The 115343-nt window shown below is 38.3% G+C and carries 121 protein-coding genes and 2 tRNA genes (2 of these 123 cut by a window edge); 51 read left to right on the forward strand and 72 right to left on the reverse strand.

Going from position 1 to position 115343, the window contains the following annotated elements; genetic code table 11:
• From FERPE_RS04315 to glmU, 5 genes are all read right to left on the reverse strand, one after another.
• Positions 1 to 387, reverse strand: the 5' portion of a protein-coding gene (locus tag FERPE_RS04315) for a hypothetical protein (protein ID WP_014451433.1). Its footprint begins 60 nt before the window's first position; the window shows 387 of its 447 coding nt (coding positions 1-387); it begins with the start codon at positions 385 to 387; its stop codon lies off the left edge, out of view.
• Positions 388 to 444: 57 nt separating this feature from the next.
• Positions 445 to 978 (reverse strand): aminoacyl-tRNA hydrolase, encoded by a 534-nt coding sequence (gene pth, locus FERPE_RS04320; protein WP_014451434.1) that lies wholly within the window; start codon positions 976 to 978, stop codon positions 445 to 447.
• Between the two features lie 104 nt (positions 979 to 1082).
• Positions 1083 to 1742 carry a 50S ribosomal protein L25 gene (locus FERPE_RS04325; RefSeq protein ID WP_014451435.1) on the reverse strand — a complete coding sequence of 220 codons (660 nt, stop codon included), beginning with the start codon at positions 1740 to 1742 and terminating at the stop codon, positions 1083 to 1085.
• 73 nt (positions 1743 to 1815) lie between these two features.
• Positions 1816 to 2763 carry a ribose-phosphate pyrophosphokinase gene (locus FERPE_RS04330; protein WP_014451436.1) on the reverse strand — a complete coding sequence of 316 codons (948 nt, stop codon included), beginning with the start codon at positions 2761 to 2763 and terminating at the stop codon, positions 1816 to 1818.
• Positions 2744 to 4102, reverse strand: coding sequence for a bifunctional UDP-N-acetylglucosamine diphosphorylase/glucosamine-1-phosphate N-acetyltransferase GlmU (glmU, locus tag FERPE_RS04335; protein ID WP_014451437.1), 1359 nt, complete (start codon positions 4100 to 4102; stop codon positions 2744 to 2746). The genes FERPE_RS04330 and glmU overlap by 20 nt, the downstream gene beginning before the upstream one ends.
• A gap of 125 nt (positions 4103 to 4227) precedes the next feature.
• Here glmU and FERPE_RS10615 point away from each other — a divergent pair, with 125 nt between their 5' ends.
• On the forward strand, positions 4228 to 4428 hold the full coding sequence (locus FERPE_RS10615; RefSeq protein WP_245530439.1) for an IS1/IS1595 family N-terminal zinc-binding domain-containing protein: 201 nt from the start codon (positions 4228 to 4230) through the stop codon (positions 4426 to 4428).
• 100 nt (positions 4429 to 4528) lie between these two features.
• Here the strand turns inward: FERPE_RS10615 and FERPE_RS04340 are convergent, their stop codons facing one another.
• The gene (locus FERPE_RS04340; RefSeq protein ID WP_014451438.1) at positions 4529 to 4960 is read right to left on the reverse strand and encodes a hypothetical protein; all 432 of its coding nucleotides are present in this window, start codon (positions 4958 to 4960) and stop codon (positions 4529 to 4531) included.
• 86 nt (positions 4961 to 5046) lie between these two features.
• Positions 5047 to 7692: a pyruvate, phosphate dikinase gene (gene ppdK, locus FERPE_RS04345; protein ID WP_014451439.1), complete on the reverse strand. Its 2646-nt coding sequence runs from the start codon at positions 7690 to 7692 to the stop codon at positions 5047 to 5049.
• 228 nt (positions 7693 to 7920) lie between these two features.
• Between ppdK and FERPE_RS04350 the strand changes: the two genes are divergently transcribed.
• Genes FERPE_RS04350 through FERPE_RS10835 form a run of 3 tightly spaced genes read left to right on the forward strand, consistent with a single transcriptional unit; the run spans position 7921 to position 8857 of the window.
• Positions 7921 to 8259 (forward strand): alpha/beta fold hydrolase, encoded by a 339-nt coding sequence (locus FERPE_RS04350; protein ID WP_041262826.1) that lies wholly within the window; start codon positions 7921 to 7923, stop codon positions 8257 to 8259.
• 8 nt (positions 8260 to 8267) lie between these two features.
• On the forward strand, positions 8268 to 8630 hold the full coding sequence (locus tag FERPE_RS04355) for an alpha/beta fold hydrolase (RefSeq protein WP_082204740.1): 363 nt from the start codon (positions 8268 to 8270) through the stop codon (positions 8628 to 8630).
• Entirely contained in the window at positions 8621 to 8857 is a 237-nt protein-coding gene (locus FERPE_RS10835; RefSeq protein ID WP_372589594.1) for an alpha/beta fold hydrolase, read from the forward strand. Before FERPE_RS04355 ends, FERPE_RS10835 begins: the two co-directional genes overlap by 10 nt.
• Positions 8858 to 8951: 94 nt before the next feature.
• Here FERPE_RS10835 and fabG read toward each other — a convergent pair whose 3' ends face one another.
• The 7 genes from fabG to FERPE_RS04390 all read right to left on the reverse strand — a co-directional run bounded on the left by fabG (position 8952) and on the right by FERPE_RS04390 (position 14745).
• On the reverse strand, positions 8952 to 9668 hold the full coding sequence (fabG, locus tag FERPE_RS04360; protein ID WP_014451440.1) for a 3-oxoacyl-ACP reductase FabG: 717 nt from the start codon (positions 9666 to 9668) through the stop codon (positions 8952 to 8954).
• The gene (locus FERPE_RS04365) at positions 9655 to 10212 is read right to left on the reverse strand and encodes a biotin transporter BioY (RefSeq protein ID WP_014451441.1); all 558 of its coding nucleotides are present in this window, start codon (positions 10210 to 10212) and stop codon (positions 9655 to 9657) included. The genes fabG and FERPE_RS04365 overlap by 14 nt, the downstream gene beginning before the upstream one ends.
• Positions 10202 to 11116, reverse strand: a complete 915-nt coding sequence (gene fabD / locus FERPE_RS04370; RefSeq protein WP_014451442.1) for an ACP S-malonyltransferase — start codon at positions 11114 to 11116, stop codon at positions 10202 to 10204. The genes FERPE_RS04365 and fabD overlap by 11 nt, the downstream gene beginning before the upstream one ends.
• Before the next feature lie 63 nt (positions 11117 to 11179).
• Positions 11180 to 12127 (reverse strand): enoyl-[acyl-carrier-protein] reductase FabK, encoded by a 948-nt coding sequence (fabK, locus tag FERPE_RS04375; RefSeq protein WP_014451443.1) that lies wholly within the window; start codon positions 12125 to 12127, stop codon positions 11180 to 11182.
• Positions 12124 to 12624, reverse strand: a complete 501-nt coding sequence (fabZ, locus tag FERPE_RS04380) for a 3-hydroxyacyl-ACP dehydratase FabZ (RefSeq protein WP_052312844.1) — start codon at positions 12622 to 12624, stop codon at positions 12124 to 12126. Before fabZ ends, fabK begins: the two co-directional genes overlap by 4 nt.
• Positions 12617 to 13852 carry a beta-ketoacyl-ACP synthase II gene (gene fabF, locus FERPE_RS04385; RefSeq protein ID WP_014451445.1) on the reverse strand — a complete coding sequence of 412 codons (1236 nt, stop codon included), beginning with the start codon at positions 13850 to 13852 and terminating at the stop codon, positions 12617 to 12619. The genes fabZ and fabF overlap by 8 nt, the downstream gene beginning before the upstream one ends.
• A 44-nt stretch (positions 13853 to 13896) precedes the next feature.
• Positions 13897 to 14745, reverse strand: coding sequence for a DegV family protein (locus FERPE_RS04390; RefSeq protein WP_014451446.1), 849 nt, complete (start codon positions 14743 to 14745; stop codon positions 13897 to 13899).
• 205 nt (positions 14746 to 14950) lie between these two features.
• Here FERPE_RS04390 and acpP point away from each other — a divergent pair, with 205 nt between their 5' ends.
• The 8 genes from acpP (at position 14951) to FERPE_RS04430 (ending at position 21103) form a co-directional block, all read left to right on the forward strand.
• Complete coding sequence (gene acpP, locus FERPE_RS04395) at positions 14951 to 15181, forward strand: acyl carrier protein (protein ID WP_014451447.1); 231 nt, start codon at positions 14951 to 14953, stop codon at positions 15179 to 15181.
• Positions 15182 to 15368: 187 nt separating this feature from the next.
• Positions 15369 to 16055 (forward strand): glycerophosphodiester phosphodiesterase family protein, encoded by a 687-nt coding sequence (locus tag FERPE_RS04400; protein ID WP_014451448.1) that lies wholly within the window; start codon positions 15369 to 15371, stop codon positions 16053 to 16055.
• 41 nt (positions 16056 to 16096) lie between these two features.
• The gene (locus FERPE_RS04405; protein ID WP_014451449.1) at positions 16097 to 17023 is read left to right on the forward strand and encodes a type 1 periplasmic-binding domain-containing protein; all 927 of its coding nucleotides are present in this window, start codon (positions 16097 to 16099) and stop codon (positions 17021 to 17023) included.
• A gap of 1 nt (position 17024) precedes the next feature.
• On the forward strand, positions 17025 to 18515 hold the full coding sequence (locus FERPE_RS04410) for an HD-GYP domain-containing protein (RefSeq protein ID WP_014451450.1): 1491 nt from the start codon (positions 17025 to 17027) through the stop codon (positions 18513 to 18515).
• Positions 18512 to 19048, forward strand: a complete 537-nt coding sequence (locus FERPE_RS04415; protein WP_014451451.1) for a tetratricopeptide repeat protein — start codon at positions 18512 to 18514, stop codon at positions 19046 to 19048. The genes FERPE_RS04410 and FERPE_RS04415 overlap by 4 nt, the downstream gene beginning before the upstream one ends.
• Before the next feature lie 17 nt (positions 19049 to 19065).
• Positions 19066 to 19851: a GTP cyclohydrolase FolE2 gene (gene folE2, locus FERPE_RS04420; RefSeq protein ID WP_014451452.1), complete on the forward strand. Its 786-nt coding sequence runs from the start codon at positions 19066 to 19068 to the stop codon at positions 19849 to 19851.
• A gap of 28 nt (positions 19852 to 19879) precedes the next feature.
• Positions 19880 to 20203 (forward strand): L7Ae/L30e/S12e/Gadd45 family ribosomal protein, encoded by a 324-nt coding sequence (locus FERPE_RS04425; RefSeq protein ID WP_014451453.1) that lies wholly within the window; start codon positions 19880 to 19882, stop codon positions 20201 to 20203.
• 45 nt (positions 20204 to 20248) lie between these two features.
• On the forward strand, positions 20249 to 21103 hold the full coding sequence (locus tag FERPE_RS04430) for a GNAT family N-acetyltransferase (protein WP_014451454.1): 855 nt from the start codon (positions 20249 to 20251) through the stop codon (positions 21101 to 21103).
• Positions 21104 to 21137: 34 nt separating this feature from the next.
• Here FERPE_RS04430 and FERPE_RS04435 read toward each other — a convergent pair whose 3' ends face one another.
• The 4 genes from FERPE_RS04435 to FERPE_RS10230 all read right to left on the reverse strand — a co-directional run bounded on the left by FERPE_RS04435 (position 21138) and on the right by FERPE_RS10230 (position 26049).
• Entirely contained in the window at positions 21138 to 23585 is a 2448-nt protein-coding gene (locus FERPE_RS04435) for a SpoIID/LytB domain-containing protein (RefSeq protein WP_014451455.1), read from the reverse strand.
• Between the two features lie 485 nt (positions 23586 to 24070).
• Positions 24071 to 24400, reverse strand: coding sequence for an Asp23/Gls24 family envelope stress response protein (locus FERPE_RS04440; RefSeq protein WP_014451456.1), 330 nt, complete (start codon positions 24398 to 24400; stop codon positions 24071 to 24073).
• 25 nt (positions 24401 to 24425) lie between these two features.
• Positions 24426 to 24761 (reverse strand): Asp23/Gls24 family envelope stress response protein, encoded by a 336-nt coding sequence (locus tag FERPE_RS04445; protein ID WP_014451457.1) that lies wholly within the window; start codon positions 24759 to 24761, stop codon positions 24426 to 24428.
• 406 nt (positions 24762 to 25167) lie between these two features.
• Positions 25168 to 26049, reverse strand: a complete 882-nt coding sequence (locus FERPE_RS10230; protein WP_014451459.1) for a cytochrome b5 domain-containing protein — start codon at positions 26047 to 26049, stop codon at positions 25168 to 25170.
• A 409-nt stretch (positions 26050 to 26458) separates the two neighbouring features.
• On the opposite strand from FERPE_RS10230, the gene FERPE_RS04455 reads away from it, so the two are divergent.
• The 3 genes from FERPE_RS04455 to FERPE_RS04465 are packed head-to-tail and all read left to right on the forward strand — an operon-like array spanning position 26459 to position 28645.
• Complete coding sequence (locus tag FERPE_RS04455; protein WP_014451460.1) at positions 26459 to 27415, forward strand: RnfABCDGE type electron transport complex subunit D; 957 nt, start codon at positions 26459 to 26461, stop codon at positions 27413 to 27415.
• Positions 27412 to 28020 (forward strand): FMN-binding protein, encoded by a 609-nt coding sequence (locus tag FERPE_RS04460; RefSeq protein WP_014451461.1) that lies wholly within the window; start codon positions 27412 to 27414, stop codon positions 28018 to 28020. Before FERPE_RS04455 ends, FERPE_RS04460 begins: the two co-directional genes overlap by 4 nt.
• A 1-nt stretch (position 28021) precedes the next feature.
• Positions 28022 to 28645, forward strand: coding sequence for an NADH:ubiquinone reductase (Na(+)-transporting) subunit D (locus FERPE_RS04465; protein WP_014451462.1), 624 nt, complete (start codon positions 28022 to 28024; stop codon positions 28643 to 28645).
• Here the strand turns inward: FERPE_RS04465 and FERPE_RS10620 are convergent.
• The gene (locus FERPE_RS10620; protein ID WP_011993230.1) at positions 28635 to 29585 is read right to left on the reverse strand and encodes a DDE-type integrase/transposase/recombinase; all 951 of its coding nucleotides are present in this window, start codon (positions 29583 to 29585) and stop codon (positions 28635 to 28637) included. The genes FERPE_RS04465 and FERPE_RS10620 overlap by 11 nt on opposite strands.
• A gap of 125 nt (positions 29586 to 29710) precedes the next feature.
• Between FERPE_RS10620 and FERPE_RS04475 the strand changes: the two genes are divergently transcribed.
• On the forward strand, positions 29711 to 30397 hold the full coding sequence (locus FERPE_RS04475) for a metal-dependent hydrolase (RefSeq protein ID WP_014451463.1): 687 nt from the start codon (positions 29711 to 29713) through the stop codon (positions 30395 to 30397).
• Positions 30398 to 30448: 51 nt separating this feature from the next.
• Here the strand turns inward: FERPE_RS04475 and FERPE_RS04480 are convergent, their stop codons facing one another.
• The 9 genes from FERPE_RS04480 to FERPE_RS04520 all read right to left on the reverse strand — a co-directional run bounded on the left by FERPE_RS04480 (position 30449) and on the right by FERPE_RS04520 (position 41423).
• Entirely contained in the window at positions 30449 to 32095 is a 1647-nt protein-coding gene (locus tag FERPE_RS04480) for a DEAD/DEAH box helicase (protein ID WP_014451464.1), read from the reverse strand.
• Positions 32096 to 32322: 227 nt separating this feature from the next.
• Positions 32323 to 32847 (reverse strand): cysteine hydrolase family protein, encoded by a 525-nt coding sequence (locus FERPE_RS04485; protein ID WP_014451465.1) that lies wholly within the window; start codon positions 32845 to 32847, stop codon positions 32323 to 32325.
• A gap of 23 nt (positions 32848 to 32870) precedes the next feature.
• Positions 32871 to 33410: a transcription repressor NadR gene (locus FERPE_RS04490; RefSeq protein ID WP_052312845.1), complete on the reverse strand. Its 540-nt coding sequence runs from the start codon at positions 33408 to 33410 to the stop codon at positions 32871 to 32873.
• Between the two features lie 123 nt (positions 33411 to 33533).
• Positions 33534 to 35060 carry a bifunctional UDP-sugar hydrolase/5'-nucleotidase gene (locus FERPE_RS04495; protein WP_014451467.1) on the reverse strand — a complete coding sequence of 509 codons (1527 nt, stop codon included), beginning with the start codon at positions 35058 to 35060 and terminating at the stop codon, positions 33534 to 33536.
• 66 nt (positions 35061 to 35126) lie between these two features.
• Positions 35127 to 35906 carry an RMD1 family protein gene (locus tag FERPE_RS04500; protein ID WP_014451468.1) on the reverse strand — a complete coding sequence of 260 codons (780 nt, stop codon included), beginning with the start codon at positions 35904 to 35906 and terminating at the stop codon, positions 35127 to 35129.
• Between the two features lie 12 nt (positions 35907 to 35918).
• Positions 35919 to 38144: a DUF2194 domain-containing protein gene (locus FERPE_RS04505; RefSeq protein ID WP_014451469.1), complete on the reverse strand. Its 2226-nt coding sequence runs from the start codon at positions 38142 to 38144 to the stop codon at positions 35919 to 35921.
• Entirely contained in the window at positions 38137 to 39528 is a 1392-nt protein-coding gene (pelF, locus tag FERPE_RS04510) for a GT4 family glycosyltransferase PelF (protein WP_014451470.1), read from the reverse strand. The genes FERPE_RS04505 and pelF overlap by 8 nt, the downstream gene beginning before the upstream one ends.
• Before the next feature lie 34 nt (positions 39529 to 39562).
• Positions 39563 to 39982 (reverse strand): FKBP-type peptidyl-prolyl cis-trans isomerase, encoded by a 420-nt coding sequence (locus FERPE_RS04515; RefSeq protein ID WP_014451471.1) that lies wholly within the window; start codon positions 39980 to 39982, stop codon positions 39563 to 39565.
• 118 nt (positions 39983 to 40100) lie between these two features.
• Positions 40101 to 41423, reverse strand: coding sequence for an MFS transporter (locus FERPE_RS04520; RefSeq protein WP_014451472.1), 1323 nt, complete (start codon positions 41421 to 41423; stop codon positions 40101 to 40103).
• 300 nt (positions 41424 to 41723) lie between these two features.
• Between FERPE_RS04520 and ffh the strand changes: the two genes are divergently transcribed.
• Genes ffh through lepB form a run of 8 tightly spaced genes read left to right on the forward strand, consistent with a single transcriptional unit; the run spans position 41724 to position 46700 of the window.
• Positions 41724 to 43028: a signal recognition particle protein gene (gene ffh, locus FERPE_RS04525; protein WP_014451473.1), complete on the forward strand. Its 1305-nt coding sequence runs from the start codon at positions 41724 to 41726 to the stop codon at positions 43026 to 43028.
• Positions 43029 to 43080: 52 nt separating this feature from the next.
• Positions 43081 to 43356 (forward strand): 30S ribosomal protein S16, encoded by a 276-nt coding sequence (gene rpsP, locus FERPE_RS04530; RefSeq protein WP_014451474.1) that lies wholly within the window; start codon positions 43081 to 43083, stop codon positions 43354 to 43356.
• A gap of 2 nt (positions 43357 to 43358) precedes the next feature.
• On the forward strand, positions 43359 to 43583 hold the full coding sequence (locus FERPE_RS04535) for a KH domain-containing protein (protein ID WP_014451475.1): 225 nt from the start codon (positions 43359 to 43361) through the stop codon (positions 43581 to 43583).
• On the forward strand, positions 43580 to 44113 hold the full coding sequence (gene rimM, locus FERPE_RS04540; RefSeq protein ID WP_014451476.1) for a ribosome maturation factor RimM: 534 nt from the start codon (positions 43580 to 43582) through the stop codon (positions 44111 to 44113). The genes FERPE_RS04535 and rimM overlap by 4 nt, the downstream gene beginning before the upstream one ends.
• A complete protein-coding gene (trmD, locus tag FERPE_RS04545; protein ID WP_014451477.1) occupies positions 44110 to 44850 on the forward strand; it encodes a tRNA (guanosine(37)-N1)-methyltransferase TrmD in 741 nt (246 codons plus the stop codon). Before rimM ends, trmD begins: the two co-directional genes overlap by 4 nt.
• Entirely contained in the window at positions 44840 to 45424 is a 585-nt protein-coding gene (locus tag FERPE_RS04550) for an RNA methyltransferase (RefSeq protein WP_014451478.1), read from the forward strand. The genes trmD and FERPE_RS04550 overlap by 11 nt, the downstream gene beginning before the upstream one ends.
• Before the next feature lie 24 nt (positions 45425 to 45448).
• Positions 45449 to 45796 (forward strand): 50S ribosomal protein L19, encoded by a 348-nt coding sequence (gene rplS / locus FERPE_RS04555; protein WP_014451479.1) that lies wholly within the window; start codon positions 45449 to 45451, stop codon positions 45794 to 45796.
• Between the two features lies 1 nt (position 45797).
• The gene (gene lepB / locus FERPE_RS04560) at positions 45798 to 46700 is read left to right on the forward strand and encodes a signal peptidase I (protein ID WP_014451480.1); all 903 of its coding nucleotides are present in this window, start codon (positions 45798 to 45800) and stop codon (positions 46698 to 46700) included.
• A 72-nt stretch (positions 46701 to 46772) separates the two neighbouring features.
• Here lepB and FERPE_RS04565 read toward each other — a convergent pair whose 3' ends face one another.
• From FERPE_RS04565 to FERPE_RS04590, 6 genes are all read right to left on the reverse strand, one after another.
• Complete coding sequence (locus tag FERPE_RS04565) at positions 46773 to 47429, reverse strand: hypothetical protein (RefSeq protein WP_014451481.1); 657 nt, start codon at positions 47427 to 47429, stop codon at positions 46773 to 46775.
• Between the two features lie 48 nt (positions 47430 to 47477).
• Positions 47478 to 49709, reverse strand: a complete 2232-nt coding sequence (locus tag FERPE_RS04570; protein WP_014451482.1) for an LPP20 family lipoprotein — start codon at positions 49707 to 49709, stop codon at positions 47478 to 47480.
• A gap of 75 nt (positions 49710 to 49784) precedes the next feature.
• On the reverse strand, positions 49785 to 50450 hold the full coding sequence (locus FERPE_RS04575) for a hypothetical protein (RefSeq protein ID WP_014451483.1): 666 nt from the start codon (positions 50448 to 50450) through the stop codon (positions 49785 to 49787).
• Between the two features lie 127 nt (positions 50451 to 50577).
• A complete protein-coding gene (locus tag FERPE_RS04580; protein ID WP_014451484.1) occupies positions 50578 to 51519 on the reverse strand; it encodes a CBS domain-containing protein in 942 nt (313 codons plus the stop codon).
• A 54-nt stretch (positions 51520 to 51573) separates the two neighbouring features.
• Positions 51574 to 51954, reverse strand: a complete 381-nt coding sequence (locus FERPE_RS04585) for a CoA-binding protein (protein ID WP_014451485.1) — start codon at positions 51952 to 51954, stop codon at positions 51574 to 51576.
• Between the two features lie 32 nt (positions 51955 to 51986).
• On the reverse strand, positions 51987 to 53237 hold the full coding sequence (locus FERPE_RS04590) for an HD-GYP domain-containing protein (protein ID WP_014451486.1): 1251 nt from the start codon (positions 53235 to 53237) through the stop codon (positions 51987 to 51989).
• A gap of 219 nt (positions 53238 to 53456) precedes the next feature.
• Here FERPE_RS04590 and FERPE_RS04595 point away from each other — a divergent pair.
• From FERPE_RS04595 to FERPE_RS04610, 4 genes are all read left to right on the forward strand, one after another.
• Positions 53457 to 53547: transfer RNA gene (locus FERPE_RS04595), tRNA-Ser, on the forward strand.
• A 96-nt stretch (positions 53548 to 53643) separates the two neighbouring features.
• On the forward strand, positions 53644 to 54105 hold the full coding sequence (locus tag FERPE_RS04600) for a ribosome maturation factor RimP (RefSeq protein ID WP_014451487.1): 462 nt from the start codon (positions 53644 to 53646) through the stop codon (positions 54103 to 54105).
• 35 nt (positions 54106 to 54140) lie between these two features.
• Positions 54141 to 55175 carry a transcription termination factor NusA gene (nusA, locus tag FERPE_RS04605; RefSeq protein ID WP_014451488.1) on the forward strand — a complete coding sequence of 345 codons (1035 nt, stop codon included), beginning with the start codon at positions 54141 to 54143 and terminating at the stop codon, positions 55173 to 55175.
• Between the two features lie 34 nt (positions 55176 to 55209).
• Positions 55210 to 55650 (forward strand): Fur family transcriptional regulator, encoded by a 441-nt coding sequence (locus tag FERPE_RS04610; RefSeq protein WP_014451489.1) that lies wholly within the window; start codon positions 55210 to 55212, stop codon positions 55648 to 55650.
• A 46-nt stretch (positions 55651 to 55696) separates the two neighbouring features.
• Here FERPE_RS04610 and FERPE_RS04615 read toward each other — a convergent pair whose 3' ends face one another.
• The 10 genes from FERPE_RS04615 to FERPE_RS04660 form a co-directional block, all read right to left on the reverse strand.
• Positions 55697 to 56974: a ComEC/Rec2 family competence protein gene (locus tag FERPE_RS04615; RefSeq protein ID WP_014451490.1), complete on the reverse strand. Its 1278-nt coding sequence runs from the start codon at positions 56972 to 56974 to the stop codon at positions 55697 to 55699.
• Between the two features lie 42 nt (positions 56975 to 57016).
• Positions 57017 to 58228, reverse strand: a complete 1212-nt coding sequence (locus FERPE_RS04620) for a 2,3-bisphosphoglycerate-independent phosphoglycerate mutase (protein WP_014451491.1) — start codon at positions 58226 to 58228, stop codon at positions 57017 to 57019.
• A 98-nt stretch (positions 58229 to 58326) separates the two neighbouring features.
• Positions 58327 to 59523 (reverse strand): aminopeptidase, encoded by a 1197-nt coding sequence (locus tag FERPE_RS04625; protein ID WP_014451492.1) that lies wholly within the window; start codon positions 59521 to 59523, stop codon positions 58327 to 58329.
• A 36-nt stretch (positions 59524 to 59559) separates the two neighbouring features.
• The gene (locus tag FERPE_RS04630) at positions 59560 to 60051 is read right to left on the reverse strand and encodes a hypothetical protein (RefSeq protein ID WP_014451493.1); all 492 of its coding nucleotides are present in this window, start codon (positions 60049 to 60051) and stop codon (positions 59560 to 59562) included.
• Positions 60048 to 60986, reverse strand: coding sequence for an SPFH domain-containing protein (locus FERPE_RS04635; RefSeq protein ID WP_014451494.1), 939 nt, complete (start codon positions 60984 to 60986; stop codon positions 60048 to 60050). The genes FERPE_RS04630 and FERPE_RS04635 overlap by 4 nt, the downstream gene beginning before the upstream one ends.
• 31 nt (positions 60987 to 61017) lie before the next feature.
• A complete protein-coding gene (locus FERPE_RS04640) occupies positions 61018 to 61503 on the reverse strand; it encodes an NfeD family protein (RefSeq protein WP_014451495.1) in 486 nt (161 codons plus the stop codon).
• A gap of 100 nt (positions 61504 to 61603) precedes the next feature.
• Positions 61604 to 62416, reverse strand: coding sequence for an HD-GYP domain-containing protein (locus FERPE_RS04645; RefSeq protein WP_014451496.1), 813 nt, complete (start codon positions 62414 to 62416; stop codon positions 61604 to 61606).
• A 31-nt stretch (positions 62417 to 62447) separates the two neighbouring features.
• Positions 62448 to 64379 carry a threonine--tRNA ligase gene (thrS, locus tag FERPE_RS04650; RefSeq protein WP_014451497.1) on the reverse strand — a complete coding sequence of 644 codons (1932 nt, stop codon included), beginning with the start codon at positions 64377 to 64379 and terminating at the stop codon, positions 62448 to 62450.
• The gene (locus tag FERPE_RS04655; protein WP_014451498.1) at positions 64376 to 64786 is read right to left on the reverse strand and encodes a hypothetical protein; all 411 of its coding nucleotides are present in this window, start codon (positions 64784 to 64786) and stop codon (positions 64376 to 64378) included. The genes thrS and FERPE_RS04655 overlap by 4 nt, the downstream gene beginning before the upstream one ends.
• Before the next feature lie 37 nt (positions 64787 to 64823).
• Positions 64824 to 65366, reverse strand: a complete 543-nt coding sequence (locus FERPE_RS04660; RefSeq protein ID WP_014451499.1) for an HD domain-containing protein — start codon at positions 65364 to 65366, stop codon at positions 64824 to 64826.
• A 137-nt stretch (positions 65367 to 65503) separates the two neighbouring features.
• On the opposite strand from FERPE_RS04660, the gene FERPE_RS04665 reads away from it, so the two are divergent.
• The 19 genes from FERPE_RS04665 (at position 65504) to argF (ending at position 84507) form a co-directional block, all read left to right on the forward strand.
• Positions 65504 to 66355 (forward strand): PHP domain-containing protein, encoded by an 852-nt coding sequence (locus FERPE_RS04665; protein WP_014451500.1) that lies wholly within the window; start codon positions 65504 to 65506, stop codon positions 66353 to 66355.
• 28 nt (positions 66356 to 66383) lie between these two features.
• Positions 66384 to 68330 carry an ATP-dependent helicase gene (locus tag FERPE_RS04670; protein ID WP_014451501.1) on the forward strand — a complete coding sequence of 649 codons (1947 nt, stop codon included), beginning with the start codon at positions 66384 to 66386 and terminating at the stop codon, positions 68328 to 68330.
• Positions 68327 to 69178 (forward strand): DUF72 domain-containing protein, encoded by an 852-nt coding sequence (locus FERPE_RS04675; protein WP_014451502.1) that lies wholly within the window; start codon positions 68327 to 68329, stop codon positions 69176 to 69178. Before FERPE_RS04670 ends, FERPE_RS04675 begins: the two co-directional genes overlap by 4 nt.
• Positions 69135 to 69809 (forward strand): RNA polymerase sigma factor, encoded by a 675-nt coding sequence (locus tag FERPE_RS04680; protein ID WP_372589595.1) that lies wholly within the window; start codon positions 69135 to 69137, stop codon positions 69807 to 69809. Before FERPE_RS04675 ends, FERPE_RS04680 begins: the two co-directional genes overlap by 44 nt.
• Positions 69790 to 70185, forward strand: coding sequence for a hypothetical protein (locus tag FERPE_RS04685; protein WP_014451504.1), 396 nt, complete (start codon positions 69790 to 69792; stop codon positions 70183 to 70185). The genes FERPE_RS04680 and FERPE_RS04685 overlap by 20 nt, the downstream gene beginning before the upstream one ends.
• A gap of 66 nt (positions 70186 to 70251) precedes the next feature.
• On the forward strand, positions 70252 to 70965 hold the full coding sequence (locus tag FERPE_RS04690) for a hypothetical protein (protein WP_155804105.1): 714 nt from the start codon (positions 70252 to 70254) through the stop codon (positions 70963 to 70965).
• Positions 70946 to 72547, forward strand: a complete 1602-nt coding sequence (locus FERPE_RS04695) for a radical SAM protein (protein WP_014451506.1) — start codon at positions 70946 to 70948, stop codon at positions 72545 to 72547. The genes FERPE_RS04690 and FERPE_RS04695 overlap by 20 nt, the downstream gene beginning before the upstream one ends.
• Before the next feature lie 146 nt (positions 72548 to 72693).
• Positions 72694 to 75606 (forward strand): S-layer homology domain-containing protein, encoded by a 2913-nt coding sequence (locus FERPE_RS04700; protein WP_014451507.1) that lies wholly within the window; start codon positions 72694 to 72696, stop codon positions 75604 to 75606.
• A gap of 37 nt (positions 75607 to 75643) precedes the next feature.
• The gene (locus FERPE_RS04705; RefSeq protein WP_014451508.1) at positions 75644 to 76645 is read left to right on the forward strand and encodes an ABC transporter permease; all 1002 of its coding nucleotides are present in this window, start codon (positions 75644 to 75646) and stop codon (positions 76643 to 76645) included.
• A gap of 23 nt (positions 76646 to 76668) precedes the next feature.
• On the forward strand, positions 76669 to 77550 hold the full coding sequence (locus FERPE_RS04710; RefSeq protein ID WP_014451509.1) for an ABC transporter ATP-binding protein: 882 nt from the start codon (positions 76669 to 76671) through the stop codon (positions 77548 to 77550).
• Between the two features lie 15 nt (positions 77551 to 77565).
• On the forward strand, positions 77566 to 78702 hold the full coding sequence (locus FERPE_RS04715; protein ID WP_014451510.1) for an ABC transporter permease: 1137 nt from the start codon (positions 77566 to 77568) through the stop codon (positions 78700 to 78702).
• Positions 78703 to 78742: 40 nt separating this feature from the next.
• Entirely contained in the window at positions 78743 to 79636 is an 894-nt protein-coding gene (locus tag FERPE_RS04720; protein WP_014451511.1) for a phospholipase D-like domain-containing protein, read from the forward strand.
• A gap of 6 nt (positions 79637 to 79642) precedes the next feature.
• Entirely contained in the window at positions 79643 to 80644 is a 1002-nt protein-coding gene (locus tag FERPE_RS04725) for an L-threonylcarbamoyladenylate synthase (protein WP_014451512.1), read from the forward strand.
• A gap of 40 nt (positions 80645 to 80684) precedes the next feature.
• On the forward strand, positions 80685 to 81245 hold the full coding sequence (hslV, locus tag FERPE_RS04730) for an ATP-dependent protease subunit HslV (RefSeq protein ID WP_014451513.1): 561 nt from the start codon (positions 80685 to 80687) through the stop codon (positions 81243 to 81245).
• Between the two features lie 13 nt (positions 81246 to 81258).
• A complete protein-coding gene (locus tag FERPE_RS04735) occupies positions 81259 to 81552 on the forward strand; it encodes a DUF503 domain-containing protein (protein WP_245530448.1) in 294 nt (97 codons plus the stop codon).
• Between the two features lie 38 nt (positions 81553 to 81590).
• The gene (gene yqeK / locus FERPE_RS04740) at positions 81591 to 82169 is read left to right on the forward strand and encodes a bis(5'-nucleosyl)-tetraphosphatase (symmetrical) YqeK (protein ID WP_014451515.1); all 579 of its coding nucleotides are present in this window, start codon (positions 81591 to 81593) and stop codon (positions 82167 to 82169) included.
• Between the two features lie 11 nt (positions 82170 to 82180).
• On the forward strand, positions 82181 to 82909 hold the full coding sequence (locus FERPE_RS04745) for a hypothetical protein (RefSeq protein WP_014451516.1): 729 nt from the start codon (positions 82181 to 82183) through the stop codon (positions 82907 to 82909).
• A gap of 44 nt (positions 82910 to 82953) precedes the next feature.
• Positions 82954 to 83406: a hypothetical protein gene (locus FERPE_RS04750; RefSeq protein WP_014451517.1), complete on the forward strand. Its 453-nt coding sequence runs from the start codon at positions 82954 to 82956 to the stop codon at positions 83404 to 83406.
• A 159-nt stretch (positions 83407 to 83565) separates the two neighbouring features.
• Positions 83566 to 84507, forward strand: coding sequence for an ornithine carbamoyltransferase (argF, locus tag FERPE_RS04755; protein ID WP_014451518.1), 942 nt, complete (start codon positions 83566 to 83568; stop codon positions 84505 to 84507).
• Positions 84508 to 84620: 113 nt separating this feature from the next.
• Here the strand turns inward: argF and FERPE_RS04760 are convergent, their stop codons facing one another.
• From FERPE_RS04760 to FERPE_RS04780, 5 genes are read right to left on the reverse strand one after another with little or no spacing between them, the layout of a single operon-like run.
• A complete protein-coding gene (locus tag FERPE_RS04760) occupies positions 84621 to 86342 on the reverse strand; it encodes a hypothetical protein (RefSeq protein ID WP_014451519.1) in 1722 nt (573 codons plus the stop codon).
• Positions 86327 to 86764: a Mini-ribonuclease 3 gene (locus FERPE_RS04765; protein ID WP_014451520.1), complete on the reverse strand. Its 438-nt coding sequence runs from the start codon at positions 86762 to 86764 to the stop codon at positions 86327 to 86329. The genes FERPE_RS04760 and FERPE_RS04765 overlap by 16 nt, the downstream gene beginning before the upstream one ends.
• Complete coding sequence (locus tag FERPE_RS04770; RefSeq protein ID WP_014451521.1) at positions 86718 to 87101, reverse strand: DUF1667 domain-containing protein; 384 nt, start codon at positions 87099 to 87101, stop codon at positions 86718 to 86720. The genes FERPE_RS04765 and FERPE_RS04770 overlap by 47 nt, the downstream gene beginning before the upstream one ends.
• On the reverse strand, positions 87098 to 88336 hold the full coding sequence (locus FERPE_RS04775; RefSeq protein ID WP_014451522.1) for an NAD(P)/FAD-dependent oxidoreductase: 1239 nt from the start codon (positions 88334 to 88336) through the stop codon (positions 87098 to 87100). Before FERPE_RS04775 ends, FERPE_RS04770 begins: the two co-directional genes overlap by 4 nt.
• Positions 88336 to 89778: an NAD(P)/FAD-dependent oxidoreductase gene (locus FERPE_RS04780; RefSeq protein WP_014451523.1), complete on the reverse strand. Its 1443-nt coding sequence runs from the start codon at positions 89776 to 89778 to the stop codon at positions 88336 to 88338. The genes FERPE_RS04775 and FERPE_RS04780 overlap by 1 nt, the downstream gene beginning before the upstream one ends.
• Positions 89779 to 89966: 188 nt before the next feature.
• On the opposite strand from FERPE_RS04780, the gene tmk reads away from it, so the two are divergent.
• Positions 89967 to 90566, forward strand: a complete 600-nt coding sequence (gene tmk, locus FERPE_RS04785; protein WP_014451524.1) for a dTMP kinase — start codon at positions 89967 to 89969, stop codon at positions 90564 to 90566.
• 33 nt (positions 90567 to 90599) lie between these two features.
• Here the strand turns inward: tmk and fliQ are convergent, their stop codons facing one another.
• Positions 90600 to 90866 carry a flagellar biosynthesis protein FliQ gene (gene fliQ / locus FERPE_RS04790; RefSeq protein WP_014451525.1) on the reverse strand — a complete coding sequence of 89 codons (267 nt, stop codon included), beginning with the start codon at positions 90864 to 90866 and terminating at the stop codon, positions 90600 to 90602.
• Between the two features lie 693 nt (positions 90867 to 91559).
• On the opposite strand from fliQ, the gene FERPE_RS04795 reads away from it, so the two are divergent.
• Positions 91560 to 93914, forward strand: coding sequence for a homocysteine S-methyltransferase family protein (locus tag FERPE_RS04795; protein WP_014451526.1), 2355 nt, complete (start codon positions 91560 to 91562; stop codon positions 93912 to 93914).
• Positions 93915 to 93943: 29 nt separating this feature from the next.
• Here the strand turns inward: FERPE_RS04795 and FERPE_RS04800 are convergent, their stop codons facing one another.
• The 9 genes from FERPE_RS04800 to FERPE_RS04840 form a co-directional block, all read right to left on the reverse strand.
• The gene (locus FERPE_RS04800) at positions 93944 to 94339 is read right to left on the reverse strand and encodes a hypothetical protein (protein ID WP_014451527.1); all 396 of its coding nucleotides are present in this window, start codon (positions 94337 to 94339) and stop codon (positions 93944 to 93946) included.
• A 23-nt stretch (positions 94340 to 94362) separates the two neighbouring features.
• On the reverse strand, positions 94363 to 94917 hold the full coding sequence (locus tag FERPE_RS04805) for a J domain-containing protein (RefSeq protein ID WP_014451528.1): 555 nt from the start codon (positions 94915 to 94917) through the stop codon (positions 94363 to 94365).
• A gap of 7 nt (positions 94918 to 94924) precedes the next feature.
• Positions 94925 to 96163 (reverse strand): hypothetical protein, encoded by a 1239-nt coding sequence (locus tag FERPE_RS04810; protein WP_014451529.1) that lies wholly within the window; start codon positions 96161 to 96163, stop codon positions 94925 to 94927.
• A 32-nt stretch (positions 96164 to 96195) separates the two neighbouring features.
• The gene (locus FERPE_RS04815) at positions 96196 to 97323 is read right to left on the reverse strand and encodes an alanyl-tRNA editing protein (protein ID WP_014451530.1); all 1128 of its coding nucleotides are present in this window, start codon (positions 97321 to 97323) and stop codon (positions 96196 to 96198) included.
• A gap of 48 nt (positions 97324 to 97371) precedes the next feature.
• Entirely contained in the window at positions 97372 to 98742 is a 1371-nt protein-coding gene (gltX, locus tag FERPE_RS04820; protein ID WP_014451531.1) for a glutamate--tRNA ligase, read from the reverse strand.
• Between the two features lie 35 nt (positions 98743 to 98777).
• On the reverse strand, positions 98778 to 99953 hold the full coding sequence (locus FERPE_RS04825) for an alkaline phosphatase family protein (RefSeq protein ID WP_014451532.1): 1176 nt from the start codon (positions 99951 to 99953) through the stop codon (positions 98778 to 98780).
• Positions 99953 to 102364, reverse strand: a complete 2412-nt coding sequence (locus tag FERPE_RS04830) for an ABC transporter permease subunit (protein WP_014451533.1) — start codon at positions 102362 to 102364, stop codon at positions 99953 to 99955. Before FERPE_RS04830 ends, FERPE_RS04825 begins: the two co-directional genes overlap by 1 nt.
• A complete protein-coding gene (locus FERPE_RS04835; protein WP_041262834.1) occupies positions 102364 to 104073 on the reverse strand; it encodes an ABC transporter permease subunit in 1710 nt (569 codons plus the stop codon). Before FERPE_RS04835 ends, FERPE_RS04830 begins: the two co-directional genes overlap by 1 nt.
• A 148-nt stretch (positions 104074 to 104221) precedes the next feature.
• Positions 104222 to 105409, reverse strand: a complete 1188-nt coding sequence (locus FERPE_RS04840) for a sugar ABC transporter substrate-binding protein (protein WP_014451535.1) — start codon at positions 105407 to 105409, stop codon at positions 104222 to 104224.
• 322 nt (positions 105410 to 105731) lie between these two features.
• Here FERPE_RS04840 and FERPE_RS04845 point away from each other — a divergent pair, with 322 nt between their 5' ends.
• Positions 105732 to 107075 carry a cyclic 2,3-diphosphoglycerate synthase gene (locus FERPE_RS04845; RefSeq protein ID WP_014451536.1) on the forward strand — a complete coding sequence of 448 codons (1344 nt, stop codon included), beginning with the start codon at positions 105732 to 105734 and terminating at the stop codon, positions 107073 to 107075.
• A 103-nt stretch (positions 107076 to 107178) separates the two neighbouring features.
• Here the strand turns inward: FERPE_RS04845 and FERPE_RS04850 are convergent, their stop codons facing one another.
• Genes FERPE_RS04850 through FERPE_RS04860 form a run of 3 tightly spaced genes read right to left on the reverse strand, consistent with a single transcriptional unit; the run spans position 107179 to position 109370 of the window.
• Positions 107179 to 107421, reverse strand: coding sequence for a hypothetical protein (locus tag FERPE_RS04850; RefSeq protein WP_014451537.1), 243 nt, complete (start codon positions 107419 to 107421; stop codon positions 107179 to 107181).
• A gap of 58 nt (positions 107422 to 107479) precedes the next feature.
• Complete coding sequence (locus tag FERPE_RS04855; RefSeq protein ID WP_155804107.1) at positions 107480 to 108706, reverse strand: sensor histidine kinase; 1227 nt, start codon at positions 108704 to 108706, stop codon at positions 107480 to 107482.
• Positions 108681 to 109370 (reverse strand): response regulator transcription factor, encoded by a 690-nt coding sequence (locus FERPE_RS04860; RefSeq protein WP_014451539.1) that lies wholly within the window; start codon positions 109368 to 109370, stop codon positions 108681 to 108683. The genes FERPE_RS04855 and FERPE_RS04860 overlap by 26 nt, the downstream gene beginning before the upstream one ends.
• Before the next feature lie 102 nt (positions 109371 to 109472).
• On the opposite strand from FERPE_RS04860, the gene FERPE_RS04865 reads away from it, so the two are divergent.
• Positions 109473 to 109561: transfer RNA gene (locus FERPE_RS04865), tRNA-Ser, on the forward strand.
• Between the two features lie 44 nt (positions 109562 to 109605).
• Here the strand turns inward: FERPE_RS04865 and FERPE_RS04870 are convergent.
• The 10 genes in view from FERPE_RS04870 to gyrA are tightly spaced (at most 40 nt apart) and all read right to left on the reverse strand, a layout consistent with a single transcriptional unit that may run on beyond the window.
• Positions 109606 to 110265, reverse strand: a complete 660-nt coding sequence (locus FERPE_RS04870; RefSeq protein ID WP_014451540.1) for a hypothetical protein — start codon at positions 110263 to 110265, stop codon at positions 109606 to 109608.
• Positions 110266 to 110300: 35 nt separating this feature from the next.
• The gene (locus FERPE_RS04875; protein WP_014451541.1) at positions 110301 to 111278 is read right to left on the reverse strand and encodes a radical SAM protein; all 978 of its coding nucleotides are present in this window, start codon (positions 111276 to 111278) and stop codon (positions 110301 to 110303) included.
• On the reverse strand, positions 111275 to 111718 hold the full coding sequence (locus FERPE_RS04880) for a GatB/YqeY domain-containing protein (RefSeq protein WP_014451542.1): 444 nt from the start codon (positions 111716 to 111718) through the stop codon (positions 111275 to 111277). Before FERPE_RS04880 ends, FERPE_RS04875 begins: the two co-directional genes overlap by 4 nt.
• A gap of 39 nt (positions 111719 to 111757) precedes the next feature.
• Complete coding sequence (locus FERPE_RS04885) at positions 111758 to 112741, reverse strand: histone deacetylase family protein (RefSeq protein WP_014451543.1); 984 nt, start codon at positions 112739 to 112741, stop codon at positions 111758 to 111760.
• A complete protein-coding gene (rpiB, locus tag FERPE_RS04890) occupies positions 112742 to 113179 on the reverse strand; it encodes a ribose 5-phosphate isomerase B (protein WP_014451544.1) in 438 nt (145 codons plus the stop codon).
• A 12-nt stretch (positions 113180 to 113191) separates the two neighbouring features.
• On the reverse strand, positions 113192 to 113527 hold the full coding sequence (locus tag FERPE_RS04895) for an STAS domain-containing protein (protein ID WP_014451545.1): 336 nt from the start codon (positions 113525 to 113527) through the stop codon (positions 113192 to 113194).
• Positions 113528 to 113567: 40 nt separating this feature from the next.
• Positions 113568 to 113903, reverse strand: a complete 336-nt coding sequence (locus FERPE_RS04900) for an STAS domain-containing protein (RefSeq protein ID WP_014451546.1) — start codon at positions 113901 to 113903, stop codon at positions 113568 to 113570.
• A 33-nt stretch (positions 113904 to 113936) separates the two neighbouring features.
• On the reverse strand, positions 113937 to 114533 hold the full coding sequence (gene lexA, locus FERPE_RS04905; protein ID WP_014451547.1) for a transcriptional repressor LexA: 597 nt from the start codon (positions 114531 to 114533) through the stop codon (positions 113937 to 113939).
• On the reverse strand, positions 114530 to 114970 hold the full coding sequence (locus tag FERPE_RS04910) for an archease (protein ID WP_014451548.1): 441 nt from the start codon (positions 114968 to 114970) through the stop codon (positions 114530 to 114532). The genes lexA and FERPE_RS04910 overlap by 4 nt, the downstream gene beginning before the upstream one ends.
• Before the next feature lies 1 nt (position 114971).
• A protein-coding gene (gene gyrA / locus FERPE_RS04915) for a DNA gyrase subunit A (RefSeq protein WP_014451549.1) crosses the window boundary here: on the reverse strand, positions 114972 to 115343 show its end. It continues 2112 nt past the right edge of the window; only the last 372 of its 2484 coding nucleotides appear in the window; the start codon falls outside the window, past its right edge; it ends in the stop codon at positions 114972 to 114974.

Raw genomic sequence — 115343 nt, forward strand, 5'->3', positions numbered from 1 at the left:
GGCTTCTTTGTAATCTTCTCTTCTTAAAGCCTTTTTTAGTTTATGATTAAGAAGCGTTAATCGTCGCTTTTGAATGTCGGAGACTACCTTGCCGTAAATGTTTGAATCTTTTGGGAACATCGTTAACTGAATGGTGCTCGGTTGTTCAGAATACAAAAATTCCAGGGAAAAAATAAATTTCCTGTTCTTCGCTGGAGATTCTTCCATAAGATTTTTGTGTGACAATATGGTTTGCAAGCCAGCACGTGTGTATCGCTCAACTTCGTACTTCAGTAACTCTTTAAGACAAGACTTACAATACGATATCTTCTTTATCGTGCCGTCAACGTAAACATTTTGATTTATTTCAGCTTTGTTGCCACATCTGATGCACTTTTCGTTTTCCAATTTATCACCTTCTCGAATTCTTTATGTTTTTGTTTATGTCCTTTCAACGTTTGGATGCTATTCGATTTGAATTGAATTGTATTTGTTCATCGCTTTATCAATGCCTTCAGAAACAATCGTCTCTATCGCTTGTAATGTTAAGTCAATAACCTTACGTAGCTTTTCAAATTCTTCAGGAGAAAATTCTGAAAGAACGTAATTCGCAGCATCAATTTCTTTTGGTTTCGGTCCAATGCCTATCCTTATTCTCGGAAAATCTTGCCCGATGTACGATATTATTGATTTAATTCCGTTATGTCCACCTGCACTACCATCTTTCCGGATTCTAATTCTTCCCAATGGTAAATCAAGGTCATCATACACTACTATTATATCATCATGTGGTAAGTATTTAAATACCTCTCCACTCAAATTCATATAGGTCAAAGGCTTGACCAACTTTACCTTCTGCCCAGAAATGTTGATATCTGAATAAAGATAATTTGGTCCAGACTTCCATGACTTACTCAATCTATCTAAAACCATGAATCCAACGTTGTGGCGAGTATTTGCGTATTTTTCACCCGGGTTTCCCAACCCTATTATTATCAACGTCAGTTCCTCCCTTACCTTGTAATCCAAATATCCGAGTATAACACCAAACTAACGAAAAGTCCCCCTGCGGGGGACTTTTCACAGTGTGCTTTTTAAGTGAATTATTTTTCTTCCTCTTCTTTCTTACCTTTCTTGAGAACTTCAGGTTCAGACGTCTCGGTTGTTGTCACAGTTTCTTCTACTTCAAGTCCCCTTGGCACAACTATTGTTATCAAAACATCTTCTGGTTCCATATCGATTTTAACACCCTCAGGAAGCTTAACATCTTTAACCCTCAGTGAATCTCCAAGGTCTAAGCTTGTCACGTCGATTTCTATTGTCTCAGGTATTCTATCAGGCAGCGCTTCAACTACAACTTCGTGGTGGATAACCTCCAAGATACCACCTTTTTCAACACCTATTGCCTTGCCAACGATGTGTAGTGGAACGTTAATCTTCATCTTGTGGTGAGCTTCGGGGATGTAAAAGTCAACATGCCTAACTTCATCTGTAACCTTGTCGTATTGGACCATCTTTATGAACGCCATATGTTTGAGAACTTCTTTTCCGTTTTCATCTTTCACAACAAGTGTTAGTGGTGTTGACTCTGTGACTTCTTTAAAAAGCTTTAAGAAGCTGTTCTTTTCCAAAGCCAGGCTAACTGGTTTCTCGAGTCCTGGCCCGTACGCAATAGCAGGTATAACACCCTGCGCTCTCAATCTTCTAACTGCGCGCTTTTTGCCAACTATAGACCTTAGTTGCGCGTTAACTACGTGCTCCATGTCTACTCCTCCTTCTTTTTTATTTTTAAGGTTTTATTTTTATCTTCTTATTTTTTTCTCAGCTGGGTTAGAGTTATTTGAAGAGTATACTGACAGAGAGATTCTTTCTAACCCTAATTATCGCTTCCCCGAGCAAAGGTGCAACAGAAACAACATGGAACTTGCTAGGTAGACTCTGATGATATATTGTATCACTAATATAAATCTTTTCAATACTCGAGTTCTCAATTCTTTCAACCGCACCAGATGAGAGAACCGGATGTGTTATACAAGCAATTACTCTCTTCGCGCCTGCGTTCTTTACAGCATTTGCACCTTCAACCAAAGAACGTGCAGTATCAACGATATCATCTACGATAATCGCTGTCTTATCCTTAACATCACCTATTATGTTAAGAATTTCAGCCACGTTGTCTTTCGGACGCCTTTTGTCAAGTATTGCAAGAGGAAGGCCCACCCTTTCAGCTATTTGTCGCGCTCGCTTAACTCCACCCACATCTGGTGAAACAATAACAGCATCGTCGTCCAGTATTCCATCTTTACTTAATGTCTCAAGAAACACAGGAAAGCTCCAAAGATTGTCAACAGGAATATCGAAGAATCCTTGAACTTGTTCGGCATGTAAGTCAACAGTCATCACACGAGTTGCTCCTGCAACTGTGAGTAAATTCGCAACGAGCTTCGCTGTAATCGGGTCTCTACCTTTTGCCTTTCTATCCTGTCTTGCGTAGCCGTAGTAAGGTATTACCACGGCAATGCTATTGGCGGAAGCCCTTTTAAACGCATCTATCATAACCAACAATTCCATTAAATTTTCGTTAACCGGTGGACAAGTAGGCTGAATGACAAAAACATCGTGGCCACGTACTGTTTCCTCTATACGAACGTTGATTTCACCATCCGCAAATCTTCCAACCGTGATGTCGCCAAGTCTCATACCAATGTAGCTAGCAACCTTTTCCGCCAAGACCTTGTTCGCATTACCAGTGAAAATCTTCATTTCATTCCTTGTGATTTGCATTTTTCATGGCCTCCCTTTTCAGCTTCGCCCAGTTTTCCTTAATAATTTGTCTAGCCCTTCCAAGTGCCAGAGCATCATCTGGAACGTCTTCAGTAATAACCGAACCTGCCCCTACAATCGCTCCTTTTCCTATTTTAACTGGTGCAACGAGCGAAGAATTGCTACCTATAAATGCACTATCACCAATAAATGTCTGGTACTTTTTGTAACCATCGTAATTGCAGGTAATAGTTCCAGCTCCAATGTTTACGTCCTCACCGACAGTTGCATCACCTAAGTAAGTGAGATGCTGTGCCTTTGAGTTCTTTCCTATTGTAGATTTCTTCGTTTCCACGAAGTTTCCAATCTTTACATTCTCTTTTAGAATCGTTCCCTCTCTCAGTCTTGAGAACGGTCCGACAGATACATTATCTTCTATAACTGCTCCTTCAACTTCTGAACGTATCACTTTGACGTTGTTACCGAGTATTGAATTCTTTATTCGGGTATATGGTCCTATTTCACAGTCTTCACCAATTGTGATTTCTCCTTCTAAAATTGTAAATGGGTAAATTACGGTGTCAATACCTATTTTCACATCAGGTCCTATGAATGTGGAAGTGGGATCCACTACTGTAACTCCCGAAAGCATCAACTCTTTCAGAATTCTTTCTCTTGCAACAGCCTCAAGCTGGGAAAGCTGAACTCTATCGTTTACACCAGATACTTGCACAGGATCATCTAACAATACCGTTTCAACATTCTCTGCCATTTCAACTAAATCTGTCAAGTAGTACTCGCCTTGTGCATTGTTGTTGGTGAGTTTATCTATGTTATCAAGCAAGAACTTTCCGGAAAATATGTAAATTCCGCTGTTGACTTCTTTTATCCTTAGCTGTTCTTCATTAGCATCCTTGTGCTCAACAATTCTAATCTTTCCATTTTCTCTAACAATTCTTCCATAGCCGGTAGGGTCATCTGCAATGAACGTTAAGACTGTGGCATTTGCTTTGGCATTCGTGTGAGTTTCTAAAAGTCTTTGAATTGTTTCCTCCTTTAGAAGAGGGACATCACCGTAGAGTATCAGTACATCATCGCTTGGTGATATAAACTCTTTAGCGCACATCACCGCATGTCCTGTCCCAAGTTGCGGCTCTTGAATGTACACTTTAACATCTGCTGGGAGATAAGACTTCACAATCTCGGCCTTGTGACCAATCACTACACCAACTTCTCCGAATTTCTTTCCCAAGTCCACAACCCAGTTTATCATCGGCTTACCAAGTATCTTGTGAACTACCTTTGGGTATTTCGACTTCATCCTTTTGCCCAATCCAGCAGCAAGTATGAGTACTTTCATACCAACAACCCCCAACATTTTTAAGATAATGTTAACTAAAAGTATTGAAACTTTCCAAAAACCGCATTATCCTTATAAAGAGGGGACACCCCCCAACCAACTCTCGACAAAGGAGGTATCCCGATATGAACAACTCAACGCTCTCTTGTCCAAAATGCGGTTCCACCAGCTTATACAAAAACGGTCATGACAAATACGGTAACCAACAATTCCTTTGCAAACTCTGCCATCATTCTTTCAAACTCTCCCATTCTCAAAAACGCAAAAACTTTCCTTTCCCATATCCCAAATGCTCTTCTTGTAGTAAGCCTAACGTCTTTGTGTAGCGAGGAATCTTTGGCAAACCAATAACGGCAATATCAATCGCACCCTTTAGCAATTACACTCTTTCATCACTACAAGTTAACACTATCATTTTTAACATTTTTATTTATTATCTTCGTCATCGGCTTTATATCTTTTTTGAATTGAAAATTCCCTTAAAATAACCGGAATGAGAATAAGTCCGAGCAGGTATCCTTTAACGCCAAATTTATGGGCTCCTATCGCACCTATACCCATTCCGGTTAACAACATCATTGGAATTAGACTGTACCAAGTTTTGAGTATGTCATAGAAAACTGCGAAAAATGTTCCATAAACAACGAAATTCAGCCCTTCCAAACTATATGGTCGAAACTTGCCAAATATGGCTATTGCACCAATTAGAAGAAGATTTAACCCTGCTAAGGACTCCGCCCGGTCGCTTTTCCTAAACGCGAAGTATAATCCTACAAGTATGAGGGAAAAATAACTGGGATTCCTTGTCAAATAGAACGAAGCTACGGAAGCTATTATAGAAAGTACCAAAGCCACCATTGGATATCACTCCATTTAATAGAAGATAGAACTAGCATGTTAAGAAATATAAGGGGCGCAAAAGCGCCCCCGTGAGTTAAGTATAATTAGCTTCTGTATTTAATACTTGCTTGAGCAGCTGCAAGTCTTGCAACTGGAATTCTGTATGGTGATGCACTGACATAGTCAAGTTTTGTTGTGGCAAAGAATTCGATGGATTTTGGATCTCCACCGTGTTCACCACAGACTCCACACTTGAGTGTTGGTTTAACTTCCTTTCCTTTTTCCGTTGCAAGTTTCACAAGCTGACCGACACCTTGTGTATCAATGTGTTTGAATGGGTCGTGTTCAAGTATACCTTTTTCAAGGTATTCTGGCAAGAACTTTCCAACGTCATCTCGGCTGAATCCGAATGTCATCTGTGTAAGGTCGTTCGTACCAAAGCTAAAGAAGTCAGCTTCCTGGGCAATCTGGTCAGCTGTAACTGCAGCTCTTGGAACCTCTATCATTGTACCAACGAGATACTTGAGGTCAACACCATGTTCTTTAATGAGTGCGTCTGCTGTTTCCACAACAACTTGTTTTATGTATTTAAGTTCGTTGACATGGCCTACAAGAGGAATCATTATTTCCGGAACAACTTCGATACCTTCCTCTTTCTTAAGTTCGATAGCTGCAAGGATTATTGCTTTTGTTTGCATTACAGCAATCTCCGGATATGTGATGACAAGCCTTACGCCCCTGTGTCCGAGCATTGGGTTAAGCTCGTGGAGTTGTTCAACAACTTTCTTGAGTTCTTCAACAGAAATACCAATCTGCTGAGCAACTTCTGCCATCTGTTCTTCTTCCTGTGGCAAGAATTCGTGTAGTGGTGGGTCGATAAGTCTTATTGTAACTGGGTAACCCTTCATTTCTCTGAACAGACCTTTGAAATCTTCCTTTTGGAGCGGGAGAAGTTCGGCAAGTGCTGCTTCCCTTTCTTCTTTTGTTCTTGCGACTATCATTCTTCTAACCTTTGGTATTCTGTCCTTTTCAAAGAACATATGCTCAGTTCTGCAGAGTCCGATACCTTCTGCTCCGAATTCTCTCGCAACTTTTGCATCTCTTGGAACGTCAGCGTTTGCCCTAACGCCAAGCTTTCTGAATTCGTCTGCCCATGAGAGTAGTTCGGCAACTGGTCCTTCGAGACCTTGTGGTTTAACTGTCGTAATCTTTCCAAGGAACACTTCTCCAGTAGTTCCATCTATTGACAACCATTCGCCTTCTTTAACAATTATGTCGCCAACTTTGAGGTAGCCTTCTTCTTCATTAACGTAAATACTTTCCGCACCGACTACTGCTGGTTTACCGAGACCTCTTGCAACGACAGCAGCGTGAGATGTCATACCACCGCGTGCTGTTAGTATACCCTCGGCTGCATTCATACCACCGACGTCTTCAGGACTTGTCTCTGGTCTAACAAGGAGAACCTTTTCTCCTGCTTTTGCTGCTTCTTCCGCTTTGTGTGCATCGAAGTAAACTTTACCTGTTGCAGCACCTGGTGATGCTGGAAGACCTTTTGCAATAACCTTTGCATTCTTTCTTTCGTTTTCATCGAATTTCGGGTGGAGCACTCTTTCAATATCGGATGGTTGGACTCTCAAGACGGCCGTCTTCTTATCGATGAGACCTTCGTGAACCATGTCAACTGCTACCTTTATTGCAGCCTGGCTTGTTCTCTTTGCGCTTCTTGTCTGGAGTATGTAGAGTTTTCCTCTTTCAACTGTGAATTCGATGTCCTGCATGTCTTTGAAATACCTTTCAAGTCTGTCCATTATTTGAATGAGTTCTTCGTAAGCTTGTGGAATCAATTCTTTCATTTTTTCAAGAGGATATGGAGTTCTTATACCAGCAACGACGTCTTCACCTTGTGCATTTGGCAAGAATTCTCCGTAGTATACTTTTTCTCCAGTGTTCGGGTCTCTTGTGAAACAAACACCTGTACCGCTGTCGTCACCCATGTTACCAAAGACCATGGCAACAATGTTGACAGCTGTTCCAAGGAGCTGACCTTCTTTGATTCCATGAATTTCTCTGTATTTGATAGCCCTATCACTCATCCATGACCAAATAACTGCCTCAATTGCTGCCCACAATTGTTTGTAGACATCCTGTGGGAACTCTTTTCCGTGTTTTTTGTAAATTTCTTTGTAGATTTCTACAAGCTTTTTGAGGTCTTCCGCATCAAGCTCTGTGTCAAGCTTTACACCTTTTTGTGCCTTCATTTCGGCGAGCGCATTTTCGAAATCTGCATGTGGAATTCCAAGAGCGGTATCACCGAACATTTGGAGAAATCTTCTGTAAGAGTCATATGCGAATCTTTCGTTGTTTGTCATTTCGACAAGACCTTTGACTGTTTCGTCGTTAAGACCCAGGTTGAGGATTGTGTCCATCATACCAGGCATCGAGATAGCGGCACCTGACCTAACAGAAACAAGGAGTGGCTTTTTGGGATCTCCAAACCCTTTTCCTGTTACTTCCTCCAATCTTTTCATTGCTGCGTCAACTTGTTCTTTCAAATCCTCTGGATAAGTTCTGTTGTTGTCATAATAGTATTTACAAACTTCTGCAGAAATAGTAAAGCCAGGAGGAACTGGAACTCCGGCGTTCGTCATTTCAGCAAGATTTGCACCTTTACCACCCAGTATGTCTCTCATCTGGGCGTTACCTTCTGCCTGTCCATTGGCAAAGAAATAAACCCACTTTTTACCCATTTTCACACCTCCACATCGAAAAATTTAGAAAAGTACCTGTATAATTGTATCATACTTTTTCTATTTGTCGTATACACACCGTGATAAATTGTTTTTTTCTTTTATGTTAATTTCTTCAGAAAGTGTTTGATTCGTGGCATAGTTAAGATGCGAACCGTTGTTTAAAGCAAAATAAAGCAAAAAATTGATGTATAAAAGGTGGTAGAAAATTACAAGAAGGTGGAGCCTGTGGAAAGGAGTATACTGACAAATACTTTCAAAACCTTGTTGATGGGAACCGTTTCATTTTACTTGCTAACTTATCTTTCATCCTCGAGCGTTCTCAAGACAATTTCATCAGATGTTAGAAAAATCAACATCGATTCGATTCAAGTTGCATACAGAGAAGCAGGTCAAAGCAATTCAAAAGTAGTGGTATTTTTGCATGGATTTGGAGGGTCATCTTACGATTGGAAGGAGCTAATGGACATGCTGTCCGAATCATACCGCTGCATAGCATTTGATATACCGCCATTTGGTTTATTCGAAAAGAGATTAGATTTTGATTATTCAGACGAGTCAATGTAAGGCTTATAATGGACTCCCTGAATTATCTTGGTGTAAATCGTTACGTTTTAGTCGGTCATTCAATGGGTGGCTACTTATCATTGGCAATAGCAAGTCTTTTTCCAGAAAGAGTGGAAAAACTAATTTTGTTTGACGCAGCGTATACGAATCATTCAGAATCTTTAAATGGTCTTAATCTTCCTTTTGAATTGGGCAACGAGAACCAGGTTAAACTTTACCAAGTACTTTTGGACATAGGTTTAAAAACATATCCTTTGGTTAAATTTCTCTACCAGACATCTCTTTCGACTGGTAGCATTCTTAGCACAGAACACTTTGAATATCTTTTTGCGCAAAACTATTTCTTACCAGCGGAAGTGCTATTAAATTAACTAAAGACAAAACCACCCAAAAGCCTTTAGCAGTAGACCTTGCTAACATAGTTGCAAAAACACTCATCATTTATGGCGAAAAAGATAACATAACTCCCTCATCAATTGGTGAATACTTGGCTCGGAACATAAAGGGTTCTCAACTTATACGGATTCCAAACGAAGGACACATGCCCTTAGCAAATAAATTAGTATTAGAGAAGGTAAAAGCATTTCTGAAAGACTGATAAAAAGAGCGTGACCCCATCATTATAGGGTCACGATGAATTTTTGATACCGAAAAACACAAGAGATTTCAGAGAGGAGGATTTCCAAGTGCGATTAAAGTTCCATCCCACCGTCGATAATTATCACCTGGCCATTGATGTAGGTTCCGTCTATCACTAAGAATTTTACAAGCTTTGCAACTTCCTCTGGTTTTCCAAATCTTCTCATAGAGATTTTCTCGAGTGCGGTTTTTTTAATTTCCTCGGGTAATTTTTCTGTCATAGGTGTTTCGATAAAACCTGGTGCAATAGCATTTACCCGAACGTTTTTCCTTCCAAATTCCTTCGCCAGAGACTTTGTTAAGCCTATCAATCCGGCTTTTGAGGCAGCATAGTTCGCCTGCCCAATATTACCCTCTAATCCAACAACGGAGGAGACATTGATTATAACACCTTCATTCTTTGCAATTTCCCTTATTGTTGCTTTAACCATGTTGAACGCACCCGTTAGGTTCGTGTTTATCACACTGTCCCACTCTTCGTAAGTCATTCGGTACACTAAATTGTCTTTCGTTATTCCTGCGTTGTTGACAAGTATATCTATCCTCCCAAGCTTTTGCACCACATTTTTAACTGCACTTTCAACAGCGTTCCTATCGGTAATATCAAGGATGTATTCGTGATAGAATCGAGCATCAATATTCTCTGATGAAGGTGTATAGTTGAATCCAACGACAATACATCCTTCTTCGATAAATTCTTTTGTTATCGCTTTCCCAATCCCTCCTGATGCACCTGTGACAATTGCAACCTTTCCATCAAGTCTGCCCATACTCTTTCCCCCTCATAACTTTGTCAAGTTTCAAAGCAACGAGATTGGCCACAAACAATTTGGCAAAATCAATGAAAACAAAAGGTATGACTCCTACTATGAAAGCTTTCCTATAACTGCCTATGTGGAGCCCTAAAACAGTCCAACCAATGATGTAAACCACAGCAAGCCCCACGACTCCTGATAAAACGGTATTAAATTTTCTCCTTAGTTGCGCAATTAAAAAAGCGCTAATCGGAAATGCCCACAGATAGCCTGATGTAGGTCCAACCAGATGAGCAATACCACCAGAAAAGTTTGCAAAAACAGGAAGACCTACTGCTCCAAGTGTCAAGTAAAGCAGCATAGAAGTCATAGCTTCAACAGGACCCAACAAAAAACCAGACAGGAAAACAAAGAGCATTTGTAATGTTATAGGGACATTTCCAACAGGAACCGCAATCTGAGCCCCAACTGCTGTTAATGCTGCAAATAAGGGAATAATAGCTATTCTCCTTAAATCCCTAATATTTCCTTTTGTGCCCTTATTGTTCTTATCTTCCACCGGTAACCCCCTCCGTCAGATTTTTGGTTTCGATTAACGTTGAAAAGTGTTTGGCATTGAGTTTGGCTTTCTTCAACATAGAAGTCAACACATTTTTTGGTCCGACTTCTACAAATTCGTCAACACCAAGAGCAATCATCCTATCAATTGATTGTTTCCAATATACAGGTCCACTAATTTGTTCAAGAACATAATGTTTTATTTGTTCAGGGTCTGTTATTTCTCGAGCTACACTATTCATAACAATAGGGTATTTTGGCTGTCTAAATTTTATATGCTCAACTTCTGCAGCCATCTTTTCTCTTGCACTTTCCAAAAATGGTGTATGGAAAGGACCGGATACCTTTAGTTCTATCGCCCTTTTACCATTTTCAGTGAGGTGCTTTACAAAGCTTTTTATACTTTCGCTTTTCCCACTTACAACTGTTTGTTCCTCAGAATTGTAGTTAGCTATATAGAGACCGTCGTATTTGCGGACGAGTTCTTCTATCTCCTCAATTGCTACACCTACAACCGCTGCCATGCTACCTTCCCCAGGCTTCATTGCTTGCGATATATACTCTCCTCTTTTTCTTACAAGATATATACCTGTTTCAAAATCATAAACCCCTGCCACAGCAAGTGCTGTGTACTCACCTAAGCTGTGTCCGGCAACAAAATCGGGTTCTCTAAAACACTTTTTCAACTCAGTAAATGCCACATAACTTGCTAAGTATATAGCTGGTTGAGCATTTTCGGTGAGTTTCAAAACTTCCTCATCACCGTCCATGATTTCTATCAAGTCGAAGCCTAAAACATCATTTGCAACTTTTGCATAGTTATCCCACGACTCGTATTTGGAAAAGTCACTTGCCATTCCGCTGTATTGTGAACCTTGTCCTGGAAAAATGTAAGCAAGTTTCATAGAAAATCACCTCCAATTCGAGACAATTCCCAAAAGTTTTTGCTTATTTGCTTCCTCATTTCTTCATTTTAAAAGTTCACAAAGTTCTTGAATCGTTGCATAGAACTCATTAACAATGTCTGTAATTATTTCCTTCACGGGCTTAATCTCATTTATCAATCCTACACATTGACCTGCCATGAACGAGCCTTCTTCAATATTGCCATCAACTACCGCTTTTCTTAAGCTTCCAACTAAAACTTCTTCAGCTTCCTGAAGATTCTTTGTTTCTAACTCTTTCACTTTTTTCGCGAACCTTGTCTCAATTACCCTGGCAGGATGTCCAAGTGGAGCGCCTGTGATTACAGTATCTCGTATAGATGATTTTATGATAAGCTTTTTGAAATTCTCATGTGTGTCTGCTTCTGTTGAAGCGATGAATCTTGTTCCCATTTGGATGCCCTCAGCACCAAGTGCAAACATCGCAGCCATGGATTTTCCATCGGCTATTCCCCCAGCTGCAATGACTGGTATTTTCACGGCCCTACACACAGCGTTTACCAGGACTAACGTGGTAACCTCTCCAATATGACCTCCCGATTCCATACCTTCGGCAATAACTGCATCTGCCCCTATACGTTCCATCATCTTCGCCATATTGTCCGAAGCAACAACAGGTAAGACCTTAACCCCAGCTTCTTTCAACTTTGACATATACTTTGAAGGATTACCAGCTCCAAATGTCACAACAGGCACTTTCTCCTCTATAACTAAATCAACCAGCTCATCAGCATACGGTGATACTAGTATTATGTTTACTCCGAAAGGCTTATCTGTTAATTTACGGATGGTATCGATAGCCTCTTTTAGCTGTGCTCTGTTCATCGCACCGGAACCTATAACTCCTAACCCTCCAGCATTCGAAACGGCAGCTGCTAGCTTTGGAGTCCCAGCCCACGACATACCTCCCATGATAATTGGATATTCGATGTTCAACAGCTGGCAAATTCGATTATTTTCCTTGAAGTTCATCTTCCATCCGCCTCACTTTGTACTTTATCCTCAACGGCTGATGATGAATCCTTGCCTTCTCCTTTTTTCACTCCCACCATCAATTTTGCTTTTGCGACCAGTTGACCATCGACTTTGGCTTTCCCATCAACAATTACTATAGGTCCTTTCTTGTCTAGCACTTTAACTTCGTATGTCAGCTCACAGTTAGGTCTAACTTCTTTCTTAAACCTCGCTTCGTCTATGCCGATGAAGATGGGTATTGAATTTCTTTCCACATTCTCTAACAACAAAACTCCTGCTGTTTGCGCAAGACCTTCAATAATGTAGACTCCCGGATATATTGGATAGCCTGGGAAGTGACCTTTAAACACCGGTTCATCTTTGGTAACGTATTTTTTTGCAATGATGTAGTCCTCTCCTTGTTCAATCACTTCGTCAACCAAAAGTATAGGGTCTCTGTGGGGCAATATTTTTAGAATTTCTTCTTTTCCTCTTAGTGTTTTCTTTTCATTCATATCTTCCCACCACCAACGAAGCATTGTGTCCACCAAAGCCGAAGGAGTTCTTAATAAAATTCCGTATTTCTACACCTTCAATAGTAGTTCGTGGAATGTTGAAATAATCAGGTCCATCTAACTCTTCCAAATTCGGCATTCCGTGAATAAATCCTTCGTTCATTTGAACGATGGAAGCTATTGTCTCGACAGCACCTGCTGCACCTAATAAATGTCCTGTTAATGTCTTCATTGAGTTGACATAAATATCCTTGACCCTCTCACCGAAGACATTTTCTATAGCTTTCAACTCTACTTCGTCACCAGCGGGTGTACTTGTTGCATGACAACTCACAAAGTCAATCTCGTTAATCGAAAGTGCTGCATCCTCAATTGCCATCTTCATTACTTTTGTTGACCCTCTTGCTTCAGGATCCGGAGCACTAAAATGGTATGCATCATCATTCATCGCATAACCCTTTATCTCGGCTATAATTTTCGCACCACGTGCCCTTGCAAATTCCTCGCTTTCCAGTACTAAAACTCCCGCTCCTTCCCCCATCACAAACCCATCTCTTCCTTTATCAAAAGGTCTAGACGCCTTTTTAGGTTCGTCGTTTCTCGTTGAGAGTGCTCGCATAGACGCAAATCCAGAGATGGGAAGTGGTGCAATTGTAGCTTCTGAGCCACCAACTATTGCGACATCTGCGTAACCGTGCCGAATCAGCATTGCACCTAACGCTATTGAATGAACAGATGTTGCACATGCGCTTACGGGAGCAAAGTTTGGACCTTTTAATCCAAATTCCATTGCTATCACACCGCTCGCCATGTTTATAAGAATCATTGGAATCAAGAATGGACTTACTCTTTCAGGACCTTTCTCTTTCATTACTTCGTTTTGTTCTGCAAGTGTCAGGAATCCGCCCATACCAGACGAAACCAGCACTGCGACTCTTTCCTCAATTCCATTGAAATCTAACCCACTCATAGTTATTGCTTGTCTTGCAGCTGCAATGGCAAACTGATTGAACCTATCAAGACGCTTAGCAAGTTTTCTGTCCATGTACTCTTCAGGTTTAAAATCCCTTACTTCGGCAGCAATTTGTACTGGGAGGTTCGAGGCATCGAAAGATGTTATCTTGTCAATACCAATGTGCATATTTCTCAAATTTTGAGCAAATGTTTCCAAAGAACACCCAATTGGAGAGATAACACCAATTCCAGTAACTACAACTCTTCTTTTCAAAATCTCCACCCCCTTCTTCCTTAATAATCTTCTTTTTCAAAGGACTAAATCTCTACTTTTTCACCAATCACCATTCCAAATGCTTCCGGTCCTACATGTGCAGCTATTGCCGCACCGATATTTGAAATTCCGAGTACAGCCTTTTCATCAAAATTTGCAATCAATTTGTCCAAATAGTTTTTCATACTTTCGATAGTAAAACCACCAATAATAGAGTAGTGTCGTGCAATACCTTTTTGATTCACAAAGTCTTGCGCTATCTTTGCCATAGAAGAAACCCCTGATTCCAAAGTCCTCACTGTTCCCAAGGTGTTAACTTCACCTTCGTTATCTGTTGTAAGGATAGGCTTTATGTTAAGTAATTTCCCAAAGAAAGCCTTTGCCTTTCCTATGCGACCACCCCTGTATAGATATTCAAGCGTTGGCACAAAGAAAACAAGCTGCGAGTTCTCAACTGCTTTGTCAATATCCTTTTGTGTTAGATTACCATTTTTTCTCACAAGTTCCATAGCTTTCAAAAGAACGTATCCTTGCTTTATTGAAGCAGTTTTTGAGTCTAAAACTACGATATTCTTGGCCCCGAGCGAACTGACAACACTTTGAACAATGTCGTACGTATTACTTAGCTTTGAAGAAATCGTTATAACATATACTTTTTCACTACTTTCAGATGCTTCTTTTAGAACTCTCTCCACAGCTTTGGGTTTAGGTAGAGAGGTTGTGGCAACCTCACCTTGTAGTTCAATTCGATAAAGCTCTTCAGGATTCAGTGTAACTTTGTCCTCATATTCTTCATTACGTCCATACACTCTGAGCGGGAGAATTTTCAATTCAAAAGGCAAATTAATACCTGCCGGTAAATCACATCCAGAATCTGTTATAAAAGTGACCATGCTATCTCACCTCTTGTACTGACGTGTGGTCTTTTTCAGAAAGAATTATACTCCATACAACAAAATTAGTCAATATAAAACTTTTTGATTGCCTCTAACATTATTATTGACAAAAAACAATTATTGTGGTATATTAACTTTTGTCAAATATGGAGATGTTTTTATAGTAGGTATCAAATTTACCAAGTTAAAAGGGGGAATGCTTATGGATTTGGAAAAAAGAGTGTGTGAAATCGTAGCAGAACAACTTGGGTTGGATATCTCGGAAGTTACACCAGACAAGAACTTGATGGAAGACCTCGGTGCTGATTCTCTTGATGTTGTAGATTTAGTTATGGCTTTTGAAGATGAGTTTGGTGTGAAGATAAGCGATCAAGACTTGTCGAAGATAAAAACGGTAAAGGATGTTGTGGAAGCAATAAGACTTCGCTCATAATTCTTATTAAGAAGAAAGATTAATAGAAGACTTACAAGACCCTGGCGTAGCCCAGGGTCTTTGTTTTTTTATCATTTTTTATGGAATTTTTATAGAAAGTCAGAAAATATTTCAAACAGAAATTTCTTTTTGTTTGGTATAATTATATTGTCGTCTGTAATCAACCTATTATGGAGGGTGAGAACAATTGAAAATACTTGGTCATAGAGGGTTGCCTGTATTGTATAAAGAAAACACACTCCAATCGTTACTTGCACCATTCTCCTTTGGAGCTGATGGTATAGAAACAGATGTCAGATTAACAAAAGACGGTGTCCCTGTTTTAATCCACGACGAAACCCTGACCAACTTTTGTGGCGCTGGCGTTAGGGTCGGTGATTTAACACTTGCCGAGTTAAAAGAATACAAAAGTAATGGTGAAACAATTCCGACACTTGAGGAATTTCTCAAATTAGCACCTAAAAACAGATGTTTAAATATTGAAGTTAAAGAATACGAAGCGGGAGAATTGTCGGTGCTGATCTGTAAAACATTTTACGAAGGGGAAATCATATTCAGTTCTTTCAACCATCGCTTAATCAATGAATTAAAAGAAAGGTACAGTGGTTTAAAATTCGGCTACCTTTTTGACGAACAACATATAAGTATGAGTGACGAGGAAATACTTGCGCTATTTGACAAAAATACTTATAGTGCCCATTTACCCGTAATTGGTTTGCTTTACTTCCCGGAACGATTGGTAAATATTATTAAGGAATTAAAGAAAAGGGAAATTAAGATAGTATTGTGGACAGTTAATAGTAAAAATGACATTGCAAGGATTACTGAATATGTGGATTATGTTATAACAGACGATGTAAGAATTTTCCTGTGAGTGCTTTCAAACGTTTGAAAAATCACTTGGAGGGTTGCGTGATGTATAAAATCATTGTGCTCCTAATAAGTATGCTTGCAATCATATTCGTTTGGTTTAACTACACCTCAACAACTGTGGGTTTCATCTATAATCCTATAACAAACGCCGCTGAGTATCTAGGTCTCAAGAATTATAGAGTAAATTTTGTTGCTTCCAATATTGACAGTGATTTAGAGAAGTTTTTCAAATATCTCTCGAGCCGAGGTGTTAAATTTGTGGTAGGTCCTTCCATGTCGGTTGATGGAAAAAAAGTTCTTCCATTTCTTAAAAAATACAATATTTTAGCACTCTCACCCACTATCACTTCCACAGAATTGCTAAAATCCGGTTATATTTACTCGCTTATGCCGCCAAATAAATCTATCGTTTTGGCATTTCAAGAATATTTGGAAAAGTTGGGATGCAGTAACCTTTTGTTAGTACTTGACGATTCAAATAGAGAATACAGCGACGAGTTTAAAAGCCTTTTAAATTACTTTCCCGGAGATTTTGTTTATTACCAAGAATTATCCTCCATCAAGAATGTCCCTGTTGAAAAGTACGATACTGCTGTTCTTACAACTGTAGAAAAAGATTCCTTCGAAATAATAAAGTTTTTGAAAACAAAAAATCCAAAGATCAGAATATTTGCCACGGAAGCTTCTTTCAGCAAGGAATTCCTGAGACTTGGAGGCATTTTTTTAGAAGATACATATTTCTTGGTTCCCAAGTTGCATTCAACAGAAGGAGTTGAATTGGTAATGATTGAAAATTGGGTTGACTTTATTCAAAAACACAGGTTTCTAAGCACTCAACAATTCAAGCGTTTTATCAACACACATATTATCAAAGTGGGTGAAAGATACGTTTATTTCACAGAGGAAGGGGTCAAAGAAGATCTTCAACTTTACGTAGTCAAAGATGGTAAATTCAAGGAGGTTCAGTAAAGTGGATAAAACAACAAGAATTGGAGCCATTGTCAACGGAATAATTGTGACAGTTTTTATCCTGCTGTTAACTGCTTTTTATATTAGACTTGATAAGGAAGCTTTGAGAGATTTAAATGATTTTTCCGAAATGCTTGACAGCTACATTGAAAATCGCATTGGCGTTGTTGTTGAATTACCAAAAGACTTAAAAATCAACGGTTCAGACTATTCTCAGAATTTGAAAATAGGTCCCAATTCTTATTTGAAAGGCATATTTGTCAAAGGTTATTCACTTAAGTACGTTTATGAAGAGAAAGATAACCTGTTTTTATTAGAAATACCTATTTCATTGATTAGATTCCCAACACGCGAATTCAAGATTATTGTTGAGGTAGATGGAAGAGTTGTCTATTCATCTGAAAGAGGATTGATTGGTAATTTAGTTAATAGCAGTTTTAATAATTTTACAGACTTTCTAGGGAAATCCGGAACAACGAAATACAAATTTAACGTAAGAATCTCGCCAAATCCAGATGTTTTACTTTCAAGCGTCTTCTTCAATTTTCTATGGGGATTGATTCCTTGGGTAGCCTTAGTGACTCTGAACAACATTCACGCGCGCAAAGAAAAAGACCTTGAAAAAGCTGCTTCCGCATTGCAAGGTATAATTTCAGATATGATTCTCAGAGTAGAAACTGGCGAATATCTAGAGTACAACCCAATTGAAACGAAACACGAACCCTTGTTAAAAGTTCAAAATGCTATTCACAATTTATTTTCACGTTATACGGAAGCAATCGCTGGATTTAAATCAACGACCGAAGAATTGGAAAACACAATGGCACAAATAGAGGAAATGCAATCGGCTTTGGAAGAGCGAAATTTCCTTTTGATAAATACACTTGCCGAAACTGTTGAACTCAAAGACATAGGCACGGGAGAACATTCAAAAAAGGTTATGCAACTATCACTTGCACTAGCAACAAAACTCAACATAACCGACCCAGAAGAGCTCAACGCAATAAAATACGGGGCGATACTTCATGACGTAGGAAAAATAGGTATACCCGACCAGATACTTTTGAAACCTGGGAAACTTAGTCCAGAAGAGTTTGAAATAATGAAAACTCATACCATATTAGGAGAAAGGGTCGTTTCGCAAATTCCGGGATGGGAACTTGTGGCAGATGTTGTCCGGCATCATCATGAAAATATCGATGGAAGTGGCTATCCGGATGGGCTTTCGAAAGGTACATTGAGTCTCAGAGCACAAATAGTTTCTTTGGTCGATGTGTTCACTGCGTTGACAGAAGATAGACCTTACAGAAAGGCCTTGAGTCCTTTGGAAGCTCTTGAACTAATGCAAAGCATGGTTGGAACAAAGTTTGACCGTGAATTGTTTGAAAAATTCAAAGAAGTTGTTGTGGAGCATATGGAATTTTCAGGACTTTCAAAAGACAAGTCTGAAGCAGAGGAAATAAGCGATTCAGAAGGTGGTTATTTAGCATGAAATCCCAGAAATTGTCTCTTTTGCTCGCTACGATTTTCTGCATACTGTTTGTCATCACTTACCTTTACAATGTGAATCTCGTCTCGCATCTACAAAGGTTCCAAAAGATAGTAAAAGCTTACGAATTATACGTGTCTGACAGTAAAGACTTTTCCAAATACGTTGAGGACAATAATTTAGAAGAATTGTCTTATCTCGTTGAAAAACAGATAAAATCACAAGTAAGAGCGAAAATAGACGCTGCAAAACAGGCTTTCAGGAGTGGCAATTACGCCGATGCTGCTAAATTACTTAGGGAGATTAAGGATATTGAAAATCCCTGGCTTGATGAGGTATACTTTTATTTGGGCTCGTCATTGTACAAAATTGGGGAAATTGAGAGCGCAAAATTCTACTTGTCTTCATTTTTAGACAATTTTAAGTATTCTATATACCGTAAGGAAGCACTTTTGATGCTACGGGAATTTTCTGATGGTGAGCTTAAGAAAAAAGTCGAAGAAACTTTAAATAGCATGGAAGAATTTAAAAAATAGGAATCGGAGGAAAAAGAATGGTTCTTAGAGATGTCCAAAGCGAATACGATTTGAGAAACGTATACCTAAAAAGAGTAGGAGTAAAAGGTGTTAGGTATCCTATCGTGGTTCTCGATAAGACAAATGGTGTTCAATCAACAATTGCAACGATAAATATGTACGTAGACCTTCCACAAAACTATCGAGGAACGCATATGAGTAGGTTTATCGAAGTTCTTAACGAATATCACCTAGAGATAAATCCTAAACGAGTGAGAGATATCTTACACAAACTTAAGGACGTTTTAAATGCTAAGAGAGCAGTTATAGAAGTTGAATTTCCTTACTTTATTAAAAAGCAGGCACCAGTAACAAAGAGCGAAAGTTATCTTGAATATATCTGTACTTTTGAAGCAGAAATATTCGATAGTAGGTTTGACTTTTTAACTTCGGTTGTAGTTCCAATACACACACTATGTCCATGTTCAAAAGAAATCAGCGATAGAGGTGCGCACAATCAAAGAGCTATATGTAAAGTATCTTACGAAAGTAGAGAAATGATATGGATAGAAGACATCATAGAGATTGTGGAAAAATCGGCGAGCGCACCTATATTCACCTTACTTAAAAGGCCAGATGAGAAGTATGTAACAGAGCTCGCCTACGACCATCCAAAATTTGTAGAGGACGTAGCGAGAGATGTTGCACTTGAGTTGAAAAAGTATGATAAAATAAAATGGTATAGAGTAGAAGTTGAAAGCTTTGAGTCGATTCATGCACACAATGCCTACGCGTGCGTAACAAGTGACGAATTACAAGGGTAAAGCCGAGCATTTACGAGAAGGTGATTATATGGATGAGCAAAAAATCAACAAGATACTTACATACATGGGGTTTGCAGCTAGAGCGAATAAGATTGCTTTTGGAAAGGATATGTTAAAGGAATACCTAAGCGATAAAAGGTTGCGTAAAAAAGTATTAATTGTGGCAAAAGATGCTGGGGAAAGGGTAAAGAAGGACCTAAAGATAAGATGTGAAATAAACAATGTTCCATATATCGAAATTGCGGACAAAAAAACTCTTGCAAAAGCTGTAGGAAAAATTAATCTGTCAGCAGTGGGAATTCTTGATGAAAATCTTGCTGAAGCAATTATTAAACTGGTTCACGCCGAATAAAATGCTTTCATCAGGGAATTTCCACCTTCCAAGGGGGTAAAAACTATGGAAGAGAAAATAGTTACTCTTGCGGAATTTCCACTTATAGATTTTGTTGAGTTAGTAAACATGGTTTTTTCCGACTACGTAATTCCAATAAACTGGAACGTTCTATCATTTAAGATGGATGCTAGAGAAAACTCTATTTCCTTCAGCGATTCCTTTGTGTTCCTCAAGGATAATGAACCTGTAGGCTTTATTCTTGTCGCAATACGTGGAAACAGAGCAAGAATAGACGCAATGGGTGTTGTGCCAAACGAACGTGGAAAAGGCTTGGCAGATAGAATATTGAAACATACATTTAGGCATTTAAAGATGAAAAACATTGATCACGTAACACTCGAAGTTGCAGCTGCAGACGAACGAGCTCTAAGATTCTACGATAAAAACGGATTCAGAAAGTTGAGAAATCTTGACACATTTGTTCTAGAGAATCCCCAAGAATATGATGTACACTACTCTGTCCTTCAAACTGACAACAGACTAGTTTACTCAATTGCGCTGAGTAACGAGATAAATATACCAAGAAAGGTAAATTGGCAACGTGAACCAATAACATTGATGCTGTCTGACGGAAGATACAACTTGGTTAGATTACACTCCAAAAACATCGAAGGATACTTGGTTTGGGGCAAAACAGACGAAAATTCTTCCTACATAGTCGACTGCGCACCGAGGTCTCCAGCACCTGAAGATTGGGATTTGGTTGTGAAGGTTTCTGTTGATTATATAGTAAAGAATACAAGGCCGTCAATAATATCTGTAGTTGCTGTAGCTGAAGATGATTTACTACACAGTGCTTTGGAAAAGAATGATTTCAAGATATTGTTAACACAATACGAAATGGTAAGAAAACTGTAGCTACCGTTAGTTTTTATAACTGAAGTAATAGATTTTAGTAAACCTTGGACAAAACTGTTCCCGGATAAAAGAATTCTAATATAGTAACGTAATCCCAGCCGTAATCCTTTGCTAGAAAGTTTGCAGCCACCTGGCTCATACCTATTCCATGTCCAAATCCTCCACCGTAAAGCACCACCTTTTCCGCATAACCATCATCGTTCCTAATAACATCTATGGTAAAAAAGAAACTCGGAAGCGAAGTGAAATCTGATCTGACTATGCCATTTTGTAATACCACCTTTTTCCCATTCGGTGAGAATAGTTTTAGTACTTGCTCGTCTGCTATTTTATACAATCTTTTATTTGTCTCTACGACTACTTCTTTGACATACTTTCCAGGGGTTCTTTGAGTAATATAAATGTTAACGATTCTTTCTTGTTGTTCATTTGAACCGTAGTCTTCGCTATTTTGTTGGTGTATGTTCTGAAATTGCTCGGTTGTAATCGTCTGATCCTGTATCTCCGGAAGATTATTCAAAAGTGTAGAGAAATCATTTCCTAATTCAGAGATGCTTGTTACATCTGCTTCTGCTAAAAGCTTGGGTTTTAAGACAAGATTAACAAAGTCGGCTAATAACTCAGTTGGCTTGTATTTGGCTTTTAAAATGACCGCATTTTCAAGGTCTAAAGTTTTTGTGTCTTTAAGAGATTTGAGGATTGGTAGGAGCTCTTCTGAAAAGTATTCCACCTTCCAGCGGAAATAACCGTTACTAGCTTCTGGGAAACCCAAATCTCTTAACAATGAAACATTCCAATTTTTTAGAAAATTAAGTAATGCCATTTCATCATCAAGTAAAAGTGTGATTTCCCTCTCAACAGCCATTAGCTTTGGTGGTAAATAACTTATTTTCGCTTTAAAGACATCCGCAGAACTCATGGAATGACCGCCTGATGCAGCGTAATAAAATGTTTCCGCTGGTTTATTAAGGTGCATAAGGATCCAACCTTCAGTTTCTATAACAGCTTTGGAAGCTTTTTCGTTAGGTTTCTGGAAATTGTAAGCTTGAAAGTTTGTAGAATCATCAATATTCGCACCTAATCTTGCGTATCTTCTATCAGATAGGATTTTATTCAAAGTATAAGTTCGAGCTGTCACAGCTTGTGCTTTCAATGCTTCAGGATGATAGGTGCTCGGCATTTCGCTTGATACAACACTTCTTAGATATTCTTCTACTGGTAAATCATTGATTATGCTGAGTCCGCCACTATCGTTTACAAATATCTCAAAGCTTCCAGAATATTTATTCCTGCTCTTTTCAATAATCTCTATTGATGAATCCTTAGACAGTGGTTTTATGTAGAAACGTGAACTTTTTTCAAAAGGTCCAATTATCCCGTCTCCGGTTTCAATAATGAGTCCATCGGATTGATTCTGAAATCGAACAACGTGCCCAGACTGAAGTTTCATAACTTGGTAATACGTCTTGTCAAAGACAAAAAGCAAATAATCTTGCTGAGGCTTCACAGTAACGTGTTCAAAACTACTTGACAGCAATCCGCCAACAGAAGTCTGTTGTGAACTCAAGAGAACGCGAACTCTTGAAGGAAAGTTTTCTTCGTAATTAATACTAGTTATTTCACCGTTTTCAAACATGAGATACAAGTCGCTGATCCCAGGAAATAGTACATTTGACCAACTTGCATTAGTTTTTCCGTTGAGTGATAGACTTTTTGACAGTTTGTATTTTCCCTCACGCTCAAAAATAATCTCACGTGTGTTAATATCGAAAGCAATTAATTTTGATACTTTTGCCAAATTATTCAACAAAGCTGGAGTTCCTTTTTTGAAGGAAGCCATCAAAGGGTAAAATCGACCAGGTTGGATTTTTAACTCCGTAGTAGAAAGTGATGTCTCAGTAGGATTAGAAGTAGCATTGCTTTCTGCTACTATGTCAACTTTGTAACTGCCTGGAACTATATCAATCAGTAATGGAAAGACACTCGTATCTAGGAGTTCATTAAATACTGCGCTTACAGAATCATTGGAGGTGATTAAAATTCTTTTCCCGCTAAGTGCTTCTATCTTGTCAACGTCTAATGTGATAAGCAGTTTCGACATATTATGTTTAAGATGAACTTCTATATCTTGAGTTAAAGAACTGTAGTCTACTGTAGCCGTAGCCACACCTGTGAAATAAATGTCTTTTCCAACTATTACGAATACGCTAACTTCATAAACCCCTTGTTGTGAAACGTTTAGGCTTAAAATTGGAGAAGTTGAGGTATATCTTTCAAAATAATTCTCACCAGAGATAGTAATTTCATAAACATAAGAAAGTTCAACATTGGTGCTTTTCAAATTGTTTATCAGAGTATCAGGTCCATTGTCATTCGGAAATTTCAGTGAGACATTAAGCGTGAAACTTTCTTGACCAAAAGTAAATACATTAACGAGTAGCGCTAACAGAACAATCGCGCACATAAAAAACTGTTTTCCCACACTGACACCCCTCTGCAAACTTCCTAACTTTTCCCCAAACTTTGGTTGCGATAGTTTTTAAAATTGTAGATAGGAAAACAAATTTTCTCATAAAAAACACTTTGAATATGACACCAAGAACTGTCAAGAGCCATACAATGATAAGGAATACCCTCCCTATGGTTTCCCTTAAATCACAGCAGAAATTATCTTTGCAACACCACCTTAAACTGATGCAATTACTATCAAAACAGCGGTCCCCGGCAACGCTTAATAAAGTTCCGATCCCATGCGTTATAGAATTTGCTACCCCTTCCTTTAAAAATACTTTTCAATATTATTTTTTGTCTTTCATCTTGAAACCTCTTGAGACCTCTCCACTCGAATTTGTATATTGTATATGATTGTATATACTTAATAACTTAACAACAGGGCCATTGGGAAAATCACAATCCCAATGGCCCTTAGAATAGCCACTGATTTCATACATTTAGAAAGCCAAAATCTCAAATATTCTCGTTTTCTGTTAAAACATCAGCAACCTTGATATTAACACTTTCTACAATCATACCGGTCATTTCTTCTACTTTTGACTTCACATGACATGCAACATTGTTAGAAAATTCTATGAAATTCAAACCAAACTTTGCCGGCAGTTGGATTGAGAATTTTACCCTCTCCTTCTCTTCTTCTTCCGACAGTTGAGGCTTTTCAACAATAACGTTACTCTTTTTGAAACTAACCGCCTTTTCAGCATCCTCTAATCCGAAAAACTCGCAGACAGTTCTGTAAACTATCTCTTGATAAACGTTCGCATTAATCTCTATTCTTCCCATATAACTACCTCCTTTAAGAGAATAATCACTTAACTTCCGTCACATGCATGTTGACCTCCACATTTTCTAACGCGAGGTGTTTTTTGAATGACTCTATTATCTTTTCTTTCAGCATAGCAAATGTTTCTGGAATGTTTATACCATAACCAATAGCAACATAAAGGTCCACTGTAATACTTGCTTCGTCTTCGTTAATTACAACGTTGGACTCTTCAGATGAAAATACATTTAGGACCTTCTGTAACCAGTTCTTAGCTGCAACATTCAACCTGTCTGAAAGTTCGGTTAACGCATAGTAGACTATTTTCTTTAATGCTTTTTCGGTTACTTCAATTTCTCCACACGTCCCTTGAAATTTCATTGTACTCACCTCCAAAATGATCAGCTTCTGTTAAAATTACATAACTAAACGCAGTATAAGTTAAATTTGTCTGTATTAATTTTACCACATTGTTAATACAAAGTCAAGTAAAGTGAATTCCGCCAAAGTTGCCTTTACAGTTATCATCTAATTGCCTTATTTTCTGATCCATGGGAAGAAATAATGCAAGAAAAACAGTCCAATTAAGATAAATCCAAAAATTCTGTTGTAAACTATCCACTTCTTACCAACCTTGTTTTTAAACAAGAAACCTAAAAATGCAAAAAAGTATACCCATCCAAAGAATAAGACCAGTGTGTAATTTTATCGTTCCCAAAGCTAAATAACCGTGGATAAATCCGAGTACTTTGTACACCATCTATTCCCAACTCCGCTTAAGTTATTTTCAGTTCATCATAAATCCCACAATTAACCACTCTTTGCGAGGTTGACCATTGTAAACCGTTCCTGCTTTTATTCCTTGTGCATTTTTGGACACGTCGTACACAAGATCTCCAACAATAACAAAAGGTTTACCATCTTTTCCGTTAAATTTAGAGATGGTTTCGTCGTTGAAGACATATAATCCAATAGGATACAACTTGCTGAGCAAATTAACATGTCCTTGAAGCGAGAGTATTTCACTCGTGAGATCTACTCCCATATCATGACCATAATGTTCACCACCTGTAAATTTTCTTGACTGAGTAGCATCATGAACGATACCATAAACAGAAACATAGATTTTCTTTTGTTGCTTTCCGTCGTATTTAATCAGCTCATCTGGGGTGAAAACAAGAACACCGTAGGATGGGAACGATTTTATTTTGGAAATGCCATGTGGTGAGAGTTTTAAGATGTCGTAAGTCAAATCCTGACCAGCAACGTGCTTATTTTTATGCGTTCCTCCTGCCCATGATTTTGAAGCAGAAAGATTGTAAACTATCCCGTTAACAGCAACCATTATAGGTGCGTTTTTTCCATTGTACTTCGAAAGTTCAGAAATCGTAACACCAAGAATTCCAACAATCTTATCGTTTGAAAGAAGCTTTGGATCTACCTCTGATAACGTGACAAATTTTTTAGCTGGTGCGGAAGTTCCAAGGTTATATACAACACCTTCCACAGAAATCCATCCTGAAGTCTTCTGCAAGGTTTCAGAGGAAATTATTTTGTATTCTCCTTTGAACTTCTGAATGTTAAAAAACTTATCAAGATGCCCAGCAAATAAAAAACTTGTAAAGATAGCTAAACCCATTAAGACAAAAATCGGTCTGTACTTACTCATACTTTCACCTCCTAGTTGAATGTTGGAAACTTTGGACTTATTCCAACAAAAAACCTTAGAAAACTGATTAAACCTTTAATTCTTTAAAAATATAAGCAGAGATATGTTTACACTATTATTACATAGTATACCATACAGCAAACAATATAAAAAAATTTAATTAAACCACTTAGAACAGGGTAATTAGAGCTACTTTCGTTTTAAAAGTGTGAAAAAATCAATATTTTCCAAAACACAATTTACAAGAAACCGTGCTTTTTAAAACATTGTCCTAAACTTTCAAATAGATAATGTTAGACTGTGTTAAAAACGTGGTATAATTTTAGTGGTTCTAATTGTGTATTCATATGTTATCAAGCTATTATCTTCAGTTATGCCATAATTTCCTTCAAAAAAGGGGGATGTGAGAATGGGCTTCACAGGTCCTATAAAATTCCAGAAACAACCTATGATGAGGAAGATGCTCTATGCACTCACACCTATTCTGATGTTTTCCATCTTTGCATATGGATTGCGTGTTATCTGGTTAGGGTTTTGGGTTCTTCTCACAGCTATCTTTGTCGAATACTTGTTTGAAAAACGTAAAAACAAACCTGTGAGCGAGGCAGTTCTTGTAACAGCTATGTTATTTTTGCTTTCTTTGCCACCTTCTGTCCCCTTTTGGGTTGCAATAATAGGAATCGCCTTTGGTGTGGCTTTTGGAAAAGAGGTATACGGCGGATTTAGTAGGAACGTCTTTAATCCTGCAATCGTTGGTAGATTATTCATATACATAACCTTCCCACTTTATATGACATCTGGTTGGTTCAAGCCATCTTTGTTTGGCTTGGATGCAGCGACTTCTGCAACTCCATTACAAATTCTCAGAGATGGTCAGAATGTGGATTTATTGAATTTGTTACTTGGTTGGCGGGCTGGGGCCATGGGTGAAGCACCCGTTTTACTCATATTATTGGCGGCAATTTATTTGATATGGACAAAGACTGCAAACTGGAGATTGATGATTTCAACTTATGGTTCCGCCGTGCTTCTTACTTTTTTGTTGGATCTTTTCAACGTTCCAAAATCGTTACCTACAATTCCTGCAATGCTTTCCGGAAGTTTGCTTTTTATTACTGTTTTCATGGCAACAGAACCTATAACTGCACCCAAGAAAATTAAGTCAATGTGGATATATGGAATAATTATAGGTTTATCTGGAGTAGTTATTCGAACGTTTTCCTTATTTTCCGAAGGATGGAGTTTTGCAATACTGATTGGAAACATGTTTGCTCCTCTTCTCGATGAGATTATTAAGGACAAAAAAGTTAAAAAACCAGTAAAGAGCGTAAACAATGATGCTTCTGAAAAGAAGGTGGAAGCATGAGATTCGATAGGGATAGTAAATTTTACACTGTGACTTTCACATTCATTGTGTCATTCGTCTTTCTTATTGTCCTTTCTGGTTTAAATGCTATGACATCACAGCAAGTGAAAAAGAATCAAGAATTGTTCATGGTTCGGGCTGTTCTTAATGCCATGGGCATCCCATATGAGAACGATGAAGAAGCCATTAATGTTTTCAAATCAAAAATTACAGTGGAAATGAAAGATTCATACAGTCTGTTTTCTTCGGAAGTGGATGGTGAGACAGTTTATGCCATTCTCTTTAACGGAAGTGGTCTGTGGGGAAATATTTCAGGCGTGCTAGCTGTTGATAGCAATGTTTCAAGAATCGTAGGAATAGATTTTATCTCACAGAGTGAAACACCTGGTCTCGGAGGTCGAATTGAGGAAAGTTGGTTCAAAGAACAATTTCGAAACGAAGCGATAGTGAATGATAAGATAGTGGTGTCAACTGCGAAGGTATCTGACTCGAAGGATGATGGACTAGTTGATGCAATAACTGGCGCTACGTTAACATCTAAATCTATAGAAAAGATAATTGCAACGTATATACCTGTTCTTAAATCGTTACTGGGGGTGAACTGAAATGTCCAATTTCAAAAAGATATTGAAAAATAACTTTTGGTTAGAAAACCCAGTAATTGTGCAAATATTAGGTATATGTTCCACACTTGCTGTTACCAATAATCTGAAAAACACACTTATAATGACTATCGGCGTTACACTTGTAACCGCTCTTTCCAACTTTACAATTTCCGCTATGAGAAACTTAATTCCAAGAAAGGTCAGGATGATTACACAAGTGCTTGTCATATCGTTCTACGTTATTATGGTCGATATAGTTCTTAGAGCTTACGTTCCTGACGTAAGTAAAGCGCTTGGACCATATGTTGGTTTGATTATTACGAACTGTATAATCATGGGGCGTGCGGAAGCTTTCGCTCAGGGGAACAAACCACTGATTTCGTTCTGGGACGGTTTTACAGCAGGTCTTGGATACATGTTCGTCTTGGTTGTTGTTGCGTTTTTTAGAGAGCTTCTGGGATTTGGTACAATCCTTGGTTTTCAAGTTGTGCCTAATTCGTTCCCAAAGTGGACGGTTATGGTTATGCCACCAAGTGCGTTCTTTGTCTTAGCCTCTTTAATTTGGATAATCAGAGGTATGCAGATAAAAAAAGATGTCAGCCAGTCCGATAGTGTTAACTTGTAGTGATGAAAGAGTGTAATTGTGAAAGAATGCGATTGATATTGCCATTGTGCGTTTTCCAAAGATTCTTCACTACACAAAATCCTTGAATATATTTCGCTAAGTTCTTCGTATTCTTCAGCCCTCGCTTGAGTCGGAAAAAGTCTTTCAACAATGAAAACTTAGATTCACATTGATTGTTTTTACCGAGCGGTACCACTACGTGATTGATATTTCTGAACAACAGCTTTACTGCACTTTCATATGCACCAAGTCCATCAGTAATAAGTTCAATGTTTCTAGGTTTTGAATTACCAAAGAACTTCTCGAGCAATACTTTGACTTGTCCCATATCACGATACTTTGAGACATGCCAACAAAGAATTAAGTTAGTTTCGTGATCAACTAATAGCCAAACATAGTACTTTTGTTCTTTGAACACAAGAACAGTTTCATCAGCATGAACTGAGAAAACATTTTCGATGGTAAATGTTGGAAAAAGTACAGAGAATAAAGTACACAATTTAATAACCCATTTGTATATGGTGACATGAGATACTTTGATATTAAGAGAATGAGCAAGAGAGCGATAAGACATATTGTGTTTCATATACAAAACAAAAGCCTTTAAGACGAAAAAGATAGGGAAGCGGAAATATTTAAATTTCTCAGGAATAAGGGTGACTGGTTCGGGGAGGTTAAAAGGTACTCTATCTTTGGTACGACAAGCTCTACAACGGAAGACAACGAAAGAGCGACGGACTTTGTAAATTTGCATAGATTTACCACAAGAAGTGCATTTGGGATAAGGGAAAGGGAAGTTTTTGCGTTTTTGAGAATGGGAGAGTTTGAAAGAATGATGGCAGAGTTTGCAAAGGAATTGTTGGTTACCGTATTTGTCATGACCGTTTTTGTATAAGCTGGTGGAACCGCATTTTGGACAAGAGAGCGTTGAGTTGTTCATATCGGGATACCTCCTTTGTCGAGAGTTGGTTGGGGGGTGTCCCCTCTTTATAAGGATAATGCGGTTTTTGGAAAGTTTCAATACTTTTAGTTAACATTATCAACTTGTGGATGGGGGTGAAAAGTATGAAGGTAACATTCTTAGGACATGCAGCAGTATTGATTAGCGAAATTGAAGGGAAGTACAACGTAATTATCGACCCATTTATCAGCGGTAACCCAGCTTATCCAAAGGGATTTGAACTACCAAAGTTAGACTACATCCTTGTAACCCACGGTCATGGTGACCATTTAGGTGACACTGTAGAACTGGCAAAGAAGTATGGTGCCACTGTAATTGCGAATTTTGAGCTATGCCACTATTTGCAGTCAAAAGATTGCAAGGTTCATCCAATGCACGTCGGAGGAGTTTACTATTTTGAATTCGGCAAAGTGAAACTGACACCTGCCGTCCATGGTTCCGGCATAAATGACGGAGACAAGGTTATTTATGGAGGTAATCCATGTGGCTTTTTGATAAAAGCGGAAGGCAAAACCATATACCATGCAGGTGACACGGGATTGACAAAGGAGATGGAGTTAATTAAAGGTGTAGATCTTGCGTTCCTACCAATTGGTGGGAATTTTGTTATGGACGTTGAAGACGCGATAACAGCTGTTGAAATGATAAAACCTAAAGTAGTCGTTCCAATGCACTACAACACGTGGGACATTATCAAAGCGGATCCGGAAAAATTTAAAACAGAAGTCGAGAAAATGGGAGTCAGGTGTGTTATTATGAAACCAGGTGAAACAATTGAATGTCAGAAGTGATTGATAATCAAAAAAGGCTCGCTTGTGCGAGCCTTTTTTGATTAAACACCGTTAATTCACCTTCTTTTCTCGTGCCTTCTGAACCAATGGTTTGGATGATTTCGAATATCTTCCACTCTTTCCTGTGTTCTTATTTAGAGTCCTCATAATAACATCTGCATCAGCCTCGTTAACATCTATAAATGAGTACGTCTCAAAGACTCGCACATTGTTTATGTTTTTTGGTTCAATACCCGTTCTTTCGGATATGTATTCAACAAGCCTCTTTTTATCCAAACCTTTAGAAGAACCTAGTGCCACAAATAATCTCACAGTCGAGTTATTCTCTGATTGTTTTGAAAAATCCTTCAATTTAATGTTTCCATAACGGGTAACATCTATCTTCTCCTTTAGAAGCGTATGAAGCAGCATCTCGACCGCCTCTGTAGGTCCCATCTCTTCAATTAGTTTTTGAGCAACTTGTCTGAAGAGTTCATTGGAAACATATGATTCTTTTTTGATTGTATTGACAACATTTTCTAGTTGCCTATTAAGTATATCTTCGACCATAGGGATTTTATCTTTCGCTATCTTTGCCTTTGTAAATCTCTTTACTCTTGTAAAATGGTAGTAATCGCTCCTTGTTACGAATGTAATTGCAAGTCCCTTTTTGCCTGCCCTTCCCGTTCGACCTATCCTGTGTACGTAGTATTCTGGGTCTCTTGGAACAGAGTAATTGATAACATGAGTGAGACCTTCTATATCTATTCCCCTTGCCGCAACGTCCGTAGTGACAAGTATGTTCAACTGCTTTTTTTTGAATTTATCGAGCACTCGTTCCCTTTGAGATTGTGAATAATCACCATGCAATCCATCTGCGTTATATCCCAGGTCTGACAGTTTCCTAGCAATCTCATCAACTTCGGCTTTTGTCTGGCAGAAGACAATACCATAGAACTCAGGATTCATATCAATTATTCTACACAAAAGCGGTAATTTATCATCTTCTTCAATCTCGAAGTAAAGTTGTTCTGCATTTTCAGTTGTGAGTTCTTCTTTTACCGTGGAGATATGTTCGTAATCTTTCATGAATTTTCTTGCAATGCTTACTATTTCCTTTGGCATCGTTGCCGAAAAAAGGAATGTACGTTTCGTTTCCGGTGTTTGCTTAATTATCTCAAGCACATCGTCCAAAAATCCCATATCGAGCATCCTGTCAGCTTCGTCTAATACCAAGTATTTTACATTGGACAAATCGAGCGTTTTACGATTTATATGGTCAAGCAATCTTCCAGGTGTTCCAACAACGATATCTATACCTCTTGCTAGGTCTTTAAGTTGTCGTTCCATCGATTGTCCACCATAAACTGTGGCCACTTTAATCCTACGATTCCCTTTCAAGCTTTTTATCTCCTCGTATATCTGAAGCGCTAACTCTCTTGTAGGTGTAACTATCAACGCTTTGATACTCTTATCTACCTTAAAGTCGACAAGTTCAAGTATTGGTATCGCAAATGCCGCTGTCTTCCCTGTTCCTGTCTGAGCTTGAGCAATTATATCTTTATCAGTCTCAAGAGCTACGGGAAGTACTAACTTCTGAATTTCAGTAGGTTGTGTATAACCTTTCTTCTCAATAGCTGAGAGTGTTTCCTTACTCAAGCCAAAAACTTCGAAACCACTTCCTCTTTCAACGCTTTTCGTAATATCTGTGTTCTTCATATCTGCTCCTACCTTTCTTCCCTGCGGGATTTAGAAATTTCCACCCCTCACCTTGCCGTCTTACCTGTCAGGTTGTGTTGGGTGGTTTACCTCACACGCAAGGAGAAAGGAGTGGACAATATTTTTACGCATTTTATGTTCGTATGCTCATGCTAAGTAAGTTTAACATACTTTTAGATAAGTACAATTAACATTGGATTAAGATTGATTACGGTTTCAGGAACTGCCTAAATAACCTTTGCCAGCAACACTTCCTTCATCTCACGCAGTGCAAAATTGTGCATATCTTTGTCAAAACTGTTCACACAGTTAGAATAAACAACTGTTTCTATACCTCGATTTCTCAGCTCTTCAACAGTAAACAGAACACATATATGAGTCACGAGTCCGCCAACATGAACTTTTCTAATATCCAATTCTTTGAGCAAGTTCTCAAGATTTGTTCCGTAGAATGCGGAGTATCTGCTTTTCTTTATTTCGTAGGCTTTTTCATATCCATGCAATACGTCTTTCAGTTCATCAACAATCTCGCTTCCTTTTGTATCGTGCAAGCAATGTACACCCCATATATCAAACTCGTAGTCGTTGTCCTCATGCCAATCTTTTGTATATATAATCGGCAAGTCTCTTTTCTTGAATTCTTTTGCTAACTCAACAATTGGAAAGATAACATTCTCGGCACCCGGAAAATAAAGAGCACCGCCTGGTTTTGCAAAGTCATTTTGCAGGTCAACTATTAACAACGCCTCCATCTTAGCACCCCCCGTCAGATAAGTTACTCATCATCCTCTGTTTTTTCATTCTTCTCTGTATCACCTTTTGAGAGTCTGTATTTACTGATTGCTTTGAGAATCTTTTCCATAGTCTCTTCATCTGGGGCTTCTATGGTATGAAGGTGTACACCATTTGAAATTTCAGAAAGCGGTTTTGTACCGCTTGCAGCTAATAGAGAAACAAATTTCTCTACTTCGTCAAGAGTAGAAACATCTATCCTTCCAATAATTTCTCCATATACAGGATGTTCTACGATAACGTCCAAGACTTTTCCTCCGTTTTCGACTATACGCCTAAGCTCGTCGTATATGTCCTTTGAGGAATGCTTTACAGCGACAACCCTGCGCACTTTGTTTCCTTCATCGTAGAGGTAACCATCTCTTGTGGCAACTATCCTATGTCCTTCTTCTCTCAACTGTGCAATGTCGGAAACTATAATCTGTCTACTTACATTAAAGAGTTCTGCTAAATATTTGCCTTTAACTGGCGTCTTACTTTTTTTCAACAGCTCCAAAATTTGATACTTTCTTTCCATATGCATCACCTCAAATTCATTATACAATATTTTACAAAGAAAGTTAATATCAGCCACAACCTATCTAAGGGTGAAAAAATAAAAAAGGGCGGGTTGCAATCCCGCCCGTAGATTTTAGTTTTTGTGGTTTTATTTTCTTTCAACTCTTGGTTTATCGTCGTAACTTGTAATTTTTCCACCGAGTACCTTTTGGATATACTCAACTACAACGTCAGCCATAACATAGAACGTGTCGTATCCTTTTTGTCCCTTCAACATTGTGTATCCATCTCCACCTGATGCCATGTAGTTATTGGTCACTACTTTATATACTTTTTCTGGGTCTATCGGTTCCCCATTGATGAGCACTTCAACAAGTTTTCCTCCTTCTGCTTTCCAGGTTGCACCGGCAACTTGCAAGAACGCACCCTGTCCGTTTGGAACTGATGCAGCATATTCAAAGACCTTGAGAAGGTCTGAGCCTTTCATTTCCAGCACATATAATGTGTTTCCAAAGGGGAGCACTGTTAGGATATCTCTTATCTTAATCTCTCCAGGCTTAATGGAAGCTCTTATTCCTCCACCGTTTGTAAGTGCCACATCTGCCCCTGTTTTCCAAAGCATAGCATCTGTTATAAGATTAGCAAGGTTTGTTGTCTTGGACCTAACATCTGCCCTTTCCCCGTTCAGTAGGATTTCTGTATAACCAATTACTGTATCGAGTTTCGCTCCGCCGAGTTTTTTGAAATAATCGAGAGCCGTCTTTACATATGCTGCTTCAGGAGTGATTACCTGGTATACATTTTTGCCTGCCTCATCTTTTCCAACAACTTTAGCCTGAACCACAGGTATTGCTTGCCATTCTATTTTCGTAACTTTCCCGTCTTCGAAGTAAATATCAGCTCTGCCCAACACCTTTGCCCATTCGAATGCCTGAACTATAGGAACTCCGTTGACTACTATAGGTTGAGAAAGATTTGTGTGACTGTGACCATCGATTATTAAATCAATGCCAGAAACTTGCTGAGCCAATTGGTCAGCGGTTGTGTAAAGTTCCGAATAACCTTGACCAATGCCAAGGTGCGTTAATGCAATTACAATATCGGCTTGTTTCCTAATTTCCGGAATCAGTGCTTTTGCAACTTCGATTACATTCTTGAATTCCAAATCTTCAGAATTTGGACCTTCAAGTATCTTTGTGTGTTCGGTTGTAAAACCTACAATTGCTACTCTAACCCCACCAATGTTTTTAATTATGTAAGGTGTAAAGAATGGCTTTCCATCTTTGTAAATATTTGCACTTAAAAATGGGAACTTTGCCCAGCTGATTTGTCTCAAAAGCACTTCTCTTGGCTTGTCAAATTCATGGTTACCAACCGCCATAGCATCGAGCTTCATCCTATTCAGGACAAATATGTCAGGCAGTGCATTTAATAAGTCTGATTCAGGAACCCCTGTGTTTATATCTCCTGCATGTAGGAAGAGAACGTAGGGATTAACCTTCCTTTCTGCATCAATCATTGTAGCAACCGTTGAAAAACCACCTATGATATTTCCAGCAGAGTCTGTAAATGGCCAAGCGTGTCCATGGGTGTCATTGATGTGGAATAACGTAATCTTCACCGCAAGAGCAAATAAACTGACTAACAACAAAAGTACAACAAGGTATCGTTTCATAGTTATCCCTCCCTTTTTTGATGTGCGGTAATATTATAGCCATTTGTTTGTTAAAAGCAAAATCTTTCAAAAGAGTTTCTCGATAAGCATCACTACGATTTCTAAAACAAACAAAAGTATAATCATCCATTCTAAGAAATTTGCTTTACTTTCACTATGAATCTCTAAGAGAACGCTTGCAACCTCAAAGGCATGGTCTAACTTCGTTGTCACGTTTTTGTATCTTCTTGAGAGTTCGTAATACCTGGCAAGTTTCTGATACAGCTGGTCGTACAATTCGTTTTCCCAGGCAATATCAGGTTTGTCAAGTATCATAACGTCCGAGAGTATCTCGTGTCTTGTTTTTAATATTTTCATTGCAAGTCCTAAAGCCTTTCTGCCTTTCGCTACTTTTCCCTTTTCTGACAGGAATTTCTCGATTTCGTCTATTAGAAGATCTGTTTTTTGCTCTATCCTGTGCAAAGAAACACTCTGAGCTAAAACGAAAGCAACCGTTGATAGCACGCCTTCGTCTATTCGTGATACGTAAACTCTATCTTCCGAAATTTCGATTTCTCTGTCTTTTGTATCTTTGTTAACTAGCACCTCAAGTATTTCTGTCGCTGTGTGCTTCACATTACCAATCACATATTCATCAAGTTCAGAAACAAGGCTATTAAATTGATTGCTAGGTACATTCAATCCAACTACGGCTCCGAATGAGTAAACGTAAACAGTTCCCTGCGCGTATTTAAACTTAAACGGCTCTTCCCATCTTATGTATTCAATATGCGATGATTTTTCCTGCATCAATTTCTTAATGTCAATGTCGTCACCTAAGTCTAAGGCTATAAACCTATATTGCACAAATAAAACCTCCTATTTTCGTATTTCCATCTTATTTTCTGTTTGTTCAACAATTACTAAATTTCCATAAGAATACACAATTTTCCCACCGTAAAGTGTAAAGGGTCCCGAAACTCGCACATAATAGTATCTTGGAAGGTGATATCCAATAGGTAGCAAGACAGAAATGCTGCCTGATTCTTTTTTTATAATTGGGCGTTCTTTAAAGAAAGTGTATATAGCATCTCCACTTTCAGATGCCAAGTGATTTCTAAGAAAAGGATAATACTGCCTCATAGTAGCAAGGAAGTTTCTCAGACTCTCGTACATCTCTTTCCATGTTTTGGCCTCAGGATTCCTATCTTTTGAGAACAGGTCATCTGGGTGTAAGAAATACTGATAGGTACCAAGTGACATGAGTGCTAATACGGAATTGGCAATGAGTTTGTCTTCCGGATAATATCCATACGTAGTTCTTGGTACTACAACTACCTTATCAAACAATATCTCAAACTCTGAAAGTGTGTTTGCTCCTCTGTAGGTTGTCCCTATGACCTTTATACTCGGGAAGGACTTCAACAACTTTTCTACCCCGAACAAGTCTATTATGTTATCAGGCGCCACGTAAGTATAAGGAATATAACTTTCACCAAGTGTGTTCCTCAAGAATATCTTGAAAATAGATAAAACCAAATCTAGCTGTTCTGCTGACCACCGGTCAGCCGTTAAGGGAATATGATTGTAGCCGTGTATACCTATTTCGAAATTACTATTAAGTAATTCTTTTAGAGCGAGCAATTGTTGAGGTGTGTTTGTGTACTCTTGGAAGCTAAAAGGCCAAGTAACTGATGCATTGTAGTTGGCAACAAAGAATGTCGTATATTTTATACCGAACTCTTTAGATAATTGCTTCATCGCTGGCCACCATACATTGTAGTAAAATTCATTGTCCGTTATATCCCCAAACTCCCTTGTGATTATATCCAACTTTCTGTTGTAAGCTGGCAATGGAAAATCGTCAATGAACATTGACCAACTATTTACTATTGGTTGAATTGATATTGGAAGTTGTGACAAGATAACTTGGATGAGTAAACCTCGATATTCTTTCTTCAACAAATCAAGTGGATAGAATATGACCTGGCCCAGTCCAAGGTTAATTTTCCACACAAGGCTGTCTTGTGATGAGGAAGTTACAAGATTTATTGCACCATTCGGAGGCATTTTTACGGAAATAGATTTTGAAAAGGGAAATTTGTAATCTTTTGGCACTGGAAAAACATTATTATCAACTATCAAATCTGGTATATATTTTTGAACATCTCCTCTACCAATTACAACCATAGTTCCACCATTTGTAGTATACTCCAATAACCTGGGGTCTGAAACAGGAAAAACACCGTTGACAAGAATTACTACGTCGTAAATCGATAAAACCGGGACCACAGCACTTTTCCAATCGTAGCTTAAAAGAGTATAATCGAAAGCTTTCCTTAAATCTAGGTTATCCTCCCCGACTACTAAAAACCTAAAAGTATCGCTATCACCGAAAAGAAGTTTTGATATTATTAAGTATAAATTGAGCGTGACCTTTCCTTCGTCGTCGAAAAGGTAACTGTAGCTGATTAACCCTCCAAGGTTGCTCAGGATAGCCATGTCATATGTATTTCCATCCTCTGTCTTTATTTTAATCAAACTCTCTGCATATGGGCTTATAATTTTAAATTGCTCTACATCACGTAAATTTTCGAACTTTAAACTTCCCGCAGCTACATATTCGCTGTTTATATCTACGTAAAGTGGTTTTGCCTTTCTCCAACTGAAGGTGTATGAAATACCTAAAAGGTTGTAGACTGAGTTAATTTCAGCGAGCCCAGGATGATTTGAACCTGACGTATCGATACTTGCACCCAAGTTGTTTACAATTAGAATTTTCCCACCATTTATCAAAAAATGTGTGAGTTTTTCAAGGTACTTTTTTGCCTCCCTCATCTGAGGACTGTAATAGCATGTTATTATCAAATTGTACTGCTGAAGGTCCATGTTAGGAAAATCAACACCTTCTACATCGATAACATCGTAGCTTTCTATTAGTTCTTTCAAGACCGGTGCAAAGTATTTCATTAAAATATTGTAACCATAGCCTTGTTCAGAACCTTTGTAAAGTAGCAAAGCTTTCCCCTCTATGTTGGAAAACTCTATTATTATCAGAAAAATCAAGCTGATAGTAAAAAGCCATTTTCTAAAAACTTTAAGCATTACTTAAAACCTCCTCATAGAGTTGACGGTAAGAGTTTATCATACGTTCTAACGTATACTTTTGACTTACCACACGTCTGCCGTTTTGAGCGAAAGTCTCACGAAGAGCTTTATCTTTAGCTAAAATAATTAGCTTTTCCGCCATAGCAACATAATCTTTTGGTTCCACTACAAAACCTGATTGTCCATCTGGATCAAGTGCAATCTCAGGGCAGTTACCGACATTTGTAACAACAACAGGTAATCCCGCAGCCATAGCCTCTAGCTGGACCAACGGCTGACCCTCTGATATACTGCTTATCAATAACACATCCATCATTCCGTAGTAGTCGATTACATTGGCTTTCCCCGTAAAGATAACTTTTCCGCTTAAACCTAAGAGTTCAACAAGATTTACACACCTTTGATAATACTCTTCATCTTCATCAGTTGGTCCAATAATGTATAGTCGCGAATTTGGAACTTCTTTGACTAACGCATCAAATGCTTTTATGCCAGTTACCACATCCTTTATTGGAACCACCCTTCCAACCATCGCTACATTAAACGTATCATGTTCAACTTTCCTTATAGTTGAGAATTTTTTAATGTCTATACCGTTTGGTATAACACGCATCTTTCTAAAATCAGCCCCTAGTTCGAATTGAAAGATTTGATTTTTTTCAAAGAGGGTGGTCAAGGCATCACACTCTGCATAAGCGGTCGCACTGATAAGTTTAAAAATTTCTATCCAAGGTTTTTTATACACTTCTGGTATACTCTTTGATTTCGTAATTTCTATTTCCCTTTCTCTGTGATATATACCGTGTTCAGTGACTATCAATTTCCCACCGTGGTAATACTTTCCAGTGAGAGCGCTTAACACGGCGTAACCTGTTGTAGTAGAATGGTAGATATCCGCTTTCGGAGGCAAGGCTTGGATTGCACCAAGAATGGGGACTATGAAACCTATGACAGTCCAGTAAAAGCCAGGAAAACCTTCTTCTTGAAAGTACCTAATGTATATGTCGTTCAAAAAGTCCCAAAAAGTTCGGCTAAGTAACAAGTAATCAATGTGCTTGCCTGCAGTTACCCTTAGAATGTTCGCAAAATACTTTGCTCTTTCTTCTTTTAGTTCTATCAGTTGTCTGACGTATCTTACCAATTCCCTTTCATCAAAAGCGATATTTGTTTTCGAGAAGTCGCTTGAAAAGAGAAGGTATTCGTATATATATTTCAGATTCTTTGGTGGTTTATAACCAAAAGAACGTGTCCACTTCCATGGAGCCAAGTGGACAACGTCAAACTCAATATCAGGCATATTTTCAATCAGCATCTGTATCCAAGAGGAAACTCCTCCAGTTATGTAGGGATAGGTTCCTTCAACTAAGATGCATACCCGCATAAAGCCATCATAATAAACTCTTAATCGAGAGAGCCTAAGAAATTTCTAAGATTTCAACTTCAAAGACAAGATTCTTACCAGCTAAAGGATGATTAGCATCAAGAATTGCAACTTCATCACCAAGTTCTTCGACACGGACAACAAAAACATTACCATCTGGTTGATGAACTTCAAGCAAATCTCCAACATTAACATCCTCGGGTAAAACGTTTTTCTGAACCGAGAATTTCAAATCATCTCTTGCGGGTCCGTAAGCTTTTTCATAAGGCACTGTAAATCTCTTCTTAGCTCCAACTTCTAATCCCAGAATTTCTTCTTCGAAGCCTGGAATAACTTGTCCAGCACCTACGACAAATTCAAGCGGTTGCCTGCCATAAGAACTGTCGAAAACTTGGCCGTCTTCAAACATACCTGTGTAATGGACCTTCACCTTGTCACCACTTTTAATACCCATGAATAATCACATCCTTCTAAAAAATTAAGAAAAACTATATTTATTATATCACAAAATTGAAAAAAAGAAAACCCATGCTCAAATCATATGAGTAAAAAATATTTGTCATTATTTTGATTTACTTGCCTGAATTAAACCTGCCTCTTGACAATCGTGTGTTATGGAAATGCACACTAATTTTTGTACTCTTGGCCTTTTTAGAACGCCTATAAGTGAAATAATATCTCCTTTGATATGTCCTTCCTTCTTTTACATGCTCTTCTTTCTTTAACTCCTTGCTAGATGTAGTTTCTTTTTCAGAGAGTTTATACATTAAATAAAAAGCAAGTAAAGTTATCAGAGTGTTAGCTAAGTAGAAGAAACCTGATACAAAGAAGAGTTTGTCATAATCTGTTACCCCGTTTTTCGACAGACTTGCGAAAAGTTGTGCCGAGGAAGCTCTCATGACGTTATTAAGAAAGTAACTAAGTCCTGAATAGGTTGCTAAACTCGCTTTTGGAAGGTAAGACAAACAGAAAACCATGTACATTGGTGTTGAAATGTTTATTAGCACATACCTGAGTACGTAAGCCATGCTAAAAACAAAAGGGTTTAGCATGAATACGGGCATCATAAATATAAGCAGGGTAACACCGAGATATATTAAGAACAAAGTTAATTTATACCCATATTTAAGCGTTAGTTTGTGGGAAAACAACGATGTTGCAGCAGTTGATAACTGGGATACAGCAAGAACTGTCGTAATTGCTAAAGTTGAGAACTTGAACAAATCGTAAAATATGACGTTTCCAAAGTTTATAAAGACACCAGCTGCAAGACTTACCAAAGCACCAGAAAGCAAATAGTAGACGAGCATTGTTCTTTGAGTTAGTATAAGACTTTGTTTCTTTCTTCTTTTCTTACTGACCTTAACGTTCGGAAACGCAAAAACTGGAACAATAGAGACAAAAGCTAATATCATTGACAAAACAAGCGTGGGGAAAATTCCTAGCGACTTTCCTAGCACCCCCGCACCAAAGTAACCGATTACACCTGTTAGAAGAACTATCGCAAAGTTTATATTTGAATTCCTCAGTCTCTTTTTTTCATCAGAATGTTCTATTACAGTTATAGTTGGCATGATAACAGAGGTATCAAAAAAACCGAAAAGGAACGAAACAGCATACAACCATCCTACTACGCCAACATTCAGAAGACGTAACAGCCCAAATAAAGTATAGATGGGCATTGTAAGAAGGATAGTCTTCTTTCTTCCAATTCTATCAGATAAGCTTGCAAAGAGTAAACCACCAAAGGCAAGTCCCCAAGAGTAATAGGAAGTGGCGGTTCCAATAACTTGGTTAGTAATTTGGTTTTCCTTTAAGTATAAGTTAAAAAGAGCGGTGTAAAATGCTCTGGACAAACCTACAAGGAATGTGTAAGTATTAACAAGCCAAATCAAAAAATTCCCCCCGTTAGATGTTATAATAAACCTTCGAAAAATGCTTCGAATTTATTACTTAACAGGGCAAATATAAAGTACGATAAACAGCGTACATTCCAAATTATATCACTGCACCCTGAGCAATTTATATTTCTTTTTTGTAACAAAAATTATGTGTGTTAAGTAAACCCACACATTGTTTGATACCTAAAATTCATATAAAATTTCCTTTTATGTTACTTTAGTATTGTCTAGTTAATTGATTTTTTTGCTCGAGTCTGTATTATATTTTTTGTACGAGTGTGGTGGGGTGATTTTATGTTTGAAGGTTTAAGAGATAAGCTATCAAACGCTTTTAAGTTGCTATCCGGGAAAGGCAAAATTACTGAAAAAAATATAGAAGAAGCGATACAAATCGTGAAAACATCGCTTCTTGCTGCTGACGTTAATTACAAAGTTGTCAAAGAGTTCGTTGAGAATGTAAAAAAACGCGCACTTGGTGAAGAAGTTTTAAAATCACTGACACCGGACCAGATGTTTATCAAGATTGTCAGGGATGAATTAATAAAACTGCTTGGTGAAAAAGAACCATTCAGGCTTGTCCATCATCCTTCTTACGTTATGATGGTAGGTTTGCAAGGTACGGGAAAAACAACAAGTGCTGCAAAGATTGCTAACTACCTAAAAAAACAAGGAAAGCACCCAATTTTAGTGGCAGCAGATACTTACAGACCAGCGGCAATTGACCAACTTGAAACGTTAGGAAAGAAGATCGGTGTCCCTGTCATTACCGGAGACAGGAAAAACGCACTGAAAATAGTCGAAGAAGCTATAAAGACTGTCAAAGATAGCGGATATGATGTAGTTATCCTTGATACAGCCGGACGTTTGCACATAGATGATGAAATGATGGAAGAACTCGAAAAGATAAAAGAAATGGTAAACCCTGATGAAATACTTTTAACTGTTGATGCTATGGCTGGACAAGATGCTGTAAATTCAGCCAAGGTTTTCAATGAAAGACTAAATATAACAGGTTTCGTCATTACAAAATTAGATGGTGATTCACGCGGCGGAGTGATTCTTACTATCAGGTACATTACAGGTAAACCCGTCAAGTTTGTCGGCGTTGGTGAAAAAATCGACGATTTCGATGAATTTTATCCGGACAGAATAGCGAATCGTATCCTTGGTCTGGGCGATGTGCTTTCTTTGATTGAAAAAGTTGAGCGTGAACTTGACCAAGAAAAGATGAAAAAAATGGGTGAAAAATTTATGAGAGCCGAGTTCACGCTTGAAGACTTCAGGGAACAGATAAAAGAGATAAAGAAGCTAGGGATTGAAAAAATTCTCGAAGCGTTACCTGGAACCCCGGATATTGACCTAAACACCAGTGAGAAAGAACTTAAAAAAATTGAGGCGATAATCAATTCAATGACACCAGAAGAAAGGGACAATCCAGCTATTTTGAATGCAAGTAGGAAGAAAAGGATAGCAATGGGAAGTGGAACTACTGTTCAGGATATAAACAAACTACTGAAGTCATACGAAGAAATGAAAAAATTAATGAAAATGATGAAAAAGGGAAAATTACCATTTGGTCTTCGAGGTTTGAAGTTTTAAGAGATACAATTCAATAAATCTCATCACAAAGGAAGCTTAGGAGGTGTTGTTGGTGGTAAGGATTAGACTTACACGCATGGGGAAGAAGAAACAACCATTCTACAGAATCGTTGTCGTTGACCAGAGGAAAAAGAGAGATGGAGCTTACATTGAAAGTCTTGGTTACTACAACCCACTTAAAGAACCTTACGAAGTTAAAGTTGATATCGACAGAGCTGTTGAATGGATGCTCAAAGGCGCTCAACCAAGCGAGACTGTTTCTAAACTGCTTGGTAAATTAGGCCTCTACGAAAAACTTGAAGCTGCCAAAGCCAAGAAGGAGGCATAAGTGTGAAGGATTTTCTTGAGTACGTCCTCAAATCGATCGCTAAACATCCAGATGATGTAGTAGTCGTTGAATACACAGAGGACGGAAAAAAGGTTTTCGATATTTCTGTGCATCCAGAGGATGTGGGTCAGATTATCGGCAAGGATGGGAGAACTATTAAATCAATCAAAATTTTGCTGTCTGCTATGGCCGATGATTCTGACTTCATCCTGAAGGTGATAAGATGATGAAAAGAGTTGAAGAGTTACTGAAAGACAAGGTGGCCCTTGGTGTATTGAGTAACACCCATGGGCTGAAAGGCGACCTAAAACTACACCTTTTCACAAACATGCCAGAGCTTGTTTCAAAACTCACGGAAGTCGTTGCTTACAACGAGTCTCAAAAAAAATTTGCTTATATACGCATTGAAACAAGCAGAAAAGCTCATGACTATTTCATAGTCCACATAGCTGGTGTTAATACCATATCCGAGGCGGAAAAACTCAAAGGTTTCGTGCTGTATGTTGATAAGTCGTTCTTCCCAAAATCGAAAGAGGGCGAATACTACTTTTTCGAACTCTTTGATTGCGAGGTCATAGATGAAAACGGGAACTCTGTTGGCATCGTGGAAGATGTTATAGAAACAGGAAGCAACGATGTAATAGTAGTAAAGAAAGGTAAAGAAGAGGTCCTTATACCAGTTATCGAAAGGTATGTTACAAAAATAGATAAAGAGGCAAAGAAAATCCATGTGAAGATGCCGGAGTGGTTAGAGTGAGGATAGGTATCGTCACCATATTTCCAGATTTTGTAAAAGTCATACGAGAATACGGGGTAATTGCCCAAGCAGTTGAAAATGGTCTTTTACACATCGATATATTCAACCTGCGCGACTTTACAACAGACAAGCACAAGGTAGTGGATGACTATCCATACGGTGGCGGTCCAGGTATGGTTATGAAACCTGAGCCCTTCTTTCGTTTCTTTGAGTTCTTTCAAAGCAACTATGGGAAAGCTTATGTTATTCTCACTTCTCCTCAAGGTAGAAGACTCGACAACAAAGTTGCTATGGAACTCGCCAACAAAGAACAGATTGTAATCGTCTGCGGAAGATACGAGGGAATCGACGAACGTGTTATGAAATTCGTGGACGACGAGATTTCAATAGGTGATTATGTACTCACAGGTGGAGAACTCCCCGCAATGGTTATTGTCGATGCAGTTTCAAGATTTGTTCCGGGTGTTGTAGAAGAAGAATCTGTTAAGAACGACTCTTTCTACAACAATTTGTTGGACCATCCACATTACACAAGGCCAAGGGAAATAGACGGTATGTCTGTTCCTGAAGTTTTGATAAGTGGTAACCACGAAGAAATCGAACTTTGGAGACGGAAAGAATCACTGAAAAAGACGATGCTAAAAAGACCGGATATATTTATGAAACACGATTTCGATGAGTTGGACAAGAAGGCTTTAATAAGCCTTTTCAGGGAGCTGATAAGGGATGCTCGATAAAATATATACAGCTCTAATTCACTATCCTGTCCTTGGTAGGGATGGTAGGATTATAACAACCGCAGTTACGAACCTTGACATCCACGACATAGCTCGTAGTTCAAGGACGTACAACATAAAAAAATACTACGTCGTGACACATCTTCCTGCTCAGCAAGATATAGTAAAAAAGGTCCTTGGCTATTGGACTGACGGATTCGGGAAAACTTACAATCCCAACCGTTCGGATGCATTGTCTATAGTCGAGCTCAAATCATATGTTGAAGATGTGATAGAAGATATAGAAAGAAACGAAGGTCAAAAACCCATAATGATGTTTACTTCGGCAAAGGTCAGACCAAACACTATAACGTATGAAGAGGGCAGGAAAATTGTACTAAATGAGCAAAGACCTATCTTGTTGCTCTTTGGAACAGGATGGGGAATGCCTAAGGAATTAGAAGATATGTGCGATTATTCCCTAGAACCTATCCGTGGTAAAAGTGATTTTAACCACTTATCAGTCAGAGCAGCTGTTGCGATAATCTTAGATAGATTAATCGGAGAGGCTGTTCTAGAAAAAACGGAAAAATAAGAATTTGAAAAGGAGGTTATACATATGAGCATGGACAACCTTGTTAGAATCATCGAGAAAAGTCAACTGAAAGAAGTTCCAGAATTCAGACCTGGCGATACAGTAAGAGTTCATGTCAAAGTTAAAGAAGGAGACAAGGAAAGAGTTCAGGCTTACGAAGGTATAGTTATTGCCATCAGAGGTTCTGGTATCAGCAAAACATTTACGGTCAGGAGAATCGCTGCAGGTGGTATCGGAGTCGAAAGAATTTTCCCACTTTACGCTCCAACCATCGAAAAAATAGAGGTTCTCAGAAAAGGTCGTGTAAGAAGGGCAAAACTTTATTATCTCAGAAATGTCAAGGGTAAGGTGAAGATTAAGGAGAGAAAATAAAATGTCCTCAAAGAAAAAATCTGAGAACAGCAAACTGAATAAAGGGAAGAATTTAGCAAAAGAGATAGTCATAACACTCTTATACGCTATCGTTGCTGCGACAATCATAAGAGTCTTCGTATTTGAAACAATGCTTGTTCCCACTCCATCAATGGTCCCCACGATAAACGTGGGGGACCGTCTTTTTGTTGAAAAGATAACGTATTCTGCGCGTGAACCAGAAGTTGGCGAAATTGTTGTCTTTTATACTCCGTTCCCGGATGAACGCGCTCAGCAAATGCTTAGAGCATTTGATAAATTCATGGATTTATTCACACCGAAACAGTTCAAAGGCTCGGTAAAGTATGTGAAACGATTGGTCGCTAAAGAAGGAGACGTAATAACCTTGAAAGAAGTGGACGGAAACTGGAAGCTATTCGTCAACGGCCAGATACCCGAGCATTTGAAAGATGTTAATTACACTAGAGAGGGTGTTTTTAGATATCCGAAGCTGTGGGAATACCTAGCTGAAGCGAGTAAGTATAAGAACGATAAAACCCAATACAAAAATTTTCTTTTTGAACTCGCGTCTAAAGAAGGAACAGAGCTAGCCAATATTGTCTTTAGTATCTTAGGTGGACTTGATCCCGTACCCTATGGTATAGATTACACGGTTTTTGTAGACCGGTATCTGCAACCGAATGGCATAAAACTTTCGGACTATGTATGGGAAGAAAACGGACAGGTATATGTAAAAATTCCTGATGGTTTCTATTTCTTTATGGGAGATAATGCTTCTCAAAGTTTAGACAGCAGATATTTCGGTTTCGTTCCAAAAGAATGCGTTGTTGGCAGACCTATTTTAAGAGTGTGGCCTTTCAAAGCTTTTGGTCCCATCCAACCGTTAGTAAAGATAAAAAAGTAAATATGCATAAACCAAAAAAGCGGGGTGGAATACAAACCATCCCGCTTTTTTATTTTTTGCCTTTGTACTTGATTATTTCTTCGCTTCCTCGATTATTGAATTAAGTGCTTTGAAGAAATCTACTCCTGATTTTCCAAGTTCTTCTATCTGCTTATTTATCTCTTTATTTGCTTTAAGAGCTTCGATAACACCTTCCGGATCAAATACAAGCAATACATTAGTATAAATGAGTGACCCCACTCTTTCTTCCCATATTGCGTACACATAAGCACCGGAAATTTGAGCTTCAGAGAACATCTGCGTTACTCTCTTATAAACTTCAAGAGCGATGCTTTTAACCTCTTGTGCTTTTGAATTCGAAATACTTTGTAATTGACCTTCAACAAGTGCTGCAAAAGTTTGCACTCTAATATTGAAATATTCAGCAAGTTCTTTGTATGCATTAATCTTTGCCTTCTCTCTTGCACTTACCGTGTCAATGCCTGCACCTATGCTTTGGCCCACAAAGGCGATTAATCTTCCCGCTTTGTATAACTCACCAACCCTTTTTTCCATACTATTGTTCACAAAGACAATAGTAGCATCTTTGGGAATACTTTGAATCTTATATCCGTCAGCAGTTATCCATTGATATTGATCTTGTTGAAGTTGCATAAAAAGAAAAAACGTTCCCAATAATGCCGATACTATTACTACAGTCCATAAAACCCAGTTGTTTTCAAATATCACACGAGCACACCTCCCTGAGAGGAAACTTTATTAATTACTTTATTAATTTTACTTAGTCACTTGATAATTAAAATCCGATATCTTCTTAATTTTCAGAGCATCAACTGTGGAAAGGAATTTTTCCATATCAGCCATAGGAACGTTTTCTACTTCAACTATCAATTTTGTATCGGTCTTTTCAACAACTCTAACTTTATCATACTTCGCGTTTAGGTAATCAAGCAAAATTGAGCCGTAGATTGCTCTTTCAAGCACAAATGTGTATTTGTAAACAGCAAAGACTTGTGTGTTTTCGAATCTAAGAGAATTTGCGATAGCATTTACGTACTCTTTGAACTTTTGACCAGATGTTGTCTTAGACAAAGCCGCTTGCTCAGTTGCTCCTGTGTTAACTTCCTCAAATCTTACAGTATCAAGTATGTTACCAGTTATAGTGTCAATAATATGTGTTGTAATCAAAGTTCTGACAGAATAAACTTTGTAATCGGGCAAGTACGTTGTTGCACTGTTAACAATCACGTAAATCAAGTACCTTGCTGCACTCAACGCTGTTACTTTTGCTAGCACGTTTGGTGGCAGATTACTCTTTGCCTGTACATCCAGTATTTTCCTTGAGAAGTCTTTAGACACGAGCTTAATACCAGAAGACAGTAATCCATCAATTATCGCAGGTTCGACGTATCCTAATTTATCCCCTTCGGTTAGAACCAATGCAAAGCCGACAGGGGCATTTTTCAAAGCTTCTTTAATATAATTCTCAAAATCATATTTCTTAATCTTTGAACTCACGAGGACATAATATAAACCTGCGTATTCTCCCGTTGCCGATATTTCGTAGTCGATGGCTCCAATAACTTTGGTGAGAATGTATTCATCTAATGGAATGTCCAACAGTTCCCTCTCACTACCAATAAGTAAATCAGACGCAGCTTTTTTTATAGTTTTTACCAAAGCATCCTTCAAAGCATTCTCACGCATTAACTTTTGGTCCGATATTATCTTAGCAGTCCCACCGGCTAAAATCTTTAACTCCGCATCTGTTTTGTAGACCGTTTTCAATATCTCAGGGTTAACCCTAACACTGCCTGGAGTCCACGTAGCATTTACCACACCTGCAAGTGAAACTGTTACTCTGGATGTGTTGGATTTAACAATAACTGATAACACAGCAGTCCCTTCACTAAGTGTTAGCAAATCTTGAGTTTCAACCTGTTCCCCGAAAACCCACAACGATTTTACCTGAGAGGGTTCTACAAAGATCTCAAGTTTGACTTGTTCTCCAAGTAGTACATCCTGAGGTCCTTTAATCGATATTTTCACGTCATTCAAAAACGGTCTAAGTTTGTCAACATCCACGGAACCAGGCGGTAAGTCATTAACCATTGAAAACAATTCGTTCAAATAGTTAGCCACTTCTAGTGCACTTTTCTTGTCAGTAACTCGTGCAGAGTTTATGCTAGCGATGAGGTTTTGAATCCTATCGTATCTCTTTTTGATATCATTTACAATTTGAATCAGTTCTTCTGCAGTCTTTGAAGGAAAAGTATTTGCTAACAAAAGAGGTTCGTATTTATCAGCAATAGCCTTTGCGGAAAATATCATCTTAGAGTCAAGCAGCGACTTAGCAAGTTTTATAGCAAGAAACGCCTCTAATTGCTGTTTTGCCTTTTCAGCCTCTATATATACTTGGACTTTTACATAATACTGGTCTCCAACTTTCTTCCTCTCTGTAGTTCTGTAAGAAACCCCCAGTAATTCCATTTCTGACTTCGTTTGAATTGTCCTTTCATATTGACTTTCGAATCTTTCCTTTACTTTCCCATCCTGAATTATCGTTGCAAGCTTTTCTTCTAATACAGCGGAAGATTTTACCTCCACGTATAGTTGTTCAATCAGCTTTTGGAGTCCATAGTTTTTGGCTATCTCTTCCGCTTCTAATTCTGTTTTCCCGTAACCTTCACCAAAGGCTTCAATATATGCACTTGAAAGCTGTGCTGGAGGCTGTAGTAGTGATATTTGAACCGATTGCTGAGATTGTTGAGGTTGTGACGAAGACTGAGAAGATTGTGATGGCTGTGTTGCTTGAGGTGGCTGAACTTGCTCTTGGGCAGTGCCGGGACTCGTAGCTGTGCTTATTGTTTTATTTATGTCCTCCATAGTCTTAACAGCAGACGATGTATCAGGTTGATTTACTTCAAGTTCGGGTATTAAGAGAAAAAAACCTCCAACTAGGATACCTATCAACAAAGCCGAAATTATCAACATTGTTGTCGAATCCATACGAATACCTCCTCTTTAAAAACTCCTATAAAACAACCCCCTGCTTTATAGCAGGGGGCATCGCAACTCACCTTATTATTTCCTTTCCATCGGTGTTCCTTTAGTTGCTTCTTGTAAGACTGCATTCAAGTTCTCAAAGAAATTAACCCCTTGTTTTCCAAGCTCGTCTACTTTCTGCTGCACCAAAGCATCAATCTCTATCAATTTCAAAATCTGAGCTGGGTCGTACACTAGTAGCACGTATGTGTAAACCAGGTTGTCTCTCCTAACCTTCCACGCTGCAAATTCGTAGGCACCTGACACTCTTCCTTCAGCAAACAATTCCGTTACTCTTTTGTATGCATCCACTGATGCACTCACTACCTCTTGTTTCTTACTGCCGGATACCTGCACATTTTGGAGCTGACCTTCTACTAGTTGCGCAAATGTTGTAACCTTTGCATTCAAAAATTCTGCAATTTTTTGATAAGCCCTTATCTTTGCCTTTTCTCTGTCCTGTGTTGTTCCCAAACCTTGTGCCTCGCCTTCAAATGCTATCAGTTGTCCTTTTTGAACAAGAGTCTTCACACTTGATGCCTTTGACTGGTCAACAAAAATAATCTCCGCATCGTTTGGAATCTTCCACACTTTTACGCCATCGACTTCGATGTACTTATCCTTTGGCATGAGAAGGAAAATCCCACCAACAACAACTGTTGCAACAAGAACCCCAACCAAAACCCACGTTAATGTGTTATCCATAATTACACCTCCCGAGTTTTTGTAGTATCGTATGACTCAGATAATCAAAACAAACTTAACTTACAACACTTCTCTATTATTTAGACAAGCTAGTTTCTAAAAATCGTTCAGAGCATTTTTGAAGTCCCTAAGAACTCGTACTCAAATAAAAAACCATTTCGACGACTACGCCTTTTCCTTTCTCCGAGAGCACAACCATTTTATCAGAGAATCTTTTCATGTTAGGCAAACCCATTCCAGCACCGAACCCCAACTCTCTCACATAATCTGGTGCCGTTGAATAACCTTCTTTCATTGCCAATTCAATGTTTTCGATACCCTTTCCCCTATCTTCCACTCTAACGATAATCCTATCTGGAGCTAAGAAACAGAATATTTCACCTTCGCTCCCGCTATGTATAACCACATTTGTTTCAGCTTCGTAAGTAGCTACTGCAATTCTCCTTACATCTTTTTCTGGTATGCCTTTACTTATCAAAAACTTTTTCAATTGAGCTGCACCTATACCAGCTAAATTAACATCGAAGTAGTCGATTTTGAAATAAAAATCTGCCCCTTTTTTGTCAATTTCCTCACCAGTGACCAAAGACCTACTCAAAACATCTTGATCAAGTATTTCTCTTCGTCTCTCATCATGCAGATAAAGCAAACCAAGTCTGGTAGCGACTGCGGCAAGGATATCGTTTTTTGTAACAATACCAACAAGCTTCCCCTGAGCATCAACAACCGGAAATCTGCCGTATCGATATCTTTCAAAATGCTTAATGACATCTTGCAACGTAGCATCTTCACTTAAGCAAACCACATTTTTAGTCATGTGTTCGTTCACACTTTCGTTAAGTGTACCATTTTCAAGGCATTTGATGATGTCCTCTATGCTTATTATACCAACTACAATATTGTTATCATCTACAACAGGAACTCCTGAAATTCTTTTCAGCCGAAGTATTTCCTTTACCTGTGCAACCGTTCTGTCTGGCTTTACGTAAATTACATCTTTGGTCATGAATTCTTTTACACTTATATTAGCAAAAACCTTCTGAACCTTTTCTAAAATCTCGGAAGTCAAATTACGTCACCTCTTCGAGTATTTGAAATCCAAAATGTAAACATCCCAAAGCTTTCACCAGTTTGTCTGTACCATGATGCATTTGATAAAAGAAAAATCTGCATCTGATAAGTTTTTTGAGAATTCAATTATCTCTTTTGACTCTGCACCTGGCTGGAACCAGAATTTACGAAATCCACGGTTGTAAGCCTTTTTAAGCTCCTCAATCCCCACTTCTGGCGGGACAACAAAAACTATCAAATCAACATCATTTGGTAGTTCATCAACACTTTTGTATGTTCTGATCCCTTCGATAAAATCGTATTTCGGACTAACCGGCAGAACATCAAAACCTTTCTTTTTTAAGTCCTTTAGAACAATATTTCCAAACTTTTGAGGATTTGTTGTTGCACCAATAATGGCTATTCTTTTGATTTCCCTTAAATTAATACTCATACCGAAAATCCCACCCTTCTTTTATACCTGCCTTACTCTGTTAAACTTTTTTCAAAATCACTTATGTCTTTCAGGATAGATGACATAAAATCAATACTTTCAAAATTGAATCCACCGTAAACAAGCTCTTTCAAGATGCTTACAGGTCCAGGGTCAAGGACCCCGTTAGAAACTGCACGTTGTACTTCTTCCAAAGCCTTTTCAGGGGTGTTAGGACCTCGATAAGGTCTTGGTTCTAACACTGCCACAAAGTAATCGGCAACCTGCAGAATCTTATCCTTAAATGTCATTTCAGACCTTTTTAGTCCCCAAGGATAACCACTTCCATCAACTCGTTCCTGATGCCTAACAGCAGGCCAAAACCACGGTTCATTTTGGTGGTTTAAAAGTATGAGATAGCTATAGTAAACATGCTTTTTCATTATATCCATCTCAGAAGTTGTCAACTTTCCTTTCTTTTCAAGAATACTTATCGGAGTTGTTATTTTTCCTATATCGTGGAACAGACCAGCAAGGAAGAATTCTTCTTCCTTAAGCAAGATTTCCTTTGCGATAGCTCCCGCCAAGTTAGCTACTCGCCAACTATGCGCTCGTGTAAATTCGCTCTTTGAGTCAATTATGTAAGACAAAACCGCTCCCATTTCAACAATTTCTTCAAAACTCATAGCCTCTTGTATGTAGTAGTCTTGTATAAGCTTTTCCCTATTAAAACCGGCCTTAATATCGTAAAGCATCCACCTTGTGTATTCTTGTTTCAAAACACTCAGTGCAGCGTCGTATACAAAATCAAAGAATCTGTTTTTTATTGCGGATAAAGGGACAATAAAATCGTCATAGGTCATCTCTTCGTCGTTCACAAGTACATATTTAGATATTTCTTCACTGATTGATACCACATTAGCTGCGATATCTCTTGTTGAACTTTCGTTCAGATAATGTGGTAAGGCGTGGTGGAGTAGTATACTTGCAGATAAATTTGGAAACCTTTTGGAAAGAAACGATATCTTTGAGACCACAAACGCAGAGATTAGTGTGTGATCCTTAGTAGGGGCTTCAAACGTGGGGATATCCTCTTTAATAAGAAATTCGTTGTTAATGTCATCTAGTAAAACACCCTTATGCGATGTCAAAACCCCAAGGTCATGGAGAACACCACAATAAAACAATTCCAATTCATCAAGCCCCAATTGCTTACCTATTTTTGATGCAATAAAGCCAACTTGCAGAGAATGTACACCAAATTTCGGAACAAACATTATCGTTTTCAAAAGTATATCAACCAATTCTCTTCACCTCTGGTATTTATTATAACACAACGTAAGCCTAATTAATGTGTTTTTTTTGATAAAGTTTACCTTGAAAAAACATGGCTACAAAAGTATTGTCACTTGGTAATAACTTCTTTCATCGGATCGCCACGAATGAAAACTCTTGATTTTTAATCGAGCTATGGTATAATTACGTAGGACTTTGTAAGCTTGGTAAGGATTCGGAGCTTCCCAGGAGAGGTGGCCGAGGGGTCTAAGGCACACGCCTGGAGAGCGTGCGGTGGCCACAAACCACCCGTGGGTTCAAATCCCACCCTCTCCGCCAGAAAGTGTTAGGTAGTCTTGAAAGAATTCATCAAAACCGGGACGTTAGTCCCGGTTTTTCGGTTATCTTAATGTAAGCTTATCAGGAGGTGAAAAAATGAGTTTGAGTCCTAAGGAAATAGAAAAAAGGGTATCTGAGATAGCAAAACCAATTGTTGAAGGATTCGGACTAATACTTTTCGACGTAAAGTATAAGATGCAATCCGGCAGATGGGTACTCACAATTGTTATAGACAAATTAAATGATTATGTTAGTACAAAAGATTGTGAACTTGTTTCATACGAAATAGAGAAAAAGCTTGATTCAAATGACCTGATACCTGGTAGGTATTACTTGGAAGTATCTTCTCCGGGACTTGATAGACCCCTTCGAAGTATCGAAGATTTCAAAAGATTTGAAGGAAGCCTTGCAAAGGTAAAGACAAATAAAACTTTAAAGGGGTATATAAGAGGCGTCAATCTGGAAAACGGAACAATAGTCCTAGAAGTTGAGGGTAAGGAAGTCATTATCAACTATAATGATATCAAGTCTGCAAACCTGGAAGTAGATATGTTTTAAAAATTAAAAAAATTGGCATAGGAGGTTGGTAAAGCATGAACAGTCCAATGTTGTTGGAAGCGCTTAGGGAGTTAGAAAAAGAAAAGGGTATATCTATTGACGAATCAATAAGCATTCTTGAAAAGGCTATTATGAGTGCATATAAGAACAAAACAGGTGAAAGGAATGTCGAAATTGTCATAAACAGGCTCTCAGGAGAAATAGAGGCTTATCAACTACTCGAAGTTGTAGAAAAGGTAGAAAACGAAAATCTTCAGATTTCCCTTGAGGAAGCATTGAAGATAAAGCCAGACGCAGTCGTTGGGGACATTATTAAAAAGAAGATGAATATAAAGAAGCTTGGAAGGTTTGCAGTTCAGGTAGCCAAGCAAGTTCTTATCCAAAAGATAAGGGAAATAGAAAAAGAAAAACAATACGAAAGGTATTCAGAACTTGTTGGAAGGGTGGTTGTTGCTGAGGTCCTTAAGGTTACTCCTGAATGGTTGGACATAAGAATTGGAAAGCTTGAAACACACCTTCCAAAGAAAGAATGGATTCCAGGTGAAGAATTCGAACAATCCGATTTGATAAAAGTTTACGTAAGGGAAGTCAAAAAGGACAAAAAAGGTCCAAAAATTATAGTATCCCGAACAGACCCAGAGTTTGTGGTGGGACTTCTGAAACTTGAAGTCCCAGAAATTGAGCAGGGAATAGTAGAAATTGTCAAAGTTGTAAGAGAACCTGGGGTTAGGACAAAGGTAGCTGTTACCTCAAAGGATCCAAAAGTTGACCCTGTCGGTGCTTGTATAGGTCACGAAGGTTCAAGAATAGCAGCGGTGTTACGTGAAGTCAAAATGGAAAAAATAGATATTATAAAATGGTCAGATGACCCGAAGGAATTGATAGCTAATGCGCTCTTACCTGCTTCGGTTATTGATGTCGAAATTTTGGACTATGAGTCAAAGGCCTCAAGAGTTCTTGTCGCTCCAAATCAACTTTCGCTTGCGATAGGAAAAGCTGGACAAAACGCAAGATTAGCAGCGAAGTTAACAGGTTGGAAGATAGATATTAAACCTGTTATGAACGCGTAAACTCTGCAATTTTGTAGAATAAAGGGGCGATAACATGCATGTCGACAATCTAAAAAAAGAGCTAAGAGATAGGAAATATAGGATGACTCCACAACGAGAACAAGTTTTAAAAGTCTTCGTAGAAACCAATAGTGAACACTTGGGTGCTGAGGAGGTTTATAGATATCTTTTAAACAAAAAGCTCAATGTAAGCAAAGCAACAGTCTACAGGACTATAGATTTACTGGTCGAACTCGGTTTTCTGAGAAAGTTGCAATTCGGAGAAGGAGTATACAGATACGAACTTGTTGATAGGGAAGGAAAACATTCACATTTTATTTGCAATTCTTGTGGCAGAATATACGAACTAAAGGGGGAGCTTTCTCCCGATAAAGTAATGAGTATGTACGTGGAATTTTTGAAAAATAAAGGTTACATCGTGGAAGAAATTGACCTGAAGTTCAGGGGGTTATGCCCAAAATGCTCTAAGAAGTGAGCAGCTAAAGCCAAAAAATTAATCAAACTAAAAGCAGGAGTGTCTTTCAAGATAGCTCCTGCTTTTGTTTTTTTGATTCAAATACAAAGCCTATATAAATGATAAAGGACGTGGCAAATGCAAAAGTGATTACTGGATGTTGGGGTATCAATGGCAATTTAGCAAACATGATAGCTACCGTCTCGATGAACCAGGAAAAAGGTTTTAACGCATAAAGCAAAAGCGAACTGAGGTAATACAATTTAAGTGTGAAGAGAAGATAACTAACCGTTAGTCCAAACAATAGGACCTGGACTGGTATTGAAACTAAGATAGTAGCTATTATGGAAAAAGGATTCACCGGATTTATCATCGAAACATACGGAGCACTTCCGAGAAACCCTCCAATGTTTGACAAGAGATTATTTTCAGAAATTAAAACGCCAATAGTCGCAAAAAAGGTCATATAAAAAGATAACGAAAGCACAATTTCCGGATTCGCCAACACCATGCCCGTCCCGACAAGTGAAACGATGTTTACGGTATTTATCCTGTAATCAAGAGACCTTAGTAATCCTGCAACATACAGCATTATCAATGCGCGCAATGAGGGTAACCCCAACCCTGATCCAATCACAAAAACCGTAGGCAAAAACAGAGAAAGAACTATCCTCAACCATTTTCTGTAAGTCAAAACTCCTACAACATATGAGGTGAATAAATAAAGCAAAGATACGTGCATACCTGAAACGCAGAATATATGAAATAATCCACTTTTGATAAAATTCTCATCTCTTGAAGAATTTCCGAATAAGTTTTGATAAAAAGGATCAACGTAAGTTGTAAATTTTCTGAACTTTACAAAATGAGCAAAAACCAAGCTGGTGAAAGATTCGTAATTGGTTGCTGTTGCATAATAATCAGTCTTAGCATAATATATTGGATAGGAACTTCTCTTTCTTAACTCACCGACAAAGTATACTATTGTGCCGAGAGGTTCTTCCTTATATACAAGAACATCAACACCAAGTTTACACCACCTTTCGCCATCAAAAAATGACAACTGAAGAATACTTGAACCATTCTGGACCATTTTCACGGTTCCTACGAATTCTATGTTTTTTCTTGGAAATTCGAGGTTATTAACAAACATGATATTTGATAACATCAAAACAAGGACAAATAAACCAAGCTTTGGTCTTTTAAAAAGGGCTAAAACTACGGGAAAAACCAAAAAGAAAAGTGGGAACTTCAAACGAGTTCCCACCAACGCACCGATAATTGCTCCACCAAAGTAATAAAAAGAAGTAAAAGACGCAAGATAGTTTTTTGGCTTCTCCCCCAACCCTTTCCCCCCAGCCAATACTATCTTAAGTTTGAATATCTATTACGCACCAAACTTTTCTAACCTACCTGAGTATGCTAGTATTAAGTTCATAACATCAGTTGCATGGATTGTACCAATTGTTCCCCTTGCACATTCAAATTCGTTAAACGCTTTTGAAAGTCCTCTTCTTGTGTGTTTAGCAAAGAACATTATCGGAACTGGATGGAACGAATGCCCCTTCATCGCACATGGTGTTGAGTGGTCACCAGTTACAACAAGTACATCAGGGTTCAGTGCGAGGATTTCAGGGATAACTTTATCAACATTTTCAATAACGTGAACTTTTTCGTCGAACTTACCGTCTTCACCGTAGGAATCCGTTTTCTTTATGTGAACAAAGAAGAAATCGTAATTATTCCACTCTTTCTTTAGTGTCTCTATCTCGTCTTCGATAGTTTGACCTGTTGGGATAATGGTCATTCCAACGAGTTTTGCAAGACCTTTGTACATTGGATAAACCGCTATTGCACCGGCTCTAAGTTTGTAAACTTCCGGAAACTGTGGAAGCTTAGGATACTTTGAGAACCCCCTAACGAGTGCAAAGTTCATCTTAGGTTCATCTTTGAGCACTTCTTTGATTTTTTCAAGAAGTTTATTTACAATTCTTGCTGTCTTTTCAGCTTCTGGCGAAAGAGCTGTCGTATATTTTATAGGTTTCCCTTCTTTTTGTGGGTCTGCGTCTTCAATGTTATCGGATAATCCCTCTCCTGTAAGCTTTAAGACAAATCTATGTTCTTTACCAGGATAGAAGGTCACTTTCACGCCTTCGATTTCCTTTATGTTAGCATTCAGTTTTTCTACAACCTTAGCACTCTCTTCTGTTGATGGCCTACCCGCTCTTCTGTCTACAACTATGTCACCATCTATTGTTGCGAAATTACCCCTTGCGACAACGTCAAGCTCTCCAACTTCTATATCTTCTCCCAACGCTTCGAGAATACCCCGACCAATTTGGTATTTGATGGGATCATATCCGAAAAGTCCAAGGTGTCCTGGTCCACTACCCGGTGTTATCCCGTGCATAACAGGTATAGTCTGACCTAGGTCACTGAGCTGAGCAAGCTTGTCTAAATTTGGTGTGTTCGCTTTCATAAGTGGTGTTACACCTTCTTCGTTCGGTAAATCACCGATACCATCCATAACAAGCAGAACAATCTTAGAAGCATTCGGCGAGATTAATTCATGAACAAACTCCTGTTTGTCAAAATTCATACAGTCTACCTCCTTCAACAAAATTCATAGCGAAACTTAGTGATATTATTCACATATAATTATACCATATTAGGAACATTATACCAGATGGTGTATAACTAAATTTTCCAAAGTCCGTTCTCCATTAACAGATATTCCTTTCCATCTTTGATTCCGTACACATTCATCTTATCATTTCCAACCATAAAATCCACATGTGTAAGACTCATATTTATACCATCTTTCTCTGGATCGCCGCTGAAATCTTCAACGCATGTTGGATAGGCTCTACCCAAAGCAAAGTGTGAGGCAGCGTTTTCATCGTACAACGTATTGTAGAATATCCTATTGAGTTGATAAATTGGGGAGGTTATGTCAACAAGAGCAACCTCGCCTAAGTAGGATGCTCCTTCATCTGTGTTAATGAGTTCCTTTAACACATCTTCTCCCTTCGCCGCACCAAAATCAACCACCTTACCATTCTTAAACTCAAACCAGAAATTGTCGATTACGTTGCCCTGGTAAACAAGAGGCATACTACTGGATACCTTTCCATTGACTCCGTATTTCGATGGCGCAGTGAAAACTTCTTCTGTTGGAATATTCGGAAGGAATGGCACACCATTCACGTCATGTTCTATACCACTCAACCAAAGATGTTTCTTTGGAAGCTTTACAATCAAATCTGTGCCAGGTCCTTCGTACCTTAAAGCTTCAAATTTCATATTGTTGAGATAATCTTTTCGATTTTTTAGTCTCTCCAAATGAGCAAGGAGTTTGTCATACCCTGATTCGTCTATCCTTGCCATAAAGAGGATGTCTTTCCATAAATGAGTTATGTCTTCTGTTCCGTAAACTTTCTTAGCCCATTCTGGATTCGGCACACCTGCTACACACCATCTGTTTTTATTCATCATTGTTCTTTCCATTATTTCCCTAAATGCTATCTGCCTTGCCTTAGTAGCAGCTCCTATCCTATTTGCTGGAACATCTGAGAGTAAATCCGCATAGGAGCCTACAAGTGAAATGGTAGCTGCGCCATCGTCTAGAAAACTTTTTGCCATTTCAACTTCCCAGTTGTACACATTTGTAATAACATCTTCGGGAGCTTTCAAAAGTTTCTGCCTTGTTATATACGTGTCGTTCCAAACAACAAGTACTTCCTTTGCACCTAGGTCGTAAGCTTGTTCTACAAGAATCCTAACAAAATCCTTGTGGTCTACTGAAGCATTCACAATAAGCTTCTGGCCGTTTTGAAGGTTCACACCTACTTTTAAGATAGCCTGTGCATAGTTTACCAACAAGTTCTTATCCATAATGTAACACTTCTCCTTTCATCGTCCTGTTTTACCTTAGTCCGCTTGAAATAAAGTTAAAATTAGTCCCACAATCAAAGAAAAGAAGCCTATATCGGAGGCATAGTTTGTTAGAGAGACTAAGAAAGCTATTAAACACAGTACGTAAAATTTTAGCAGATTAGCGAAAAACTTACCGAGGTTACGTTCAAAGATAAAGAGCGAATATTCGTTATGGCTGGCGCCCAAAGATAGTATGAGCAATCTGAAGCGCCTGTCGATGGAATAAACTCCTACAAGCAATTTGTATATTAGAAACACTGTCGATAACATTGCAAAGAGTGCAAAGGCAATTATCAAGTTGTCAACGTAGTACCAAAGCAATGTAAGTAACCCGAGTGTCATTATGTCATTGAAAAAATAGAGAGTTTGATAGCGAAATCGTGGTCTTTTAGAAATTACACCAAAAGAAATAACTACAGCAAAAAAGCTCCCGATAAGCGTGCTTATCAGGGAGCCAAAGATTATGTTTAAAAATGTCTTAATCATTTCTCTTTATTTTCCTCCGAATGCTTTTCTTGCTTTGTTTGAACATCTTTAAATAGCTCAGCTATTGCTCCTACCGACGAAAGGACAGATGATGTTTCCAAAGGTAGGAATATCTTAGTTGCCTGACCGTTAGCAACTTCCTTGAGCGTTTCAAGATATTTTATTGCTATGAGATCATTTGTTGGATTACCCTCATGGATGGCTTTAAACACACTTGTTATAGCAAGTGCCTGACCTTCAGCTTCAGCTATAAGTCGGTATTTGTTCGCCTCGGCAACTCTTTTAATTGCCTCAGCCTCACCTTCTGCTTTCAGAATCGCTGCTTGTTTTTCTCCCTCAGCTTTGAGAATTTCGGATTGTCTGATACCTTCTGCTTCAAGTATGGCTGCTCTCTTTGTCCTCTCAGCCTTCATCTGCTTACTCATTGCTTCCATAATGTCTTTCGGTGGGTCGATTTTCTTAATTTCAACACGCGTAATTCTTATACCCCATTTATCGGTCGCCTCATCGAGAACTGTTCTTAACTTAGTATTTATACTCTCTCTTGACGTTAGTGTTTGGTCAAGTTCGAGTTCACCTATCACATTTCTCAAATTCGTCTGAGCAAGCTTGATAGTGGCGAACTCAAAATTACTGACATTGTAAACAGACTTGAACGCATCTGTTACCTCGTAATATATCACAGCATCAACAACTACGACAACATTATCTTTTGTAATAACTTCCTGAGGAGGAACGTCTATTACATGTTCTCTCATGTCAACTTTGATCATCCTGTCGAAGAAAGGAACTATGAAGTGCAGACCAGACTTAACTTCTTTCTTGAACTTTCCCAATCTTTCAATTAACCCCCGCTCGTATGGCCTTACAATCCTGATTCCTGTTGCTGCAATAATCAGAAGTAAAAATGCAATTGCAATTAGCACGACATACATGTTTTTCCCCTCCTTTTTGGTTTTGGAAATACTATAAATTATCTGACTTATTCTCCTTTAAATTCTCAAACTCTTTCGGTTTAAAGACTGGGCGAACAACGACATGAGCGCCTTCCACTTTTTCGATTATCACCTTTTCTCCGCTTTGTATTACTACATCATCATCAACAGATACAGCTCGCCACATATCACCGCTTACCTTGACTACGCCTTTTCCCAACTTATTATCAATTTGTTCTATAACTATTGCTTCTTTTCCAATGATTTCATCAACATTGATACTTCTTACTTCTTCGCCTGTTATTTTCTTGGCAAGTTTTCTTGTGGACAAAACTAGTATACCCGACACCACTATAAATGTAAGAAGCTCAAAGATAGTGTTCTCGTAAAAGTAGGCAACAATGGCAGCTGCTAAGCTGCCAAGGCCAAACCAGAATACGAAAAATGTTGGTGTGAATATCTCTAAAACCATTAGTAAAACGCCCAAGATAATCCAAAACGCTACCGGTGAAATCATAAAATCCCCCCTTAGAAGCCACGTTGGAAAAGCTACAAAAACCAATACACAATGTTACAACCTACCTTAATCTTTTCCAACAATGGCTAATAACTAAACATTACTGGACATTTATGTTGTAAACGTCCCTCATAAAATTTACAAATTGCTCGACAATTGTGGGGTCAAAGAATGTTCCTGCTAGACTTTTTATTTCCTTTAGAGCTTGCTGTGGAGTTTTAATTTCACTGTCCCAATCAGCTGATACGAAATTCGTCACTTCGTCGTAGTAATCCAATATAGCGATTATTCTTGCAAAGTATGGTATTTCTTCACCTTTCAGTTTATCCGGAAATCCTTTTCCATCCCATCGTTCATGGTGATGTCTGACGGTTGGGATATATTTCCATAGGCTTTCGTGTATTGTTAGGTAAATAGTTCCCATCGTCGGGTGATCCTCGTAGTGAGCTTCAAATGTTCTTAATCGTGTTGGCGAATAAAGCATCAGTTGTTCAATGGCTATTTTACCCACGTCATGTAAAAATGCGTGATTTCTAAGTTCTTGGATATTTGATTCATCCCAGCCAAGATACCGCGCAAATTCTTCAGCTAGCTTGGCAACCCGTTGAGAATGGGAAAATCCATTCTTGTCTTCTACCTCTGTTAAGACGATTATGTTGACAAAAAGTGACCTCAAGAGTTCTTCTATGTATTTGTCTTGGGGGGCAAACAAACCTGCTTTTTTCGCATAGTATTGCAGAATGAAACCATAATCAGGTTCGTTATCTTCAAATTGTGCTATCACTTTTCCATTTTCTCTTATGACTATGTAACCGTTCTCTTTCGATATACAAATTCCCTTACTTGGATCCTCACATATTGGTTCTTTGCCAAATGCCTCTTTGAAAAGTTTTACAAGTTCGTCCGGTAACAAATTTCCACCACCTCTTTGCTGATAGCTCAAACTAATAAGTCAGAGATATACTTCTGGAATTTATTTCCTCCGAAATCTTTGTTATGAATTCTTCGACGTCCACATCGTGGATGTCTTTTCCATCACGTGTCCTAACCGAGATTTTTCCAGATTCTTTCTCTTTTTCACCAACGATTATCATATACGGCACTTTCCTAATTTGGTTTTCCCTTATTCTATATCCAAGAGTCTCGTTACGGTCATCAAGTTCTACCCTTATGCCGTACTTGTCAAACTTTTCTGATAGTTCCTTTGCGTAATCAACATACTTTTCCGAAACAGGTAGCACAACAACCTGAACCGGTGCAAGCCATGTCGGGAATGCACCTGCGTAATGTTCAATAAGAATACCGAAAAATCTTTCAAGGGAACCGTACAGTGCTCTATGAATCATGACTGGTCTTTTCTCTGTTCCATCGGCATCCTTGTATGTGATATCGAAGCGTTCAGGCATTTGGAAATCTACCTGGATAGTTGCACACTGCCATTCTCTGCCAATCACATCTTTAACGTGGAAGTCAATCTTCGGACCGTAAAATGCACCCTCACCTTCCGCAACAACATACGGAACCTTCGTTTCTTCCAAAGCGTTCCTAAGCGCTTGTGTAGCTTTTTCCCACGTCGCCTCATCACCCATGTGGTCTTCGGGCATTGTGCTGAGTGTCGCACGGTATGTGAAACCAAAAATGCTGTAGAGTTCGTCAATGAATTTAACAACATTGGTGACCTCTGCCACGACCTGGTCTTCTCTACAGAATATATGTGCATCATCTTGTGTGAACGTCCTTACTCTCAATAGTCCGTGCAAAACCCCGCCACGTTCGTATCTGTGAACTCTGCCAAATTCAAACAATCTGATTGGAAGGTCTTTATATGAAACAGGTTTGTTTTTGTAAATGAGTATGTGACCAGGACAGTTCATTGGTTTCACAGCATAGGTGACTTCTTCTTTTTCTGTGAAATACATATTGTTCTTGTAATGGTCCCAGTGCCCACTTTGACGCCACAGTTTTTCATGCATTATTAAAGGAGTCCCCACTTCTTTGTAACCGTATTTTTTGTGCAACTTCCTCGAAAGATTCATAAGCTCCAAAAGTACTGTCATACCGTACGGTAAAAATATCGGCATACCTGCTGCAACATCTGTATTTATAAAGAACAATTCAAGTTGAGGCCCGAGTTTTCTGTGATCTCTCTTCTTTGCTTCCTCAAGCATTTTCAGGTAGTTCTCAAGGTCTTCCTTTTTAGCAAAGGCTGTGCCGTAGATTCTTTGGAGCATAGGATTTTTTTCATTACCTCGCCAATAAGCACCAGAAACAGAAAGTAACTTAAAGTGCTTCACCTTGCCAGTGCTTGGTAGATGCGGGCCACGACAAAGGTCAACGAATTCACCTTGTTTGTAAAAACTCACCTTTTCATCAGGAATTTCTTCTATAAGCTCTACTTTATAAACTTGTCCTCTTTGCTTCATTAACTCTATCGCTTCCGCTTTTGGTAGCTCGAATCTTTCTATTTTCAAGTCCTCTTTGATTATTTTCTTCATCTCTTCTTCTATCTTTGCTAAGTCTTCTTCCGTTATTTTTGCGTCTTGAATGTCAAAATCATAGTAAAACCCATTTTCAATAGTTGGGCCAATACCAAGTTTAACCTTGTCAGCACCGTAAATTCTCATAACAGCTTGGGCCATTATATGTGACATCGTATGTCTGTAAATTTCTGCTGCTTCTGGGTCTTCTAGCTTTACTATTTTCAACTCGCAATCGAAGTCAATAGGTCGTTCCAAATCCCACAACTGACCGTTGACCAAAGCTCCCACGGCATTTCTCCATAGCCCCTCGGAAATTTCTCTCGCTATTTGACCCGGTGTTACAGGTCCATCGTAGATTTTTATACTCCCATCAGGTAATCTCACTTGCATAATCATCGGGCACCTCCAAACTCGAGTTTTTTGTATATGTAAACAAATAAAGCGCAATTTATGAGAAAACCGTAAAGTAAAGCAAATGGTTCAAAAAAGTAGTATGGAAGCAAGAATAAAACCGCCTGTAGTAAAGATGCGCTCCATGGATAATAAAATGTATCTCTATATAATTCTATCACAATAATGATGAGTGTTAGGATAACCCAAATAATCGACAGTCTCTGGTATGAAAAACTTTGGTAAAAAAGAGAAAACAAAAACAGTCTTATTACTTTCAACCTTAAGCTTCTCTCATCAATTTCTGGAAGAGATTCAAGAAGAAAATATAACGGCACAAGTGTGAAGTATTCTTTGAAAACATTATCAACAAAAACCGAAACAATGGAAACGACCCACAGTGTAAATTCCATACTAGCACCTCAACACTTTAAAATGGAAGCCAAAACTTTACAGTCCTATCTGCTCGGCTATTTCTTTCATGGCTTCTAACGCAAGAGAGTAAAATTCTTCCAATGTCAGCCCGATACTCTCGCAAGATTTCATCTGGTCCCTATTTGCACCTCTTGCGAATCCTTTTTCTTTAAACCTGTTTAGCAGAAATGGAACGTCAACAAAGGCGAGCTTCTTTTCAGGTCTTATCAACGCAGCAGCTACTATGAAACCACTTGTTGGGTCAACCGCATAAAGTGCTTTTTCCATAAGAGTTTCCGGTGCTTTCTTTTCACAATGTGCAAGAATAGCATCTTTTATTTCCTTGCTTACGGAATCACCAAGAATCTCAACACTTTTAAAACCATGTTCTTCTGGTTTATCTTTTGTATAATCATAATCAAGGTCGTGGAGCAAACCTGCAAGTCCCCATGTTTCTTCATCTTGTCCAAAATGGCGAGCCAGACGCCTCATAATGGCTTCACAAGCCAAACAGTGGTTGATCAAGTTTTTGTTAGATACGTGGGTTTTAAGCAACTCCAGTGCTTCTTCTCTTTTCAAAGCAATCCCTCCATTACAAAAGTGTTCTCAAATTTTATCTGTTGTGTAGGTATCTTTAATTAAGTATACCACAAAACGTGGTATAATAAAACGTGAAATTTGAAAAAGAGATAGTAAACTGATCTGGAGGGATTGTCTTGGTTTTGGATCTTCACACACATACAACAGCATCAGATGGCACTTTGAAGCCCATGGAACTTGTGGAAAAGGCAAAGCTGATAGGACTAGAGGTGCTGGCAATAACTGACCATGATACAGTAACCGGGTTCCATCAAATCGATGACACCGTTTACAAAGACCCAAAGTTGTTACTTATTCGAGGAGTGGAAATCAGCGCGGAATATCCAACCGATAGCCTGCATATCCTAGGTTACAACTTTGAAAATTCAGAAAAAGTGGAAAAAGTATTAAATGATTTAATCGAATATCGCAACAAAAGAAACGAACTAATTCTTGAAAAGATGAATCAACATGGATTCAAAGTTACAATGGAAGAACTAAAAAAAGTGGCAAAGGGCAAAGCAATTGGTAGACCTCACTTTGCTCGTCTGATGGTGGAAAAAGGATACGTGCAGAGCATGGACGAGGCGTTCCAAAAATATCTAAAAGATGGGGGATTATTTTTTGTTGAGAAAAAGAGACTGAAACCAGAGGAAGCTATCGAACTGATAAAAGAATCAGGTGGTATCGCCATACTGGCACATCCCTACCAAGCGCTCCACGATGGTAAACCTTACCCTATAACTCAGGACATCGAAACTCTTGAGGATTTGATTAAGTATTTGGTCTCAAAAGGTTTGGACGGAGTGGAGGCGTATTATTCAACACATTTGCCCGGTCAAGTTGAAGAATTATTAAGAATCGCGGAAAAGTACAATTTGGTGGTTACCGCAGGAAGTGACTTCCATGGAGATAACAGACCCAATATAAAGCTTGGAATGAACGTCCCTTATAGACACGTCGGTAAGTTCTTATCCAAATTGTTCTGAAAATAAATATATATTTGGTGGTGTGATGATGAATCAAGACAAAGAAGTTAAAGAATACAAGTTAGAAAATAAGAATGAGACAACTGAGAAAATAATCAGCGAGATAATGAACGAGCTCGATCCTGAGCAAAGGAATGCAGTTTTAAACTCTTTTGGTAAGAGTGTCGTCATAGCAGGTCCAGGTAGCGGAAAGACACGTGTAATTACATACAAAATCGCATACCTTCTCGGAAACGGAGTAAAACCTTCAGAGATACTCTTGGTTACATTCACTCGAGCTGCAGCAAGAGAGATGATAGAACGAGCACAGAAAGTAGCTAAAAGAGAACTTACTGGAATGCTCGCAGGAACATTTCACCATGTGTGTAATGTGTTACTCAGACGTTATGGTTCAAGCATAGGTCTCAAACCAAACTTTACAATCCTTGATGAGGATGATTCCATAGATTTGATGAAGTTGGTCAGAAGTCGTTTTGTAACCTCAAAGCAAATGAGTAAAGCACTTCCAACTCCAAACGAGCTTTACTCACTCTATTCTTTTATGAACAACACCCTTCAAACTCCCTACGAAGTCATAGTTAAACGTGCAAAAAGATGGGTAAACGTCATTGATGTGATTGAAAATATATATAAGGAGTATGCCATTGAAAAAGAAAAACAAAACGTCTTAGATTACGACGATTTGTTACTTAAGATGCTTATTCTTCTTGAAGAAAAACCTGGTGTGCGCGAACATATTTCTTCTCAGTTCAAATGGATTTTGGTTGATGAATTTCAAGATACGAACATCTTGCAGCTGAAAATAGTCCAGCTTTTGAGTCAAGTACACAACAATCTCTTTGTCGTAGCCGACGATGCGCAAAGTATATACTCATTCAGAGGAGCACGTTTTGAAAACGTTAGAGAAATCATGGATGGAGCTAATGTGTTTAAAATACAAACCAACTACAGAAGCACTGACAAAATAGTTGAGCTGGTGAATTCGATGATACCAAGGTCATCGGTGCCAAAAAAGTTAAGGGCAGTTCGTTACAGTTCCCAAAAACCCGTAGTTGTTAATACTTATGACCATTTTGACGAAGCGCGATTTGTTGCCCAAAGAATTATCGAACATGTGAACGATGGTGCAAACTACAGTGACATAGCAGTAATCTACAGAGCACATTCTCATTCATTGGAATTACAGCTGGAACTTTCAAAAAATAACATCCCTTTCAAACTACTCTCAGGTCTCAGATTTACGGAAACTGCTCATGCAAAGGATGTTATAGCATTTTTGAAGATTTTGGAAAATCCTTACGAGGTTATTTCATGGATGAGAATCTTGAAAATGCTTGAAAACGTAGGAGACGTAAAAGCTGAAAAAATTGCGAATGAAATAACCTCAACAGAAGATCCTATAGGACGATTCCTAAGTCTTAATGTTAAAAGTGCTAATATAGATGCGCTGAAAAACGTTATCTACAACTCACTTGGTAAAGGTCCAAGTGAGCAGATAAGAAATTTCTATGAAGGTTTCTATCAAAGCATTCTCGAACACCACTACCAAGATTTTCGAGACAGGGAAGAAGATATTGAAAGACTTATTGAAATGGCATCATTCTACAGCTCTACAGAGGAATTCTTAAGCGAGTTAATAATATCTGAGGCCAGAGAGGCTGAACTTGATAGAAACGAAGATGAAGGCGGGAAGGTTACATTGACAACAGTCCATCAAGCGAAGGGGTTAGAGTGGAAGATAGTCTTTGTCATAGGTGTCAATCCCGGTGATTTTCCACACTTTTTGGCTCTGAAAGATGGTTCACTTGACGAAGAAGAAAGGCTGTTTTATGTTGCAATAACCAGAGCCAAAGATATGCTTTATATAACTCATTCCGTTTTTTCCCGAAGTGACTACTTTAGGACAGGAAAAATTGAACGTGACTTTGTTGAGGATATACCTCCTTACTTAGTTGAATATTGGAGGGTCAGATGAAGAAAATGGAGGAAAAAGAAAAACGTGTCACCTGGTTTATCGGAACAAGTGGTTTTTCGTTCAGTGACTGGGTTGGAACAGTGTATCCTGATTATATTAAATCCAGCGAGATGTTTAATTACTATTGGCAGAATTATGGGTTCAACGCAGTGGAGTTAAACTACACATTCTACCAGATGCCCTCATATAGAACCATAGTATCTTTATTGAGAAAGTCGCCTCCAGGTTTCAAATTCGCAATAAAACTCCATAGTTCTATAACACACGACGGAAAGATAGAAAACATCGTGGATTTTATAAAGAACACAATTGTTATCAAGCAGGAAGGCAAAATGATAGGTTACCTTGCACAATTTCCGTATGTGTTTAAATACTCCTGTGAACATGTTGAGTTTTTGAAGAAGATTGCTGAGGAAATAACAAGCGAGGAAATTGAACTTTTCATAGAGTTTAGAAACTCGACGTGGGTAAAAAGGGATGATGTTTGGCTTTTGCTGAAAGAATTCAGTCCTTATCTCCACATAGTTATCGTTGACCTTCCGAAATTGCCTGGTTTGTATCCTTTTAATACTGAGTACAATGCAAAAGAAGATTCTACGTATATCCGTTTGCATGGTCGAAATCCGAAGTGGTTTACTGCTGACGAAAAAACGCGTTATGATTACAATTACTCGGAATCTGAGCTAGGAGAGATTGCTAGCGAACTTTTTTCATTACCGTCAACAAAGCGTTTTGTTTTCTTCAATAACTGCTACTGTGGACAAGCTTTGAAAAACGCTTTAGTGTTTAGAACTCTTGTAGGTGGTGAGAAAGTTGGAATCTTCAAAATCTTCCGAGATCAAGGATAATTTGGGTATTGAACGATTTGAAAAACTCAATGGTCAAAATAATTGGAACGATGAGAAAAATTTAATAAGAGCCTTGGCAAAGGGTGATGAAGAAGCCTACAGATATCTGTATAGAACCTACGCTCCGAAAATAGGTGCTTTGGTTAAAAGTTTCTTAGGTTCAGATGATATTGACGATGTAATCCAAGAAGTTTTTCTTCGAGTTTATAAAGGCGTCAAAAAATTCCGTGGCGACTCCAAGTTAGCAACATGGATATACAAAATAACAATAAACGTATGTAACAACCTATATAAGAAGCTAAAGCACAGAAGTATACTGACTGATTTTGAACAATCAACGGATGACGAAGAGTTCAGTGAATACCACAGTCAGGTCAGTTCTGAAGATGATATTAAAAAAACCTTGTCAAACGAGGAAATTATGCAAAAATTGAATGAAGCTTTGGCTAAATTGAATCCTGAAGATAGGGCTATTTTGTATATGAAGGAAGTTGAGGGCTTAACTTACGCAGAAATCGGGAAAATACTTGATAAACCAGAGGGAACAATAAAGAGTAGGTTACATTATGTGAAAAAACAGTTGAGAGAGCTTTTAAGGGAGGCATTAGGCGATGAACAGGGAGAACCATGAAAACTTTACACACATAGGCGAGTTCAGTCTTGTTGCAAAATTTATCGCTAAGGAATATTCCTACAAACCTGGTCCATTGATGGAAGAAAAGATTATTCGAAAGATAAAGAGAAGCAAGCTGAAAAGAGTGTTTTTTAAAATGAGCATCGTGATTACTATTGCATTTATAATATTGTTCACAAAATTTGAAAGTGTACAACCTTTTAGAATCAAACAAAATTTTTCTTCATTCCAGCAAACAATTGAAAACCAAAAACTCATCTCTTCGAATTCTAAAACATTAACAAACATTCAGAATATGTATGAGAACAACATGAACGATCTGCTTTTCAAAACTCTGAGGTATACAGCTATAGCGAGCGATGGTGACTGGTAATATTCGAATCTTTTCCGAAAGTAAGGTGAGGCCAGAGTGAATGAAAATAAACTAAAGAGGAGTTGTTTGCTTTTCGCTTTTACCTTTAGTTTTCTAATTTCTTTTTCCACGGTTGCTTACTCTGATGGATACTACGTTCGTATGGTGTATGAAACTAGCAAAGCTGGGACATTTATGCGCTCTGAGGAAGTTTACGAAAGCGGAGATTATAAAGTCGTTATTGTTTCAAGCCCTGAATCTTTTGTTTGGGTAAAACTGAAGGATAAGTATTACGTAGGTGATTCAAAAGTCCTGGTGCGTACTTTCCAAATTAAGGATCTTTCAGATATTGCCTACGAGTACATAAAATCCAAGAAATTGGACATATCAAAAGATGGCGTGTACAGATTTGTCGAAGAGTTTTTTTCCTTGGAAATTTTCGTGGTGTCCGGTGAAATAATGCGCGTTGTTCGAAAGGTTGCAGATGTAACAACGACTATGTACATAAATAAGTTTCCAAAGCAGTTCGATATAAAGAGCTTGATTGGTAAATACAAACTCGTGGATGACACCCCACTCCCCGAAGAGCTGTATTCCCTTTCAAAGTTTTTCCTTTGGGCAACTACATCAGAAGGGAAGGACTTTATAAGAATCTCTGGTTATGACAAAGAAGGAAAAGTTCTCGAGTTAGAAATCAATAAATTGGCTGGAGAATTTAAAGTTGGTAGCTATTATGTAAAGCTGATTAGAGCATCTGAAAAAGTTGCAAAGGAGATTAAGAATGCGTTGCGCAATTATTGATGGTTACGTTGACGAACCAGCAGTTTTAGGTGTTCCACCTTACATAAGTACCTACATTAGATACGTTGCAGGAGCATTTTGGCTAAAGGGATACGAAGTAGACTATTATACGATAGACAATGTGCGTGCCAGGGACCTTTGGCACGCATTTTCTCGTTACGACTACGTCGTTATAATTGGTGGCACTACTGTACCAGGGAAGTATATAGGAGGAACACCCATAACACCTGAAGAAGTCAATAGGGTATTTACCAATTCAAATTCCTCTTACAGAATATTGATGGGAGCTATTGCAAGGGCGTTTGCATCATCTGGCGGAAAAGTTGCAAGAGAAACATCAAATATCAAAGCCGAAGAATTTGTTGATGACATCGGAAAGTGGATTTCTGAAACACTTTCAGAAAACTATACAAAGGCGATAAGAATAGCCTCTCAGACAGGAGCCGCAATTGTAGTCCAGCATCCGAGGTTTCCTAATATCATTGCCGAAGTAGAAGTATCACTAGGTTGTGAACGCAGAACGTACTGTACGTTTTGTACGGAACCCTTATTGCACAAAAGATTTTTCTCTCGACCTGTTCAAGATATTGTTGATGAAATAACTGAATTGTACAAACATGGTGTTCGTGCATTTAGACTTGGAAGGAGTGCAAACATAATTGCTTTTGGTAGTGATTGGAATGCAGGTTTAATAAACCCCTTAGCTGTTGAAGAACTCTACTCCGGTATTAGAAAAGCGTGTCCTGAGATTAGGGTTTTACATACAGACAACGCAAATCCTGCCTACATCTCTCGTAATCTTCCTCATTCGGCAAGGATCGTTGAAACCATTGTTAAGTACAACACTGCAGGAGACATCTTATCATTTGGTGTGGAGAGTTTTGATCCCATTGTTAGAAAAAAGAACAACATTGATGGTGAAGTTGAAGACATCGATATTGCTGTGAAAATTGTCAATGAAATCGGAGGAATTAGAGATAAGAATGGTATTCCAAAATTACTTCCAGGAATAAATCTGATATTTGGCCTGTTTGGTGAGACAAAGAAAACTTATGAAATAAACTACAAAAAACTGCTGGAATATCTTGAAGATGGATTGTTACTAAGAAGAATAAACCTTCGCCAGTTAATAATTTTCCCAGGTACTCCTATATATTACCTCTCTAAAAGGAAAACACTAAAGGTAAACAAACAACTTTTCGAACACTACAAATATCTTATTAGAAATAACGTGGACACACCCATGCTCAAAAGGGTATTTCCTACTGGGTGTGTTGTAGAAAATGTCATTCCGGAATTTAAGGAAGGCAAAGTCACGTTTGGAAGACCGCTCGGTACATACCCTATTTTGATAGGTGTCCCCGCTGATTTCGATACACCTTCAGATATTGTTGTGGTAGGACATGGTCACAGGTCATTAACGGGGGTTAGAAGAGTTTCTCTATCTGAATTGACTTTTGAAGAATTAACATCAATACCTGGTATTGGTTCCAAAAACGCAGACAGAATAAAGGCGGGAGATTTTTCTACACTGGATGTTCAAACTTTGGAATTTTTACAAAAGCATTTTCCAAACAACTGAGTTGTCATTTTACAAAATGTGTACCATTATTCCAAAACCATTAAATACAACTAAACATCTCAAGGGTTTTTGTTGTCAAGATTGAGAATATTTTTGTTATAATAAAATAGAATTAGTACCATAATCTCTACCAAGGGGGTATACATATGACCAAGAGTATTTGGGGAGGGGTAGTTTTTACCTTCGTCCTTTTTGTTTCTGTGCTTTTGTATGGAGAATACAAAGATGTACCACAATCACACTGGGCTTACGAAGCTGTTGAAAAACTTACAGATCTTGGAATCGTGTCAGGCTTTCCAGATGGAACGTTTAGAGGAAATGAAACTCTAACAAGGTTCCAGGTTGCCATGTTACTGTATAGGTTGTATTCTTTATTTGATTCAAGTCTAAGGGAGATCGATAACAAAGTTACAAACATTCAAGCACGACTGTCTGACATGCCTCAACAAAGTCAAATTTCAGATGTTAAGCAGTCTGTTGAGACACTCAAGAAAGAGCAAAACGACCTGAAATCAAATTTCAAAAGCGATATAGAAGAACTTAGAACGTCCTTAAACAAACTTTCACAGGACCTGAAAAAAGTGTCTGAAGATCTCAAAAGTTACGTTTCAGCTCTTAACAAAACAAACAGTTCTCTTAATGCCGTAGATCAAAAAGTAGACAAATTAAGTGCAACTCAAGAGTCCTTGAAGACATCTTTAGAAGAACTAAACAGCAAATACTCAAATCTAAATTCTCGTTTGGAAACCCTCGATAAATCTTCTAAAGCCCTCTCAGATTCGATATCGAAGATAAATAACACATTGAAGGAACTTGAGGCAACCTTGAATTCCAAACTGAAAGAACTTGAAAGTAGTCTTCAAGTCCGGGAGCCTACCTCTGAAGATACCCTCACAGTTGAAACAGAAATTAAAGAGTTGAAAGAGAGAGTGTCGTTGCTGGAACTTTTAAAAACCGACGTTGAGAAGCTAAGTAAAAAAGTTATTGAAATCCAGAATTCGATATCAGAGCTTAAAACACTTAAAGAAAAAACGATTCCTCAACAACCTCAACCACCAAACGAAGAAGATATATCGAAAATACTTTCGGAAATCAACATAATACAGGAAAGTATAGCTAATCTCTCAAAGAGTGACCAGGATATTCAAAACCAAGTTAAACTTATTAAACAGCGTGTGGACAGTGTTTCTAAAGCTCTTGAAGATTTGCTTGGCGAAAACCAAGAGATAAAGAAAAGACTCGATGAATTCTCAAAGGAAATCCAAAAACTTTCAGACAAGACTTCAGTAAAACAAGAAGAAACCAGCATGCAGCTTTCTACCGAACTAAAATATAGTGAAACGATTATCGAAGAACTTAAAGCTAAGATCCTTGAAAATGCTGAAATTAAAGCCTTCGAAGAAAGTTTAAAACGATTATCAAGTATCGAGGATACCATAAATTCTATAGTAGAAAAGGTAAAACTATTGGAGGACAAATACCAAACAAATGAAAATTATGCTAAAAAAGACGAAATTGAGCTACTTAGATTGGAGTTAGAGTCAATCAAAGAGTTGATTACGGAGCTCCAATTGGTTCCTGTTGATAACACCAGCGTGCAAGCCTTAGTTGAAGACATTCAAAGGAAAAACAAAAGAATCGATGAACTCGAAGCAAAATTGGAAACTATCTCTGACAAATATGTCGAACTTTCAAAAATAACCGACGACCTATCTTTGAAGTTAGCAAATATATCTTCAAGGCTTGCTCAGGAATCAAGTTATCAAACACTTTTATCGGAAGTAAACTCTTTGAAGGATAAAGTCAAAAAGGTGGAAGACGAAGTCCAAAAAAGAGCAACAATCGCTCAACTTAACTCCGTTAATCAAAATGTTCAAAAGGTATTATCTATGGTTTTGGACGTTCAAGACAAAGTAAAAGAAATCCAAAATAGGTTGCAAAATTTAGAAGCTTCAACGGAAAACATGAGCAAAGACACAGATATTACAACGTATCAAACTACGAGTCTGCCTCAAGCAAACTATACCACCATAAATGCTGAGCTCAGTGATTTAAAAACTAGAGTTGATTTGATAACCAAATCAATTGATGATCTCAAAACGCAAACCACAACGCTTGCTAAGACTATTGAGGTACGTGACGATAAAGTATCAGCGCTTGAGGAAAAACTTGATGCACTTACACAGAAAGCAAATGAAAACAACCAAGCAATCGCAAGTATGAGAATGATAATTTCAGAACTGGAAGGAAGGATTCAAAAACTGGAAATTCATCAACAGGCTCTTTCAAAGGAAGATTTTGAAAAGATGGTTGCCATAGTCTCTACACTCGTTGAAAAGTTGTCGCGTTTCGAACCCAAATTGGACCTTTTGGAAGAAAATTTAAACGAACTTGACAGTAAAACAAAGGAATTTGCAAAATCAATAGATGAATTGAATACTGCTCAAAACACTTCAAAAGACGAACTTTTAAATTTGACAAAACACTTAGACGAAGAACGTGAAATTGTTGCCAACATACAGAATAAGCTTGCAAACATCGAGGAAAGAATTTCCAGATTTGAAGGTTTAATTGGGAATATAGCTACCAATGATACTGTGGATGTGAAATTAAACGATATGACAACAAAAATTTCAGAAAGCCTCGATAAACTCAAAAACGACATGATGGGAAGAATCAACGAAGTTGAAGCCAAGTTAACCGAAAAAATTGAGGAAATAGATTTAGCTCAAAAAACAATACACGATGAACTTTCGGAAGTTAAACAAACAGTTGAAAGAAATTCAGAAAACTTAGTTAAATTGAAAGAAGAAGTCGAAACCTTAAAGATATATGTTCAACAAAATCAAGAAAACATAACCTTCACCAATGAACAAATTAAGAAACTTTCAGAAAGTAAAGCAGACCATGAGCAGTTATCACAGATTTCGAACTCAGTGAACGATTTACAGAAACAACTAAGAGAGCTAAAGTCAGAGAATGAATCTCTAAAAAGTTGGTTAACTATTCTCGGTTTAGCCACAACTGGTATCATCGCTTACTTAATAATAGGGAGGTAAAGTGACAACAACCTCAAAACAAACAGGAGCGTAAAGCATGCTATTTTACTCTTTTCTTCTTATCAACCTTAGAAACAGGTTCTTGTTTTTCATGAACATTCTTCTTCCTATTGTCTTTTTAATCCTGTTTGGAGCAGTGTTTGGAAAGCAACAGACGGCGCCGTCTGTTGCTTTTTATTCAGACAGGGATGTAATTATTGATTTCGAGAACTGGACTAAGCTTTCAAATATTCCAACCGATGAAGAGATAAAAAGCAGCCCATACGATGCAGTTATTATTGGCAAGGATGGAAAAATCCTGGTTTTCGTAAAGTCGAATCTTCTACAAATTGATTATGAACTCCAAGTTTTTAAACTAAGGTATACAAGTAAGGGCTCAACCATCCCTGTGGAAGTTGTTTTGAACAATGTAAAGGTTGGTAAAGAACTGACATCTCTTGAGTACATAATGATAGGAGTTATCGCTATTTCTTTACTTTCTGTTGGAATGAATGCAGGAGTTAGTATTTACTCTGAATACGTAAGATACGGACTTTTCAAAAGACTTTCCGTAACTCCAATCTCTTCTTTAAAACTGCTCTTGAGCAGTGCCAGTGCTAATACGATAACTGGAATTGTTTCGTCTTTTGCTGTACTTTTACTTTCAAAATTTATATTTGGTGCAAATCTTAAAGTGAGTCTCTCACAGTTACCTGAGTATTTATTAGTTGTGATAAGTTCTGTCTTAGTGAACCTCGCGCTTGGTACAATCATAGGACTGCTATTCAAAAACGCAGCCCAAAGCGCTGCACAAATAATCTACACTATCTTCATTTTTTTCTCCGGAGTTTACTTTCCCATAGACTTCTTACCAAAGGCTCTTCGCTTTGTTTCTTATCTCACAACACCAAGGTACGTACATTTGTTATTCCAAAAAGTCTACAATATACCTGTGCTCGATGATTTCAGCTTCTACATGATAAACGCTGCCTTCATTTTTTCGGGAATAACAATTGCAAGCTTTGCAACGAGGAAATTTTTGCGTTCTGAGAATAAATAGCCAAATTTTGGTAGGTGGTATGTGTGGCAGAAAATGATTTTGTGCTCGTAGCTAAAGACCTTAAAAAATATTATCCCTCGGTAAAAGCCGTAGATGGAGTTTCGATAGAACTAAAGAAAGGAGAAATCATTTCTATACTTGGACCAAATGGAGCGGGTAAGACAACGACAGTTGAAATGCTCGAAGGCCTGAGGAAACCCGATAGTGGTCGAATAGTTTACTTTGGAAAATACGAAAAAATAACGGATGAAGTAAAAGAGAGAATAGGTGTCTGTCTACAGGAAAATTTCTTTTTCGAAGAACTCACCGTACTTGAGACCATTAGATTGTACGCGTCTCTTTACAGCACAAAAGTGGATTTCGAAGAGATAATTGACACATTTCAGTTACGTGAAAAACTAAATGCAAGAATCAAACATCTCTCTGGTGGGCAAAAGCAAAGATTAGCAGTTGCACTGGCATTTTTGAATAATCCCGATATCATCTTTTTAGACGAACCAACGGTGGGCTTGGACCCACAGGCAAGAAGACACCTTTGGGATGTGATTCTAAAATACAAAAAGGAAGGAAAATCGATAATTCTTACAACCCATTATATGGAGGAAGCGCACCAACTATCCGATAGAGTATATATCATGGACCACGGAAAGATTATTGCTCAGGGAACACCCCAGGAACTCATTTCATCCTCAGGATTGAACTCTGTTATCGAATTCCCAAAACAGTATGCAGACAAGATTAATTTCGAAGGGATGATGATTACAGGAGAATATGCATACATCTCCGTAGCAGACCCAATACCTGTTATCGAAAAACTTCTGGCAGTCAACGTCAGAAACTTTGTACTTAGACATCCTACACTGGAGGATGTATTTCTTAAACTCACAGGACGTAAAATTGACTAAAGGTAGGAGAAACATATGAAACCTACAAAAACAAGTAGTTTGATTGAACTATTTATTTCTTTGTTTAAGCAATTTTTCTTAAGGTCGAAAGAATCAGTTTTTTGGTTGGTAATATTCCCAACGATATTGTTTTTGATTCTAACAACAATCTTTGGAAATGTTGAGGAAAATGTGGAGCTAAAAGTCAAAATTCTTGGAGAAAGTAAAATGTTAGAAAACATATTCAGTGACATCAAACAATTCAAGGCTGAATTCATAATCTTTGCAAGCGATGCCGAAAAATCCTCCAAGTTGAAAGAGTTAGATAACGAGTTGCGTCCTGGAAAAATCCATGCTTTTGTAGTGCTTCCAGAAAACTTTGATTCAGAATTTTCAATAGCAACAATTCTTCAAAAGACGAAATTCCAGCGAAAAGTATTGGTTAACATCTATTATGTTCCTATAAGACAGGAGTCAAAACTTGCTGGGGACATCTTATCAAGCGTTTTTAATTCCCTTGGAACAAGGGAAGAAGTTTCTGTTGAAACATACAAACTGTCCGAAGGTGAGTTTGAATACAACGAATTTATCTATCCTGGTGTTATCGGAATGGCGATACTATCTGTATTCATTTTTGGTTTTATGAGCGAAGTCGAATACCTTTACAGAAGGGGAATGTTGCGCAGATTCTACACTACGCCAATTAACATCATCAATATTCTTATTTTCACAGCTCTTGTTAACATGATTGAACTGATTTTAGGTATATCGGTTCTAAGTTTATTTGCAAATTTAAAAGGCGTTGACGTTGGTAAGTACTTACCTTCAATGGTTTTACACGTTTCAATAGCTTGTGTTCTACTAACGTTGTTAAGTCTGAATGTCTTGATTTTTTCTAAGAACAAACCTTCCAGAATCTTCGTTTTAGGACAAATATACTTCCAAGTTCAGATGTTTGCAGGGGGTTTTTACTTCCCTCTGAAGTTTGCAAATCCAGTAGTTAAAAACTTCGCCCGTTTCTTACCTCTAACGTATACCGTTGATGCCTTACGCTTGCCAAAACACTTAAATGGTTTCGAGAAAGGACACATTCTCGTTCCGATAATATACATATTGCTCCTAGGGGTTAATCTGTTAATATTCTCAAAAAGGCTAAAGGTTGCTGAACAATGAGAATATATCAAAATATCAAACATAGAGGATGACAACAGAAATGAGGAAGAACGTTGGAGTGATAATTGTCTTTTCAGCACTTTCAGTGCTTATTCTCGTGTTATTAATCGAAAAGCAAATTACAAATTTAGACATCTCCGTGCATTTTACTGAAACAAAAGCACTGACGAATTTCGTTTTAGAATTCATAAACTCTTCTGATACTTTCCTTTACGTATCCGCACTTGATGTGAGTCATCCAATAATTCTTTCTGCCCTCAAAAAATTACAAGAAAACGGCGTTGATGTTAGGATTCTTACCGAAAAACCTGTTCTTGGACTTCCTTCGAAACTTGATGCTTCAAAGGGGTTGCACCATGTAAAGTTTATGGTAAATGACAATGGTGTAATATTTGGCTCTGCTAATTTTAGTGTAAGTGGTTTAGAAACAGGCCTAAATGACCTTATTTTGTTTCCTAAAAATCATAGCGAGAGATTTAAAGAGTTCTTCCTAAACCTATGGGAATATGGTAAAATTGGAACAGTCAAAGGCTTCTTGGTTTCACCTGTAGATAATCCCGAAGAAAAGGTACTCAGAGCTATACAGAAAGCTCGCAAGAGAATATACATTTGCATGTACGCATTTACCGATGAAAATATACTGGCTTCGATTAAATGGAAACAAAGCCAAGGAATAGATGTTCAAATTGTAACTGACAAATGGTTTTTAAGAAGTCGCATATCGAAATATCTTCAAGGTAACTGCAAAATCATTAGTAGAACCATGTTACATCACAAATTTATTATAGTCGATGACGAACTATTTACAGGGTCCACGAATTACACAGAAAGTGGCTTTCACAAAAACGTTGAGATGATTTGGAATACAAAAGACCGAAGGATTGTTAAGATGTATGAGCAAGTTTTCAAAGCATTGCTAAATGGGAGTTGGTAAGAATAAATGAACGGAAATACAACAAAGGTAATTAAAATTTCGGATTTGTATAACGATGATATCCAATATGCTTGCGATATTCTCAAAAATGGTGGATTGGTAGCATTTCCTACCGAAACAGTCTATGGGCTTGGCGCCTGTGCATTAAATCCTGAGGCTGTTAAGAAGATATTCGAAGTAAAAGGCAGGCCCCAGGATAATCCTTTGATAGTTCACCTTGCTTCATTCGAGCAAGTAAACGAAGTAGCTTATGTTGAGGAAAAGTATGTTAATGTAATCAAAAGACTAACCCCGGGACCTGTTACTTTTGTTCTTAAAAAAAAGTCAATTATTCCACCTGAAGTAACCGCTGGATTGGACACTGTAGGTGTACGTATTCCTGCTCATCCCATTGCGCAACGATTGGCTCAATGTGCGGGACCAATAGCAGCACCCAGTGCAAATTTATCAGGCAAACCTAGTCCGACAGATGCAAAGAGTGTAATAGAGGATCTATTTGGCCTTGTGGAATGTATTATCGATGCGGGAGAGAGCGCTTTTGGTATAGAATCAACTATCATCGACTTAACAAAAGAAAAACCACTTGTCCTTCGCCCTGGTCCTATCACTATCGAAGAGTTGAACGAGATATTCAAAGAATTTGGAGGGGTTGAATTCTATGTTCCGAAAGCTGATGAAAAGCCACTTGCACCTGGTATGAAATACCGGCATTACGCTCCAGAGAAAACATTAAAAATGGTTGAACCTGAGAAAATCCAGGAATATGCTAATAAAGATGTCTTAATTTTGTGTACTTTGGAAACTTGTGAGAAGTATCTAAAAGATGCCAAAAATATACATATAATTGGAGAATATGCAAGGCCGTACACTATCGCACAAAATCTCTACAAAAGTTTAAGACTTGTGGATAAGAGTCCTTATCCTGAGGCTGTAATTGAGAAATTGCCGGAAGAAGGCATATTTTTCTCGATAATGAATAGGATTAAAAAAGCAGTTTCAAAGTTTTGAAAATCGGTTAGCGTCAAGTCTCGGTAGGAGGGAAAAAAGTATGGCTGAATCTTTTGGAACACGAGAAAATCTTTGGCATTCGACCACTGTTATAGCAGTTAGAAAAGATGGGAAAGTAGTAATGGCTGCTGATGGTCAAGTGACCTACGGAGCAACTGTAATGAAAGGCACAGCTAAGAAAGTCAGAAAAATTGGAGATGGAAAAGTTCTTGCTGGATTTGCTGGTGCAGTCGCGGATGCAATGACATTACTCGAAAGGTTTGAAACAAAATACCGTGAATGGAACGGAAACTTATTGAAAGCTGCTATCGAACTTGCAAAGGACTGGCGATTGGATCGAGCATTAAGAAGGTTAGAAGCAATGCTTATCGTAGCTGACAAAGAACATCTATTGATTCTTTCAGGAACTGGCGAAGTAATCCAGCCAGATGAAAATGTAGCTGCTATCGGTTCAGGAGGTCCCTACGCATTAGCCGCGGCAAGAGCTCTACTTAGAAATACTCAACTTGATGCTCGAAAAGTTGCAGAAGAGGCTTTGAAAATTGCTAGTGAGATATGTATATATACGAATGAAAATATAACAGTCGAAGAATTAGAGTAACACTCCTTTGGACGTGATAGAACCTATGGTTGTTGCGTATGGGAACATACTTATTAGACTTTTTGGTGTTAATTCTCTAAAAGAAAAGCGTAGTATTGTGAGAAGCCTCGTAAACGATTTAAGAAAACAGTTCGAAATCTCTGTCATAGAATCGGGAAGACAAGATTCAAAAGACTACGTGCTTATAGGTATTGCTTTTGCAACACTTAACGAATCAGATGCTGAGGCAAAATTTGATACTATAGAAAACTATGTAGAAGGTCGATATACTATAGAAGAATTCACCTATGATTACCATCATTTTTAAACTCAAATACCAAAAGATGTAACCTGAGGAGGTAACCTATGAACACTCTATTCATCATAGAAGAACTAAGAGCATTAGTTGACAAATTGGTAAAGCCTGAAAGAATAGAACACGTGAACGGAGTTGTTGAGTTTTGTCTCAAATTAGCAAGAAGGTATAACTTGGAAAGTGATAAATTAGAAATTATGGCACTTGCTCATGACCTTTTTAGAGATTTACCTGCTGAAAAGCTAAAAAAGATTGCCAGTAGCTATGGTATTATCACGGAAGGTGTTTATGAAAAACGTCCTATCCTTTTACATGGACTAGTTGCTGCTGAGTTTCTAAAAAGAAAATACAAAATCGCTGACACAGATATGCTCTTAGGAGTTGCTTATCATACGTCAGGTCATCCAAATTTCGGACCATATGCAAAAGCCCTTGTGTTAGCTGATTCCCTGGAATTCACAAGGTATTATGAGAAAGTTAACCAACTTAGAGAAATAGCTTTTTACGATTTGAACATCGCCTATTTCGAAATAATTAAAAACAAAATCACTTATGCAGTGACTCATAACCTTTATCTACTACCACTTACAATAGAAACATGGAATGAATTAGTTGAAGGGAAGGAGTGAAAGTTCAAACTATGAGAACAAACAAAAGATATGTTGGTAAACAAAAAAGGCAAACAGAAGGAGCCTCTGCAAAAATTGCGTTGCTGGTTTTAGGTGTTATTCTTCTAGTTGCTGGTCTTTATTTTGGTATCAAAATCATGGCTGTAAGAAATTCCCCGGATTTTGATTTAAACAAGACTTCTGTATATTACTTTGTTTACCCGGTAAGCACGTCCAACATAGAGACAGTGGTGGGTAGACAAATCACAAACAAGCTCTTTATAGTGAATGGTGAAAAAAGAACGATTTACGTAATTGACATCCCACCAACGATTTTTATCAATTCAAAGAAGTTAGATGCAACAAAAGCAAGTCCAAGGGATTTTCTGACGTATTTTATCGATTTGCTTGCTCTGAAACCAGACTACTCCTACGTTGTTTATCAAAAAGAAGAGTTTTTTAAGAAGCTGAAAGTAAGAGACATGAATCAATTAGTTGAAACCTACAGCAAACGTGGGCTAAAGTTTTTAGACTATTTATCTTTGCAAAGTCAAATAACGGCATTACGTCCGGAATCTGCAATTACAGAAGCAGCACTTGCAAAATTTTACTATTCACTGGGAAGATTTAGTATTGAAAATGTCCAAATTCCATTGCTTACGACAATGCCAATTAAGATTACAGTCGATGGAAACGTTTACTACAGGACCTACTTAGACGAAGAGAAACTAAATGAACTTGTAAGTATATTTAATAAATAACTGCTTTCTTAAAACATTCAAAAAGCTTGAGAAGGAGGGTTAGTATGAAAAAAGCGTTTCTTGTTGTATTTATGTTTTTCATGTTTTCCCTGGGTTTTTCTTTTGAATTGAACATAGGAACGTTTTATTCCTTCAATCAAAACTTTTTATTTGCGGTTGAGCTGAATTCCTTTTCGCAGCTAGTAAACGCTCCGAACACTACCACCGGTTTTACCGCAATGGTTTTATCAAACCTTTCTGACAGCCTCCTTGGTATGTTTGGCGGTATCGCCAAATATGATATTCAACTCAACTTTGGGAAGGTCTCTCTTTACGGAGCTGGCGGAATGCTCTTTCCTTTGACAGGTTTTGGTTTTGAAAAGATAACAAGCATAGTTCGTGTTGGTGCAAAATATTACGCTGGAAACTTTGTTTTTAATACTGGTATTTTTTCGTTCTATTTGTCGGATAATTCAAAAGTTGAAGGTGTTGAATTTCTTATCGGTTATACCTTTTAACTACTGATTTTCTGAGCATTTTTTCGTATGGTTTTTCATCCGTTGTTTTGCAAGAGTATGCACTTGAAATGAAGGCTTGAAAAGTAGAGATTATTCGTGTAGTATAATTCACAGCTATCAGACCTTAACACTTCAAAAACTCCAAGGGAGGTATCACGTATGGCAGTAAATATGAAAGGACGCTCCATTCTTTCACTGATGGACAACACACCAGAGGAAATTCGTTACCTGCTCGACATTGCAAAACAAGTTAAAGCAGAAAGCAGAGCAGGAATTAGGCATCAGAGATTTGTGGGGAAAACTCTTGCGTTGATTTTTGAAAAAAGGTCAACAAGAACAAGGCTAGCATTTGAAACTGCTTTTGCAGAAGAAGGTGGGCACCCCATCTTCCTTTCCATCCAAGACATACAACTAGGAGCTAAGGAATCCATCGAAGATACTGCGAGAGTCCTTGGTAGAATGGTTGATGCCATTGAATTCAGAGGTTTCAAACAAGAAACGGTTGAAATTCTTGCAAAGTATTCAGGAGTTCCCGTTTACAATGGTTTAACTGACCTATTCCATCCCACTCAGGTTTTGGCAGACCTTCAAACTATAGAAGAAGAGTTCGGAAGACTAAAAGGAATTAAGCTTGTTTTCATGGGTGACGGAAGAAACAATATGGCAAACTCCCTCATGGTTGGAGCAGCAAAGATGGGCATGCACTACGTTATTTGCTCACCAGAATCTCTCAGACCGGAAAAATGGCTTGTTGACGAATGTATGAAGTTTGCTAAAGAAAGTGGTGCAACAATCGAATTTACCGATAATCCAGACGAAGCAGTAAAAGGTGCAGATGTTATCTACACAGATGTTTGGGCATCCATGGGTGAAGAGGACAAAGCAGCAGAAAGAAGAAAATTACTCCAGCCATACCAAGTTAATGAAGAACTAATGAGAAAAACAGGTAAGCCAGAGACAATCTTTATGCACTGTCTACCAGCTGTAAAAGGCGAAGAAGTTACATTTGAAGTAATCGAAGGAAAACAATCAAGAGTATGGGATGAAGCTGAGAACAGAAAACACACAATTAAGGCGATACTTATTGCCACATTGCTCTAATTATTGTTGTGCTGAATGACAATCTGAGATACTGCAAACAAAAGCGGTGGGAAACACCCACCGCTTTGTTTTTTAAACAAATGATTAGGATTTTTGCATGTTCTCCATGTTCTCTACATTCTCTCTATTAGTTTGTACAATGTCTTCGCCGCAAGGTAAGTACCTTCTTTTTCGTATCCTTCTACCCCTAACATCGTTCTGATTTCACCAACTTTTACTCCCGTTTCAAACATCTTTCTCAAGAACTTTTCTGCGATTTTGTGGTGTTCTTCTTTTCTCTGTACAGCACCAAATGGATTGGCGAAATAGCTCTCCGTCATTCCTTCCTCGGATGTTGTTCCTTTCGACATCCTTTTACCTGCGGAAAAGACCTCTAATGCTTTTTCGACATCGTCAAAGAAGATTATCCTTTCGTCATCACTATGCACTTCAGTGTAATTATTGGCATATAAAAAGAAATCGATGGGGGTTGGTGTAACTATCTCTCTATAATTGTTGAATGGAACAATCACTCTTGCATTGATCTTGTCTGGGTTCATAAAAATACTTCTATCCATTGTATAGTAAGCGTATCCCGGTGGTAAATCGTCTAGTCTCACAAACGCACCTGTTTCTGTTCCGTATGCAACTACCCTACCATTAAGTATGTCAAGTGAACCCATGTCGTCTATGATAACATCCACATACGCAACTTCTTCCAACCTATTCAGCGCATCCAAAGTTTCACTTTTCCCTGCCCCGCTGTCACCAACAAACATTGCAACCCCACTTTTACCATTTTTCAACACTATACGTGCCATAGACCCGTGGACTGGAAGCCGTCCTTGGTCTATCCTTATCAAGTTGTGAAGTGTAAGCATTGTTTTTTTCATGTATCCGAAATAGTCGTTTTCATCCAAGGCTGGAATTACTCCTACGTAAAGCTCCCCATCCTTGAACACAACTCCGTTTTTCCATTCGGTCTTATAATCTGGAATTCTTTCAATAGGTAGCCCGAAAATCAAAACCCCTGAGGTTTTCTTGCTTTTTATATCGACGATATTTGCAAATTGGAATAAGTTACCTAAACCTGCAGCATGCGACAGGTACTCTCTGTGCACAAAAACATAAACTAACAGTTCGGCTACCAAGACTGGCACAAGAAACCATTCGCGTTCTTTGTTATCTAACTTTATTTGACTCAGAATCTCTTTTTCAACAACTGGTAGAACTCCCTTTCTTTTATTAGATTTTGTGTAGAAGATAACCGGCGGATCGAATATAGCACCCCAAACTGTTGGTATATTTGTAAATGATTGAAATCTCTCATCGGGAATCTCTATATCATCAACCAAAAATGTAACCTGAGCACCACTCGGCAATTGCCTGATAATGTTTGTATCGTCTGGTGTGATGTTCTTCATAATTGTCCGATACAGATTCCTCACCAAATTCTTGAATTCCTCGGCAATTATAACAGCGGTAAAAAAAATGCTGTTTTTTCTTGCATTATCGATGGTGTACCTTTCCTTCTTAATCATAAATCTGTGCTTATTCCTCCAAAATGAGTAGAAAGATTCGACAAATTTTGCCAAATCATCCGGGTTCACGTAATTTATAATCGTTGTAATCTCGCGGATATTTCTCAAAGTCAACAAATGGAGGTATTCAATAAGGTGCTTAACATCGTAATTATCTCCTATGCGAAAAGCCTCCAATGTTCTCAAAAGCTGCGAATTCTTTTCTTTTAAAATGTCGATATACTCTCGAAGAAGAGATTCAAAGCCTGGGTTACTCAATATCTCGCTTGAGTCTGTGTAGACTATGGAACCATCGATAATCACACTTCTTCCCATCTTATTCCCTCCTTCAAAAGAAACGCCAAACGCCTTTTATCTGTAAGATAAAGATATCCAATCAATGCCTCAAAACCTGTGCTTTTGATATAAAGGCGATCATTACCATGCTTTCTAGCACTCTTACTGTTCATGCCACGTCGAACTATATCTTTTTCTTTTTCCGTTAGAATAGGTAAAATCTTGTCCAACGCTTTACTCTGACCTTCGCGTGAAACGTAAGTATTAGAAAGTCGGTGCAACTCCCTTGCTTTAATATCTTTTAAAACGTATAACTTAATATAAAGATTATAAACAGCATCTCCAAGATAAGCTAGTGCGTCGCTAGATAATTCTTCTACATTAACTGAAGGCTCTGGAAAAACCTCGAACGCTTCAGGCTGCACTTGATTTTTCTCTTCTTTCCACATTTCTTGTGGCAACTATATCAGCTCCTGTATTAAGAACATCTTTAATAATTATGTCTCCAACTCTCACAGGCGCTTCAACTTTGGTATTTTTCAAGATATCCATTACTTGCATGATAACCCTTCTAGGAATAGGTTTATTTGTTTTTACCGATACCAAAGGCATGTCACCATTCAAAACCAATACACTTGAAGTCAATATTCTTAAAGGTTCTACCATCTCTTGTTTACCGTATTCAATTCCACGTGGACATCTATTTCCAGAAACAGTAATTTCACCGTTATCTTCTTGTTTGACAATCAACCTACATCCCAGTGGACACATGATACAGACCATCTCTTCTACTTTCATTCTAACACCTCCACTACGATGTCGCCACTCCCTATTTTCGACTCAGGAATCTTAATGCTTACCATCTCGCTCGGTAAGAGATTTAAGTGTTTTTTGCTGTATAACAAGTTGTTTCTTTGTTTTACGCGAATAGTTCCTTCTTCCATAGGCTTTTTCACTCGCAAGTAGATATTTAAGTTTGTGCCTTCCTCATACCACGACGGGAAGAGGATGCCAACATTTTGTCCTTTTTCAACGAAAAATTTTGCTGGTTCCCAGCTGTTCTTGACGTACATCGCTGCAAACTTTCCAGCGACGGTACCTTCTTCTGTAACCCAGTCCACAAGGTCATAAATTACCGTACAATTGCCTGCTGCGAAAATCCAGTTAAGAGATGACCTTCCAGAACTTGATGTTACTATCCCTTTTGTCCATGGGTCAATTTTGAGAAAATCTTTAAAGAGCGTACTTTGAGGAATTAATCCAACCGATAGTATCAAAGTGTCAACCTTAAACCTTTTTTCCGTTCCTGGAATAGGTTTGAAACTCTCGTCAAGTTGGGCAATAACAACCTCCTCAAGCCTTTCCTTCCCATAGATACCAACCACTGTATGGCTCAGGTAAAGAGGAATGTTAAAATCCTTCAGACACTGCCTTATGTTTCTTTCAAGTCCTCCTGGATAAGGCATCCTTTCAACAACAGCAATAACTTCAACGCCTTCCAGCGTAAGTCTTCTCGCCATAATCAAACCTATATCTCCAGACCCCACTATTATTGCCCTTCTTCCCGGCAATCTATTTTCCAAATTCACAAACCTCTGAGCAACCCCGGCTGTAAAAACTCCTGCAGGTCTTGTGCCAGGGACAAGTATTCCTCCCATAGGCCTTTCCCTTGCTCCAGTTGCAACAATTAGCGCTTTTGGCTTGTAAACCGTTATCCCTTCAGTCGAAGCAACTATAACCTCTTTTCTTTTGTAGTCTATCTGGTGGACGTATTGTTCGACCTTTACATCTATGTTTGGATATTGTTGAACTATCCTCTTGATTCTCTCTGCGTACTCAGGTCCTGTCAGTTCTTCTCTGAAATAATGTAGTCCAAAACCATTGTGGATACATTGATTCAACACACCACCACTTCTATCATCACGCTCTACCAAAACTACTTCATTAACACCTTCTCGTGCAGCTCCAATTGCTGCACCAAGACCTGCAGCTCCAGCACCGATGACAAGAATGTCTACGTTCTTTTCTCTCATTACTTTCTCACCTGCCCTAAGAGTATGAAACTACCTTCGCTACGAAGTCTTATATCTGAAATATCAGTTCCAAACTCTCTTGCCAGTATTTTCATTATCCTGTGCATGCAGAATCCTCCCTGGCAACTACCAAACATCGCGCGTGTTCTGAACTTTATCCCGTCTATTGTTCTTGCTCCACGCTTTATGGCTTCAAGTATTTCTCGCTCTGTCACTTTATTACAAAAACATATCATCCTCCCAGCAAGCGGGTCTTTCTTAATCTCTTCATCCCAAACGGAAGCGGGTAAGTCTGCGTAGTGCTTTATTCTTTCTCTTGTAGGTTTGAAATCTGACTTTTTCTGGAACGTTTCACCGATCGATTCTTGAACTTCCTCAACAATGAACTTTGCAATTGCGGGTGCGGCAGTTAAGCCAGGTGAACGCATAGCTATAACATTGAAAAACCCTATTACACTGGTCCTTCCGACAAAGAAATCTTTCTGAGGACTTTCGGGTCTTAAACCTGCAAAGGTTTTTATAGAGGCTCTGAAATCGATTAAAGGAGTCATCTTTAGTGCTTTTGACATGAGAGCTTCAAATCCTTCAAGTGTTGTAGAAGTATCCTCTCTGAATTCTCGTTCCGGTGGTAGGTCAACGGCAGTGGGTCCAACTAAGATACCCCCATCCACCGTCGGAGTTACGAGCGTCCCTTTACCAAGTACTGAAGGTGTTGGAAACAGTATACTCTTTACAAAGCCACTGAATTCTTGCTTATCTAAGAGAATATACTCTCCCTTCCTTGGATGCAATGGTACAAATTCAGCACCAGCCATCTTTGCAACTTCGTCACCGTGCATTCCTGCAGCGTTGATGACAACATCTATCTCAAACTCTCCCTTATTAGTCACAAGCTTTTTAACTCTTTGGTTTTCTGTCACTATTTCAAGAACTTGTGTGTCAAGAAAGAGTTTAGCTCCGTTCTCAATGGCGTTTTCTACTGCTGCCATTGCGACCATCCAAGGTTCCGTTATCCCAGCTGTTGGTGCCCAAAGAGCAGCCATAACTTCGGGATTAATGTTTGGTTCGTATGAAAGGATTCTATCTCTATCCCAAATTTCCAGACCTGGTACCCCGTTCATTTCACCACGTTTGTAAAGCTCCTCCAGAATTCTTATTTCCTCATCTTTGAAAGCAAGTACCAAAGAACCTATTCTCTTCAAATCAAACTGCAATTCTTTTGAAAGCTCAGTGTACATTGCATTTCCTGGAACACAAAACTTTGAACGTACCGTTCCTGGTTCATCATCATATCCAGCGTGAACTATCGCAGAATTAGCTTTTGTCACTCCCATCCCTACATCCCAATTCTTTTCGAAAATCAAAACTTCAACATCGTATCGGCACAACTCTCTAGCAATCAGTGCTCCAACAACACCAGCACCAATAATTCCTATTCGCACACTTACACCCCCAACTTTAGTGTTCTTATATATTTTACCACAAAAAATACGCCTAATGCTTGCGAATATGTGCTTGAAAAATTGTCATAGTTCTATTACCCTATCTTGAAAGTATCAAAGTATCTCAGCTATGGTATAATTTACTTTGAATCGCCATCCAATCAGGCATAGAAAAGGAGGAACATGTCGTGTTTGTCTCTTTTGAAGGCATAGATGGTTGTGGCAAAAGCACCCAAATAGAGATGTTTACAAAATATCTCCAGTCCAAAGGTATTGAGTTTGTTAAAGTAAGAGAACCCGGGGGTACAAAATTAGGGGAGAAAATACGACAGCTTTTGATTAGCGAAGAAATGACTTCAAGAAGTGAATTGCTCCTTTTCTTGGCTTCTAGAGCCCAGTTGGTTGAGGAAGTTATAAAACCTGCTTTGGAAGAAGGAAAAATAGTGGTAGCCGATAGGTTTGCACATTCAAGCGTAGCGTACCAAGGTTGTGGAAGAAACTTGGGTATAGATGTGGTAAAAATGCTTAATGATTTTGCTACGGATCATGTTTACCCGGACTTAGTGTTCTACATAGACATTCCTGCAGAGGTCGCTATATCGAGAATAAATAAGGAGCAAAGAGACAGGATTGAACAAGAAGGTTTAGAATTTTTTGAAAAAGTCAGAAATTGTTATCTGGAGTTGTGTAAAAATGAAAAGAATTTTGTTCTAATTGATGGCACGAAAGATGTGGAAACTATTAGCAAGCAGATTATAAGGATATTTGAGGGGCTATACAAGGTGTAGATTATTGGATATCTCAAGTATTGAGGCGATTAATTAAATCATAGACATGTATTTTTCGAGGATATCTCTTATAAAATCTAACATATTCTCTATCATCCAACCAAACAAAAACATAAGGGTCAAAAAAACAACAATGATACGTGGTGCAAAGGTCAATGTCTGCTCATGAATTTGAGTAGCAGCTTGGAAGATACTAATCAAAATACCAACTGCGAGACTAACAAGCAGAGGGGGAGTTATAAGCATTAAAAGAAGCTGAATACCGTGTTTCACTATATCCAAGAAAACCTCGAGTGTCATGGTGCAAACTCCTTTCTTTCATTTTAAATTCTCCATAAATTATATCAGAAAAAATTTTTGTAAGCAAATAACCGAAACTAACGACTATTAGGATGGGGCAAGATGAAAGTTGTGAGGTATCGAATATACACCGTTATCTTTTAAACAGAGGTCTTAGGGATCCCTTTTTCTACCATCCTGCGGCTATATACCAAAACCTGAGTTTTCGGGAATTACTTATAATGGGAGATTTTACTCCGACTTTAGTACTCCAGTAAGCATTGTTAGAAATAAACCAATAACCGTGAATATGAAAGTTTCTGGAAACTACACATTCACATATACCAAAAAGCAAAAGTAGCCGAGGTCAATTTCTCTGAGTAGACTTATGCATTTAATTTAACAACAACCGATGACAAATACCTTTTTGTTTCAACTGACAGCGGCTTGATAGTATACGATGTATCGAACATATCTGACATAAAACCTCTCTTTACCTTAAGTATGCCTATGTTCAAAGCTATTAGAAGATAAAGAAGCCACCGCGCAGCATTTACTAATTCAATTGAAATACAAAGGGGGATGGAACAAACTATCCCCTTTTCTTTTCTGAAAAAAGTGAGAAAATAGCACTACAAAAATGTTTGATATATGGTAATATATACAAAAAAACAAACGTGAAAAAGATAAAGGTGCAAAGGAGGGAGAGAAAAATTGGAACCCCTTACCAGACAAAAGTTTTCAGAACTCCTATCACAGAGAGTGATGTTCTTAGATGGTGCTTATGGTACAGAACTTTTCAAACGAGGATATATTAAGAACAGAGAACCCATTGAGTTACTCAACATCACCAATGCTAAAGCGGTTTTGTCACTGCAATCTGACTACGTTTGCGCAGGGGTTGATTTCCTACTTACAAACACTTTCAGTGCAAATAGGCATAAGTTAATGAAATTGGGATACGATGAGTATTTTAAGGAGATCAACCAATCTGCTGTAAAGATTGCGAAAGAGGCAACTAAGGTTGCCAACAAGCAGGTCTTTGTTTTAGGGGATATCTCTTCCGTTGGGGAAATGATAGAACCTCTTGGGGAACTGAAATCGAAATACGTATACAACATTTTCAAAGAGCAAGTTGAAGTCCTGGTTGATGTGGGCGTGGATGGTATCATTATCGAAACAATGAGTGATATAAAGGAGGCAAAACTTGCGTATTTGGCGGCAAGAGATGTGGCTCCAGAAATACCTGTATTGGTGAGTATGACTTTTGAAGAAAACGGCGTTACTGTAACAGGTACAAGTTTAGAAGTTTACGTTGCTTTGTTCAACGATTTGGATGTTGATGCAATAGGTATCAATTGTACGCTGACACCTGAAAAGATGGTTCCGCTTGTAAAAAAATTGGTTGCGCTTTCGAAAAAACCGGTTTTTGTTGAACCGAACGCGGGAAAACCTACTCTGTCCGCAGATGGAAAATTGACTTACAAAACCACCCCTGAAGAATTCACTATATACATCGAAGATTACGTTGAACTGGGTGCGAATATCGTAGGTGGATGTTGTGGTACAGGACCGGAACACATCAAGTACATGGTCCAGCATATTGGTCTGAAAAGACCAAAAGCTAGGAAAGTCGAAGAGCTGAATGTGGTTACAAGCAGGGTTCATATGTTTAACGTTGCACCATTCTTGGTCGTAGGGGAACGTATCAACGCATCCGCAAGAAAAAAACTGCATAATGAAATTCGAGAATTCAACTTTGAGAACGTTTTAAAACTTGCTAAATCCCAGGAACAAGAAGGAGCACAAGTAATTGATGTTAACTTTGGAATAGAATCCGTTTTATCAGAAGAACATTTTTCTAAAGCAATTGTTGAACTCGACAAAATTGTAAGCATCCCAATCTCTTTCGATATTCAGTACAACGAATTTTTAGAAAGTGCATTGATGGAGTACCCTGGAAGACCGCTAATTAATTCTTCCAAGGCAACAAAGGAAGAACTCGACAAGAAGATAAGGTTACTCAAAAGGTATGGTGGCTTACTGATTGTTCTTGCAATGGGTAAAGAGATACCAAAGACAGCAGAGGAACGGTACACATTAGGTAAAATGGCTGTAGAATATCTAGAAAGCCAAGGAATAGACCGTTCAAGGATTTTCGTTGACCCGTTGGTTTTACCCATTGGTGCAAACCAAGATTACAACGTAACACTTGAAACTATCAAAAAGCTCTCATCCGATGGAATAAAAACAATGATAGGACTTTCCAACTTCAGTTTTGGAATGCCAAACCGAGATGAATTGAATGCTTCATTCCTAGCTTTAGCAATGCATTCAGGATTATCAGGAGCGATCCTGAATACATCAGAAGACGCGACTATGAAAATTCTAAGAGGGATGATAAGAATTTTAGGAAAGGAAAGTGCTCGAATAAGTGAAGAAGTAAAAAGTAGCGAATTAGTACATTTGCTTCTTCGTGGTAACTTAAACGATGCGGAAAAACATGTACTGTCCTTCTTAGACACATTAACACCAATCGAGATAATTCAAACAATTCTTGCTAAAGCAATGGAAGAAATAGGCAACCTTTATGCTGAAAATAAGATTTATCTTCCCCATTTGATTCTTGCAGCAGAAACTTCGAAGCCCATATTTAACAAGCTACTTTCCATGGTAGCAGAAAAGGATTCTGCAAGGTTGGGCAGGATTCTTCTTGCGACAGTTGAAGGTGACATCCACGATATCGGAAAGAAAATAGTAGCAACAGTTTTAGAAAGTGCAGGATTTGAAGTAATTGATATAGGCAAGGATGTGCCGGCAAGCGTGATATTGGAAAAAGTTAAGGAATTAAAGCCAGATATTGTAGGCTTGTCAGCAATGATGACAACAACAGTTATTCAGGTTGGACACGTGGTCAAAACACTTAGAGATAACGGAATAGAAATTCCTGTCATAGCTGGTGGTGCTTCAATGAATGGAGAGCTTGCTAAGAGATTTGGAAGCTACTACGCAAAAGATGCCCAGGAAGCTGTCAAATTGTGCAAACAAATTTTGACTAATAACCAATGAAAGAAGGAGGCTCCAAAGCCTCCTTCTTTTTAACCCTTTTTCGAATAATAGTCAGAAACTATTTCGAACATTTTATCTATCTCTTGGAGCTTTGACTCTTTCACTTCTGTTGGCAAGCTAGAAGCTAGTATTGCTTTTCTTAGGGCGTAATATCTGTAGGATGCGTCCCAGTAATTATCATAAGGAGTTAACCCAAAAGTTTTAAAAGCTCTTAACAGTTCTTCATTATCTATACCATTCACTGCACTTCTTCCTTTTCGAAATTCACGCCTGCTACCAACACTTGTTTCTGATTCCGGTTCTGTGAAAAATCTAAGAAGAGCGTACAATGTGTAAAAAATTAGTATCATAGCTCCTATCCTAAGAACCAGAAAAACCCAACTAATCGGTGGTATCGGGAAATAGTAATAAAGTTCAAAATCCATAATACCACCCCGCCTTCATAACTTCAACTCATTTTCGAATAGTGTTCCGTTAGTACCTCGTACGCCTTTGCCAGTTCTTCAAGCATTATTTGCCTATGTGCCTCGCTAATTTTCATGTTATTTACTTTCTTGACGAGCTCATAGTATCTCTCGCTCACTTTTGTATAAGACGCGCCGGGACGCAACCCAAGAATTCTAAATGCTTCTTGAATATCTAACTTATCCACTTTTGTGTTGATTTCAAACGAATGTGTTGAACTTTCTTGATATTCTCTACTATTCTCGTCTTCTGCTTGAATACAACTTTCATTTTGTTCAGCAGTCTTCTGCTGACGTTGTTGAGTTTTTACTTTTCCTTTGATAAGTGAAGATATTATGATAAACGTCACAAAGGCAAAAGCTATAAGTACAATAACTATGAAATCTCGTATTAATGTTGGGAAGAATCTAAAAATGCCGTAAGGTATCAACACCTCAAATATAGATGCTAGTACAGAGATAAAAAACAGAAAAACAACTATTGACATTACACAGCCTAAACAACCCTTACTTTCCTTTCTACCTCCGGCGTTTGTCATGCGATTCTCACCTCACGATTCCTTTTTGAATGATTGAATCACCTTCAATGTAGGATACGAATACGGCGGATGATTTAATTTTCTTACCCAACATGGTGTTGATAAGTGGTTCAAAATTAAGGAATATTCCCATGAAATATTTTGTATCATAAATCGACGTGAAAAATGTCCTGTCGCCCGGTTTGTATTTGCTTGGATTTACCGTGTAGGTTATCATTCTGTCATTCTTTATAAGTATGTAGCTTTCCATACCGTTTTCAGTAGTCAACACTCCATACTTCTCAGAACCTATCGTTACGTACTTTTTCACTTCAGCAGGCATTTTGAAACCTGTTCCGAAAACCACAGAGTATGCAGATATACTTACCTGAGGTGTTGTTTGACTAGATTTGGAACTTTGTGTTTGCGAATCTGCGCTCAACAATGCACTAACTGCTGCACCAATATCTGCAGAAAGATACATCACTCCTGTTGCATTGACGCTGGTTATATTAAAGATGGATACCAAGGCATCTAAAAATGTTTTTCTCAACGCATCAGGAATAGGTCTGTTGACAAACACCAACAAATCTCCACCCACATTCCTGTCAGCAAAGATATCAATAGGTTTTGTATTTTGCAACGTTTTGAGCACATTCTTCGCATCTGCCGTTTTGGCATCCAACTTTTGGTAGAAAGTGAGCGCGTTATTTTCCGTCCTAATGTATCCGTAACCTTCGAATGTGATTTTACCCTCTGTCACATAGGAATATGTTACTCCAAGGTTCCCCTTGAGATTTGAAAGCAGATTTGCTGGAACTTTACCACCACCAACTTGTACATCCGAGTATATAAAGTAGTTCTCTGTAAATTTAACTTTTTTTAATGTCTCTGCCTCCAGAAAGCTTTCTAACACCTTCTTAACTTTCGTAGGACTCTTTACAGGTCCCAGCACAACAGTCGTATTTCCATCTTTATCAATTGCAATAAGCATTTCCTTGCTAAACAAGTCGAAATCGTCTAATGTGTACTTCATCGATAAAAGTTGCTGTTCTAACACGCCTCTCACAAGCGACTCCAAACCTATTCCTGTATCAGCTAATAAAGTTTGGCCTATGGGCAATGCTTTAAATGCATCGTAAGCCTTTGGGACATCGGGAACGTAAAGAATTGCTGAGTAATCTTTTGGTAAAAATTTCAAAGCGCTAGAAAATGCAAGGATGGAGACAAAAAATAACAGTCCGAATACAAATAACTTCTTTAACATACTAAACACCTCCAGTGAATAATTCTCGATAACTATTTGTTGTAGACTTCGGAAAAAACAGCCTCAAAATCTGTTGCTGACAACTTTCTGTTTGGTATGTAATTCGCGAACTCTTCTTTTCCTCCGCCCTTTCCTCCAAACTTTTCAATTAACGCTTTTACAAAGTTCCGGACGTCATACTTTTTTGAACCGATGATGTACTTGCTACCATCGTAGAAAACCAAGAACTGGTTGCCAACAATTTTCGACAAGAAGTTTCCGACTTCTGTGTAACCTTCCAGGTAGACAAAATCACTGTTTTCAATAGTTCGTTTTAATAATTCAGCATAGTCTTGTGAAACTTTTGAAAGCAACGAACTTTTTTCCCGAAGTTCATCGAGTATCTTTTCAACACGCTGGTTCAGTTCATCGATTGAAGAAGTTAATTGCCTTGAAAGGCTCTTCAGCACATTGTTGTACTTTCTGAAATATCTTATAGCCCTCTCCCCTGCGACAAAATACACCCTTGTGAGGTTACCTTTTACTTTTTCCAGATCTATAATCTTTACAACACCTATCTCACCGGTATTGTCAACATGAAACCCTCCGCACGCCGAGATATCTAAGTTCGCTATTTTTATCAACCTCACCTCACCTTTTATCTTGTCGCTCAAAGGTTTTCTCAATTCAAAAGCTTTAGCTCCTTCAACATCTGTTAATATTTCCTCTACCTGCGTGCACGATTGAACAATCCTGTTCGTCAAATCTTCCGTTTCCTCGATAACCTCTGGTTCCACATAAGGTATGTCCAAATCTATAGTTGAATACTCTTCGCCCATGTGAAAACTAACAGTCTCAATTTCAGCAACTTCTATGAAAGCTGCCGACAATATATGCTGCGCAGTATGTTGTTGTGCAATATCTTTCCTACGAAGTTGGTTGATTTGCACATTGTATATACCTGGTTCAATTATTCCGGAAAGTTCATGTACAACAAAACCATCTCTTTCACTTACTGCTAATACATCGACATTGCCGATTTTTCCCCTATCTCCAAGTTGTCCACCTTTTCCATCAGGATAAAATGGTGATGAAAGAGCGTACGCGTAGCATTTACCATTCTTTTCTTCGATTTTGACAATCTCTAATTTATCGTTTTTGTGCACGCTTTGAATCTTCAAGGCTTCCAACTCCTTATGTCTTCTTTATAACTCTTGCTGTTAATCAGATTAGCTTAGCTTTCTAATAAAATCAAGAGTTCTTTGCAACCTTCTAATTGTTTCTTCTTTTCCAAGTACAACTATACTTTCAAACAGCCCAGGAGTAACAAGCCTTCCAAGTAATGCTCCTCTAATTGTCTGAAAAACTTTATTAGTTCCGATATTGAGTGAGGCAGCAATTTCCCTCAACGTTGTTTCAACATTTTGAATATCGTAATTTTCCAAGCTTGAAAACCTTTCGAGCGCCAATTCGATGATGCTAACAGCTTCTGGTTTTTTTGCAAACTTTTCGATGTAATCTTGCGAATATTCGTATTCCTCATCAACAAATGGCAGAGCAAATTCGTAGAGCTGTTTTAGGGTATTAACCTTCTCTCTGCATATTTCTAAGACCTCTTTTGGAATCCGTTTTTCGGCTCCAACGAAATTTCTCCATTCCTCAAAATGGGTATAGAGTTCATCCACCGTAAGTAATCTCATATGCTTTCCATTGACCCACTCAAGTTTTTGATAATCAAATACAACATTTTTGTTGGAAATCCTATCTGGGGTGAACGAATCTATCTTTTGTGTATAATCGAATATCTCTTCATCTACACTCCATCCAAGGATTGCAAGATAGTTAACCAAAGCTTTAGAAAGGTATCCTTCCCTTCTGAAATGTTCAACCGCAGTTGCTCCATGTCTTTTACTCAAAGGTGTCTTGTCTGCCCCAAGTATCAAAGGGATATGCATAAATTTTGGGGGTTCCCACCCAAATGCTCTGTAGATGAGTATTTGTTTTGGTGTGTTTGATATATGGTCTTCTCCACGAAGGACATGTGTTATTCCCATCAGATGGTCATCTATAACAACGGCGAAGTTATAAACAGGATATCCGTTGGACTTCAATATTATAAAATCATCCATGTGTTCCGTTGAAAATTCAATCTCGCCTTTTAGCATATCATTGAATTTCACAATCTCATTTTCCGGCACTTTAAAAACAACGGTGTATGGGTTTCCATCCTTTGGTTCTTGAGTTGTTGTGTAAAGGACGTTTTTTGGGTCATCTTTATCGTAAACAGCAAAGTAAGCATGCCCATTTTTCACTAACTCGTATGCGTACTCTTTGTACAGTTTCAGTCTCTCACTTTGCCTGTAGGGACCAAACTCACCTCCAATATCTGGCCCTTCGTCCCAGAACAAACCAAGCCATTTTAAATCGTTCATTATCATCTGTTCTGACTCACGCGTTGACCTTTCCGTATCAGTATCTTCTATTCTTAGGATAAATTTACCCTTGTTTTTCCTTGCAAACAACCAATTAAATAGTGCAGTTCGAGCTCCACCTACATGTAGGTAACCAGTCGGGCTTGGCGCAAATCTTACTCTTACCATTTCCGTTTCCTCCTGTTTGGATAGTCTCCTTATTATCATGTTCTTATAAAAACTGCAGGAACAAAGACCTCATCTTCTGTCAAGCTACCGTGCATGCCTGAAAGTCTTTCTTCGCCACCACTGTACAAATATGTAAAGGCGTTATTCGCCTTCGTTATCATTATAGCATCACCTATTCTGTTATACAACTCTGGATGCATTCTCCCAGGTCCAAAAAGTCCCATATCCACAGCTTCTCTACTTGTTAGAAACACGCAACTCAAAGGGTAGTTTTCTTCAAAGTAGTTCTTTAAAAACTCGTAGTTGCTCTTTTTTACTAAATAGAAATACATCATTCTCATTTCTCCACCTGGAGGTGACACTAAGAGCCTGTTGAATACATCCGTCGGTTTCAAAAAATAGTTTGTCGAACTTGGTATCTGAACCATACCATGGTCAGATGTAATCACAAGAAGTGTATCACTCGGTAGATGTTCTTCGGCGAATTTCTTAATTTCTAAAAGCATCCTTGTCATTTCCATTTCGTAAGCTTCACTGTCCGGACCTTTTTTGTGTCCCAAACCATCCAGATGCCCCCAGTAGATGTAAAGAATCCCTTGCCAATCTTCAACAAGCTTCTTTTTTAATGTAGCTAACAAATCTCCCATATAGTAATACCCCATCACGTGTGCATTTTTATGTATCAGATAAGAAAGACCTGAGTTGGAGATATTAGCGTGTGTTAAAACTCCTCCGTAAAATCCCTTGTCTTTCAAAACGTCAAAGACATTATCTAATCTGTGCAACCGTTTCTTGATGAGACCAGAGAATATGCCTCCTTCTACCCCTGGATATGTGAATTCAATCATATTTGTAATTGAACCTATCTCTCGTAGATACAAAATGTAGCCAAGAAGACCGTGTTCTTTTGGTGTCTTTCCAGTAAACCAACTCGTTACAGCAGCAACAGTTGTCGTTGGGAAAACACTTGAAACCTTTATAATATCCCTGAATCCAATATTCGTATTGATCTTTAAGAATTTATTGTATCCCATTCCATCTATCAAGAATATCACTATTTTTTTCACATTGTGGAAAAACCCCTCGAAGTTGCCTTCGAGGGGGTATTCAGGATGGTTTGACTGAATTTTGAAATGTCTGAGAAATGTTGAAACAAGATTGACAATTGATTTGTCGTATTGTGGAGTAATTAAGCCGTCACCGATGTTCATTATCCTTTAACTGCTCCTTTCACAAGCCCACCGACAATATATTTTTGCATCAACAAGAAGAGAATCACCATTGGCACCATGCCTATCATTGCAGCTGCTGTAAACAATCCCCATTGTGTTTCAAACGGGCCTGTCGAGAACGTGTACAAACCTATAGCATATGTGTACTGTTTAACATCTTGTAATATGATCCTCGCAAGGACGAATTCGTTAAATGTGCCCATGAACGTAAGGATAACGATAACCGCAAGAATCGGAGAAGCTAAGGGGAGAACAATTTTTACAAACGTCTGCCATCTTGTTGCACCATCAATCAAAGCTGCTTCTTCTAACGAATCCGGAATAGTATCGTAGTAACCCTTTATAAGGTACATATTATATGCAATACCACCAAGATAAGCAAATATCAAACCAGATAGTTTGTTCAACCCAAACCCTGGAATATACTTTCCGGCAAACGATAAGAATGTGTAAATAGCAATCATGTACATAATTGCTGGGAACATTTGAATGAGCAACAATGCCATAATTCCATACTTTCGCCCTTTAAACCTCATTCTACTGAATGGGTACGCTGCCAGAGCAGTTACCGCAGTTATTATAATTGCAACACTGAGTGAGACAATGACACTGTTCATAATCCACCTCAACATGTAGTGGTCCGGTTTTCTTTGCCAAATTTGGTCAATCCTAAACGCTGCTCCATCGAGTTTTTTCAGGCTCGCTGAAAGTTCTTTAATATTCAACTTATCCGACAATTCTGATGATTTTCTCGACATAACATTCATATTAGGTACTACGTTGTTCCTATATACAGATAGTACAGTGTCAGTTAAACGTTCCATAGCAACAGGTCTGACCTTTACACCTGTCTTCGAAACAGGCATAAACTTGGGACCCTGAATTTCTATATCCGCGAGGTAAATCTTTAAGTCACTTATGAAAGGTTCGTAGTTTTGTAAGAAGATGTTGTAGTTCGTAAACATATCTTTTGCAGTACCTGGCCAATCGAGCTTAGAAGCTATTTTTCTAATCTTACTTTGTTTTTTTTGGTCAGTTATCATGCTTGCTACATCTGTCGTAATTCCAAATATCCTCTTGGATTGAATGTTAAGCATTTGCAGTTGAGCTGGGAGTTTCACGTTAGCGACTAAAGCTTTTATTCTTTCAAGCTGGGTAATTGCAAGTTTTGCTTTTAGATACAACAATGAATCATGTAAAAGCTCGTAAGCTTTTGTAAGCTCAGCACTGGTTTTGCTGATTTCTTCTTCTATCTTAGCGTAACTGTTTTTGTATTTCGTTATTTCCGTTTGTAGTTGTAGCATTTCTCCGGTTACATTATTTAATCTGTTCATTAAGCTTACAGTTTCATTTATCGTACTTGCTATTCTCGTTGTAAAAACATCTATTGTATTCAAGAAATCGGCAAATGGTGCCTTATCCTTATTTGTTGCCTGTGCCCATTTGTCCATGACCTGGTTGTATCCGTCTTGGAATTCCGATAACGCTTCATAGATATCTTTCAAATCATCAAATTTCTGAACACTTAACTGGACATCTTTTATCTGTTCAAGTGTTGTTTTGAAACGTTCTAGTATTATATCTTCTTCTGGTAATGATTCTGCCAAAACATTAGAAACCTTTGCTGCTTCGAGCAAATCAACAGCAGATTTGAGAACTAAGGAGTATTCCTTTAGTTGTGGGACTAAGAAAGAACGAATTGTTTTAGCAAGACTTAGATATTGACTTTGATATGTTTGATATGTTTTTTCCAGAGGTTCAATAGCATTCTTCAATGCCATCTTTTCGCTGCTTAATTCTTCTAGTCGCATTTTTCTTTTACCTATCATATCTTCCCAATCTCGTTGACCAGCGTATGGGTCAACTTCTGGTATTGTGCTTAAATCCTCGCCTTGTGAGTACAATTCATAAGCAGCGACTTCCAGGTATTTTTTTGGTTTTTCAAATTGAAGTTCTTTAATGATGTTGTCTATATCGGCTATATAAGATTTTATAATCGTTTGCGAATTCTTCTCAAAATAATCATTAAGATACGCAATTGCATTGTCTATTTCTTTCTTCAATTGTTCGGTTTCTTGGATATACCTCTTGAATCTCTCAACATCGCGTTGGAAAAGTTCTTTTGCTCTTTCGACCGTAATTTTATCATGAGGAGGTGCCATAAGAATAAGCGCGTCCATATCAGAAACCAATCTTGGTCCATTTTTCTCAGGTGCTATAAGATCTATGTAGTTTTGAAGAGTCATTCTACTACTAAACAATTTTGTTGAGAACGCAGCATTGTCACGTCTTAAGGACGTGGAAACAACCCAGACAATTGGGAATAAGACAACTATGGAGACTATTATGAGGATGATATGGGTGAGCCATTTTCTTTCTTTTCGAACCATTATCTATTCACCTCCTCAAAGGACCCAGACAGGCGGAAGTTGATAAAGCTCAGTGTTCCGACTATGAAGAATATGATAATAGATATCGCTGAAGCGAAACCGAAATCTTGACCACGTCCTCCTTCGAAAGCAAGTTTGTATGTGTAGGAAATCAAAATATCTGTGGAACCAGCAGGTGTTGTTGTATTTGGCATTGCAGGTCCACCACCGGTAAGGAGGTATATGTTGACAAAGTTGTTGAAATTGAACGCAAAACTACCAACCAGTAAAGGCGCAACAGTAGTCATAAGCAATGGGAATGTAATCTTCCAAAATCTTTGCCATTTGTTAGCGCCATCGATAGCAGCAGCTTCGTAGTAATCTTCAGGAATACTTTGCAAAGCCCCCAGTGAAACTACCATCATGTATGGGAAACCAAGCCATGTATTAACTGTCAATACAGCGACTTTAGCCCAGAATGGGTCATTGAACCACCTGATGGGTTCTTTACCAAAAAGTTGAGTGATTATAAACTTGTTTAAAATTCCATATGTTTCATTGAAGAACCCGTTCTTCCAAACGAGAACAGATATGAAAGCGGGTATTGCCCAAGGTATAATTAAGAGCGACCTGTAAATTGCGCGTCCTCTTAGGTTTGGATTATTAAGAACAAGGGCAAGTATCAAACCTATAACAAAAGTGAACAAGACACTCAAAGCTGCCCATGTAAAGTTCCAAACGAATATTTTCGCGAATGGACCAGAAACGGTTGGATCTGTGAATATTCTCGTAAAATTCTTCAAACCATAGTAAGAGATGTATCCAGCAACGACCACCTTTTCTCCCTTTTCATTTATATCGTAAAACGTACCATTCTCCTCGATTAGAGGCCTATTCGTGATGGTATTTATGAGAACAGTCTTTACTATACTTTTCCCCTTCTCTATCGTTTCAGCAAGGCCAAGTTTATACAAGTGCCTAATATTGTACATTAAAAACTTGCCTTCCTCATTTTGCCTAATTGCAAATCTACTGCTATTGCTGTCAACGAATTCTATTTTACTCATAATTGGGAACAGTATTGAATACTTGAAATAATCTTCATTTATGTATGTTTCACTATCTTCAGGGTTGTAAAAGTACCTGAAAATCTTTCCGTTATCTCTAATGAGCTCTATTTTTCCGTTTTGCCTTTCTAAACTTAATCCACTTTCGTTAAGCTTTATCAATTCGGCTTCACCTAATATCAATTGACCTGCTTCACTTTTCAGAACACGGTATTCGCGAGCAACATAGTAATCTGAACCAATAGATACAATAACCTTAAAATCATTCGTTGGCTGAGTCCCTTCGAACCTTACATAAACGCTGTAAGTTAGTGGCGAACTATCTGGAACAATGTAAGTATAAATCGGGTCAACCAGCAATCTCTCGACAACCTCTTGGCGTGTCATAATGTGACCAGTTCCATAATTTGTAAATGCAGTTCTAATTGTAAACGCAATTGGATAGAGAACAAGAATAAAAAGTAAAATCAAAGCCGGTATCATGTAGCGATATGGATAGGCGTTTCTATTAAGAATAAAAAAGTCTATTAGGAATATCAAAACAAAGAGTGTTACAGACAATTCGTAAAAACCTCTTCCAAAAAGGAAGATGGCCCCAAGTATGCTGAAAACAGTGAATGCTACGAGCATTATGTAACCAAGAACTTTCCAAAATTTCATCAGTTCATCCTCCTTGTGGTCATTTTAAGGAACTTCCTTTATTGGAATTAATTATGTGAGTTAATACTACAACTGTTTTCCCAATTCCTACATAATCAACTTAAGAAAAAGCACGGGGGCATTCCCCCGTGCCCCTTATTCCTTGGTATAATTATTTAATCTGTGCTTTTATCTGGGCAACTGCATCAGCAAGAGCCTTTTCTGCTGGAACACCCTGGTCAAGTGCTTTTGCGAGAGCATCACCCATGGCTCCCCAGACAGCAGCCATTTCTGGTACGTTTGGCATTGGAAGACCATATTTTCCAAGGAAGTCGGCAAACTTCTTTGTAAGTGGGTCTTTTGCCATAACGAGTTCGTTAACATCTGTTCTAGATGGACATCTTGGGTCTGCTTGCCAAATCTGGTACATGATATCTTTTGTTGCTATGAATTTTGTCAAGAAGTCAAGTGCGAAGAGTTTGTTTTTACTCTTTGCATTAACCATGAATCCTTGTGCACCAAAGAATGGCTTTGGTTTCTTTCCACCAGGAAGGTCTGGAATTGGAGCGACATCGAAATTGATACCAGCCTGTTTGTAACCAGGAACTGCCCATGGACCGTTGAGTATCATTGCTGCCAAACCGTCTTTGAACAGACCATCCATTGTGTTGTAGTTGTCGCCAGGTGTAAGTATCTTTTCGTCAACAAGTTTCTTAATAAGTTTAAGACCTTCAATCGCTCCAGCATTTGCAAGCCCAACATCTTTCACATTGATTTTTCCTGTCTTATCAGTTCCGAACACGTAACCACCCATACCAAAGAATGCAAATGAGCTGAAGTAGAAGTTTTTGTAGTCGTAAATAAATCCTCTAACTTCTCCACCATAGTCTTTTTCTATTTTCTTTGCAAGTGCGATGAGCTCATCAAATGTTTTTGGTGGGTTCTGGACGTAGTCTTTGTTGTACATTAGTGCTGGACCATCGAATGCATATGGAACACCGTAAAGCTTACCGTTGTAAGTAAATCCTTGAAGTGGAGCTGGGAAGTATTTTTCTTTTTCTGGGAGGTTAATTGGTTCAAGCAACCCGTTAACAACAAGTTCTCCGACCCAGTCGTGTGCTCCAACAATGATATCCGGACCTTCACCTGCAGGTGCTGCTGTCAAGAATTTTGATTTGATATCCCCAAAATTGACCTGAATAACATCAACCTGAACACCGTACTTCGCTTTGTACTGGTCTGCAAGCTTCTTAAGAATAGGAACCTGCGCTTCTGATGTCCAAATAGTGATTTTCTTGGCTTGAGCAAATGCCAAGAAAACAAAAAGAACTGCCAAAACAACTGTTAGCCACTTTCTCATACGCTCTACCTCCCCTTTCAGGATAATGTGGAAATCAATTGTATTATACCACACCCTGCCTTAAAGTGAACCTTGATTTGGAAAAGTTTCCAAAGACTCTGTAAAAATTCCAGGATATGTATTTTCAAGCCATGTTAATATCGTTGTACTCAGGAAAACATACTTTAGCATACTAAAGCATACCAAAGGATACAACAGTAACAAAGGAATTGTTACTAATAATTCGGTATACCTGGTATTGAAATGTAGAGCTACTACCTGTATAATTCTAAATGCTGTGAATCAGTACCAACTATCAACTAAACAAACGGAGGTGAACAACATGGAAAAAAGAAGGAGAAGAGTTATTATACTTGGCGCTGCCGGTAGGGACTTCCACAACTTTAACACGTTCTTTAGGAACAACCCTGATTATGAGGTTGTAGCTTTCACTGCTACACAGATTCCTGATATAGCTGGTAGAATTTATCCTCCTGAACTTGCTGGTCCACTCTATCCAAATGGAATCCCTATCGAAGATGAAGCACAGCTTCCAGAACTCATAAAAAAATACGATGTAGATGAAGTTATTCTTGCTTATAGCGATTTACCACATCAGTATGTGATGGAAAGAGCAGCAATTGCCCTTGCTGCTGGTGCTGACTTCAAACTCATGGGTCCAGATTCAACAATGATAGAATCAACTAAACCTGTTGTTTCTGTATGCGCTGTACGAACTGGTTGTGGAAAGAGTCAGACAACAAGAAGGGTGCTTGACATTTTAAGAAGCAAAGGACTCAAGGTAATCTCTATAAGACACCCAATGCCTTACGGTGACTTGGTTGCACAAAAGGTTCAAAGATTCGCGGATTATTCAGATTTAGACAAACACAATTGTACAATTGAAGAAAGAGAAGAGTACGAACCACACATCGACAGAAAGAGCGTAATTTACGCTGGAGTTGATTACGAAGCTATTCTCAGAGCAGCAGAGGCGGAAAATCCAGATATTATCCTCTGGGATGGTGGTAACAACGACTTCCCATTCTACAAAACGGACTTACACATCGTTGTAGTTGACCCACACAGACCAGGTCATGAAGTCACCTACTACCCCGGAATGACAAATCTACTTATGGCAGACGTAATAGTTATTAACAAAGAGGAAACAGCAAATAGAGATGACATTGAAACAGTTAGAAAGAACATTGCTAAATGGAATCCTAATGCAATAGTAGTTGATGCCGCTTCCCCAATTTTCGTTGATGATCCATCACTGATAAGAGGGAAAAAGGTCTTAGTTGTCGAAGATGGCCCAACCCTAACACACGGCGATATGAGATACGGTGCCGGATACGTTGCAGCAAAGAGGTTTGGAGCAAAAGAAATAATTGACCCAAGACCATTCGCAGTTGGTTCAATTGTTGACACATACAAGAAATACAGCCACTTAGATGTTATACTTCCAGCAATGGGTTACGGTGAAAAGCAAATGAAAGAATTAGAGGAAACAATCAACAAGTCTGATGCAGAAGTCGTTATAATAGGCACACCTATCGATTTGAGAAGGGTTTTGAAACTCAACAAGCCTGCAGTCAGAGTTAGATACGAACTCCAAGAGATAGGCGAACCAACACTTGACCAAATTCTTACAGACTTCCTCAAGAAAAAAGGACTTTTGAAGTAATCACTAAATAACAAAAAATGGAGCGGGTGTGTTGAAAACACACCCGCTTTTTTCAAGTATAAAAAACGTTATTGGATAGCCTACTCTATGGTACAATTCCAGATTATGCAGTTACATCAAGACTCTTACCTTGAAAAAGTTCGCCAGCAATCCTTACAAGCTTGAGATTCATGTCTTGTTGTTTGTAAAACGCGAATTCCAGAGTTCTAAGCATAAGCTCTTTCGCTTGCTCAACTTGCTGATTCACGTCAGAAACAGATGTTCCAGAAGTTGATACACCCTTTACTCCAACAGGCATTTGATGATACACAGATGTTAAAATACTATTTACGCCAGAAATAGTCATAAATATCACCTCTGCTAACGTTATCGACAAAAAGTTAACTTATTTTAGAGTTACCTTTTCAATCTTTCACTATCTTAAAAATAGTTCTTTCTTCGTTACTATCAACTTGTATCTTCAAACCCAACTTTTTAGCAATTTCGTTTGCAATATAAAGCCCCAAACCTGTGCCTGTTGATTTCTCACCTTTGAAAAAGCGTTCAAAGATTTTTGGAATAACCTCTTCTGGTATCTTTTCACCATGGTTAACAACTGCGATTTCGTTGTTTTTTATTTCAATTAAGTAGGGAGGTGCCCCATGGTTGAAAGCGTTGTCAAGCAATATCGTCAAAATTATACCCAGTCCTTCCCTATTTGTTTTCATTGTTCCTTTCCCACGAATTTCCACATCGATAGATTCATGATTTCTGTTTCTAAATTTCTGGTGAAGTAACTCTTCGCAAAAGCTCTCTAGTTCTATATTCTCCTCTGTAAGAGTTTCCACCCTCGCAATCAAGAGCATGTTTTCAATTATTTGTTTTATCTCTTTACTACTTTCCTCTATTGCCTGAACTGACTCCCTCAAAACATTCTCGTTGTTCATACCCCAACGTTTAAGCATATTAACATAACCTACCAACGTTGCAACAGGTGTTCTTAATTCGTGCGATACGGCCGAAACAAAAGCTTCTTGAGCTTTATAGGACCTCTCTATTCTTTCCATCAATTCGTTGAACTTTTGAACCAGCTCTTTCAATTCATACGTGGTAGTCGCCATCTCAACTCTTTTTGTAACATCCGTGCCACCAAGCAATTCAATTTGTGCTATGAACTCCTTCAATTCTTTAACGTTCTTCCTTGTCAGAAAGTAAGTAAACACTGCTACACCTATTGCAAGAAGCAAAATAGCGAGGATAAAAAGCTTCCGAATGTTTTCGAGAAATCTGATTACTGCAGTTATTTCCTTTCCTACTATCACATTTTGAACGGACATCATGTAAAAATAGCGATTTCCTATTTTCTTTAACCCCGTTTCTTCAACTAGACCTATTCCATATGGGTCATTAACTACTACCCGTTCTTCCAAATCTGCAACATATACATCCCATCTTAACACAATGTATTGCTTACCAAAAGGTGTAGAAACAACGGTTACAAACCTTCCGGGGTTGGAAAAATCTTCAAGGACAGGTCTCATGGCGAGCTTGTAGAAGTATAGATAAGTAAGTCCTAAAACGAACGAAACCAGAATGACCGTTGCAAAAGTATTTACAAGCGCAAGCTTAGTGGTTAGTTTCAAGTTCTTCACCAACCAGTCTGTAACCTATTCCCCTCACTGTTTTTATCAAATCAGGTGAGAGCTTTTTTCTGAGGTAATTTATGTAAACCTCCACAGTGTTGTCTGAACCATAATAATCTATGCCCCAAACAGCATTTAGTATTTCTTCTTTGCTAACAGCTCGATTTCTGTTTTTAACTAAATACATCAACAACTCAAACTCAGTTTTTGTTAGGTCAATTTCTTTACCATCATAGTACACAGTTCTTCTATCTTCGTAGATTTCTAAACGACCTATCCTGTATGGTCTTGAGACATCGATATGCTTTCTTCTTAAAAGTGCTTTAATACGAGCTAAGAGTTCTTCATTATCAAAAGGCTTTGTAAGGTAATCATCTGCTCCTGACTCAAATCCTGTAAGTTTATCTTTTTTCATCCCAAGAGCTGTGAGCATCAAGATTAGCACATCTGGACTAAGTTTTCTTAGATTTTGCGCTATTTCATAACCGTCCATATCTGGAAGCATTATATCGAGTATCACTAAATCTGGTGCTAATTGCTTGAAATTCTCAAGAGCATCTATACCATTATCAAATGAAGCTACTTTGTAACCTGCATGTTCAAGTTCCATCTCTAGAAGTCGGCGAAGTTTTCTGTCATCTTCAACAATCAGAATTTTTGGAGCGTTTTCCATGGACTCCACCCCTAGCTCAAAAAGTAATTAAGGTTCAGCCTATTGCAAAACTTTAAAATATTGAAAATTACAAAAGCTATGGTATACTATCTACTGCTGGACGGAGGCGTGTCCGAACTGGCTAAGGAGCCGGTCTCGAAAATCGGTGGACCTTACGGTCCTTGTGGGTTCGAGTCCCACCGCCTCCGCCATTTTTTTTTTTTTTTTTTTTTAATATCTTTTTGTCCTGTACAAGTCATTGGTTGTGTGATGTTCCTCTCTGTGCTGTATATTCATCCAACGCCTTTTGCCACAAATCTTTAAAAGGAACACCGTAAGTTTGAAGCTCTTGAATAAGATCGGTTGCTAGAGATTCTATTAGTATCCTTGCGTATTCGTCATCAAAAATAACAAGATAATAATACGTTGTCACTTCACCTTTGCTCTTTTTCCAAATTTTGTAGGTAACAGCCAGTACGTCGTCAAATGTGATTCTTAGGTAAAGCTGGTCAAATAATTCGGCTATTCTTGTACTCATTGTTTTCGCTCTTTCCTCGTTGAAAAGTGAAATAACCTGTGCTGTAAGGCTGTTTTTCACCGTTTCTAGTTCTGCAATCAAACCCTGATAAGCTATTTGTTGAGCTCCCTCTCTGATGCTTTTTTCGTTAAAAGTAGGACCTGAGGATTCTCCCAATGAATAAATAACAACTTTCCCTTCGAGAAACTTACTCAGTTTTTCGCTGAGAATTTCATTTTCATATATTAATTGCGCATCAGGATCCTTTTTGCTTAAGTCTGGTAGCTCAATACTCGTGAGTTGAGGAACTGTCGGTTTCGATGTAACCGCAACTGTTTGGGTAATTATCAATGTTGCTGCTACAATAGAAAAAATCAACCAGAAGATAAGTTCTTGCATTTAACCACCTCAATTTGAACTGAGAAAATCTTTTTTCAAATTACTGCTGAATACTTCTTTAACATCTCTGAAAGTGGTATCCCATCGAAAAATATATTCTCTTCTTCAGCAAGTTCAAGAAATTTTACTTGGAGATTTTCGTTTCCATAAGCTTTAATCCAAGACGTAAATCTTCGACTATAAGCAATATGTTTCACTTCAAACCTCTCAACTATCATTCTTATGATTCTGCTTCGCACCAAGTCACCAAATGAAGGATGGTATGGACCGGCAACAACAAATTTTAATTGAGATTGTGGAATATGATAGCCAATTCTGATAACTTTTCCATCCTTACCTTCAGCAATTATAACCATTTCAGCCACAACAGACGTGGCTTCTTCGAGTGTCTGAGGCTTGTATAAACCTTTTTCAAAAAGACCTTCTAGCTCCGTGTTTCTAAAAACAATTGTAGGATGTATTCTAAAAGTTCTAATACCTTCATTGATAAGAAGTCTAACACTTTCCAAATCTTTCTCTCTGCTATCTTTAGGAAGTCCGGTCATCAAATGTGCAACAATTTCAAAATTGCCTTTTAATAGTGATATCGCTTTAAAAATATCGCGGCTCGAATAATTTCGTTTGGAGTGGAAAAGTACTTCATCATCGATACTTTCAATGCCTAATTCTATCGTTTTTACGTTCCCTCTTTTTAAAATTTCAACAATATTTTCATCTATAACATCGGGCCTAGTGGAGACTCTTTTTGGTATGTCCGGTCTTATCGAAAGTAACTTTTCCATTAGCTCCAACTTCAAGCCTGTAAACGTGCCACCGTAGTATGCTATCTCATCTATCTGGGTTACAGATGCTACTTCTTCAGCAATCTTGTCAATATTTGGGATCGTTTCTCCCGTCATAATTACCTGGTTACAATAAACACAACGTGTCTTACAACCAAGGTTCGGTAGAAAGACTGGAAATATCTTAGGTTTTCTTTCACCTGCTTTTTCTTTTAATTCCACCTGATTCACTTGAGGAGCTCCTTTACAACTTCGTTCACTAATTTTCCATCGGCAGAGCCTTTGACCCTTGCCATTACTTCTTTCATAACCTTTCCAAAGTCTTTAGGTGTAGCATTCAGTTCTGATATTACAGCTGAAACGATCTGTTCTATCTCCTCTTTGGAAAGCATCTTAGGCGCGTATTCCTCTAGTATTTTGAGCTCTTCTTCTTCAGCTTTTGCTAAGTCTTCCCTACCTGCAGTCCTGTATGCCTCTATTGATTCTTGACGCTTTTTAATTTCTTTAAGGATAATCTTTTGCACGTCTTCGTCGGACGCCTCTTTTTTCTCTCCTTCAACTTCGAAATAACCTATAGCCGTTTTTATCGACCTTAAAACTCGTAATCTTATTTCATCTTTATTTTTCATAGCCTCTTTCATGTCATTGAGTATTTTTTCCTTAAGTCCCATACGAATCCTCCTTCTGTTGTTAAACAGTTTTAATTCTAGCTATTCTCCAAGAAGACCTGCAAGGAAATTTTTGACTGCTACAAGGTTAGACCTTGAGTTGTAACCACCTTCATGCACAATAACGAGATAGTCACTCACTAAAGAATTAGCTATCAAAGAGCCAATAGTTTTGTAGTCTTTAGACAAGAGAGCGAATCTTCCAACAGGGTCTTTTATGTGCGTGTCTGTACCGAAAGAAATCATAAGCGCGTCTGGTTTAAAGTCCTTCAACTTTTGAATAGCCTTTTTTAAAGCCTCGCCATATGCATTTATATCTGAGTTCTCAGGCAAAGGAATATTTAAATTCGTTCCATACGCGTTCCCTTCTCCACATTCTGTCTCGTAACCGCTGAACCACGGGTAAAACTTTCTGGGGTCTCCATGTATAGAAACGTAAAGCACGTTTGGGTCTTTGTAAAATATATCCTGCGTCCCATTGCCGTGGTGGAAATCTAAGTCAAGAACAGCAACCCGCATACCTTTTTCTTCAAGGTACCTAGCTGCAACTGCAGCGTTGTTGAAATAACAATATCCACCACCATAATTGACCATCGCATGGTGTCCCGGTGGTCGTGTAAGCGCGTACGTTATAACTTTTTGCTCGAAAGCATATTTTGTTGCACTGAGAACTATATCCACAGCCCTTTTGGCTGCAAAGAAAATCTCTTTCTTGATAGGGGTTCCGGTATCAAATATTTGGTCAACAAAAAATACTTCTGGGAGGTATTCGTCCTCCACTTCCTGAGATTTCTTGACTAAGTAGTTAAAATACTTTTCGCTGTGTACTTTAAGAATATGTTCCTCGCTGAACTGCAATGGTTGAATTGCTGGGAATCTTTCTTGAAGATACTGCAAAACAAACCTTAACCTGTTTGGTTTCTCAGGATTTCTTATAAATTTTCCTTTATCTATTTCTTTTTTCGGGACAAAATACTCATTCAAGTCAGCGCAGAAAAACAAACAGCTTTTTTCACCATTTAACATTTATTTCTCGAGCTCCTCGATTTTCTTAACTCTTCTTTCATGTCTTCCACCCTCAAAAGAGGAATTCAAAAACGCGTCGACAGTCCACTTTGCCAACTCTATTCCCATCAATCGCCCAGGTAGAACCAGAATATTTGCGTCGTTATGCTTGCGTGCATACGCAGCCATCTCTGGGAACAAGCAAAGCGCAGCACGAACACCCTTTATCTTATTTGCTGCAATAGACATTCCTATCCCTGTTCCACACATAAGGATTCCAAAATCACATTCTTTGCTTGTAACTTTTTCTGCAACCTTTTTCGCGTAGTCAGGATAATCAACACTTTCAATCGAATAGGTGCCACAATCGATAACTTCTATACCTGCCTTCTGAAGATGTTCCTTTACTCTCTCCTTCAATTCAAAAGCAGCGTGGTCACTACCTATTGCTATTTTCATTTCCATGCACTCCTATTTAATAGAGTTAACAGCGTCCATAACTGATGGGAATACTTTAATAACCTTGTCCAAAGCCGTCATTGTAAGGAGCTTTTTAACGTTGTCGTTGACGTTGGCAAAAGCTATAGTTCCGTTCGCAGACAGGGCAGTTTTGTGCAAACTAACAAATGTGCCCAGTCCAAAACTGTCAACAGAATTAACTCTTGTGAAATCAAAAACGATTTTTGACTTGCCTTTCTTGATAAGGTTGTCGACCACCCAATTTCTTAAAGTCATCGCATTTTGCATAGTGATGTCGCCTTCAAGAGAAACAATAACTACGCCAAATTGTTCAGTGTGTGTGTACATAAATCTTATACCTCCTTTTGCAAGAATTGTTCAAAGTAGCTTACTTATTTAAAAATTCGACAGCTTCCTCTTCATTATCGTATATATTCAAAATCCTGTCGAGCGCTGTCATTTTGAGCAAATTTTTTATATTGCTATCAAGGTGTAAAAAGACAACAGCACCTGCGTTCATAAGCGCTTGCTTATGTATCGCAACCATCACTCCCAATCCTGTAGAATCGATATATTTCGTCTTTGAAAAGTCTAGAATTACCTTCTTGAACCCTTTTTCAAAAGCGTCTTCATAAATCATTTTCTTGATTTGTTGCGCATTGGTTAGTTCTAACTCCTCTGGTATAACAAATTTTACAACATCCCCCATTACACTTTTTTGCATACTCATCACCTCAAACGTACTGTTTAAAACTGCTTATCTTATAATCCTTATTAATCCCACCATTTTCCCAATGATTCTAACTTTTTTTGGTTCATATCGCATAATTGGATACGACTCATTTTCTGGAACAAGTTCCACTAAATTGTCTTTTAAAATGAATCTTTTCAAAGTTATTTTATCATCAATCACCGCAGCTACTATTGAGTTGTTTTCTGCTGTGTATTGTTTCTTAAGTATGACGTAGTCTCCGTCAATAATGTGTGCATTTGTCATGCTATCTCCTTGAACTTTGAGAGCAAAATATTCGCCGTAGCCTCGAAGCATTTCGATAGGAACTTCTATCTCTTCGTCAACTTCTTCAAACATTTCTATGGCTTGACCGGCAGCTATCTTTCCCTTAACGGGGACTACTATACTTTCCTTGCGATCAGCAAGCGTTATTGCCCTCGCACCTTTGGAACGTTTTATATATCCTTTCTTTTCAAGTGCGATAATATGTTGTTGAGCTCCTCTAGGCGTCATTTTAAAATGTCGAGCAACATCTCTAATCGAAGGCGCGTAACCCTTTATTGTTATGTACTCTTTTATAAATTCGTAGATTCGCCTTTGTCTTTCGGTTAATTCTCTCATATATCAAACACCACCTTCAGGCTTATTCTTTCACCGAGTTTTACTTCCAGCCCATGATACGTCAGCGCCTTGATACGTAGTATAACGCGTTTTCTTGTGAAATATACACATTGATTTTCAACTTTCACCGGGAAGTATCCTCTGTCAACCAAAGAGATTATATCGTTGACAGCGTCAAATAGGTTGTCTACAAATTCACTATCATTACTTTTGTTGATATTATAACATTTTTTCATAACGTTTTGCAAATCTGATGTGCCTTCGTTGTTACTTTTGTTAACAATATTGGACATTGATTCTGGAATGTCCGTGTCAGACTTCTCAAAAATTTCAGAATTTTGAATAATTATTGTTATAAAATCTTGCAACATCTCATTTACATTTGCAGCTTCTATTTCATAAGCGAGGTCTGCAGTATGAGAGATTTCTCTGAACAAATTATTCTTCACCACCTATAACCGCAAAGTCTGCAACTACGTCACCTTCTGCTAAGTGTATAACCCTAACACCCTGAGCAACTCTTCCCCTTGAAGGAACATCCGCCACTTTGAATTTTATAGAAGCTCCGTCTTTTGTAAAGACCACAACTTCTTCATCTCCTTTTACATATGCAACTCCTACAACAGGACCTGTTTTTTCAACTTCTGCGATGTTTTTGATTCCTAAACCATCCCGCGATTGTTTTCTGTATTCACTTGCCTCGGTAAGCTTCCCGAAACCTTTTTCAGTTATTGTCAGTATGTATCCGCTATCGTCTTTTAAAATTGTGGCAGACACTACTTGATCTCCTTCTCTTAATCTAATGCCTCT

The organism is Fervidobacterium pennivorans DSM 9078 (genome assembly GCF_000235405.2).
Lineage (GTDB): Bacteria > Thermotogota > Thermotogae > Thermotogales > Fervidobacteriaceae > Fervidobacterium > Fervidobacterium pennivorans.

Coding starts and splice junctions, on each gene's coding strand:
- FERPE_RS04325 (WP_014451435.1), bottom strand. CDS start 1,742: ATGGAGCACGTAGTTAACGCGCAACTAAGGTCTATAGTTGGCAAAAAG.
- FERPE_RS04330 (WP_014451436.1), bottom strand. CDS start 2,763: ATGCAAATCACAAGGAATGAAATGAAGATTTTCACTGGTAATGCGAAC.
- glmU (WP_014451437.1), bottom strand. CDS start 4,102: ATGAAAGTACTCATACTTGCTGCTGGATTGGGCAAAAGGATGAAGTCG.
- FERPE_RS10615 (WP_245530439.1), top strand. CDS start 4,228: ATGAACAACTCAACGCTCTCTTGTCCAAAATGCGGTTCCACCAGCTTA.
- FERPE_RS04340 (WP_014451438.1), bottom strand. CDS start 4,960: ATGGTGGCTTTGGTACTTTCTATAATAGCTTCCGTAGCTTCGTTCTAT.
- ppdK (WP_014451439.1), bottom strand. CDS start 7,692: ATGGGTAAAAAGTGGGTTTATTTCTTTGCCAATGGACAGGCAGAAGGT.
- FERPE_RS04355 (WP_082204740.1), top strand. CDS start 8,268: ATGGACTCCCTGAATTATCTTGGTGTAAATCGTTACGTTTTAGTCGGT.
- fabG (WP_014451440.1), bottom strand. CDS start 9,668: ATGGGCAGACTTGATGGAAAGGTTGCAATTGTCACAGGTGCATCAGGA.
- fabD (WP_014451442.1), bottom strand. CDS start 11,116: ATGAAACTTGCTTACATTTTTCCAGGACAAGGTTCACAATACAGCGGA.
- fabK (WP_014451443.1), bottom strand. CDS start 12,127: ATGAACTTCAAGGAAAATAATCGAATTTGCCAGCTGTTGAACATCGAA.
- fabZ (WP_052312844.1), bottom strand. CDS start 12,624: ATGAATGAAAAGAAAACACTAAGAGGAAAAGAAGAAATTCTAAAAATA.
- FERPE_RS04390 (WP_014451446.1), bottom strand. CDS start 14,745: ATGGTCACTTTTATAACAGATTCTGGATGTGATTTACCGGCAGGTATT.
- acpP (WP_014451447.1), top strand. CDS start 14,951: ATGGATTTGGAAAAAAGAGTGTGTGAAATCGTAGCAGAACAACTTGGG.
- FERPE_RS04405 (WP_014451449.1), top strand. CDS start 16,097: ATGTATAAAATCATTGTGCTCCTAATAAGTATGCTTGCAATCATATTC.
- FERPE_RS04415 (WP_014451451.1), top strand. CDS start 18,512: ATGAAATCCCAGAAATTGTCTCTTTTGCTCGCTACGATTTTCTGCATA.
- folE2 (WP_014451452.1), top strand. CDS start 19,066: ATGGTTCTTAGAGATGTCCAAAGCGAATACGATTTGAGAAACGTATAC.
- FERPE_RS04425 (WP_014451453.1), top strand. CDS start 19,880: ATGGATGAGCAAAAAATCAACAAGATACTTACATACATGGGGTTTGCA.
- FERPE_RS04430 (WP_014451454.1), top strand. CDS start 20,249: ATGGAAGAGAAAATAGTTACTCTTGCGGAATTTCCACTTATAGATTTT.
- FERPE_RS04440 (WP_014451456.1), bottom strand. CDS start 24,400: ATGGGAAGAATAGAGATTAATGCGAACGTTTATCAAGAGATAGTTTAC.
- FERPE_RS04445 (WP_014451457.1), bottom strand. CDS start 24,761: ATGAAATTTCAAGGGACGTGTGGAGAAATTGAAGTAACCGAAAAAGCA.
- FERPE_RS10230 (WP_014451459.1), bottom strand. CDS start 26,049: ATGAGTAAGTACAGACCGATTTTTGTCTTAATGGGTTTAGCTATCTTT.
- FERPE_RS04455 (WP_014451460.1), top strand. CDS start 26,459: ATGGGCTTCACAGGTCCTATAAAATTCCAGAAACAACCTATGATGAGG.
- FERPE_RS04460 (WP_014451461.1), top strand. CDS start 27,412: ATGAGATTCGATAGGGATAGTAAATTTTACACTGTGACTTTCACATTC.
- FERPE_RS04465 (WP_014451462.1), top strand. CDS start 28,022: ATGTCCAATTTCAAAAAGATATTGAAAAATAACTTTTGGTTAGAAAAC.
- FERPE_RS10620 (WP_011993230.1), bottom strand. CDS start 29,585: ATGAACAACTCAACGCTCTCTTGTCCAAAATGCGGTTCCACCAGCTTA.
- FERPE_RS04475 (WP_014451463.1), top strand. CDS start 29,711: ATGAAGGTAACATTCTTAGGACATGCAGCAGTATTGATTAGCGAAATT.
- FERPE_RS04480 (WP_014451464.1), bottom strand. CDS start 32,095: ATGAAGAACACAGATATTACGAAAAGCGTTGAAAGAGGAAGTGGTTTC.
- FERPE_RS04485 (WP_014451465.1), bottom strand. CDS start 32,847: ATGGAGGCGTTGTTAATAGTTGACCTGCAAAATGACTTTGCAAAACCA.
- FERPE_RS04490 (WP_052312845.1), bottom strand. CDS start 33,410: ATGCATATGGAAAGAAAGTATCAAATTTTGGAGCTGTTGAAAAAAAGT.
- FERPE_RS04495 (WP_014451467.1), bottom strand. CDS start 35,060: ATGAAACGATACCTTGTTGTACTTTTGTTGTTAGTCAGTTTATTTGCT.
- FERPE_RS04505 (WP_014451469.1), bottom strand. CDS start 38,144: ATGCTTAAAGTTTTTAGAAAATGGCTTTTTACTATCAGCTTGATTTTT.
- pelF (WP_014451470.1), bottom strand. CDS start 39,528: ATGCGGGTATGCATCTTAGTTGAAGGAACCTATCCCTACATAACTGGA.
- FERPE_RS04515 (WP_014451471.1), bottom strand. CDS start 39,982: ATGGGTATTAAAAGTGGTGACAAGGTGAAGGTCCATTACACAGGTATG.
- ffh (WP_014451473.1), top strand. CDS start 41,724: ATGTTTGAAGGTTTAAGAGATAAGCTATCAAACGCTTTTAAGTTGCTA.
- rimM (WP_014451476.1), top strand. CDS start 43,580: ATGATGAAAAGAGTTGAAGAGTTACTGAAAGACAAGGTGGCCCTTGGT.
- FERPE_RS04550 (WP_014451478.1), top strand. CDS start 44,840: ATGCTCGATAAAATATATACAGCTCTAATTCACTATCCTGTCCTTGGT.
- rplS (WP_014451479.1), top strand. CDS start 45,449: ATGAGCATGGACAACCTTGTTAGAATCATCGAGAAAAGTCAACTGAAA.
- lepB (WP_014451480.1), top strand. CDS start 45,798: ATGTCCTCAAAGAAAAAATCTGAGAACAGCAAACTGAATAAAGGGAAG.
- FERPE_RS04570 (WP_014451482.1), bottom strand. CDS start 49,709: ATGGATTCGACAACAATGTTGATAATTTCGGCTTTGTTGATAGGTATC.
- FERPE_RS04575 (WP_014451483.1), bottom strand. CDS start 50,450: ATGGATAACACATTAACGTGGGTTTTGGTTGGGGTTCTTGTTGCAACA.
- FERPE_RS04585 (WP_014451485.1), bottom strand. CDS start 51,954: ATGAGTATTAATTTAAGGGAAATCAAAAGAATAGCCATTATTGGTGCA.
- FERPE_RS04600 (WP_014451487.1), top strand. CDS start 53,644: ATGAGTTTGAGTCCTAAGGAAATAGAAAAAAGGGTATCTGAGATAGCA.
- nusA (WP_014451488.1), top strand. CDS start 54,141: ATGAACAGTCCAATGTTGTTGGAAGCGCTTAGGGAGTTAGAAAAAGAA.
- FERPE_RS04610 (WP_014451489.1), top strand. CDS start 55,210: ATGCATGTCGACAATCTAAAAAAAGAGCTAAGAGATAGGAAATATAGG.
- FERPE_RS04620 (WP_014451491.1), bottom strand. CDS start 58,228: ATGAATTTTGACAAACAGGAGTTTGTTCATGAATTAATCTCGCCGAAT.
- FERPE_RS04625 (WP_014451492.1), bottom strand. CDS start 59,523: ATGGATAAGAACTTGTTGGTAAACTATGCACAGGCTATCTTAAAAGTA.
- FERPE_RS04630 (WP_014451493.1), bottom strand. CDS start 60,051: ATGATTAAGACATTTTTAAACATAATCTTTGGCTCCCTGATAAGCACG.
- FERPE_RS04635 (WP_014451494.1), bottom strand. CDS start 60,986: ATGTATGTCGTGCTAATTGCAATTGCATTTTTACTTCTGATTATTGCA.
- FERPE_RS04640 (WP_014451495.1), bottom strand. CDS start 61,503: ATGATTTCACCGGTAGCGTTTTGGATTATCTTGGGCGTTTTACTAATG.
- thrS (WP_014451497.1), bottom strand. CDS start 64,379: ATGATTATGCAAGTGAGATTACCTGATGGGAGTATAAAAATCTACGAT.
- FERPE_RS04655 (WP_014451498.1), bottom strand. CDS start 64,786: ATGGAATTTACACTGTGGGTCGTTTCCATTGTTTCGGTTTTTGTTGAT.
- FERPE_RS04670 (WP_014451501.1), top strand. CDS start 66,384: ATGAATCAAGACAAAGAAGTTAAAGAATACAAGTTAGAAAATAAGAAT.
- FERPE_RS04675 (WP_014451502.1), top strand. CDS start 68,327: ATGAAGAAAATGGAGGAAAAAGAAAAACGTGTCACCTGGTTTATCGGA.
- FERPE_RS04685 (WP_014451504.1), top strand. CDS start 69,790: ATGAACAGGGAGAACCATGAAAACTTTACACACATAGGCGAGTTCAGT.
- FERPE_RS04695 (WP_014451506.1), top strand. CDS start 70,946: ATGCGTTGCGCAATTATTGATGGTTACGTTGACGAACCAGCAGTTTTA.
- FERPE_RS04700 (WP_014451507.1), top strand. CDS start 72,694: ATGACCAAGAGTATTTGGGGAGGGGTAGTTTTTACCTTCGTCCTTTTT.
- FERPE_RS04705 (WP_014451508.1), top strand. CDS start 75,644: ATGCTATTTTACTCTTTTCTTCTTATCAACCTTAGAAACAGGTTCTTG.
- FERPE_RS04715 (WP_014451510.1), top strand. CDS start 77,566: ATGAAACCTACAAAAACAAGTAGTTTGATTGAACTATTTATTTCTTTG.
- FERPE_RS04720 (WP_014451511.1), top strand. CDS start 78,743: ATGAGGAAGAACGTTGGAGTGATAATTGTCTTTTCAGCACTTTCAGTG.
- FERPE_RS04725 (WP_014451512.1), top strand. CDS start 79,643: ATGAACGGAAATACAACAAAGGTAATTAAAATTTCGGATTTGTATAAC.
- hslV (WP_014451513.1), top strand. CDS start 80,685: ATGGCTGAATCTTTTGGAACACGAGAAAATCTTTGGCATTCGACCACT.
- yqeK (WP_014451515.1), top strand. CDS start 81,591: ATGAACACTCTATTCATCATAGAAGAACTAAGAGCATTAGTTGACAAA.
- FERPE_RS04745 (WP_014451516.1), top strand. CDS start 82,181: ATGAGAACAAACAAAAGATATGTTGGTAAACAAAAAAGGCAAACAGAA.
- FERPE_RS04750 (WP_014451517.1), top strand. CDS start 82,954: ATGAAAAAAGCGTTTCTTGTTGTATTTATGTTTTTCATGTTTTCCCTG.
- argF (WP_014451518.1), top strand. CDS start 83,566: ATGGCAGTAAATATGAAAGGACGCTCCATTCTTTCACTGATGGACAAC.
- FERPE_RS04760 (WP_014451519.1), bottom strand. CDS start 86,342: ATGGGAAGAAGTGTGATTATCGATGGTTCCATAGTCTACACAGACTCA.
- FERPE_RS04770 (WP_014451521.1), bottom strand. CDS start 87,101: ATGAAAGTAGAAGAGATGGTCTGTATCATGTGTCCACTGGGATGTAGG.
- FERPE_RS04775 (WP_014451522.1), bottom strand. CDS start 88,336: ATGAGAGAAAAGAACGTAGACATTCTTGTCATCGGTGCTGGAGCTGCA.
- fliQ (WP_014451525.1), bottom strand. CDS start 90,866: ATGACACTCGAGGTTTTCTTGGATATAGTGAAACACGGTATTCAGCTT.
- FERPE_RS04800 (WP_014451527.1), bottom strand. CDS start 94,339: ATGGATTTTGAACTTTATTACTATTTCCCGATACCACCGATTAGTTGG.
- FERPE_RS04805 (WP_014451528.1), bottom strand. CDS start 94,917: ATGACAAACGCCGGAGGTAGAAAGGAAAGTAAGGGTTGTTTAGGCTGT.
- FERPE_RS04810 (WP_014451529.1), bottom strand. CDS start 96,163: ATGTTAAAGAAGTTATTTGTATTCGGACTGTTATTTTTTGTCTCCATC.
- gltX (WP_014451531.1), bottom strand. CDS start 98,742: ATGGTAAGAGTAAGATTTGCGCCAAGCCCGACTGGTTACCTACATGTA.
- FERPE_RS04825 (WP_014451532.1), bottom strand. CDS start 99,953: ATGAACATCGGTGACGGCTTAATTACTCCACAATACGACAAATCAATT.
- FERPE_RS04830 (WP_014451533.1), bottom strand. CDS start 102,364: ATGGTTCGAAAAGAAAGAAAATGGCTCACCCATATCATCCTCATAATA.
- FERPE_RS04840 (WP_014451535.1), bottom strand. CDS start 105,409: ATGAGAAAGTGGCTAACAGTTGTTTTGGCAGTTCTTTTTGTTTTCTTG.
- FERPE_RS04845 (WP_014451536.1), top strand. CDS start 105,732: ATGGAAAAAAGAAGGAGAAGAGTTATTATACTTGGCGCTGCCGGTAGG.
- FERPE_RS04850 (WP_014451537.1), bottom strand. CDS start 107,421: ATGACTATTTCTGGCGTAAATAGTATTTTAACATCTGTGTATCATCAA.
- FERPE_RS04860 (WP_014451539.1), bottom strand. CDS start 109,370: ATGGAAAACGCTCCAAAAATTCTGATTGTTGAAGATGACAGAAAACTT.
- FERPE_RS04870 (WP_014451540.1), bottom strand. CDS start 110,265: ATGCAAGAACTTATCTTCTGGTTGATTTTTTCTATTGTAGCAGCAACA.
- FERPE_RS04880 (WP_014451542.1), bottom strand. CDS start 111,718: ATGGGACTTAAGGAAAAAATACTCAATGACATGAAAGAGGCTATGAAA.
- FERPE_RS04885 (WP_014451543.1), bottom strand. CDS start 112,741: ATGTTAAATGGTGAAAAAAGCTGTTTGTTTTTCTGCGCTGACTTGAAT.
- rpiB (WP_014451544.1), bottom strand. CDS start 113,179: ATGAAAATAGCAATAGGTAGTGACCACGCTGCTTTTGAATTGAAGGAG.
- FERPE_RS04895 (WP_014451545.1), bottom strand. CDS start 113,527: ATGTACACACACACTGAACAATTTGGCGTAGTTATTGTTTCTCTTGAA.
- FERPE_RS04900 (WP_014451546.1), bottom strand. CDS start 113,903: ATGCAAAAAAGTGTAATGGGGGATGTTGTAAAATTTGTTATACCAGAG.
- lexA (WP_014451547.1), bottom strand. CDS start 114,533: ATGAGAGAATTAACCGAAAGACAAAGGCGAATCTACGAATTTATAAAA.